We start from the raw sequence: 113486 nt of genomic DNA, 5'->3' as shown, positions 1-113486 counted from the left end.
TACACAGATCCTGGCCGCCTCGATCCGTACCGCCAATCACATGGCCGAATGCGCCAAGATCGGCGCAGACGTGGCAACCGCCCCGCCTGCCGTGATCAAGAACATGGCCAACCACGTGCTGACCGACAAAGGTCTGGCGGGCTTCCTCGCCGATATCGAAAAGGCAGGCATCAAGATTGTCTAAACGCGGAAAACGGGGCGAAAAAGCCCCGCTTTGTCGCAAGGTGAACACCCGGACCCATGGGGTAAACCATGGGTCCGGGAAGCGCGCCGCTTATGAGCGCGGCACAAAATCCGGCGCACAGACCTCGATGCATTCAGGCCAGCGCCACGGTTTCGACTACACCCCTCTTTTTCGTTTTCTGCTGTCTCGGGTGGGGCAAGACTGGGACACGGTTTATTCCGAAGCCGTGTCACGATTGGACAAGCCCGAGCCGATTTTCTGGATCGTCGCCGAGCATGAAGCAGATCGGCGTGACCTAATCCGATATGGCGAAAGCAGCTACTTCAGTGGGTTGTTCATTGATGCGGAGGGCAAGCTGGCCGTGGTCGACCCTAGCATCACGCCCGAGCGTATCCAGCCACAATGCCCCTGCTGCACCCACAGCTTAAACGGCAAACCTGTCCCGCGCAAATTCGAAAAACACGGGTTGCCCTTGGTCGCCCCGCTTTAGGGTCAGGACCCATTAATTTAACGCCACTGGTTTGGTTGGTCTTGGTCCTGACAAGGCACGTCTCCGCAGGAATACTGGTTGTATTTCAAGGTGATGTAACGCAGCTCAGGGGCAAGACCAACCAAATCTTGCAGACGTAAGGAGCGCTGCAAAGCAGCGGCTTTGAACGCTTGAAATTGATCCCGCCAGTTCCGGCGCGTCCAAAACCCCTGCTTTATTGCCCTCCCTGCGCCAGCGACGTCAAATTAATGGGTCCTGACCCTAGGCACGCGCCACCAAATTCCATCCATGGAATTTGCAAATTCCGTGCACGGAATTTGTTGCGCCTAGGTTAAACGTTCGGCTCACCCTGCAAGCCCAGGATCTTGCGAAACCCGGTCCAATAGCCCGGCAGACGCGGCGGTTCCTGCATACCGTCCAGTGCCTCTTGCAACCATGGCTGCATGCGTCGCTCTGCAAAATCTCGTCCCCAGGCCAAATAGGCCTCGGCGTCATCCGGGCGCAACCGGCAGGCCGATCCAACCAAGCCGACCAGGGTTTCCGGCGGCGAATACCATTCATCCTGAATGCCGGTGACCTTCTTTTGCAGAAACGGTCCAACCCAGCGCATCAACCGCTTATCCGAATAGGTCAGCAGCATCTTGCCCATTTCGTCGCGCGAATAGTGGATCAAGGGCGGGAATGTGTCGAAAAAGACCGCACGCCCGTCCACATAGGCAAAATTCCGGATCGACGGGTGAAAGCCGATGCGCGTCTCAACCCCTTGGGCCCAGTGCCAAAAGGTAGCGATCACCTCGCCCGCGGCCGCCATCATGACCAATGTCTCGTCCAAGGGGCGCGACATCATCAGTGGGCGCATCATTGAATCCGCTGGCAGCGCCTCTTGCACAATCACCGGAATGCGGCTGCCCTCGATATCCAATAGAAAGAACTCGGTTTCCGGCAGCCCGACACCAGACGCATACATCGCCTGCACATAATCGTCGTGACATTGATGCAAACGCTCCAAGGCTGCGACATCACTCAAACCGCGATAGACCTTGATGACCTTATCCGCCAGCGGCCCGGATGTGGGGCGAAACGGCGCGCAGAAATAGCCGAGCTTTGAGACAGGCTGACCCCGTTCCGCAGAATCCGCGCGGATCAATCGGGCCAGTTCCGTTTGGTCAGTCATACCATGTCTCCTTTACCTGCCCGACCGGGCTGGCCCCCTGTAGCGCCTCATGCCTCGGGACGCCAGCCCATCCGGCAAAGCTCCACCCGCACCAAAACGCGGCTTAACCCGAACTTAACCAAAATGAAGCCATGGTTAGCGAGGTGAAAGGACCCCCTATGCTGACCCGGCTCCTCCTCTGCCTATGCCTGATTGCGCTTGTCTCCCAAGCCAAGGCCGGGGCTTGGCCGCGTCAGAAAGGGTCAGGATTTGCCAGTGTTTCTGTGCAGCTCAGCTGGCCGCAAAACATTCAACACTGGATCGATACCCAACCGACTGACCAATACCGCACCGCCTATCTGGAATATGGCCTTACAGATAAGCTCACGATTGGCCTGGATATTGGCAACTCCGTCTCCGGGGCCAGCAAAAGCATTGCGTTTCTTCAATATCCAATTCGAAATCGCGAGAAGGGTCCAAAGATCGCCTTTCAATTCGGAATTGGGCAGATATCCGGGGAACAGGTGGTCAGGCCCGGTCTTTCCTTGGGTTGGGGGCTAAAGAAAGGCTGGCTCAGCCTGGACAGTTTTATGGAAACCCGTACAGGCGACGGGGTCTCGGATTATAAGCTCGACATCACCTGGGGGCGCAACCTCGCGCGGGATCGCAAACTGCTGTTGCAGTTGCAAACCGGCATTCAACACGGCGACCCGGCCTTTGCGCGTTTTGCTCCGTCCTTGGTGACACCATTGGGAAAGCGGTTGAAAATGGAAACCGGCGCGACCTGGGGGTTGACCGGTGACAGCTCAATGGGGGTCAAATTCGGGTTGTGGACGGATTTCTGATACCGTCGCACAGCGGAACTGACTAAAGTTGCCATATGACCAATCCGATCCGCCCCACCGATGACCAAGCACGCGACATGGCGCGTGGTTTGATCCAAAACGCGCGGTTTGCCGCGCTGTCCTACCAAGACCCAAACCACCAAGCTCCAATGATCTCGCGCATTGCCTGCGTGCCCAGCCCTGCCAGTCAACTGTTGTCGCTGGTTTCGGACCTCAGCCACCACACAGTGGCCCTGGACGCAGATCCGCGCTGCGCCTTGCTGCTGGGTGAGCCCGGCGACAAGGGTGATCCGCTGACCCATCCGCGCCTCAGCCTGCAAGGGCGGGCAAGTTTTGTGCGCCACCAAGACCCGAACCATGCCGCTTTGGCCGCGCATTATTTGTCTCTCTACCCCAAAGCCAAGCTCTATATCGGCTTCGGAGATTTCCGCATCTTGTCCTTCGCCACGGAACGCGCCTTTTTGAACGGCGGCTTTGGCAAAGCCTACACCCTGACGCCACAGGACTTGCACTAAAAAAACCGGCCCCGAATTGGGGCCGATTTCCATCAGTTGCGAACCTTACTTGTCCATGCGGATCGTCACATTGGCATCGCCCAGCATGTCTTCTGGCCAAATCAACTGCACACGATCATCATTGGAACCGATCTGCGTTTGCGTGTAAGGCATATGGTTCCTGGTCACATTCGACGCATTGCGGGGCCGTGAGGTTGTCACCACGCTGTCCACATTCAGGGCAAAGCCCTCAAATGGCAGCTTGTTCCCAGTGTCCACTTCCCAGACCGAGGCGGCGGTGTTCTGGTCGTGATCAACGACCAGCGGGTTGGACGTTGCATAGGTCACGTTGTGATGCGTGTTGCCGACAAAGTTGATCTTTTTCATGCTGCTCTTGAGCACGCTGCCTTGCGACAGGTCGATCCGCTCTGCGCGTTCGATGGATGTCCCAACAACACGGAACGTGTTCCCGCTGACATTCAGACCATTGATGATGTGACCGGTCCCTACGGGTCTCCACACGATATAACTGAACGACGTACTGACATCCGAGCTGAGCATCACATTGTTGGTGATCGACAGACCCGCAAACCCGAACCCGCCGGTATGATCCGGCTCTGGCTCGCGTTCATTTGTCCACTCAATGAACGCATTGTCGATATAGTTGCCGGAAATCTGCGTGTTACAGGCCCGAACATTGATCACGATGCCCGCAGTCCGTGGCCCGCCAGCAACGCCCCCACCCTGGAAGAAGTGGTTGCCGGTGATGATGCTATGCGTGCCGCTCATCACCGCGAAATGGCGGAACTGCGAGGCCCGGCAATTGCGGATTTTCACGTCATTGGCGTTACAGGTAATCGCAACAGACTGACGATCCTGCGGGTTCAATCCACCTTCATGGCTGATGAACTGACACAGGTCGATCAACATGCCCTGACAGCCGTCACCAATCGAGGTAATCGCCCGGTGGCCGGGGCGGTTGAACACACAATTGCGGATCACGTTAACGGTGCCCAGACGCGGCAGAACCAGGCCCGAGGCCTCTTCACCACACTGGAATTCCAGACCTTCCAACTCGAACACGTTCAGACGTTCAAACCCGGTAAAGTCCAGAATGTATTTGAAACGGGTAAAGGTGTAGGTCTGCGTTGTCGGCGCGCGCGACAGAGGTTGCGACAGGGTTACCTGCTGAGCAGCGACATTGACCTCTTTCACATAAATCTCGCGCCCAACACCGATCGGCCCTTCGACCAGCGACCCAAGCGGAATGTTGGCCACGTTTGAGACATTGGTCAGAACCCAAGGGTTGCTGGCCGCATAGGTCGCCTGGCTGGTCACAACATCCGGGTCCCAGTTTGACGAGCTTTCCGCGCGCAACTGACCATTTCGGATCACCCGACGCTGCGCATAGGTTGTCCGGTTCGGAACTGCGGCCTGAACGTCAATCGGGCCGTGGATCGACACACGGCGACCGCCCAGATCCAGGCTTTCATGGTCAGCATTGTTCATCAGTGACTGCAACGCCTTCTTAAAGGCCAGCTCTTCGTCGCCACCAAACGCGTCGATATAGGTCGGCAGATCAAAGGCCTTGGTCAGCGAGAAAATCGCCGCATCCGGCATGGTCACGCTGCCCTCAAACTGAACACGGTGGTCCAGGGTGGTGGAGCTTGCCAAATGATAAGTCCCCGCAGACACCAGAATACGACGCCCATTGGCCGCCTGATCCGCTGCCTCAAAGGCCGCGCTGTCATCGGTCACACCGTCGCCAATGGCACCATAATCGCGCACATCGACCCAATTCATCATGTCGCGCAGGAACACGCCGGTGACATCCTCAATAACGATGTCATCAATGCGCACGATGCCACCATTCTGACCGGTCAGATCAATGCCGAAATGGCCGTAAACAGGCTGAGTGCCCCAAACCATATCAACACCATTGCGCGAGCCAACGCCGACAATGGCGCTGACTTCGACCACTTCACCATAGGTGGTCAGATCAACCGGCGTGGTGCTCAGCGTCACATTTGTGACGGCATTTTCATTGGCATCACCGGCCCAACCGGCGATACGCACCGCTGGCAACGCGCCCGAGATCGCCTTGACCTTGGCGGACACACGCAGGTAGCAGCCCGGCAAAATAGGCGTCTGCCCCATATAGCGCAGTTTCTGGACGCCGTCGGTCTTGAGAATTTCCAGACATCCGGCAAAATCCTGGTCCGCTGGTTCGAATGCGGCATTTGCATAGCCCGCATAGGTGGCCGAGCCTGGAATGCCGTCGCCACGAGAAAACTGTCCGAGATTACCCGCCGTAAATGCCGGAGGCATAAAGACCACACCGTCAGTAATCGCCTTATTCATGCTGTACCCTTTCGTCACAAGAGGCGCTGCGCCCCGATCGCGAAAGGGAAATAAGGAAGGGGTCTTAACGGGGCGAAACTGTACCGTTCGCCCCTACATGCGCTTGCGCAACAGTTGAGTTAGGCAGACAGGTCCGGCATGGGCAGCAATTGGACCGCAGCAATGCGCCAAAACCCGTCCACCTTTACCATCTTGTAATACAAAGCAAAAACCTGCCCATCCTGGTCTGTGACAATCACTTTCTGCCAGAGATTGCCCTGGATATTGCGCAGGTCGGCAAAATCAACATTCTCTGGCCGCCACACCATTGGATAGCCATTGCGCACCATGGTGCCAAAGTTATCCGGCGTGCCAAATAACTGCTGGATAGACGGGGCGGCATATTGAAAGGCTTGCTCAAAATCATCCAACAGAAATGCGTCGATCTGATTTTGGATCACGCCTTCAATGCCTTTGTCAGGGGCGATGACGTCCTGAGCGGCGGCAAATTGCCCAAAGACACTCAGGGCCAGAACTAAGATGATCTTGCGCATGATCGCTCCTCCTGACCTCAAGCTAGAGCGAACCGCGCAAATTTCAAAACTGCCGTGAAACGAGAAAGGGCGAAATGGCAATCTCTCCCATTTCGCCCCTGTTTTGTACTGATTGGTACTGGCTCAGCCCAGTTCGCCCGCCAGCCCCTTTTCGATCAGCGCCACGGTTTCGCTCACGCCATACAGTGCAATGAACCCGCCAAAGCGAGGGCCTTGGCTTTGACCCAAAAGCACTTCGTAAAGCGCCTTGAACCAGTTGCGCAGCGGGTCAAACCCGTGATCTTTACCAACCGCAAAGACAAGCGTTTGCAGGGCCTCGTCACTGGTTTCCCCGTCATAGGACCGCAAACGATCTGCCAAATCTTCCAAGGCCTTACGCTCTTGCTCATCCGGCGCACGGAAGGTCTTGGTCGGCTTGACGAAATCCTCGTAATACTTGACCGCGAAACCCGCCGCAGCGTCAAGATCCGGGTGGCTTTCCGCCGTCGCATCCGGCGCATAGCGCTGGATAAAGCCCCACATGGCGTCCTTATCCTCGGCTCCCGCCGCCGAAGCCAAGTTCAGTAGCATCGAGAACGGCACAACCATCTTGCTTTCCGGCACATCACCATTGTGGATATGCCAAACCGGGTTGTTCACCTGCGCCTTGGCATCCTGTGTCGGGAAGGCACGCAATTGCTGGTGATATTCGTCCATCGCCTTTGGAATAACGTCGAAATACAGACGCTTAGCCGTTTTCGGCTTTTGATACATAAAGTAGCTCAGGCTTTCGGTGCTGGCATAGGTCAGCCATTCATCAATCGAAATCCCGTTGCCGCTGGACTTGGAAATCTTCTGCCCTTTGTCATCCAGGAACAGCTCATAAGTGAAATGCTCCGGCGCTCGTTGCCCCAACGCCCGGCAGATTCCGTCATAGATCGGCGTATTGGTGCTGTGATCCTTGCCATACATCTCAAAGTCGACACCCAACGCCGCCCAACGCGCGCCAAAGTCCGGCTTCCACTGCAGCTTTACATTGCCGCCGGTGACCGGCAGGGTCCATTCCTTGCCGTCCTCATCGTCAAAGGTGATCTCCCCCTTGGCGGCATCGACGTTTTTCATCGGCACATAAAGTACGCGACCGGTTTCCGGATGGATCGGCAAAAAGATTGAATAAGTCGATGCACGTTCGTCCCGCAGCGACTTCAACATGATCTTCATCACGTCATCATATTTCTCACAGGCACGCAGCAGGATCTCATCAAACTGACCGCTCTTGTAGAACTCCGTGGCCGAGATGAACTCATACTCAAAGCCAAACGTATCCAGGAAACGCCGCAGCATGGCGTTGTTATGATCGCCAAAGCTGTCATGGGTGCCAAAGGGATCGGGCACAGCGGTCAGCGGCTTTTGCAGGTGCTCGGCCAGCATCTCCTGGTTCGGCAGGTTGCCCGGCACTTTGCGCATCCCATCCATATCGTCCGAAAAACAGATCAGACGCGTCGGAATGTCAGAAATCTGCTCAAAGGCGCGACGGATCATCGTCGTGCGTGCCACCTCGCCAAAGGTGCCGATATGCGGCAGGCCTGAGGGGCCATAACCGGTCTCGAACAGCACATAGCCCTTTTCAGGAGGCGTCTTTTCATACCGTTTGAGCAGACGGCGAGCTTCTTCAAAGGGCCAAGCCTTGGTGCTCATTGCCGCATCGCGCAGATCGGACATGGGATTCTCCTGAAATAAAGGTTGCGGCCCGCTTCCTATTGCCCTGTGGGCCTCTCGTCAATAAATTGCGCTGCGACGCCGCATTTTTGAACGGCCCTTTTGAAAGGCAAGGCTAATGACAGACGCCCCTCACCCGCTCAGCCCACAGGATTGCCTTGTGGCCCTGATGATCGCGGTTTCCGCATCGGACGAAAATGTTCGCACGGCGGAATTGGTCAAAATCGATTCGGCGGTCAACAACCTGCCGGTTTTTGCCAGCTATGACGTGGATCGCGTACGTGAAATGTCTGTTCTCGTGTTCGAATTGTTCTCGCAAGAAGACGGGTTAGACGCGCTTTTCGGCATGATCCGCAATGACTTGCCCGAAGTTCTGTTTGAAACGGCTTATGCTTTGGCCTGCGATGTGGCGGCGGCTGATGGCACCCTGCAAGAAACCGAACTGCGCCTTTTAGAAGAAATTCGATACGAACTTGAGATAGATCGCCTGCATGCCGCAGCCATCGAACGCGGTGCTCGGGCACGACATATGTCGCTATAACGTCACAAAACCACAACATTTAGTACAAAACAACCTTGGGTCAGGTATCCCTGACTGACCCGGGGTTAATCTTTTTGTATAGTCCCAACAGGCATTATCGCCACGCTGCTTTGTTTTCTGGAGGGACATTATGAACCGGATTCTCGCATCTATTTTGGCGATCACCATGATGATCGCGCTGCCCGTCGCAAGCCATGCTGCGGCCCTTGTCGCCAAGGTTGATGTTTCGTCGCAAACCATGACCGTCATTCACAATGGCAAGGTTGCCTATCAATGGCCCGTCTCCACGGCGCGCAAAGGCAAGTGGACCCCGCGCGGCAGCTGGAGCGCCAAGTGGTTGTCACGCCACCATAAATCGAGCCTGTATAACAACGCACCGATGCCATATTCGATCTTTTTCAACGGCAATTACGCCATCCACGGCACCAATCAGATCAGCCGTTTGGGCCGCCCGGCCTCTGCTGGCTGCGTGCGCCTGCACCCGGATCACGCCGCGCGCCTGTTCGAACTGACCCGCCGCGTTGGCAAATCCAACATGAAAGTTGTGATCCACAACTGAGCGTTAAGCCGGTCACGACACCGGCTTAGCTGCTATAAACGATCCCCCAACGTTCAATCAGCTCTTGCTGCAAACGTTTTGCCCGGCGGTTCCACTCACGACCTCCGGGCGGTCGCTCTCTCTCGGACTTCTTGAGATTAGCGCGCTTGTCCAGGTTGGCGGCAAAGATGGCAAAGACCAGTTCGGTGCCATCGGGCAGATCCACATACCCGGCCAAGCCACTGACAAAGTTGAGTGTTCCTGTCTTAGCATGCACCGAAAGCGGATGATCCTTGATCACCTTGCGTTGTGCATCCAGCATCTTGAAGGGTTTCAAGAGGGGCTTGAGCTCAGACGTTCCCCGCAATTGGCGCAGCGCTGACATCATATCCCGCGCGGTGATACGGCTTTGCTCACCCAATCCGGAATGATCGACTAAAGCAACCGATGGCAGATCAAAGGATTGTTTTGCCCAAGCGTTCATGACCTGCGCGGATTGTTTAAGCGACTTAACCGGCTTGCCAGACCGCTTTTGACTTGCGGTCATCCCGACAATCTCAGCCGTAAGATTGGTCGACCATTTCAGCATATCCTTGAGGATACTGGCCAGCGGTTTGCTTTGAACCTTTGTGATTTCCGACGCCGTCGGCAAGCTTTCCAAATACTCCGGGGCATCTAGTTTGATACCCTGTGCCCGCGCCAAGCTTTGAAACACTTCGCCTGCGTAAATTCCAGGTTTGCGCACTGGCAACCATCGCGCGCCCCCCTTGCCCAAAGCCCCCTTGGCGACTGTCCAATTGTCCAGCCCACCCTTATCTTCATAGGTATAGACCGGAACGTCGCGCGCGATGACCTGCATTTTGGCAAAGCGCACATCTGGTCGATGTGCTTCGGTGCGGGCCTGCATTGTAACGTCATAGCTGCCATTGGCGCGCCGCCATTCAAAATGCACCCGGTTGTAATTCAGGTTCAGGCCCGAAACCGCGGGGTTATAACCAACATGATCTGGCTGACCTGCGTCGATGCCGCGGATATAGGGCAAAGCCCCGCCGTAAATCTTGAACGCACCTTTGACGCCGGTCACCCCCGCCTGTTTGAGCTGCGCCGCAAGTTTCGCCAATCCATCTGTATCGAGCGTCGGATCCCCGCCACCCGCCAGGATCACATCGCCCTGGACAACACCATTGGAAATCGCACCGGTCGCCAATACCTTTGTTTCAAAACGATAATCCGCGCCCAATACATCCAGCCCATAGGCTGCAGTCAACGCCTTTGCGACGCTGGCAGGCGGTTGGCCCAGAGTTGCGTCACGCTCCTCCAGCAATTTGCCCGTGGACATATCCGCCACGGCAAACCCAACGCGACCGCCAAGTTTGGCCCGTTCGACCAGCACCTCTGCGGGCTTTTGGATTTCGCGCAACAGATCCTTGGATCGGGCCACGGGGCGCAAAGATTGTTCAGGCGCATTGGCCCAAAGCGGCGAAGCCAGGGCCGATGTGGACAGCGCGGACAAACTGCCCAAAAACAAACGTCTTGAAATCAATTTGGTCATGCCATGATCTAAGCTCTAAACCTCCGTTTCGACAACCGGGCAATTTTCATGTTTCTCATGATTTTGTATCCGGTTCCCGGCTCCACGCGCCCGAGTTGCGGATTTCTGAAGAACTGATGTCGCGCATCGGCATATTAACAAAGCACCAGCGCGGAACCGGACCTATTGGTAATAGACGAGACTGTTTCCCGGATAAGCGTGAGGCACGGAACACCCGCGAAGCGACAGAATTGCGCGCTGCGATACGCAAACCGGGGCGTGCAAGAACACCGACGGGCACGGTTTGCATGATGCCGCGCCAGTTGTCCCAGCGGTGAAACTGCGACAGGTTATCGGCCCCCATCAGCCAGACAAAGTGGCAAGCGGGCCATTCCGTTTGCAACGCTTGCAGCGTTTCATGGGTGAACCTGGTTCGGTGGCGCATTTCAAAATCGCTGACACGGATGCGCGGGTGCGTGATCAGGGAACGCGCCGCAGCGATACGCCGCTGCATCTTGGCTGGCGGGTTGGGTTTGAGCGGGTTGCCAGGGCTGACCAACCAGACGACAAGGTCCAAGTCGAACCGTTTCAACGCCTCAAGAGACAAGTGAACATGACCAGCATGAGGGGGGTCGAAGGACCCGCCCAAAATGCCCACCCGCATGCCTGGAGCCAAATGCAGATTTTCCTGCCACTTTGCCAATCTGTCATCCGATTTTGAAAACTTGCCCGCATTGGCATAGGGGGAACGGCACAGGCTTGCAAGAATGGCCGGGGCTGTATCGCCTAGAAATCTTGCCAGATCACGGTGTTGGCGGGCAGTGCTCCGCCGGTACCAGTTGCGCGACGTTGATCAGGCTCGGGTTCGCCCCAATCGTCGAAAAGTTGGATTGAAGCTGGTGCTTTTTCAGTATCAGCCGCGTTGCGCATCTTAAATTGCATTACCAAGGCGCGCAAGTTCACTGCCTTTTCACGCAAGGCCCGGCTGGCCGCCGCGCTTTCGCCGACCATAGCGGCATTTTGCTGTGTCACCTGATCAAGCGAGGTGATGCCATTGTTGATCTCCGATAACCCATCCGCTTGTTCCGTCGCGCCAGTGGCAATTTCTGCGACCCGGTCGGTGACCTGCGTGACGCCTGACAGGATATCCTCAATCGCCGCCCCCATATCTGACACCAGATGCACGCCGTTGCTCACATTGTCGTTGGATTCCTCGATCAACTCGCGAATTTCCGACGCGCTTTGCGACGAGCGCTGTGCCAAGGCGCGTACCTCGGCGGCCACAACTGCAAAACCGCGCCCAACCTCTCCGGCCCGCGCGGCTTCGACACCTGCATTCAGTGACAAAAGGTTGGTTTGAAAGGCAATTTCCTCCATCACCTGGATGATCTGCCCAATCTTCTTGGACGATTGTTCGATCGCGCCCATTGCGGCCACTGCCCGACTGCGCACCGCTTCGCCCTGCTCAGCCTTGTCCCGAGCAACCGCAATGGAGGAAACAATCTCGCGTGCGCCGTTGGCGGTTGCAGTCACGCTCGACGTGATCTCTTCCATCGCGGCTGCGGTTTGTTCCAAAGTAGCAGCCTGGTTTTCAGTCCGCTGAGACAGGTTATCGGCCCCCTCGCTCAGAATCGTGGCATCTTCATCAATCGAAGCCGCGCTTTCGCTCAGCTCCGCAATAATATTGGCCAATGCGTCCACGGTCCGATTGAAATCTCGCCTGAGCTGCTCGTAATCTTCGCCCATCGGTTCGCGAATTTGGCTTTCCAAATCACCCGCGGACAGGTTTCGAAGCCCCCCGCCCAGCTTTTCCATGATCATCGCCATTTCAGCGGCCCAGCTTTCGGTTTCCTGAACAACTTGGCTTCGCTGTTCGAGTTGATCTTTAAGGTTCTGGTAAACGAGTGGGAATTCCTCGTAGGTCGGAGCATCTGCGCCTACCTTGCCGCCATGGGTTCTAATGACATTAACCATGTCAAACCCCAGTTCGTTCACGCTTTCAATTTGCTTCTTACAGCGCAGAAACACACTGACACACATGACGAAAACGACGCCCAACCCGCCCCCAAGCATCACGAAAACGAGCTGCGACACAGGCACCCAGATCAAAGCGCTTGCCAGCACAATTGCCGCCAGCAAGGTTGGCCACAAGGTCAAGAATACCTGCCACAGGGTAAAGCGAATGCTTGCTTTGCTTGGGCCGGTTTCCTTGTGCGCATTTTGCGCCAACAGCATTCGGTTTCTCCGTCAGAATTGCCAGCGTTTTGCCCGGCCTTGCCGAGCATAAGGACAGTTAATCCTTTCAATCAAATTAACCGACATTCACAAATCGCAATCACACCCGATACAGCGCGCGTGACACCGTGATTGCGCCCGCCCGCGCAAACCGCTACTTCGACGGGCAACACAGGATTCTCAGCGGAGCGATGACGATGGCCTCTTACCAGTATGTCTATCACATGGATGGTGTCTCCAAGACCTATCCAGGCGGCAAAAAATGCTTTGAAAACATCCGGCTGAGCTTTCTTCCCGGGGTGAAAATCGGTGTCGTTGGTGTCAACGGTGCTGGTAAATCGACCCTGATGAAGATCATGGCGGGAATCGACAAGGATTTCACCGGCGAAGCCTGGGCCGCAGAAGGTGCCAAAGTCGGCTATCTGCCACAGGAACCGCAGCTTGATGAATCCCTGGATGTGCGCGGCAATGTCATGCTGGGTGTCAAAGCCAAGAAAGACATCCTGGACCGCTATAACGAGCTGGCCATGAACTACAGCGATGAAACCGCTGATGAAATGGCCAAATTGCAGGATGAAATCGACGCGCTGAACCTTTGGGATCTCGACAGTCAAATCGACGTCGCAATGGAGGCTCTGCGCTGCCCGGCCGATGATGCCGATGTTTCGACTCTGTCGGGCGGTGAAAAGCGCCGCGTTGCCCTGTGCAAACTGCTGCTCGAAGCGCCAGACATGCTGCTGCTCGACGAACCGACCAACCACCTCGATGCCGAGACCATCGCTTGGTTGCAAAACCACCTGATAGAATACAAAGGCACCTGCCTGATCATCACCCACGATCGCTATTTCCTGGACGATATCACCGGCTGGATCCTCGAGCTGGATCGCGGTCGCGGCATTCCATACGAAGGCAACTATTCCGCGTGGCTGGAGCAGAAGGCCAAGCGTTTGGAACAGGAAGCGCGCGAAGACAAAGCCAAGCAAAAGACGCTGGAACGCGAATTGGAATGGATGCGTCAGGGGGCCAAAGCCCGCCAGGCGAAATCCAAGGCGCGTATTGCGGCCTATGAGGAAATGGCAGGTCAGTCCGAACGTGAAAAGGTTGGTCGCGCCCAGATCATCATCCCCAATGGTCCGCGCTTGGGCTCTAAGGTGATCGAGGTTGAGAACCTGAAAAAAGCCATGGGTGACAAGCTGTTGATCGAAGATCTAAGCTTTTCCCTGCCCCCCGGCGGTATTGTCGGCGTGATCGGCCCGAACGGCGCAGGTAAGTCGACCCTGTTCAAGATGCTGACTGGAAATGAAACCCCGGATGGCGGCTCGATCGAGTTGGGTGATACGGTGCAGCTGTCCTATGTCGACCAGTCGCGCGACGATCTGGCCGATGGCGATACCGTCTGGGAGGCGATCACCGGTGGGGCCGAGTTGATCAAGCTGGGCGACGCTGAGGTGAATTCGCGCGCTTACTGTTCGTCGTTCAACTTCAAAGGTGGCGACCAACAAAAGCCAGTCAGCAAACTCTCGGGTGGTGAACGCAACCGCGTTCACATGGCGCGCTTGTTGAAATCTGGCGGCAACGTTCTGCTGCTCGACGAACCGACCAACGATTTGGACGTGGAAACCCTGCGTGCGCTCGAAGACGCGCTGACCGACTTTGCCGGGTGTGCCGTTGTCATCTCGCACGACCGTTTCTTCCTCGACCGGATCTGTACCCATATTCTGGCCTTTGAGGGCGAGGCGCATGTGGAATGGTTCGAAGGCAACTTTGAAGATTACGAAGAAGACAAAAAACGTCGCCTAGGCGAGGCTGCTTTGGAACCGACACGGGTCAAGTTCAAGAAATTTGTACGCTAAGAAAGCCGCATCACCAATCCAAAGGGGCGATCTTGGGTCGCCCCTTTTTGGTTGTTCACACCTGCCACACATCCGCGGCAGGTAAGTGAAACATGACTACAAATGTGCTTTGGAACCCTCCATGTTTGATCACAGGAGGACAAGAAAATGACCCTGAAGCACAACCAACCAACCCCGACGAAACCACGCCTGCCCCTGCCCGGCCCACGCGCCCCACAAGCCTTTCGCTACAAAGACTGGGCGTCTCTTTAAACTGTTTTCAACCACCCCATTGGGGATGATAAAGATTTTAACAATCCGAGAAATCGATCTGCTCGGTTTTACGTTTCAAAGAAATACATACTTAAGACCTGACCAATATCTGTGTCTGTATGAAAACGGTCGGTCTCATACTTGCGACGCTCTTTGCATCAGCGTTTTTTAGCGTCACGACAATTGCCTTTATGATGGTCGAAAAAAACCAGGAAGAGGCTGGTTTGGTTTTGGTGGTCGCCTATCCATGGGGGCCCGATGCTTCGGACATCATCACCTCAGCTGGCTTGACAGAGACTTATCCTGTTCGCGCCCCGCTTGGCAGCCTGACCGAAACCGCAAATCCAGATGACTTGGCCCGCCTCAGGTCTCATGGAGCTTGGCTTTTGATGGATGGGAAAAGGGTCGCAGAATTATGCTCGCCAACAACATAACTGGATCGTCGGGGAACGCGAATCTAAAGTTGCAGATATTTGCAAGCTTGACCATGGCACCATGGCCAACGCTCGTCTCGCTTTTCCTGAACCCGGTCATTCCTTGGTGGACGCTGGCGGTTGCAAGCTTGGCAACCGTCTTGCTGACCCTGTCTTCTGTTCGAATGTCGGCCACAATCGCCCCTTTTGTTATCTCTTTCGCCTTGGTCGCGCATTGCGTTTTACTAACCATTTCCTTGACAGGACATGATTGGCAACTCGACTCTCACATGTTGTTTTTTGCCGCGATTGCAATTGCTTCTACACTTTACAACATTCCGGCCTTGCTCTTCTCGGCTGCGGTCATTGCCGTTCATCACCTCAGCCTCAGCTTTCTTGTCCCAACCCTTGTCTACCCCGACGGCGGCACCTTGGCGAATTTAGGAAGAACTGTTGTGCATGCCGTCATTGTTGTCATGGAAACAAGCGTGCTGTTGCTGAATATCCTGGGCAAAAAGGCAGCCGATAAAGAGGCGGAAGATCAACGCCGACAGGCCATGGAACAAGCTGAACTAGCCCAAGATGCGCAAATGGCGGCAATGGATAGCCAAAAACAAACCGAAGAGATTGTCGATATCATTTCAGGCAAGCTTGCGCGATTGGCCGAAGGGGATTTGACATGCCAGATCGGCGACGGCTTTCCGCAATCCCATGCAAAACTGCAAACGGATTTCAACCAAGCGGTTCAGATCCTGCACGACGCGATGGGGGATGTCATCGCCGTGGCGCAAGGCATTCACCGTGGCTCTGGCGCAATTGCTCAGGCGTCGGATCAACTGTCGACCCGAACAGAATCCCAGGCCGCGACGCTGGAGCAAGCGGCAGCAGCTCTGGAAGAATTGACCAACAATGTCAGGTCTGCAGCGGAACGCACCAAAAGCGTCGAGGAAAGCGTACAGTCTGCAAAGGTCGGGGCAGAGCATAGCGGCGAGGTGGTGCAAAACGCCGTCGAAGCCATGACGCAAATCGAAAACAGCGCCAGCCATATCAACCAAATTATTGGTGTTATCGACAACATTGCCTTCCAAACCAACCTCCTGGCCCTCAATGCCGGTGTTGAGGCTGCTCGCGCGGGCGAAGCAGGCAATGGATTTGCCGTTGTCGCCTCAGAAGTGCGCGCGCTCGCACAGCAATCCGCCGAATCTGCCAAGGAGATCAAGACGCTGATCGGCAATAGTACCGAACAAGTGGATCAGGGTGTTGAACTGGTCGGACGGGCAGGCATTGCACTCGCGGATATCGCCAAGCAAATCAACCAGGTTTCCATTCTGATCGGCGACATCAGCGCAAGCACCCACCAGCAATCGTCAAGCCTGAATGAAATCAATGCTGGTGTATCCAACCTTGATCACGTCACACAGAAAAACGCTGCAATGGTGCAAGACTCCAACTCCTCCAGCCACATGTTGGATCGGGATGCGCGGCGATTGACCGAACTGGTTGGGCGTTTCACAATCGACACTGGCGCAGAACTTAAGGCGTCGACCGGGTAAAACGCCGTTTCATTTACCATTTCGGGGCCTCATTAACCTTTCTTAAACCATGAAAGATCAAATTTGCTTGGCATGTAAGCGGAGCAAAGGATTGGGTGCATGGTTGCGCAGGCCTATACGGTGGCGTTTGAGGGTGTTGATGCGCGCCCGGTCGAAGTGCAATGCGCCGTCACGCCCGGCCTACCCGCATTCTCGATTGTCGGCCTTCCAGACAAAGCGGTGTCAGAAGCCCGCGACCGGGTTAGAACGGCGCTGGCTTCGCTTGCTATTGCCCTGCCATCCAAGCGTATCACCATCAACTTATCCCCCGCAGATATGCCAAAAGAGGGGTCGCATTTTGATCTGCCCATCGCCTTGGGCCTTTTGGCAGCGTTGGAAATCGTCCCCAAAGATGCTGTTTCGCAAACCGTCGCTTTGGGCGAACTGTCGCTCGATGGCGGTTTGGTTCCAGTTTTGGGCGCGCTACCCGCCGCCATGTCAGCGGCTGAGGATGATCGAGACCTTTTATGCCCGCATGCGTCCGGATCCGAAGCTGCCTGGGTTGGAGATTGCAAAGTTATTGGAGCCAAATCGCTTCTGGATGTGATCCGGCACTTTTCCGGCCAGGCCATTTTGGAGCCAGCCCAGCCAGGTGAAGTTCGAACAGACGAATCTGTGCGCGACCTGCGCGACGTCAAAGGTCAAGAACGCGCCAAACGCGCGCTTGAGATCGCCGCAGCCGGGCGTCACCATCTGTTTTTGGTCGGCTCACCCGGGTCTGGAAAATCCATGATGGCCGCACGGATGCCAGGCATTTTGCCGCCATTAACGCCGGTTGAGGCATTGGAAACATCCATGATCCATTCGGTCGCGGGCCTGCTTGAGGAAGGCGGCATTTCTCGAGATCGCCCGTTTCGACAGCCGCATCACACGGCCTCGATGGCGGCCATTATCGGTGGTGGACGTGGTGCCAAACCCGGCGAGGTCAGCATGGCGCATAACGGGGTTCTGTTCCTAGACGAATTCCCGGAATTTCCACGTCAGGTGTTGGAAACCCTGCGCCAACCATTGGAAACCGGCGAGGTCATGGTCGCCCGCGCCAATGCCCATATCAACTATCCCTGTCGTTTTCTGCTGATCGCAGCCGCCAACCCGTGCAAATGCGGCTATCTGGCAGATGCGGATCAAGCCTGTTCACGCGCCCCTATCTGTGGCGAAGACTACCTTGGCCGTATTTCCGGGCCTTTGATGGATCGCTTCGACCTAAGGGTTGAAGTGCCACCTGTCGCGGTCACCGATCTTGATCTGGCATGCGAAGGCGAAAGCTCGGCCACGGTCGCTGATCGGGTTGCCGCCGCGCGCGATAGGCAAAGACAACGTTTCAAGGACACCACCAATTTGCGCACCAATGCGGATGCCGAAGGGCAAACCTTGGATGAGATCGCGCAAATTGACAGCGAAAGCAAAGACTTGCTTTTGAAAGCTGCCGACAGGTTCAACCTGTCAGCGCGCGGCTATCACCGTGTGTTGCGCGTTGCGCGCACCATTGCGGATCTGGGCAACAGTGACGACATCCGCCGCCCCCATATTGCCGAAGCGCTGTCTTATCGGCTGGTTTCAACAAAACAATCCTGAACAAATCGCGCAATCTCGCGCAGGCTGGCCCGTGCTTCCGGAATCCAGCCGTCCAGCAAGTGCCAGACATGGGGGGCATCCGGATGCGCATTCACCGTGGCGCTCGCACCAAAACTGCGTAACCGCTCCACCATTCTCAGCGCATCGCTTTGCAAAATTTCCGTCTCGGAATAGTGCATGAAAACGTTGGGTGCGCCCGGAAAACCGGCGTAGAGAGGCGAAATTCTTGGGTCCTTTGGATCCAACCCTTGCAAGACATTTTCTGCCAGGTCTGGAAACCGTTCCGCCGGTAGGATTACATCGCTCTCCTGGTTGGAAATCAGGCTTTCACCACTCATCGTGAAATCAACACAAGGGGACATTACGAAACACCCTGCGGGCAATGTGCCCCGGTGGCACAGCACCGAAAGCACAGCAAGCGCCAGCCCACCGCCAGCCGAATCCCCCCCGATGACGATGTCTTTGGGTTGGAAGCCTTGCTCCAACAGATGATCCCAAGCGGTCAAACAATCATCAAAAGCTGCCGGTGCCGGATTGCTCGGAGCCAGACGGTAATCCGGCGCGCAAACCTCAATCCGGCTCAGGCGCGACAACCGGCCAAGCAAGCCAGAATAAACAGACGGGCTGCCAGCAACATAGCCGCCACCATGGAAATACAGCACGGCCTTGCCCGGGTGGCACTGACCTGAGGCAAACCAGTGCATTTCCCCATCGCGCAGGTAGTGGCGCAAAAAGGGAGGTTTGCGAAAAACCAGATCGGCAATCAGAGCCAAAGTTTTAAGCGCATCCGAAGGATCAGACGTTTTACGAAGCTGCGGTTTGACAAACAACCGCAGCCCTTTGTTGAGCAGTTTAAGCCGCCAGCTTAGCTGCATTTGGCCTCAATCGCCTGCCAAATCTTTTCGGCAACGTTGATACCGTCAAAGCGCTCAAGCTCCTGAATGCCGGTCGGGGAGGTGACGTTGATTTCGGTGAGATAGTCCCCAATCACATCGATACCGACAAAAATCTGGCCCTTTTCCTTGAGGGTCGGACCAATCGCAGCACAGATTTCCAGATCGCGTGGGGTCAGTTCCACCTTTTCCGGGCGGCCACCGACATGCATATTTGACCGCACCTCACCTGCTGCCGGAACGCGGTTAATGGCCCCAACGGGTTCGCCATCGACCAGGATCACCCGTTTGTCACCGGCGGTCACAGCAGGCAGGTATTTCTGCACGATCAGCGGCTCACGAGAGAAACCGGTGAACAACTCGTGCAGCGACGACAAGTTGCGATCCTGCGCGTCCAACTTGAACACCCCGGCCCCGCCATTGCCATAGAGCGGTTTCAGGATCACATCGCCATGGCGGTCCTTGAACTCGCGGATTGTTCGCAAATCGCGGGCGATGGTTGTCGGAGGCGTCAGGTCTGGGAAGTTCAGAACCAGCAGTTTTTCGGGAAAATTGCGCACCCAGAACGGATCATTCACCACCAGGGTCTGCCCGGCCAACCGGTCAAGCAAATGCGTCGTGGTGATATAATGCATATCAAACGGCGGGTCTTGGCGCAGCCAAACCACGTCATAATCGGCCAAATCAACGACCTCTTCAGGTTCCAAAACTGCCGGTTGGTCAGCGACGCGTTGAACCGTAATGCGATGGCCGCGCGCGGTGATGCGCCCTTCGTCAAAGGCCAGTTGATCCGGCCCATAATAGAACAGCTCATGCCCCCGCGCCTGCGCCTCTTCGGCCAAGCGGAAACTGCTATCTGCGTTGATATCGACCCCGGTGATCGGGTCCATCTGAAAGGCGATTTTCATGGTTTTTCCCCAGTGCTTCCCGCCATAAATGGCGCAAGCCCTGCCGGGGTTCAATGGTGCGCGCCCGCTTAATGGCCAAATGCGTTTTCAATCACGCGGATTTCACCCATCCCATTCACCAAGGCCACATCAAACCGAACCTCGGTCAACGACCCGTTGGGTTCAGTTGCCAGAAACTCTTCGGCAGCGGCCTGAAGGCGGAGCATCTGGCGCGCACTCAATCGTTCCGCCGCACGTGCAAAATCGCGACTTTTCTTGACTTCGACAAAGACCAGCCCCTGACCATCGCGCAGGATCAAGTCAACCTCGCCCCCGGCCCCGCGCCAGCGTTTGCAGGCAAGGGGATAGCCACGTCTTTCATAGTCTTGGGCAACGCAATCTTCGGCTGCGACACCCGCATGATACCCGGTTTGCCCCCGAGATTTGCGCGTGCCATCCTTAAGCGTGTCATCTGAACCATCAATCATCGGTTTTCGCCAAGTGCATTGCCATTTGGTAGACCGGGCGCCTTTTGACACCCAGCATTGTCGAAACCGTGTCCGCCGCATCGCGCACCGACATGGTTTCCAAAGCCTTTTCTACCTCCGCTTGGATTAAGTTTTCGCTAACGTTTCCCTTCTCCGCTTTGCCGATCAGCAAAACGATCTCGCCCTTGGCAGGGTGTGTCGCGTAATGCTCGGCCAACTCGCCCAAGGTGCCTTGCCGCGCTTCCTCAAATTTCTTGGTCAACTCGCGGCAGACAGTTGCGGGTCGGTCCGCTCCAAGGGTCGAGGCCGCATCCTTTAACGCCGCGCCCAACCGTTTGGGGGATTCGTAAAAGGCGAGCGTTGCTTGGGTCTCAGCAAGCTCGCTCAAGACTTTTTTGCGCGCGCCGCTGGCATTGGGCAGGAAACCGGCAAACAGGAACCGATCCGTTGGCAGACCCGCAATCGTCAAAGCCGTCACTACGGCTGAGGCCCCCGGAGCCGAGGTGACCAAAGCCCCCTCCTCCCGCGCGGCGCGTGCGAGATCAAAACCGGGGTCGGAAATCATCGGCGTCCCCGCTTCGGAGGCGTAAACGACCGAGCGGCCCGCCGCCAGATCGGCCAAAAGACGCGGACGCGCCTTGTTCCCGTTATGGTCGTGATAGGCGATCATTGGCCGGCCATTGACGGCGATTCCGTGAATCTCCATCAGGCGGCGCAAACTGCGGGTGTCCTCTGCTGCCAGAACATCAGCGGTGGCCAAAAGATCCAGCGTACGCAAGGTGATATCGCGGGCATTGCCAATGGGCGTTGCGACCAAATAGAGGCCAGGTGTGGGTTTTTGAGGCCCAAACCGCGTATTTTCCCCGTCAATTTCGACGCGATCCCCCGCCTTGTCCCGATTCATAACTGGACCCTTTTCCCTGCTCGTTTATATTCGCGATCAAGTTCGCGCGGACTGGACCCCGCGCCCGACAACGAGGGAGTTCACCGTCCATGTTTGCTGTTTTATCCCCCTTGCGCAAGGCATTGCGCCCCGCCGCTGGCCTTGTCACGGCATTGGCCCTGTCCGCCTGTGACCCCTCCGCAATTGGCGGCTTGGGCGTCGGCGGCGGCAATTCCGGCCCCAAAATCGACCCCAATAAGCCAATTCAAGTCGCATTGTTGTTGCCAAAATCCGACGCCCAGGCTGCCTCCGTCGCCAAATCCCTCGAGCAAGCGGCGCGCATGGCTGTCGAAGAGCTCAGCGGCGCGAAAATTGAACTGAAAACGTATGATACCTCTGGTGCTGCCTCGACCGCTGCCGCGCAGGCGCAGCGCGCTGTCGACGAAGGGGCTAAGATCATTCTTGGGCCATTGCGCGCCGACGCAGTAAATGGCGCGGGCTTGGCTGTCGCCGACGAAGGCATCAATGTCCTTGGGTTCTCCAACAATCCATCGATTGCAGGCGGCAATGTTTTCCTCTTGGGGCCAACCTTTAACAACACCGCTGACCGCCTGATGGCGCATGCACGCAAAAACGGTAAGAAAAGCATCGTTATTATCTATTCCGATGACATTTCTGGACAGTTTGGACGTTCAGCGATTGAGCTGGCCGCGTCCAAGAACGGCATCCGCGTCGTTTCCTCCGAGGGGTATTCTTTGTCGGTTGAAGGCGTGACTGCGACCGCAAAAGCGGCGGCAGCGGCTGTTGCTGCCGGCGATGCGGATTCGATCTTTATCACGACCGAGGCCAACAATGCCGCGATGCCGATGCTTCTTAATCAGCTTCCAGCCAATGGTGTCGCGCCCGATCAGGTCCAATATGTTGGCTTGACCCGGTTTGACATCCGCCCTGATCTGTTCAACCTGCCAGGGGCCGAAGGTGTTTGGTTTGCCTTGCCTGACCAATCATCGCAAACCGCGTTCGCAAACCGCTTTGCCGCAAAATATGGTGAGGCCCCTCACCCGCTTGCCGGGCTGGCCTATGACGGGATCTCGGCCATTGCGACACTGGCGCAACAAGGCAGGGGCGACGCTTTGACCGCCAAGGCTTTGACCCGCGGCACTGGCTTTAATGGGACCGGGGGTGTATTCCGCCTGACAGCGGATGGCACCAATCAACGGGCGCTGTCTGTGGCAACGATCAAAGACAATCAGATGGTGATCCTTGACCCAGCCCCGAAAAGCTTCTCTGGCGCAGGCTTCTGACGTCAAAACGCAAGACCAGATGCCGGACGACCTGATCGCTCCGGCATCCGAGATTTTCGACCTACCCGGACTGCGCGCCAAGCTGTTTGACAGCTTTCCTGAGGGGGCCAAGGAATCCGAGATCCGCAAGATCACTGTCGCCACACTGGCCGAAGCGCGAGACACAGGGCGCAAAGTGATTGCCGAGGCGCTGGCAGCAGAACCCTTTGGGGCCCGCCGCACCACCCGCTCTTACACATGGTTGACCGATGGCATGGTGCGCCTGACCTTTGAGGTCGCGACCACCATTCTGCACCGGCTGAACGCACCGACCGAGGGCGAACGCTTGTCCGTCATTGCTGTTGGTGGCTATGGACGTGGGGAAATGGCCCCGTTTTCCGATGTCGATCTGCTTTTCCTGACGCCCTATAAAATCACCGCCTGGGCCGAAAGCGTGATCGAATCCATGCTGTACATTCTGTGGGACCTCAAGATGAAGGTCGGCCACAGTTCCCGCACGGTCAAAGACTGTATCCGCCTTGGTGGCGAGGATATGACCATCCGAACCGCGATGCTGGAACATCGTTTCCTGATTGGCGATGTCGCGCTCGCGCAAGAGCTGGACGAAAAGCTTCTCAAGGATCTGTTCACCGGGACCGAGCGCGAATTTGTCGAAGCAAAACTGTCAGAACGCGATGCCCGGCATGAAAAGCAAGGCCAGCGTTATATGGTCGAACCCAATGTCAAAGAGGGCAAAGGCGGGCTGCGCGACCTGCAATCCCTGTATTGGATCGCCAAATATGTTCATCACACAGATGACACGGCTGAGCTGGTGAAATTGGGGGTTTTCCACCCTGAGGAATACGAAACCTTTGTTCAGGCCGAACGCTTTCTTTGGGGCGCGCGTTGTCACCTGCATCTGGCTGCCGGTCGCCCCGTCGAACAGCTTAGCTTTGACATGCAGGTCGAGGTGGCCGAGCGGATGGGCTACACTGACAAGGGCGGGCGCCGTGCAGTGGAATGGTTCATGCAGGACTTTTTCCGCCATGCCACATCCGTTGGTGACCTGACCCGCATCTTCCTGACGTCTTTGGAGGCGGACCACAAAAAAGCCGCGCCATTGTTGGAGCGGATCTTTAAGCGCAAACCGCGGGTAAAAGCGGGCTATGAGGTTATCCATAACCGCCTGGCCATCGCGGATAACGAGGCGTTTCTCACGGATAAACTGAACCTGCTACGCCTCTTTGAAGAGGGGTTGCGCACCGGGCTACTGCTGCATCCTGATGCGATGCGTTTGGTCACCAACAACCTGCATCTCATCGACAAGGAAATGCGCGAGAACAAGGATGCGCAAAAGCTGTTCCTTGATCTGATGCTCAAACATGGCAACCCAGAACGCGCCTTGCGGCGTATGAACGAGTTGGGGGTGCTGTCGGCCTTCATGCCGGAATTTGCGCCCATCGTGGCGATGATGCAGTTCAATATGTATCATCACTACACCGTGGACGAACACACGATCCAGGTGATCAAGAACCTGGCGATGATCGAACGCGGCGAGGTGGGCGAAGAGCTTCCCGTGTCGACAGAGATCATCGAAACCGGGATCAACCGCCGTGTCATTTACGTCGCCCTCTTGTTGCATGACATTGGCAAGGGGCGCGACGAGGATCATTCGGTCCTGGGGGCCAAGATCGCGCGCAAGGTCGCGCCGCGTCTGGGGCTGAACAAGAAAGAATGCGAAACCGTCGAATGGCTGGTGCGCTATCACCTGTTGATGTCGGATATGGCGCAGAAACGCGATATTGCTGATCCACGTACGGTGCGTGACTTTGCCAAGGCCGTGCAAACGGTCGAACGCCTGGATTTGCTTTGCGTCTTGACGGTTTGCGACATTCGCGGCGTTGGCCCGGATACCTGGAACAACTGGAAAGCCGCCCTGATCCGTGCACTGTACCGGCAAACCCGTCGCGCGCTCGAAGGTGGCATGGAGGCTCTCAACCGCGAGAACCGCGGCACCGAAGCCAAAAAACTGCTGCGCGAACGTCTGCCGGATTGGTCACAATCGGACCTGCGCCGCGAAACCGGGCGCCATTACCCACCCTATTGGCAGGGTTTGCACGTCACCGCCCATGCAATCTTTGCCGAATTGCTGCGTGATATCGAGGTGGACGAGATCAAGATCGACATCCACCCGGACGAAGACCGCGATGCTACGCGGGTCTGCTTTGCCATCGCAGATCACCCCGGCATTTTCTCCCGATTGACCGGGGCTTTGGCACTGGTGGGGGCCAACGTGGTCGACGCGCGCACCTTTACCACCAAAGACGGCTATGCCACGGCGGCCTTCTGGATTCAGGACAGCGATGGCGCGCCATATGAAACCGCGCGCATTCCACGTCTCAAGGATATGATCCGCAAGACCTTGATGGGCGAAGTGGTGGCACGCGAGGCGATCAAATCCAAGGATAAGATCAAGAAACGCGAACGCGCCTTTAAGGTTCCGACCTCGATCACCTTTGACAACGAGGGCTCGGATATCTTTACCATCATCGAGGTGGATACCCGCGATCGGCCCGGCCTGCTCTTTGACCTGGCGCGCACCATGGCCAACGCCAATGTCTATATCGTCTCGGCGGTTATCGCGACCTATGGCGAACAGGTCGTTGATACCTTCTATGTTAAAGACATGTTTGGTCTGAAATTCTATTCAGACAGCAAGCAAAAGTCGCTTGAGAAGAAACTGCGTGAAGCGATCACCGAAGGGGTCCGGCAGGCCAATAGCTGACCTTTTGCCCTTTCGCGACAATATCAAAAACTGAGTGGCGACTGATCCAGATTATCTGGTCAGCGCCCTTGCTTGCCTAAACGACAACAGTTTGCGGCTTTGTTCGTCCCACAGGTGAAGGCGTACAGAGGCAAAGCTTTCCCGGATGGTCATGCGATTGGCCTGCGCCAACTCGGCATGATCCTTCAGCACCTCGGGCAAGCGGTAAAACGGGATCCGGCTGTAGAGGTGGTGCACATGATGAATGCCAATATTGGCGCTCAGCCATTGCAGGACCTTGGGCATCACGTAATAGGAACTGCCGTGCAGGGCGGAATTATGCAGGTCCCATTCTTCTTCCTCGTCCCAATGGGCGTGCTCGAACTGATGTTGGACATAGAACAACCACATCCCGATGGTGGCCGCCATCAGTGTAGAGGGCACAAAGATCAACAGGATCGGAGCCCAACCACCCAACAGATAAATCGCCACCAGCACCAAGGCCAGTACCAAGTTGGTCAGCATGGCACTGTACCAATATTTGCGGATCTTCATCAGGCCAAGTGGAACGCGGTTCTGAAGGAAAAAGATATAGATCGGCCCCAGTCCGAACAGGATCACCGGGTTACGATAAAGCCGATACATTTGCTGGCCAAACCATCCTTGGGCCTCAAACTCGGACACTGTCATGGTGTGGATATCCCCAATGCCACGCCGTCCAAGATTACCAGCGGAACTATGGTGGATCGAATGGGTCCGCCGCCAGACCGCATAAGGCGTCAGCGTCACAACACCCAAAACCCGGCCCAACCAATCGCATGCATCTCGACTGGCAAAAAAGGAGCCGTGGCCACAATCATGCTGGATGGTGAAGAGACGCACCAGAAACACGCCATTGGCCAAAGAAATCACAAAAGCCAACAGATAGCTGACCGACAAGGCCCACCAGGCCAATCCCCACAAAACCAAGAATGGCGCAGCGGTTGCGAAGACTTCGAACCAGCTCTGTTTCCAGTTCGGATCGCGATATGCTGCCAAGACTTTGACCCAATCGCGCGGGTCACGGATATCGGACGCGACATCCGAAGGGATAGGTTGTTGGGTCATGCGCCTGTTCTGCTGCCAAAAGCTTTCAGCCTAGATAACGAAATGCCCGACTATCGCAACGTCATTCTTACTTTTGGTCATGCAAAGCACCGTATTTTAGGGCTTTGCGGATAATCGCCTAGGCTTTTTCAGAGCGGAACAGGGCCCAAATTACGGTACCGACATAGGCCAGGCACAAGATCATCAGTGTCAGCCACGCATAGGTCAGAAAGGCGGCAAATACGATGGACAGCGCAAAGAAGAAGTATTTCAGGTTGCTCCGCGAAATCTTGGTTGCCTTGAACGACCAGGTCGGAATCTGACTGACCAAGAGCAAGCCAATGCAGATGACATATAGGCAGAGCACCAGACCGGGCAGGCCCGTGCTTTCGGGAAAGGCAAAGCTCCAATAGAGCGGTACCATGACCAAAAGCGCCCCTGCCGGGGACGGCACCCCGACGAAATAGGCGCTGGAGCTTTCGGCGTCTGAGGATTTGATGCCCACGTTAAAGCGCGCCAGACGCATGACGCAGCACATGGCAAAGACCAAGGCTGCGAACCAGCCGATCCCGCGCACATCGTCCAGCGCCCAGAAATACAGGATCAGGGGCGGTGCGACACCGAAGTTCAGGAAATCGCCCAAGGAATCCAGCTCCGCGCCCAGTTCGCTGTCACTGCCAAGGGCGCGCGCCAAGCGCCCGTCCAAACCATCCAGAATACCGGCGACAAGGATCAGTTTGACCGCCAGCAGGAAATTCCCCTGCGCGCCCAATCGGATCGCCGTCAAGCCCGCACAAATCGCCGCAATCGTCAGCGCGTTTGGCAACAGCTGGATCAGAGAAAATTCGCGTTCTGGTTTATCACTTGGTTCAGACATTATTCGATATGACCAATATCAGCCCTGCGCCGTCAAGTCGGCCAGTACGGTTTCACCTGCAATCATTGTCTGGCCAATCTTGACCATGGGTTGCACACCATCGGGCAAATACACATCCAGGCGCGACCCAAAACGGATCAGGCCAAAACGCTCACCCGTGCGCAATTTCGAACCCGGTTCGACCCACCAGACGATGCGGCGCGCCACGAGACCAGCGATTTGAACCACGGCCAAATCGCGGCCGTCTTCCATTTCGATGCGCAGGCTGTTGCGCTCATTGTCCTTGCTGGCTTTGTCCAGCGAGGCATTAAAGAATTTGCCAGGGCGATAGGCCACCGCCTTGATTTCGCCCGCGATTGGCGTCCGGTTCACGTGACAGTTAAACACGCTCATGAACACGCTGACGCGTGTCAAAGGCTCATCCGCCATGCCAAGTTCCGCCGGGGGAACAGCCTTTTCAATCAGGGACACCACGCCATCCGCCGGGCTGATGATCAGACCGGGGCGATCTGGGGTGACACGCTCTGGATCGCGGAAAAAGTAGTAACACCAAACCGTTAGCCCAACACCAATCCACCCCAAAGGTTGCCAGATCAGGAACAGAACCAAGGTAATCGCCGCGAAAATGGCGACAAATTTGATCCCTTCCGGGTGCATCGGTTTGATGAACGTATCCCGCATACGCATGGGCTTCACTCTCCTGAGACGCTGATTGCCCGTGTCTGCAAGGCTTCTTGCCCAAGCGCAAGGGGGCATAGAGTCAATTTGAACGGTTTCCCGTGTTGCATGACGGGTTTCCAAACCAGTTCTCAACAAATTTGGCGGATATTTTCGTCGAGCAGAAGCGATGAGGGGCAGAATGCACCGTATTTGGGCGATGGTCCTGTTGGGCCTTTGGATGGGGTTTGGAAATATCGTGGCGGCGCAACACCTCCCGATGGAGGGGCGACCACCCTTGCTGGTAGATCGTCAACCAATGTTCGGCGGCCCCGGGGCAAAATCACCCACCACCAATGGCAACGGTAGTTTATTTGCGGGCCAAGGGGCTGGATCAATGCTCGCCCCTTACCCTGCGCGGCAAAAACCCCTACGCAGCAAGCCCGCTGCAACGGTTGCCCGGTTTTCGGCACTGCCGCTGGGCACAACGCCTTTGGCACGGATACGTCATCTGATTGCCTCTGCCGAGGCTGGGTCCAAAGGGTATGACGCGGTGCAATACGCCGCTAAACGCCTACCGCCCAAGCCTCCGACACAACTGACAGTGCTGGAGATCTATCAATGGATCAAGGACACGCCTGGCCAGCAACACGCCATCGGGCGCTACCAATTCATCCCAGCGACATTGAAACGACTGGTGCAAAAGAAGGGGGTCAGCCTGAACACGCGCTTTGATGCGCGGCTTCAGGATGCCCTTGCCGATATCCTTTTGGCCGAGGCTGGCGTGCATCAGATGATGGCCGGTAAAATGCCGCGCAAGACCTTTATGCATAACCTGGCCAAGATCTGGGCTGGGCTGCCCACGGCCTCGGGTCACTCCTATTACAAAGGGGTCGCCGGGAACAAAGCCACCATGACCTGGGCGCATTTTGATCGCGAGATGAAGCGGATTTTCCCCGGTTAACGCCTCGCCCGTTTACGCATCCCGCCAAATCCGCTAGGCCTGCCGCGAGAAAGAGGCAGGCAAATGAAACCGATCAAACTGATTGCTGGCGTGATGACCGTCGGGTTCTGGACATTGATGAGCCGGATCCTGGGCTTTGCGCGCGAGATCCTGATCCTTGGCCTGATTGGGCCTGGTCCGGTGATGGATGCCTTTGTCGCGGCCTTTCGCCTGCCCAATATGTTTCGCCGTTTCTTTGCCGAGGGTGCGTTTAACGCCGCCTTTGTGCCGATGTTTTCCAAGAAATACGAGGGCGACGAAGATCACCTAAAGTTTGCGCGCGACGCCATGAGCGGATTGGCCTTTGTGCTGATCATCCTCACGGCGCTTGCCATGATCTTTATGCCTGCGCTGGTCTATGCCACGGCCGAAGGACTGGCAGGTGACGAACGTTTTGATCTGGCCGTCGGCTATGGCCGGGTTGTCTTTCCTTACATCTTCTTCATTTCCTTAGCCGCTTTGCTATCCGGCGTTTTGAACTCAATCGGGCGCTTTGCAGCTGCCGCCGCGGCCCCGGTTTTTCTGAATATCCTGTCGATTCTGGCGATGGTGGCCGCCTATGTCCTGGGGCAAGAGGCCATTATCTGGTTGATCTGGACAGTTCCGGTTGCAGGTGTCGTGCAATTGGCCATTGTCTGGGTCGCAGCAGATCGCGCCGGGATCAGGTTGATCCCCGGCCGCCCGCGCTGGACCCCTGATATGAAGCTGATGATCGTGACAGCGGTGCCTGCGGCCCTGGCGGGCGGCGTCATGCAGATCAACCTGCTGGTTGGGCAATGGGTCGCCTCTGATTTCGACAAGGCCATCAGTTGGCTTTATTCGGCTGATCGGCTTTATCAACTGCCCTTGGGGGTCGTCGGGATCGCGGTCGGCATCGTATTGCTGCCTGATCTGTCCCGCCGCCTGAAGGCGCAAGATGATGCGGGCGGACGCGAGGCGTTTTCACGCGCCGGGGAGTTGTCGCTGGCCCTGACAATTCCATCTGCGGTTGCCTTGGTCGTCATTCCTCTGCCGCTGGTCTCGGTTCTGTTTGAACGCGGCCTCACCAGCCGCGAGGACAGCGAAGCCATCGCGGTGGCCGTTGCAATCTATGGATTGGGACTGCCGAGTTTCGTGTTGCAAAAAGTGCTGCAACCGCTGTTCTTCGCCCGCCACGACACCAAAAGCCCGTTCCGCTACGCGGCTTGGGCCATGGTGATCAATGCGGTCTTGGCCTTTGGCCTCGCCCCAATCATCGGCTGGATCGCCCCCGCTATTGCAACCACTGTGGCGGGCTGGGTGATGGTCGCCATGCTGGCCCTGGGCGCGCGTGGCATGGGTGAGGTGGCAAAGTTTGATCCGCGGTTCTACGCCCGCATTTGGCGGATCTGTTTGGCTGCCTTCATTATGGGGGGCGCACTTTGGGCCGGGTTTCTGGTGCTCACGCCTTGGCTCTTTGCCGATTACATTCGTTACGCCGCCCTCTTGACGCTGATCGCTGTCGGAGCGATCAGCTATGGGATTGCCGGGCAGATGCTTGGCGCGTTCAGCATGGCTGAGCTCAAGGGGATCGTGCGGCGGCGCAAATAATCAATCGCGCCGGATCGCCCGCAGGATACGGGCCATGCTGCCGGGAACCAGAAACACAGTCAGGCCAAAGCCAGCCACAAAGCCGCAAAGTTCAGCCACCCAGGTTTGATCACTGCCAAACAGCAGACCAAAGAACAGCTGAATGGCCAACAACGCTCCAATCAGGCGAAAGGCGCGAATACGCGGTTCGTTTTGCGCGTCCAGATCCACCCAAGAGAAAAAGGTAAAGCCTCCGATCAGCCCATAGGCGGGCACCATCGCCCCGATCAACAATTGCGGATCGTCAAGGATAACCGCAAACCCCAGCGCGCCCAAAGCGGCGCTGCCAAAATAGATCACCAAAAACCGCCATGGCCCAAGGGCTTCGGCAACGATCTTGCCCAGGGCCAACAGAAAGACGATGGCAAAAAGCCCGTGTGTGAAACTCGCGTGGATAAACATGTACGACACAAAGCGTATCAAATGTTCGGCAGGCCATTGGCTGGTCTCGACCATCCAATCCAACACCCGACTTGAAAAGCCGAACCTTTCCCAGGCCTCAATCCGCCAACCCACCGCGTCGCGCCCGCCGACCAGCCCACGCTGCGCAAGGTTAAAGGCCAGCTCGATCCCCGCCATGACGAGAAACAGCGCCACCACCACGGGCGGCATCGGGTTCACCGGGCTTTCGTTCTGGGGATGGCTCATATCTGCTCTTTCTTGACGATGCTCTGCCCCATGGGTAAGCCACGAGGCATCAAACTTCCAGACGGAGATATCGTTATGACAGAGGGCGTCCAAACCCCATCTGCCTTTACCCCTCGCATCTTTTCGGGGATCAAACCCTCGGGCGGGCTGACGCTGGGCAATTACCTTGGTGCTATCCAGAAATTCGTGGCCGCCCAAGAGGCTGGCACCGAAAGCATTTTCTGCGTGGTTGATCTGCACGCGATCACCGTCTGGCAAGACCCCGAAGATCTGCGCAATGCCACGCGCGAAGTCGCCGCCGGTTATATCGCCAGCGGCATTGATCCGACCAAATCCATCCTGTTCAACCAAAGCCAGGTGCATGAACATGCTGAACTGGCCTGGATCTTTAACTGTGTTGCGCGCGTCGGATGGATGAACCGCATGACGCAGTTCAAAGAAAAGGCGGGCAAGAACGCGGAAAAGCAATCTTTGGGCCTGTATGCCTATCCCTCGCTGATGGCGGCGGACATTCTGTTGTATCACGCGACCCATGTTCCGGTGGGCGAGGATCAGAAACAGCATGTTGAGCTGACCCGCGATATCGCGGCCAAGTTCAACCATGACTACAAGGTCGATTTCTTTCCCATCACCGAACCGGTGATCGAAGGGCCAGCCGTGCGGGTGATGAACCTGCGCGACGGGTCCAAGAAGATGTCCAAGTCAGGTGAAAGCGATATGGAACGCATCAACATGCTTGATGATGCAGACAAAATCGCCAAGAAGTTCAAAAAGGCCAAAACCGACCCAGAGCCTTTGCCAGACACCATGGACGGCCTCGCGGATCGTCCTGAGGCGCGCAATCTGGTCAATATTTATGCCTCTCTCAGCGGTCAAAGCTCGGACGCAGTGATCGCGGAATATGCCGGAGCCGGTTGGGGTAAATTCAAACCTGCCCTCGCCGATTTAGCCGTGGACAAGCTCGCCCCGATTTCCGAAGAAATGCGCCGGTTGATGGATGATCCCAGCGAGATCGACAAGATCCTGGCCCATGGCGCGGAACAAGCGCGCGCTATCGCTGCACCCATCCTCAAACGCACTTACGAAATCGTCGGAATGGTGCGTTAAACTAATCGGTCGGCCGCTTAGGTCGACCGTTCTTTTTTGGTGAGTTATGATCGCTCTATTCTACCGCCCGTGGCGGCAAAAAGAGATCGGCTTGATTGCGCTGGCGTGGACCCTCCTTTTGACACTGAGCCATGGGTTGGTACCGCCGGAGTCAGTTTGGATTGTTGCCGGGCTTTTTTCTGCGTCGATGAACCTGATTTACACCCGGCAAGCCTTTGCCAAAGGACAAGACCTAAGGCTGGAAACGGGCATTGCTGTCACTTTGATCCTTTGCGCGACGATAGGTGCCTTTCTATCTCCGCCAATGGTGATTTTCTCGGTTCTGGCTCACGCAGCTTGGGACCTAGCCAAACATGCAGGTGTCGGGGTGGCATTCTTTCGATGGTACACGTTGGGCTGTGCAACAATCGATCTGATCTGGGGAGGCCTGTTGTGGGCCTATTGGGCAGGCATCACGATTTAGGTGCAGCCTTGGGTTTTCGGTCGGATTTCGTTTTCTCGGCCCAGTCCAAGTAACGATCAACAAGCACATGCTCACAGGTCTTGAACACCATCCAGCACAGCATGGAAATGGCCCCGAGGGCGAAGAGCTCAACGACCTGATACAGGGCCCCGTGTTCAATCGCGGTAAAGCCATACTCCCGCAGGAATTCCCAATTGGCCATGGCCTGTGATACCAAATTGGCGGTCACAAAAGCAAAGATCACCGCCATCACCCCGGCAAGTAATAGAACCAGCGCCGAGTGCCAGCGTTTGAGGTTGATAAGCGACATAAGGCTCTCTCCTTGCCACAAACCTAGCAACCCGCTGGTTTAAGGACAAGAAAACCTATTCCTCCGGTCGCAACGCCGTTTGGCAACGTGCGAACAGACGCAAGGCGTGGCTTTTATCCTGCGCAACCGCCGGCATGAGCGGATCATAGGCGGCGCTTAGAACCGCGCCGATCTCGGGATGCAGCACCACCTGACCATTTTCCAGTTTGGCCAAAGGGGATCGATTGGCAAAAGCCGCCTCGGACCACAGCAGAAAGACCTGCGCGACCTGCGACAGGGCCAGATCCTCAGCCGGTTGCTCGGCCAGCGCCTTGTCCATACGCAGAAACACGAATGACGCCTGAATGGAGCCGCCTTTGTCAAAGCGGAACACACGGTACTGATTGGCACCCGAAGCCTTGAGCCGCCCCACCAGATCATCCAGCCCGTCGATCAAGCGCCCCAGATCCGGAACGCCCAACAACTCGTCCCAGTCGCGGAAAAAGAACATCATCACGTTCGAGCCAAGCTCCGGGTCTGTCTCGGCCATCTTATGGCCGGTCAACACGCAAAGCGCCTCAAATGCGCCTTTGACGATGCTTAACGTCTCGTCCTGCACTCCGAACACAATCGGCACGATCGGGCGCCCCCAGCGGGCAAACAGGTAATTGCCGTCAGCGCGGGTAAAGAGCTGTTCGATCTCTTGCGGGGTCATGGGCTGTCTTTCTGTGCGAGGCTGCAATTTGGCTGGCGTTTTGGCCTGACACGCCCGCGGGATCAAGACCGGGGCGTGAGGTGCCTGGCCTATTTCCCGAACAAATCCGTCTGCCCCGGCGTTTTCGGCACAGCCATGCCCAGATGTGTCCAAGCCTTTTGCGCCAACATCCGCCCACGCGGTGTGCGTTGGATCAAGCCCTGTTGCAAGAGATAGGGTTCGACCACCTCCTCCAAAGCATCGCGGCTTTCGCTCAGCGCTGCCGACAGGGTTTCGATACCCACCGGGCCACCCGCGTAGTTCTCGGCGATCAGTTTGAGGTAACGGCGGTCCGCCCCATCAAGCCCCAGCGCATCCACCCCCAAACGGGTCAGAGAGCGATCTGCCAGCTCTTGCGTGACGATCCCGCCACCCTCGACAACGGCAAAATCCACAACACGACGCAGCAACCGGCCGGCAATCCGTGGCGTACCGCGGGCGCGGCGCGCAATTTCCAAGGCACCGTCACCCCTGATTTCCACGCCCAGTTTGCGAGCATTGCCCGCAACAATGGTTTCCAATTCGTGGATTTCGTAAAAATTCAAACGGGTTGGAATGCCAAAGCGGTCGCGCAATGGCGTGGTCAAAAGCCCCAATCGGGTCGTCGCCCCAACCAGCGTAAAGGGTTGCAATTCGATCCGCACCGTGCGTGCTGCCGGGCCTTCTCCGATCACCAGATCCAGCTCAAAATCCTCCATCGCCGGATAGAGCACCTCTTCGACGGCGGCATTCATGCGGTGGATTTCGTCGATGAACAGCACGTCGTTGCGTTCCAGGTTGGTCAGGATCGCCGCCAAATCACCCGCCTTGGCCAGCACGGGGCCAGAGGTCATACGAAACCCCACCCCAAGTTCGCGCGCCATGATCTGCGCCAGCGTGGTTTTCCCTAGGCCGGGAGGGCCGTGAAACAGGGTGTGATCCATGGCTTCGCCGCGTTCGCGGGCCGATTGGATAAAGACACGCAGATTGGCCCGCGCTTCGGCCTGCCCGATGAAATCATCCAGCATTTGCGGCCGCAAGGCGCGGTCGCGGTCTTCGGGCATGGGATCGGGGCGCAGCGTCGGGTCAGGGTCGTTCATGATGTCTCCCTACCCTGCTCAGCCCGCCGGGGCGAGCAGTTTTAGCGCGGCGCGGATAAGGGTAGGCGTATCGGCCTCCGGGGTCTCGCCGGCGGCCTGTGCCACCGCTGCGGCGGCCTCGCTTGGCGCGTAACCCAGATTGCCCAATGCCGAGAGCGCTTCGGATTGCGCCGAGGCGTTTGACGGTTTGGCAGCGGGTTTGCGTTTGGCAGGCGTTGCGGGTGTTTCGATCACATCCTCCACAACGTCGTCCGCCAATGTGGGTTCAGACTGCCCCATGGCCATGACCGCCGGAGCCTTGTCTTTCAGCTCGATCACCACGCGCTGCGCTGTCTTGGGGCCAACCCCTTTGGCTACCTTGATCGAATTCCAATCCTCCAGCGCAATGGCACGGCTCACGCCTTCGGCCCCAAGCGCACCAAGGATGGCCAAGGATGCCTTGGCCCCAATGCCCTGAACACCCATCAACAGGCGGAACCATTCCTTTTCCACCAGTGTTGGAAAGCCAAAGAGCTGCATCAGATCTTCGCGCACCAGCAATTCGGTATAAAGCGCTGCCACCTCGCCCGGACCAGGAAGCTGAGCCATGACGCGGTCGGTGCAATAGACCATATAGCCGACGCCACGCACATCGATCAGCACGTGATCCATGGCTTTGTATTCGATCCGCCCCGCGATCCGTCCGATCATGCCCGCACCTTCATTCTGTTATGGCTTTGATGATGAGCATGACAGATGGCGATGGCCAGCGCATCCGCCGCGTCCGGCCCGGCAAGCTGCACACCGGGCAGCTGCATTTTGACCATATGCGCGATCTGGTTCTTATCCGCATGGCCCACGCCAACAACCGTTTTCTTGACGCTGTTGGGGGCGTATTCACCGATCTCAAGGCCGAATTGCGCTGGCACAAGCAAAGCGATGCCGCGCGCCTGCCCCAGTTTCAGTGTGCCCACCGCATCTTTGTTCACAAAAGTTTTTTCGACTGCGGCGATATCGGGCGAGAATCGCTGCAACACCTCGGTCAGCTGTTCATGAAGAGACAAGAGCCTGGTCGCCAATTCTGTCCCGACCGAATGGCAAATCCCATTTCCAACATGCCTGAGTCGGCTTCCATCGACCTCAATCACCCCCCAACCGAGGTTTCTGAGGCCTGGATCAATCCCCAATACCCGCATCGCTGCCCGCTTTTGTTGCTTTTTGGCACATATAGCACGAAACGAGAACAAACGCCAAGGTTAATGACGCCTGTCGCGTTTGCGACACGCACTGGTCTTTAGGCGACCCATTGGTTTGTTTTCGTCACCTTTGCAGTCTGAAAACGACATATCTCAACACGGAATTTTACCTTTTGTTACGGAGCGTTAACCAGTTTTTCTGCTATGCAGCAATTGCATATGACCCATGCAATAAATGCCCCTTGTTTGGGCGTCTCGCCCAAATTAAGTGCAGTTTTGAGATTTAGAAAAGCAAACCTCACCAAACTTCAAGGAGACTAGACATGGCCGCAATCGACCAAACCCGCCCATACGTAGCCGCTGGCTCCGCCGCTGGCTTCGGATCCCTCTTCGCCACTTTTGCAGGCGTTTTCACCTCTTGGATGCAAGCACGCGAAACGCGCAAAGCACTGTCCGGCCTGTCCGATCGTGAACTGGACGATATCGGACTGAGCCGCGCCGACATCGACGCGATCACTGGCCGTTACTAAGACGGGACAGATAGGTCAAAACCTCACTCCCGTTTTGACCAAGATGAAAGCCGCGCCTCTGGATCAGAGCGCGGCTTAATTCTTTTCAAAACCTTAGTTGTGAAATGTCACCCGGCAAAGGGTGACAGAACTTCGGCGATTTTGGCTGTGATGGGGTCGATCTGCATCAAAAAGGCACCGATCTTTTCCGAGGTGGTCCCGGCCGCCAGAGCATCGACATGCCCTTGGTATACTTCGGTCCCCAACCAATAGAGAACAAAGCTCTTGAAGGCGAACAAGGCAACAAGGGCAATCACAAGCAACCGCAATGCGTAGTTGCCGGATTTGCTGTCCGGGGTTTGTACAAACACCCCATCCTTGCGCAATTTCGTGACATAGCCCTTGGCCATGCGGGTGTGTTTACGGCGTACCGCCTTCTGGCGGTTATCAAATGATTGAAGCGTGTCTTCCATGGCAGCCTCTAATGGTCCGGCCCCCACCGGATGTACCAATAGGTAGCCAAGAATTACGGCCAAAGTGAGGCAATTGTGGCGAATTTTCCCTAAATATGACGGGAATTATTCCGATTTGCGCAACGTTAGTGTCACCCACTCGCCGATTGTGTCACGACGAACAAGGTTAACGCCATTGGCTTCATAAACTTCGATCACTTCATCCGCCTGCCGCACCAGAATGCCCGACAGGATCGCATAACCGCCAGGCTGCAGGCTGCGTGCCATGTCTGGGGAAAGATCGATCAAGGGTTGTTTGAGGATATTGGCAAAGACCAGATCGAACGGCGCGCGTTCCGCCAGTTTGGTGTGACCAAATCCCGCCGCTTCGACGCAGATAACTTTGCCGTTCAACCCGTTAGCTGTAACATTGGCCTCGGCAACTTCGACAGCGACCTCGTCGATATCCGACACGATCACCGGGTTCGGCCAGATCCGCGCCGCGCCCATGCCCAGCACAGCCGTGCCACAGCCAATATCGGCCACGTTTTCACCGACAAACCCGTCATTGGCCAAGCGATCCAGCGCCTCAAGGCATCCTTGCGTGGTGCCGTGATGACCGGTGCCAAAGGCCATGGCGGCCTCGATCAGCAGCGGTTCAGAGCCCTCCGGGATCTTGTCTGCGTCATGGCTGCCATAGACAAAGAAGCGACCGGCGACGACCGGGGTCAGTTCGCGGCGCACCTTGTCGACCCAATCGGTGTCCGGCACTTCGGACACAACAAACGGATCGGCACCATAGGCTGCGGCCAGCAGGGCCAGCTCAACGTCATTGGGTTCCTCCAGGAAATAGCCGCCCACTTCCCAGGTCTCGCTGCCATCTTCGATCTCAAAGACGCCAATGCCCGTGGGTTCCGGCTCCATCTCTTCCAAGGCAAGGCCCAGCGCTTCAGCGGCGTCTTTGGCGGGCAATTTGGTAAAGGCGGTAAAGGTGGGCATGGTTGTCTCCGGTAAGGCTTGGCCGTTCGCATACACCAAGCCCATGGCTTGCGCCAGTTGTCACCTTTCGAAAGCCGTTATTCCGCTGGTGCAGGCAGCCCGCGCGCAAAAATCGTCTCATTGCCAGGCTCAGGGTGACGCGGGATCATCAACGCGAGCGCCAGACTGGTCGCTGCCATGCCCGCCGCCAAGGCAAACACCGCGCCCGGCGACACCATCCAGAGGTATCCCAGCAGAGCAGGCAGAACCACAGCGGCGATATGGTTGATGGTAAAGGCAACAGCCGCGGTGGGCGCAATGTCTTCTGGGGCTGAGATCTTTTGGAAATATGTCTTGAGCGCAAGCGCCAGCGAAAAGAACAAGTGATCCAGCACATAAAGCGCCGCCGCCAGCACGACGCCCCAGCCAAACCAGTAAATCCCGCCATAAGCCAGGAACACCAGGACCAGACCAATATACTCAAAGATCAAAGTGCGGCGTTCGCCAAAATAAGACACCGCATGTCCGAAAACCGGGGCGAGCGCCATATTGGCCAAAAGATTGATCAGATAGAGCCCGGTGACCTCATGCACGTCGAAGCCGAACCGTTCGACCATCATGAAACCAGCAAAGACAACAAAGATCTGCCGACGCGCGCCAGACATGAATTGCAGCGCGTAATACAGCCAATACCGGCGACGCAGAATGAACTTTTTCAACTGCGGATTGGGGCTTTCGAATTGCGGCATGGCCAGCACGCAATAGGCGACAATCACCAGGGTAAGCCCGCCAGACGCCATGAAAACCGTATTATAAGACAGGTTGAGGCTTTCCCAGGTCAACACGATCAACACATAGGCCACCAGAGTCGCCGCCGAACCGGCCGCAATCAACCACCCCAATACCTTGGGTGCGCGGTCTTTAGGGAGCCATTGCAGCTGCAGGCTTTGGTTCACGGTTTCATAGTAGTGAAAGCCGATCGAACTCAGCAGGGTGATAAACATGATACCGCCCAGAGTCGGAAACCAAGCCGTGACTGCGGTGGCGACTCCAAGCAGAGCGAGCGACAGCATCGCCAAGACCTGTTCCCGCACCACCATGATCACCAAGATCACGCCAACCGCCAAAAAGCCGGGGATTTCACGGACGGTGTGCAGCCAACCGATATCCGAGCCGTCAAATTGCGCCACTTCGATCACAAAATTGTTCAACAAGGCCAGCCAAGTCGAAAACGACAGGGGCATGGCGATGGCCATCAGGAACAAAAGCGTCACAGGACGACGCCAGAACGGAAGGGAATTGGCTTGGGATAAAGGCACTGTTTTCATGACATCGCCTTTACGCCTCAAAACATGTTTTGGCGAGTCCGCTATTGGTGCGCAGATGCACGATCTTGGTTCGGCACTCCGCAACAACACATTTCGATAAATGCATGCGTCTGACATATGTCAAGGCGCGCCCTGCTCACCTGCATGATGGTGCTGCGCAAGTTGGCACAGGAGCAGCGCATGGATCTCGTCCCCCTTGTTGAAAGAATCGGTGAAAGCCCGACCGCCGCTCTGTTTGGATTGATCACTGGGTTGATCTTTGGCGTGGCAGCACAGCGGTCTCGGTTCTGTTTACGCGCGGCGACGGTCGAATTTGCCCGTGGCCACATGCAAGACAAAGTCGCTGTTTGGTTGCTGACCTTTTCCACGGCGGTGGTCTGGGTTCAAGGCGCGCAACTTCTTGGGTTTCTGGACACAAGCGAGGCGCGCATGATGGCCGTTCCTGGCAGTTGGTCTGGCGCGATCATTGGCGGGTTGCTTTTTGGGGCGGGCATGGTTCTGGCGCGCGGCTGTTCCGGTCGTTTGCTGGTGCTGGCCGCGACGGGGAATATGCGCTCAATCGTGTCCGGACTGATCTTTGCCGTTGTCGCACAAATGAGCCTGACGGGATGGCTGGCCCCTGTGCGCGATTTTCTCGCCCGGCTGTGGGTCACATCGGGGGGCCGCAATATGGACCTGCTGGCGGCAGTGCATCTGCCCAAAGAGGCCGGCCTGATGATTGGCCTTTTGATTGCGCTGCTAGCCTTGGAATTGTCACGCCGCAACCGGATCGGGTTTTCGCGGCTGGTCTTTGCCTCTGGCGTCGGTTTTGCCGCCGCTTTGGGCTATGGTCTGACCTTTGCGCTGTCGCAGGTGGCTTTTGATCCGGTTCAGATCGAGAGCCTTACCTTTACCGGCCCCTCGGCCAACACCTTGATGTTCTTGCTTGATCGCAATTCGATCCTGGAATTCGACATCGGCCTCGTTCCCGGCGTGGTGATCGGGTCCTTTGTCTCGGCCATTCTGGCGCGGGAATTTCAGTTTCAGGCCTTTGAAGGGGCAAGCCCGATGCGTCGCGCGATGATCGGGGCGGTGATGATGGGTTTCGGCGGAATGCTGGCCGGAGGCTGCGCCATTGGCGCGGGTGTCAGCGGCGGCTCGATCTTTGCCGGAACCGCCTGGTTGGCACTATTCGCCATGTGGATCGGCGGCATGACCATGGACACGCTCCTGGGAGGTGAGCGCCAAGCGGTCGCAGCCTAGAACAAAGAACTAGAATGCGAGGGACGAGTAGCGTGGGTTTGGCAAAACAGCGCCGCTTGCGACAGGAGCGGGAGGCACGCCCCCGCTCCTGTTGATGTTCAGCCTTACTGGCGAATGCGCCAACCGGTTTTGAAGATCCACCAGATCGCACCAAGACAGAGCGCCGTGAAACCGCCAATCGCCAGCAGGCTGGTCACAATCGGCACATCAGCCACCCCAAAGAACGACCAGCGGAAGCCTGAGATCAAATAGACCACCGGGTTGAATTTGGTGATGATCTGCCAAACCGGCGGCAACATGGCGATGGAATAGAACGCGCCTCCGAGGAACACCAAAGGTGTCACCACCAGCAACGGGATCAACTGCAACTGTTCAAAGTTCTTGGCCCAAATGCCGATAATGAACCCGAACAGCGAGAAACTGATACAGGTCAGGACCAAAAACAGGATCATCGCCAGCGGATGTGCAATGCTCAGATCCACAAACAGGGCTGAGGTGGCCAGAATGACAACGCCGATAAACAACGCCTTGGTCGCCGCTGCGCCGACATAGCCCAGAACGATCTCGAGAAAGTTCACAGGGGCCGAGAGCAGCTCAAAAATCGTGCCGATAAATTTGGGAAAGTAGATCCCGAAGGAGGCGTTGGACAAGGCCTGTGTCATAACAGACAACATGATCAAACCAGGCACGATGAATGCACCATAGCTTACCCCCTCGACCTCGGCGATGCGTGATCCAATGGCGGTTCCGAAGACCACGAAATACAGCGAAGTCGATAGGACCGGTGAGATAAAGCTTTGCGCCAAGGTGCGAAAGAAACGCGCCATTTCAAAGCGATAGATCGAGACGACAGCCTGCCAATTCATGCCACCTGCTCCTCTTCTGTCTTGTCCTGCCCATGGACAAGGCCCACGAAAATATCCTCGAGCGAGCTTTGTGTCGTGTTCACATCGCAGACTTTCAGCCCGGCCTCGGGCATGGCAGCCATCAAGCGGCCAATCCCGGTGCGATCCGCCTTGGCGTCAAAAGTATAGATGAGCGTTTGCCCATCTTCGGACAGCTTCAAATCGTAGGAGGACAAGCTTTCGGGCACGCTATCCAAGGCATCGGTCAGCTCCACATGCAGTTCCTTTTGGCCCATCCGCGCCATCAGCGCCTCTTTTTCCTCGACCAACAGGATTTCTCCGCCATTAATCACACCGATCCGGTCGGCAATTTCCTCGGCCTCTTCGATGTAATGGGTGGTCAGGATGATGGTTACGCCATCGCGCTTCAGCTCCTCAACGGTTTCCCACATATCGCGGCGCAGCTCGACATCGACCCCTGCCGTTGGTTCATCCAGAAACAACACGCGAGGTTCGTGGCTCAGCGCCTTGGCAATCAACACGCGACGCTTCATGCCGCCGGACAGTTCCATCACCCGTGAATCGCGTTTTTCCCACAGCGACAGCTTGCGCAAAACCTGTTCGACAAAGGCATCGTCACGCGGCTTGCCAAACAGCCCACGCGAAAACCGCACCGTGTTCAGAACCTTTTCAAAGGGTTCCAGGTTGATCTCTTGGGGAACAAGGCCGATTAGATTGCGCGCTTGCCGATAGTCATCCACGACGTCATGCCCTCCCACCTCGATGCGGCCGCTGCTGGGCAAAGTGATCCCACAAATTGTTGAAATCAAAGTGGTCTTGCCCGCGCCATTCGGGCCCAACAGAGCCAGGATTTCCCCCTCTTCAATATCCAGAGAGACCCCTTTCAGGGCTTCGAAACCGCCTTCATACACTTTCCGCAGATCGCGGATATTCACCATAGCCATCATCGGTCCCCCGTTTGCGCTCGCGTCAACCTACCCGCGTCAGGCACAAAGGCAATTGTTCAATCCTGCACATGACCCATGCGGTTATTTAGCGACCCCTGCTGTCGTAAACTGGCCGGAAGTCACTCCGGAACGGCATTAGGTCATTGGCATGACTTCCGAAAATCTTGATCACCCTGCCAAGGGGATATTGTTTATACTTATTGGTGTTGTCGCAATTTCGGTGAACGACCTTTTGGTCAAAATGCTGTCTGATGGCTATCCATTGCATCAAACCATCTGGGTGCGGTCCTTTGTTGGCTTGCTGTTCACCATGGTGTTTTTGCAGTTCGAAGGCGGGTTTCAGGCTCTGCGCACCGCGACACCGGGTATACATCTGCTGCGCGGCATGTTGATCGTCCTGGCGAATATGACGTTTTATGCCGCCGTGGCTGTCATGCCGCTGGGACAAGCCACGGCGCTTTTCTTTGTCGCGCCCCTATGCATCACGCTGCTCTCGATCCCAATCCTCGGCGAAAAGGTGGGCCCGCTGCGTTTGGCGGCCGTCGTGGTCGGTTTTCTGGGTGTCGTGGTCATTCAACAACCGTGGAGCACTGAAATCTCGGTGTCTCGCTTTGTGCTGTTCCTGCCGGTCATCGCGGCATTTTTCTATGCGTTTACCCAAGTCTTGACCCGCAAACTGGGCGTATCCGCCCCGGCCTCTGCCCTGGCATGTTATATCCAAAGCACGTTTTTGCTGGTCTCCACCGGGTTCTTTTTGGTCGCCGGAGACGGACGATTTGCGCAAGGCGTGGAGAATGAAAGCGTCATTTTCCTGCTACGCGCCTGGAGTTGGCCGCCCATGGCGGACGTCCCGGTTTTCATCGGTTTGGGCCTGTGTTCCGGGTTGATCGGATACTGCCTAAGCGCGGCTTACAAATCGGCCAATGCCGCAACCATTGCGCCGTTTGAATATGTCGGATTGCCCTTGGCGATCTTCTGGGGCTGGGCCGTTTTCGGGGAATGGCCTGATATGGCGATGTGGATCGGCTGCGGGCTGATCATTGGGGCTGGCCTGTTCGTTTTCTTGCGCGAACAGATCAAAAACCGCCCCCTGCCCGGTCGCCGGGCGCGGTGGGGGCGGCGTTAATAGCCTAGGTCGCATCAAGCACCCAAATTCCGTCCACGGAATTTGCAAAAGTTTTAGATAAAACTTTTGGGCGCGCAGGCCAGAGAGATCAGACCTTCCCGCGCACCGCGTCGATCATCAATTGCACATTCTCAGGATCCGCATCTGGCGTGATCCCGTGACCTAGGTTGAAAATATGCGGCCCATTCGACAGTGCTTGAACGATGCGTTTGGCCTCATCCACCAGCGCTTGACCACCGGTCACCATATGGCTTGAGGCCAGGTTTCCTTGCACACAGCCACCAGGTTGCACATGCTCTGCGGCCCATTCTGCCGTCACGCTATCATCCAGCGCGACACAATCAGCCCCGGTCGCCTGATGGAATCCAACATATTTCTCGCCCGCTTGACGCGGGAATGCGATCACCGGCAACCCGGGAAAGCGCGACTTCATCTCCTGAGTGATGATCTTGGCCGGTTCCAGCGCGTAGCGTTCAAAATCATCGCCCTGCAAGGATCCCGCCCAGCTGTCAAACAGCTTGACCACCTCGGCCCCCGCTTTGACCTGCTCGGACAGGTAATCGATCGTCGCTTCAGTCAACCGATCAATGATCTTTTCGAACAACGCCCGGTTCTCAGCTTTCAGCGCATGGGCTGGCCCCTGATCCTTGGTGCCACGGCCCGCAATCATATAGGTCGCCACGGTCCAAGGCGCACCAGCGAACCCGATCAAGGTCGTTTCTTCGGGCAGTTCGCGGCGCAGGATCCGTACGGTTTCATAGACCGGGTTCAACGTCTCGTGGATCATCTCACCGCGACCAATTTTGTCAAAATCCGCATCCGAGGTGATGGTTGACATGCGTGGGCCTTCGCCAGTCACAAACCACAGATCCGCCCCAAGCGCCTGTGGCAAAAGCAAAATATCCGCAAACAGGATCGCCGCGTCAAAGCCATAGCGCCGGATCGGCTGCAGCGTCACCTCGGCCGCCAATTCAGAGTTATAGCAGAGCGACAGGAAATCCCCGGCTTGCGCGCGCGTCGCACGATATTCCGGCAAATAACGCCCCGCCTGCCGCATCATCCAGATCGGCGGAGTGGGCAAGGTTTCCCCAGCCAAGGCACGCAGAATGGTCTTGTTTGCAGGATTAGTCATCAGGGCACCTATCTTGTTTGCCCTCTCGTCCCGCGCCTGAGACAAGATGTCAAGCGATGCCTTTGTCACGCCCATTGTCTCATGCCGCTGACAGGCGTAAAGCTTGCCCCATGACCGAGATACCCTCTGCAGATGCCCCGCTGAAAATCGGTACCCGCGGCTCCCCGCTGGCACTGGCCCAGGCCTATGAAACACGTTCGCGTTTGATGGTGGCCTTTGATCTGCCGGAAGAGGCATTTGACATTGTCGTGATTAAAACCACCGGCGATGACCGCAGCCTGATTGACGCAGATCGACCGCTCAAGGAAATCGGCAACAAGGGACTCTTCACCAAGGAAATCGAAGAGGCCATGCTGCGTGGCGACATCGATATCGCGGTGCATTCGACCAAGGATATGCCGACCGTTCAGCCCGACGGGTTGGAGCTGACCTGCTTCCTGCCGCGCGAAGACACGCGCGATGCCTTCATTTGCCCGTCGGTCGACAGCATTCACGACCTGCCCAAAGGCGCAACCGTTGGCACCTCTTCCCTGCGCCGTCGCGCACAGCTGATGACGGTGCGCCCGGATCTCAACATCGTCGAGTTTCGCGGCAACCTGCAAACCCGTCTGAAAAAGCTGGAGGACGGCGTTGCAGCAGCAACCTTCCTTGCTATGGCGGGTCTGTCACGCCTCAACATGACCGAGGTTCCCGCCACGCCCATCGCACCCGAAGACATGCTGCCCGCCGTAGCCCAAGGGGCGATTGGCATCGAGCGACGCAGCAATGATGCGCGCGCCAAAACCATGTTGGATGCGCTTCACGATGCTGATACCGGCATCCGTGTGACCGCAGAACGCGCCTTTCTCGCCGAACTCGACGGGTCCTGCGAAACGCCCATCGCGGCTCTTGCGGAACTTGATGGCGACCAGATGCGCATGCGTGGAGAGATCCTGCGCCCTGACGGCAGTAAATCCTATGCCGGTGAAATCAATGGCCCAGCCGCTGAGGGCAACACCCTTGGTCGCAAATTGGCCCAGGATTTGATTGCCCAAGCCGGACCAGGGTTCTTTGACTGGCGCTAAAGGTTTTCTTTGGGCCAAAAATATCCCGGGGAGTCCCGAGCTTTGCTCGGGACGGGGCAGCGCCCCTAGCGCCCCCTAGGATACTTTAAGGACGATCTTGCCTATATGGCCGGAACTCTCCATCCGGGCATGTGCTTCTGACGCTTGCTCCAAAGCGAATTCAGAATCCATGACCGGCGCAACCTTGCCCACATCCAACAAGGGCCAAACCTTGTCGCGCAATGCTTCAGCGATCCGGGCCTTGGCCAGGTCGCTTTGAGGGCGCAAGGTGCTGCCGGTGATGGTCAGGCGACGGGTCATGACCTGGGCAAAATTCAGCTCGACCTTTGGCCCTTGCAGGAACGCAATCTGAACCAACCGCCCATCATCCGCCAAAGATTTCACGTTGCGCGGCAGATAAGACCCGCCAACCATATCGAGGATCAGGTCCGCGCCGCCCTCGGCGCGCAGGATCTCAACAAAATCCTCATCACGATAGTTGATCGCCCGCTCGGCCCCCAGATCCAGACAGGCCTGACATTTTTCATCCGACCCAGCGGTCACAAAGACGCGTGCGCCGAAATGTTTGGCCAGTTGGATAGCGGTAGTGCCGATGCCGCTTGATCCTCCATGGATCAAAAACCGCTCGCCCGCTTGTAACCCGCCGCGCTGAAACACGTTTGAATAAACAGTATAAAAGGTCTCAGGCAGGCAAGCTGCCTCTTTCAGCCCCATCCCTTTTGGCACAGGAAGACAATGCGCCGCCGGAGTGGCGACATATTCCGCATAGCCACCACCGGGCAGCAAAGCACAAACCTGATCGCCCAGCGCGGGCCAGGTCACCCCTGCCCCAACAGCGACCACTTCGCCCGAGGCCTCAAGCCCCGGCAAATCAGACGCGCCCTTTGGCGGATTATACATGCCAGCCCGCTGCAAAGCGTCCGGGCGATTGACGCCGGCATAGGCCACCTTGATCACAACCTGGCCATGCCCCGCCTTTGACATTGGGCGTTCGCAGGGTACCAGAACCTCGGGCCCGCCATGGGTGGAAATCTCAATCGCGCGCATGGTTTGGGTCATCACCGGCTCCTATCAACTGCTTTCCCTTGTGGTAGCAGCCCTAACAGCCATGACAAGTGTTGCGCTAAAAAGGACGACCACCTGGGAGGTCAGAGCGACCCGAAGACGGGGCCTGCACCTGTTCAAACAGCTTGCCGATCCCTTCCATGACACCGCCGATCAGCGGGGTTTTGCGCAGGACGGCCTTGGTTTTTTCAAACTGCATGACGTTTTCAATGCGGCGGTCGAGGAACTCCCATGTGGCACTATGTCCCTCTGATTGATCGCCCAACCAGTAAAGAACCACCGAGGAATAGACCGCCGAAAGCGTTGCGCGCTTGGAATACCAATTCAGATCACGCGACGAATCGCCCATCTCGCTCCAAATGCGATCCGCTGTGCCCCAGATCAGCTTGGCCCCGTCACCGGCATTTTGCGGCAGGGCAAACAGGGTTGTGCCCCGTTGTACCAACTCGCGATCTTCCACCGCCTCCAGACGCGCGCGGATGGCAAAGCTCACCTTATCGCGAATGCGCATGGCCGCGAATTCCGGGCTGTGCATCCTTTCAGCCATGACGTCATCACCCTGCTGGTGATACAAAACCGCCAGATCTAACGCCCCACGCGGGCAAAGCCCCCGCGCCACAACCGGATCCAAGTCACAATCGCGAATGGCCGCACGAAAGCTTTCCTCGGTCCAGCCGTCAAAGGGCACATGGATCAGCGCAGCCTCTAACAAGGCATGAACGGGACCGGGGTTTTGATCAGGCATGACACAGCTTCCTTGGCTTTCCATCGCAAGACTAGGGCCTGTGGACACTCACCATAGACCATCAGTTTCAGTCCAAAATTGCTCAGTTCTAGGAATTTGGCCACAGGAATAGTGATCTATTTCACGGTCAAATAACGACGAAATGAGCAATTTTGGCGAAACAGCGGAGCTGCGCGGCCCATTTTGCCTCTGCCTTCGTTGGTTTTCCCTACCGATCAACCAGATCGCTGCGGGAAAATCGCCTTGTCAGCGGCAAAATGGGTCTCGCGCTGATGGTTTATGGTGAGTGTCCACGGGCCCTAGACAATTCTTTACCCGCTTGCTATAGGCCGGGCTCCTGCAAATACTTGCAACTCAAACTTAGAAAGGTGGTGAAAACCACATGCAGGTTAGTGTTCGTGACAACAATGTCGATCAGGCGCTTCGTGCCCTGAAGAAAAAGCTGCAACGCGAAGGCGTTTTCCGCGAAATGAAGCTGCGTCAGCACTTCGAAAAGCCGTCGGAAAAGAAAGCACGCGAAAAGGCAGAGGCTATCCGCCGTGCCCGCAAGCTGGCTCGTAAAAAGGCTCAGCGCGAAGGTCTGCTCTAAGCAGCTTTGATGCACTAAAGGCAATAGACGACCCCCGTAAGCTGCCGCTTTCGGGGGTTTGTCATTTTTGACAGGATCGTTGTGCCGCAAGGTAGGGCATCCCTGCCCTTGTTAACGCGGCCACAACCGGCGAAAATCGCAACGACGAGTCTCTGCTTGCCGGATGGTTTCCAAATGAAAATGCGCCTTTGGCCCTTTGTTGCTGCGATTGCCATGTTGTCCTATGCCCTGCCGGCACAGGTCAAAGCGCAGGATATTACGCGTGTTGTGACCATTGACGGGTTGGCCCAGGTGGACCCGCTGCGCGCGTTGCGCGAGGCGGATATTGCCCTGCGCGATCCTCGGGTTTTGGGCACCCCACCCGATATGCGCATTCTGCTGGACCTGTTGCAGTTGCGCGCAGAGTTGTTGGAACAGATCGGCCAGATCCGCGCCGCTGGCGACGCCTGGACAGCGGTCGGGCGGACCCGCGCCTTTGCCCGCGCCACAGTGCAGTTGGATCCGGTTCCTGCCTTTGAACTGGCGGCTGACCTTTATGAGCAGGACAATGCCTTGGATCAGGCGCGCCGTGCCATCGAATCGGCGATTGAGGCCGAGGCCGAGACCGGGCGCGAGGGCGATGAATTGGCGCGTCTCTATGCCAGCCTGGCTCGGCTAGCAAAGCTTGCAGGCGATGACAAGGCCGCCGATCTCGCGGAGGCCGTCAATGAAAGCCTCGTCGCGCCAGCCTTTGAAACAAAGGACAATGACCCCAAGAACGGCTTTCGTGTGGTCGATGTTTATTACGCCACTGATCGCGCCCGAACCGGATCAAAAAAGCCGCGTGAATTCTATAGCGGGCAGCGGGGCGATCATCTGGAACTCGGCGTGGCGACAGTCACCATTCCGGACAACCATGTCTCGGGCCGCGTTGAACGCCCCTCTGTCTGGCGGTTGGAGTTTTCACCCTCGCCCAGCAAACATGTGTTGCTGAAATCCGTTGAACCTGTGGATCCGAATTCCTTCTTTGCCCGGCTGCAAGGGGAATTCTCTGGCGCGCCAGAACGTGACCTATTCGTTTATATTCATGGGTTTAACCACAGTTTCGAATATGCGGCGCAGCGTGCGGCCCAAATCACCTATGATATGGGGCATGCCTCGGTGCCGGTGCTGTTTTCCTGGCCATCGCGCGACCGGACGGCCGCCTATTTCGCCGATGCTGCTGTGGTGCGCCTGTCTGGGCGGCGCTTGGCGGTGTTCCTCGACGATCTCGTGGAACGCTCGGGCGCGCAGACCATCCATGTTCTCGCCCATTCCATGGGGTCGCGCGCGCTCTCTGATGCCTTGGAAATCATGGCTCTGCGCCGCAATGCCCAACCCGGCGACGCCCCGGTTTTTGGTCAGTTGATGTTTGCCGCCCCCGATATCGACACCGATCTCTTTGCCACCATGGCGGATGTGTTCAAACCGCTGGCCAAACGCATGACACTTTACGCCTCATCGACCGATTGGGCGCTGGTGTCGTCCCACAAGCTGCATGGTACCACACCGCGTGCAGGTCTGGGCGGCGAGTTCCTCATGGCGTCCAACGGGTTTGACAGCATCGACATGACAGCGATGGGCGAGGACATGCTGGCGCATAACTATTTCTCGAATGACAGCTCAGCGCTGGCCGATATGGCCACCCTGTTCTGGCGCGATGCTGCACCGATCAGCCGCTGTGGCCTGCAGGCCCGCAGCGATTTGGGGGCCCGAACCTGGAGCTATCGCCCCGGCCAATGCCCCTCAAACGACTTGATCAGCGTGTTTTCAAACCTCAAGCACAAGAATATCCGCGAGGCGGAAGAGGCGCGCAAACTGGTTGTTGAACTGGTGCCTGATCAGGGGCGTATCGAATTCATCCTGTCCCTGATCGAACGGATTTTGAACGGAAACCGCTAAGGCTCTTAGCTCGGACCGATCATAAAACAAGTGACCTGACGTGCCTGAAGCCGCTTGCAGGCAAGCTCGGCGGTGTCTCGTGTCAGCCCCATGAAATTGGCGTCAAACCCGCGCTTGCCTTTGACAACTTTGCGCAGTGATCCATCCAAAGTCGACGTCTCAGCAAGCGCTGTCTTCAGCAACACCTTTTCAGCCGTGAACCGGCTTGGGTAGCGACCGACATTGATGCCCCAATGCCGCCCACCCGAGGTCGAAAGTCGCGTGATCACTTCGGCTTTGCGCGATGGGGTCGGCACATCGCGCGGCGCGGCAGCGACCACGCGGGCTGGCCGGATAACCGGTTTGACCGAGGCAGCCGGCGCCGCCCCATTGGCACTTGGCGCGACAGCGGCAACGGTTTGCACCTCTTTCAGCACTTTTTCGATGTCATCTTGAACACTGGCGACCAAGGGCGCTGTGTCAGGCACGGGATCGGCCTGTAGCGGACGCGCTTGCGGACGCAGACTGCGCGTGACCGCTGCGGAGGCGACACGCACGGATTTCGCCCTTTGCCCCGGTTTCGCAGCAGGTTTGGGCGCGGCGGGGGCTTCGGCGATCACTGTGCGCCCTTTGGCTGAGCCACGATAAGGCGGTTTGCGCGGAGAGCGGAAAGCCACACGAGTCGGAGCCCGTTTGAACCCAAGGTCCAAAAGCTCTGCCACTTTGGCATTGCGCGACGCGGTCGAACGCCCACCAAATACCGTCGCGATTACACGTTCACGGCCACGTTCCGCCGATGCAACCAGGTTGAAACCTGCAGCGCGGGTATAACCTGTCTTGATCCCATCCGCGCCACGATAGCTGGACAGCAGGCGGCGATTGGTGTGGGCGACAGTCTTGATCCCCGCATCGGCGGTCTTGCGCGACCAGAGATTGTAATACATCGGGTAGTCATAAATGACGTGACGGCCCAAAATCGTCATATCGCGGGCTGTCGACAAGTGACCGTTCTCGGTCAAACCATGCGCGTTACGAAACGAGGTGCGGGTCATGCCCAGCGCCTTGGCGGTGCGGTTCATCCGGCGCGCAAAGGCGGCCTCGGACCCCTCGATCGCCTCGCCGATCGCTGTGGCGGCGTCATTGGCGGATTTCACCGCTGCCGCGCGCACCAGATAGCGCAATTTGATTTTCTGACCGGCACGCAACCCCAGCTTGGACGGTGGCTCAGACGCGGCATGGGCCGACACCTTGACCAAGGTATCCATGCTGATCTCACCATTCTGCACCGCCTCAAAAGCGATATAGAGCGTCATCATCTTGGTCAAAGAGGCGGGGTGAAGCCGGGTATCGGCATTGCGCGCATGCAAGACCTTGCCACTGCGCGCATCCATCACCATGGCTGCATAAGGTGCGGCCATTGCGCTGAGAGGCACCAAAAGCGCCAACCAAATAAACGTGAATAGATACAGGCCCATTCGGCCCGTCTGCCTACGACGTCCCGTCACGATATTCGCCTTTTACTGCCTCATGCCCCCGATTTTTCGGTGAGCTTATTTAGTTATTTGCGTTTAGCGTAACATGGAAATCACATTCGGAAAACCCCGCAATCTGTTGATTTTCCCTAACTTTGTGTTAACGGGCATTTCTACATCTAGGGGTTTCCCCCTAACCACCCCCAAGACAAGCGATTGCGGCGCAATTGTGGCGAATTAAGGCAAAATTGTGGCGAAAAACTCAGCCGATTTTTGCTACCAGATCCGACAACTCAGACAGGTCAGCAATCGCGTGATAGCGCTCAGACTCAGGCGCTTCGGCATGTTCCAGATCCCAGGCCAGATCATGGGGAACAAAAACGCCCCAACTGCCAACATCAATCGCCGGTCGCACATCGGATTTCATCGAATTTCCCACCATCATTGACGCCTGCGTCCCGCCTGGAAGGTCTCCGAAAATGCGCTGATAGGTTTGCGGTTGTTTGTCAGAGACAATTTCGACCCCATCAAACAAATCCCCCAACCCCGATTGGGCCAGTTTGCGCTCTTGGTGCAGCAAATCACCCTTGGTGATCAGCAATAGGTGGTGATCGTCGACCACGCCCTCGACCGCCTCTTGCGCATGAGGCAACAGTTCCAGCGGGTGATCCAGCATGTCGCGCCCCGCCTCAAGCAACTGTGCAATAACCGTCGCAGGCACGCGTCCATCGGTAACCTCAATCGCGGTTTCGATCATCGAAAGAGTGAAGCCTTTCACACCAAACCCATAATGCCCGATATTGCGCTTTTCCGCCGCCAACAGCCGGGCATCCAAATGATCCGGCTCGGCGAAATCGCCCAATAGCTCGGCGAATCGTTGCTGAGTGAAATGAAAGAACCGCTCGTTATGCCAAAGAGTATCATCCGCATCGAAGGCAATTGTTCGTAATTTCTTCACCTTTGTCCCCTCAGCTTTCCTTGGCCCCCTTTTCGTCGCGGCCAGACAGGTTATATAACCGGGCTAACCGCAGGAAGGTAAAGCACGCACTGATGACAAACGCTCTGACACTCCAGACATTTGCCAATGGTCCCCTGGTCATGACAGGCCCGAACACGCCCGATGATGGCGAAGGGGATGCCGGTGTCGCTGTCAAAACCCGCCCGAAAACCAAACGCCCACCTTTGTATAAGGTGTTGTTGCTCAACGATGATTACACGCCGATGGAATTTGTTGTGCATGTGCTGGAGCGTTTCTTTGGCATGACCCATGCACAGGCGTTTGAAATCATGCTGACAGTGCACAAAAAGGGTGTCGCAGTTGTTGGCGTGTTCTCGCATGAGATTGCGGAAACCAAGGTCAGTCAGGTGATGGATTTTGCCCGTCAGAATCAGCATCCGCTGCAATGCACCATGGAAAAGGAATAACCCCGGTCGGGGTTAACCAGGATGAGCTTGGATCGTCTGACATTCGCGATGAATTCCGCCGGGTTGGAGCTCCCCTCCGGTCGGATCGGCCTGTTTGGAGCCTTATCAGCGGACGGGTTGGGAACGTTCAAACCTGATGACGTTGAGGTCATCCAGACATTTTTTCCCGAGTATCAGGCTTGGGAAAAGCGCGTCACAACCACGACCCATCTGAATGGCGCATATGAAGCGATTGTCGTAACACTCCCTCGCGCCAAAGATTTGGCGCAACAGCGTATCGCGCAAGCCGAAGAAGCAGCGAGCGGTGGTTTGGTGATCGTCACCGGAGCCAAAACCGACGGAATCGACCCGATCGCCAAGGCTTTGAAAGGCAAGGTCACGCTTGAGGGCAATGTCTCAAAGGCCCATGGGCGCTGTCTTTGGTTCAAGGCCTCTGGCGCGCTAGGTGACTGGCTCACCCCGGACATGTCCGCCAATGCCGAGGGCGATATGACCGCCCCGGGCGTGTTTTCCGCAGCAAAATCCGATCCGGCCTCGCGCGCCTTGGCCGCTGCCTTGCCCACCACAATCAAGGGGCGTGTTGCAGATCTAGGTGCTGGATGGGGCTGGTTGTCGCGCGAGATTCTGAAACGGGACAAAGTGCGCGAGCTGCACTTGGTCGAAGCAGACCTGACCGCCTTGACCTGCGCCAAGGTCAATGCCGATGAACCGCGCGCCCAGTACCATTGGAATGATGCGACGCGCTGGCAGGCCCCTGCCCCACTGGATGCGGTCATCATGAACCCGCCCTTCCACACCAGCCGCAAGGGCGAACCGGCGCTTGGCCAAGCGTTCATTAGCAACGCAGCACGGCTTCTTTCGACCAGCGGGCAGCTTTGGATGGTGGCGAACCGCCACCTGCCTTACGAAACCGTGTTGCAAGACCGCTTTCGCGAGGTCAGCGAAATCGCCGGCGATACAAAGTTCAAAATTCTCCACGCGACCCGCCCCGTGCAACGCACTCGCACAGGGCGATAAGTTCAGATAACCTGCCCCAAGAGGCAAAGGAGCGCGCTATGGGCTTTTCCATTGAAGGCAAGACAGCCATTGTAACCGGCTCGGCCAACGGTATCGGCCTCTCCATTGCCCGGCATTTTGTCGATAAAGGCGCGAATGTGATGTTTGCCGATATGGATGAGGATGGTCTCATCAAGGAATGTGGCAGCGCACCGGACGAAGGCAACATGCGCTATTTCGCGGGTGATTTGCGCGAACGCCTGACCCTGGCCAACTTGCTTTCGGCCACTCTGGATGCGTTTGACCGCGTGGACATCTTGGTCAATGGCTCACGTCAAACCATGCAATCGACGCCTTTGGATCTGGATGATGGATCTGTTGAGCAAATGCTGTCGCAAAACCTGTTGACATCTCTGCGTCTTAGCCAATTGGTCGCCAAGCGAATGATCAAACAGGCCGAAGGGCAAGAAGAAGGGCAAGTTGGCTCGATCATCAACCTTTCCTCAATCGCCGGGCGCCGCACGCATCCGGATCTACTGGGCTATTCGGTGTCCTGCGCCGCCTTGGATCAAATGACTCGTTCACTGGCTGTGGCCTTGGCTCCTGAGCGTATCCGGGTCAACGCTGTGGCCTTTGGCTCGGTCATGTCGGCCAGCCTCAAGGATATTTTGCGCGAAAACCGTGAGTTCCGTGAAGACATTGAACAACACACGCCTTTGGGCCGCATCGCGGCACCGGATGAGTTAACCGATGCGGTTCAGTTTCTGGCCAGCGAGGGATCGGGCTTTATGACCGGCCAGATCATGACCGTCGATGGCGGACGGACCCTGCTTGATCCGGTCGAAGCACCGGCGCATTAATTGCGGACACGTGCAAGCGTCGCATTGATGCCGTTTGTGGCACCCTTTAGATAAGGCGCAAGACGGAGTGCCAGATGACAGACCTTTTCCAAGACGAAAAACACCGCGCCAGCACCTGGTTTCGCAGCCTTCGGGACGAAATCGTTGCAGCCTTTGAGGGGTTGGAAGACAGCCATTCGGAAGGCCCCTTTTCCGATGAGACCGCTGGCCGCTTTGAAGTGACCGAGACCAAGCGCCATTCGGATGATGGCTCTGATGCGGGCGGTGGCTTGATGAGCGTCATGCGCGGCGGGCGGGTCTTTGAAAAGGTGGGGGTCAATGTGTCGACCGTCTACGGCACGCTGGGCAGCGCTGCGCAAAAATCCATGGCCGCGCGCGGTGTTCCAGGCATCGAAGATGACCCGCGCTTCTGGGCCAGCGGCATCAGCCTGGTCGCCCATATGCAAAACCCACATTGCCCGGCGGTTCACATGAACACCCGGATGTTCTGGACGCCGAATGCCTGGTGGTTCGGCGGCGGGTCAGATCTGAACCCTTGTCTGGAATATGACGACGACACCGCCCATTTTCATGCCACGCAGGAAGAGCACCTGAAACCACATGGCGACGGGTTGTATGGCGAGTTGAAAGCCTGGGCGGATGAATATTTCTACATCCCTCACCGCCATCGGGCGCGTGGTGTTGGCGGCATCTTTATGGATGACCGCAATACCGGCAATTGGGAGGCGGATTTCGCATTGACCCAAGATATTGGCCGGGCCTTCCTTCCTGCCTTTGTTCCGCTGGTCGAGAAACGCCGTGTGGACGCCTTTGGTGAGGCTGAGAAAGAGGCACAGCTGGTGCATCGCGGTCTCTATGCCGAATATAACTTGGTCTATGATCGGGGCACCAAATTTGGCCTGGCAACCGGGCACGACGCCAATGCGGTGCTTATGAGCCTGCCCCCCATGGCCAAATGGGTTTGAAGCGAGCACGGTAAGCGGGACCAAATTCCATTGATGGAATTTGCAAACTCCGTGCACGGAATTTGGTTGCGCTCACGCCTTGCGCCATGCGCCATAGGCCAAACCGTCCAGCGTCCAGTCACCGACAGACCACCGCACGAGACGCAGACAAGGCAGCCCCACATGGGCTGTCATGCGGCGCACCTGGCGATTGCGCCCCTCGGTGATGGTGAGTTTCAACCAGGCATCAGGCACAGTTTTGCGAAACCGGACCGGAGGAGTCCGTGGCCAAAGATCGGGCGGATCAATCAGCTCTGTCTTTGCCGGGCGCGTCATGCCATCTTTCAGCTCCACTCCGGATCGCAGTGCTGCAATCTGATCCTCAGACGGGCGTCCTTCGACCTGAACAAGATAGGTCTTGGGCTTTTTGAACTTGGGATGCGCGATTTTCGCCTGCAAGCGCCCGTCATCGGTGAGAACCAATAACCCTTCACTATCCCGATCCAAGCGCCCCGCCGGGTAAACCTTTGGCACGTCAATGTAATTGGACAGGGTTTCGCGTTTGCTGCCCTCGGTTCCCTTATCAGTGAATTGCGACAGCACGCCAAAGGGCTTGTTAAACAAAATGACTGTCATGACCGGCGCTCCGCGAAAAAGGATTTCAAAAGCGCCGCGGAGGGCGCTTCACCGATCCCGTCGAAAACCTCTGGCACATGGTGGCATTGCGATTGTTCAAAAATCCTCGGCCCTTGCAGGACACCGCCGGACTTTGGATCGCTTGCCCCGAAATACAGCCGACGGATGCGGGCAAAGGAGATCGCGGTAGCGCACATTGGACAGGGTTCCAAAGTCACATAAAGGTCGTGATCAGGTAGACGTTCCGCATTTAGTCGCGCGCAGGCTTCGCGGATTACCAAAACCTCGGCATGGGCCGTCGGATCGCTCAATTCGCGTGTGCGATTGCCCGCCAGCGCCACAATCCGTCCCAGCGGGTCAACAATCACCGCGCCAACCGGCACTTCGCCGCGTGCTGCGGCGGCACGGGCCTCATCCAGAGCGATATCCATATAGCTGCGAAAGGTCATGCCGCCCTATAGCCTCTGTCGCGCAAATGGGCTAGTCGTGTTGCTTTCAACCTGCATGGCTGCCAGATCGAAAGGTGCCTCAATGACCGCTTCTGACACCCCCAAAGGGCATCGCATCGCCAAAGTCATCGCCCGCGCCGGCGTAGCCAGCCGTCGGGATGCCGAGCGTATGATCGAAGAGGGGCGGGTTTCGGTGAATGGCAAGGTCATCGAACGCGCGGCCTTGAACGTCACCGACAAAGATGTGATCGAGGTGGACGGCAAAGCGCTGGCAACCCCGGACGCTGCACGTCTGTGGCTCTATCACAAGCCAACGGGATTGGTCACAACCGACCGCGACGAAAAAGGCCGCCAAACCATTTACGATTCCCTACCTGAGGGCATGCCGCGTGTGATGAGCGTGGGCCGGCTTGACCTCAATTCCGAAGGGCTTTTGTTGCTCACCAATGATGGCGGGATCAAACGCAAGCTTGAACTGCCCTCCACCGGATGGCTGCGCAAATACCGTGTTCGGGTGAATGGCCGCCCGACTGATGAAACGTTCGAACCTCTCCGCAAGGGGATCGAGGTGGAGGGGCAGAGGTTCCAGCCCATGACCGTGTCCATTGACCGCCAGCAAGGGGCCAATTGCTGGCTGACGGTCGGGCTTCGCGAGGGGAAGAACCGCGAAATCCGCCGTGCGATGCATGATGTTGGCATGGTGGTGAATCGATTGATCCGGGTGTCCTATGGTCCGTTCCAGCTGGGGCAGTTGAAGCAGGGGGAGGTCGAAGAGATTCGCCGCCGCGTGTTGCGGGATCAATTGGGCCTTGAAGAAGAGGAAAAGACCGGAACAGCCAAGCGCGCGGTTCGACGCAATCGTAAAGATGTTGGCACTTCGAAGCCCGGTACGCGCCCAACGGTCAAGCCCAAGGGCAGAAGCGGCACACCGGCAAAGCGTGGCAAACCACTGACTCAAAAAGACAAACCCCCAAGCTCCAACAAAGCCAGTCGCCCTAAGCGGCGTTAGCATCCAGTTAACTCTTCTTGATAATTCCCGTGTGTCGCCCAGTTTTTGCCCGGATTCGCGCGCAAGTTCGGGCGCATGATGATTACGTTTCTAGCTCTCGTGACCTTTGCGGCGACCATGTATCTGATCTTGGGCAACCTGCCCATGGTCGCACGTGATACATATGACGCCCTTGCTGCGACCACTCAACGCGCGCAGGCGCAGGGGCAGTTGAAACCCCGTCTGGCCTTTGCGGCACTTTGGGTTCTGATCTTCGCCTTGAGCTGTTTCTGAGGGAGAGTTGCATGCACAACCTCCGCAAACATCCCCGCCATGCTGACGCCCCGGTTTTTGATTCCAGCCTGAATGTCATGTTCCTGGCGGCCTTCCCGTTGCTGCTGTGGTTTTTTCAAGGCTCGCTTGGCGGGATCGCCAGCGCGCTGCTGCAGATGGGGCTGTTTTCCATAGCCTTACGCCTGATCTACCGTGGGCAGCGCATTCAGCGTGTCTATGATCTGTCGGAAATTGCCAAAAAACCTGTGCTTCCCTACAAAATCCTGGGATCTACACTGATTGGCGTTGTTGTCTTCCTTTTGGCCGGGCACCAGTTCATGTCTCTCCTGCCCCCTGCGATTTTGGGCGTGGTTGCGACCGGGCTGAGCCTGACGGCCTTTGGTTTGGACCCTCTGAAAGACAAAGGCCAGGACAATCCGGAACTCATGAACCGCCTTGCAGCGGAGCATAGATGGGATGCCGCCGAGGATGCCTTGGCACAAGTCACTGATCGCATTGAACTTCTGGACGACCCGGAACTGACCCTAAAGTCAGACGCCACCCGCGCCATGGTCATGCGGCTGATGCGCAGTTTTGGCACTAACCCACGTTGCGTACAAAGAATTGGCAAGCTTGTTGAGCGCATGACCCAAATCCTGCGCAACGAGACACAAAAGCTTGAACAGGACTGGCACAGCGACAAACATCTTTTGGCGCGCAAGCGGTTTCTCTTGAAACTCGACGTCCTCAGCGAGTCCTTTGAGACCCATGCCCGCGAAGGCAGTGAACGTACAGGTCGCGATGCCTTTGACCTTGAGGCTGACCTGCTGCTTGATCGTATGCCACATGAAACAGCTGCGTGACATAAGCGGTCTGCTGCCTGTCTGATGCGTTAACGCCCCAGTTCCCCCTAGCGTGACGGCGGTTTTGTGCCTAAGTTACTTTGAGCCTGAGTTAATTGGGTGAAACCAGATAGAACCGGGGGGTTTCATGTCCGGAAACGGCTTGCAAAAGCTTAGCTATATTTTGTTGATTATTCTGCTCTTCGGCCTGACCACGGGCGTGTTAGGAGGCCTTTGAGATGGCGCAGCGTTATGGCGGGCAATTCAGCCCTGACGGCTCTTCTGACGACATCGATGATGCGCCGCGCCCGAAAGGGGCCTATCACAAGGCCACGGTTCATCCCGTTGGGGCCAAATCAAACATCATGTTCATTCCGCCAATCATCTTGGCCGGAACTTCGATCTTTGGTGGGGCAATCAGCATGGCCATTGGCCTTGTAGGGGCCGGTACGCTGATCCTTGGGGCCTGGATGCTGCGCGAGGGGCTGATCGCCCATGCGGCCTATGACGAACGCAAAGTTGCGCGTCGCCCGGGGTTTCCGCGCAAGATTGCAGCGGCAGTTTTGACCGGTCTGGGCGCGGGCGTCGCCGCCTATAGCTCGGAGCCGGGATTGATCGCGCCATTGATCTTTGGCGGGGCGGCTGGCGCGCTGCATATCGGGGCCTTTGGCATCGATCCGATGAAAGACAAAGGCATGGAAGGGATCGATACCTTCCAGCAAGATCGTGTGGCTCGCGTGGTCGACGAGGCTGAATCGCATCTTGAGGCAATGGCCGACGCGGTCAAACGCGCCGGGGATCGCAAGGTTGAGGCGCGGGTTGAGCGTTTTCAGACCAAGGTGCGCGAAATGATCCGCACAGTCGAAGAAGATCCACGCGATCTGACCGCCGCCAAAAAGTACTTGGGTGTCTATTTGATGGGCGCACGTGACGCCGCCGTCAAATTTTCCGACATTTATTCGCGCAACGAAGATCGTGACGCCCGCAGCAGCTTTATGATGCTGCTCACCGATCTCGAAGAGAGCTTTGGCAAGAAGACCGAGAAACTTCTGCTGGATAACAACGCCGATCTGGCGGTCGAAATTGATGTGTTGCGGGATCGTCTGCAACGCGAGGGAGTACGCCTGTAACAAGGCACAGTTTAGGGGAAGTCCATGTCTGAGAATGTACGCAAACAGGCCGAAGAGGCCCTGGCACTGGTTGATGAGGTCAATGCCGTGATCCTGCCGGAACCAGGTGAAGCCAACGCAATCGTGCCTTTGGCCGATGCCACGCCAGAGGTCGGCGAAGAAATCCGCACGCGGATGGATGAAATCGACATGGAAGACACCAATTCCATCGTCTCCTTTGGCTCTGCCGCCCAGGCTGAGTTGCAAGAGATCAGCCAAGCGATGCTGACCGATGTGCGCAACAAAGATGTTGGCCCGGCGGGCGACGGGTTGCGCAACATGGTCACCACCATTCGCGGCTTTTCGGTTTCGGAACTGGATGTGCGCCGTGAACGCACCTGGTGGGAAAAGCTGATCGGTCGCGCAGCACCTTTCGCCAAGTTCACCGCGCGCTTTGAAACCGTTCAGGGCCAGATCGACAAGATCACCGATGATCTCCTGAAGCACGAGCACACGCTGCTGAAAGACATCAAATCGCTGGATCTGCTCTATGAAAAGACCCTGCAATTCTACGATGAACTGGCGCTGTATATCGCTGCAGGCGAAGAAAAGCTGAACGTTCTCGACACGGTCGACATCCCTGCCAAAGAGGCCGAAGTACAGGCCGCGGATGAAAATGATCAGGTGATGAAAGCGCAAGAGCTGCGCGATCTGCGTGCCGCGCGTGATGATCTGGAACGCCGCGTGCATGACCTCAAACTGACTCGTCAAGTGACCATGCAATCGCTGCCCTCGATCCGTTTGGTTCAGGAAAACGACAAATCGCTGGTGACCAAGATCAATTCGACCCTGGTTAACACTGTACCGCTCTGGGAAACCCAACTGGCGCAGGCGGTGACCATCCAGCGCTCGGCCCAGGCTGCGGCAGCCGTGCGTGACGCCAATGACCTGACCAATGAGCTTCTGACATCGAACGCCGCCAATCTGCGCGAAAGCAACAAGATGATCCGCGAAGAGATGGAGCGTGGTGTCTTTGACATCGAAGCGGTCAAGCAGGCCAATGCGGACCTGATCGGCACCATTCAGGAAAGCCTGCAAATCGCAGACGAAGGCAAGGCGCGCCGCGCCAAGGCCGAGGAAGAGCTCAAAAAGATGGAAGCGGATCTGCGCGATACCCTGGCCTCGGCCAAGGCGCGCAAGGACGGCGTTGGCGACAACGCAGGCACAGCCGTTCCGGCCTAAATCGCTTGAGACGGCGCAGGTTCATCCCGGCTCTTGCAGCCCTAATTGGAGTCGCAGCTCTTGCCAGTTGCGACTCCTCGCGACTTGCGCCGCGCAAAACATCTGTGACACCCGCCGCGCGACCTGCGGCGCTGGTGCCCCCTCCGGCCCCAAAGCCTGCGCCAAAACCCGCAGGCCCCTCTGCCGCCAGTCAAAGCCTGATCGACTATTACGCGCGCGTTCAAAACGACCTTTTGGTGCGGGGATTGTTGCGCACGGATGGCGGCGGCCCAGATACCGTGTTCACCGACACGATGCTGATCCGAAATTTCGAACAGATCGCTTTGGCCGAAGAATATGAGCGCGGCGCGGGGCTGAAACCCTCCTCTGGCTCGCCCAGTGCGGTCAAGAAATGGACCAAACCCATTCGCATGACCGTCGAATTCGGCAAAGGCGTGGCCCAGGATCAAATCCCACAGGACACCGCCCGCGTCTCGGCCTATGCGGCACGGCTATCACGGGTCACAGGGCACCCTATTCAGATGGTGGATCGCGGGGCCAATTTCCACGTGCTTTTTATGTCCGAGGATGACAGGGCCCAGATCGCGCCGCGTGTTCAGCAGCTTGTGCCAGACGTGAACCCTTCGGCCTTAAGCTTGTTCGACAACCTGCCGCGCTCGATCCATTGCCTGGTCATCGCCTTTTCCGACACGCCGGATGGCTATGATTACGGGCAAGCGATTGCGATCATTCGCTCGGAACATCCAGAATTGCTGCGCCGCTCCTGCATTCACGAGGAAATTGCGCAAGGTTTGGGCCTTGGCAATGATGATCCGCGCGCCCGCCCGTCCATCTTTAACGATGATGACGAATTTGCGCTGCTGACGACCCATGACGAAATGCTGCTCAAGATCCTCTATGACCCACGCCTGCGCCCCGGCATGACCCGTGAACAGGCACGCCCGGTTGTTGTCGAGCAGGCAGCAGCCTTGGCGCAATAGGTGCGAAAACTCTCGGATTTTGGGTAAGTTTGCGGGCGACTGGTACTTTCACCAGTGTTTTCCCCGGCGAGTTTCGAAATGAGACAGTGGAAACCACGCGCGTGAATGGTTATCTTTTTGCCATCAACGACCCAGAGGGGACCGCATTTTATGGGCATTTTCGATTTTCTTGCCGGACAGTTTATCGACGTCATCCACTGGGTGGATGACACGCGTGACACGATGGTCTTTCGCTTTGAGCGCGAAGGGCACGAAATCAAATACGGTGCCAAGCTGACCGTCCGCGAGGGTCAGGCTGCCGTTTTCATTCACGAAGGTCAGCTTGCCGATGTGTTCACACCGGGCTTGTACATGTTGGAAACCAACAACATGCCCATCATGACCTCGCTGCAGCATTGGGATCACGGCTTTAACAGCCCGTTCAAATCCGAGATCTATTTTGTGAACACCAACCGGTTCACCGATCTCAAATGGGGCACCAAGAACCCGATCATGCTGCGGGATCCGGAATTTGGCCCAACGCGCATTCGCGCCTTTGGCACCTATTCGATCAAGGTCGCCGATCCAGCCTTGTTCCTGAAAGAGATTGTTGGCACCGATGGTGAATTCACCATGGATGAGATCAGCTTTCAGATCCGCAATATCATTGTGCAGGAATTCAGCCAGGCCATCACCAAATCCGGTATTCCAGTGCTGGATATGGCTGCCAATACTGGCGAAGTCGGCAAGCTGGTTGCGCAAGCGATCACCGGCACGATTGCGCAATACGGGCTGGAACTGCCAGAACTTTATATCGAAAACATCTCGCTACCACCTGAGGTCGAAAAAGCCCTGGATACCCGTACCTCGCGTGGGATTACCGGCAATCTCGATGATCACATGAAGTACAAAGCCGCCGAGGCCATGGGCCAAGGTGGGGCGATGGATCAATCCATGGGTATGGGCTTTGGTGCCGGAATGGGCATGAACATGGCGCAGCAAATGGGCGGCGCGATGGCCCCAGGCGTTCAGGCCGCACCTGCCGCGGGCATGGCCCCGCCCCCGCCGCCGGTCGAGCATGTCTGGCATCTGGCGGTGAATGGGCAAACAACCGGCCCGTTCTCCAAGGCTGATCTGGGCCGCATGGCCAGCAGCGGCGAGCTGACCCGCGAAACCCATGTCTGGACCGCTGGTCAGGATGGTTGGAAAAAGGCAGGCGATGTTCAAGAGCTTGCACAGCTCTTCACCATCATGCCACCTCCTCCCCCGCCGGCGATGTAACTATCCACGGGCCTTTCGGCGCAATTCGATCAAAGCGTGTTCAAGTGTTTTGGTCGCCTCAGCGTAGGAAGGCCCGTCCAATTCGGTTTCAGCCTTGGCACCGTTTCCTTGTTCCACCAGCAAGGCGATACGCCCCGCTTCTTTGTGAAACTTGGTATGGGCCGTCACCACGTCTTGGATGTGATGATCCTGCGCCGCAACCGGATCTTTGGTCAGTTCCTGAAGCCAAAGCCCAAGGCCACATTGGTTGTCACAGGCAATATCACGGGCAGGCTTGGGAAGTTTGTCGACTGAGACAGCATGACGCAGCCTGATTTTCCATTGGCTATGCGCCACCAGTGCCTTACCGACATTTTCTTCTAATTCCGCCAGGTTCATGCAACAAACTCCGTATCACGGGCAATTTTTGATACCTTGCCCCAACGACACTTACTCCAGGGTTAAAAGCTGATGTCGCATTCAGAGTCTCCGTTCGAAACGACCAAAACCAAGGAGAACCACCGCTTTCCCTGTGATCAATGCGGGGCAGATTTCCGCTTTGATCCGGATGCGGGGCAAATGGTGTGCGATTTTTGCGGCAATACCGGAGAAGTCGTGGATGACAGCCCTTGGACCAGTGGGATCAAGGAGTTGGATTTCAAGGCAGCGATCAACAACCTCCTGCCCTTACAAGAGATTGAAGAGGTCCGAGTCTCAAAGTGCCCGAACTGCGCGGCAGAGGTCGAGTTTGACCCCGAAGTCCACGCAGCTGAATGTCCATTCTGCGCCACACCAGTGGTGACCGATACCGGGGCGCATCGTCATATCAAGCCCAAGGGCCTCCTGCCCTTTGCGCTGGACGAAGAGACCGCCCGCGATTCCATGACCGATTGGCTTGGCGGGCTTTGGTTCGCCCCAAACGGGTTGCAGGAATACGCCAAAAAGGGGCGCAAGCTGACCGGGATCTATGTGCCCTATTGGACCTATGATGCCGACACCGCGTCGCGATATTCAGGCGAACGCGGAACGATCTATTATGAAACCCGAACGGTGATGCGTGATGGAAAACAGGTTCAGGAACGGGTTCAGAAGATCCGCTGGCACCCGGTGTCAGGCCGCGTGGCGCGGTTCTTTGACGATGTCTTGGTTCTGGCCTCCAAAGCCTTGCCCAAGCGTTACACCAATGCGTTGGAACCCTGGGATCTGAGCGCCTTGGAGCCCTACCGCCCTGAATTCCTGGCCGGTTTTCGCGCTGAAGGGTATCAGGTCGATCTGGATGACGGCTTTGACGAGGCCCGCTCGATCATGGATCGTCAGATCCGACGGGATGTGAAATTCGATATTGGCGGAGATCGCCAACGCATTCATGGCATTGATACCAAGGTCTCTGACGTGACCTTCAAACATATCCTTCTGCCGGTCTGGATGGCGGCCTACAAATATCGCGGCAAAAGCTATCGCTTTGTGGTCAATGGCCGAACCGGTCGCGTGCAGGGCGAACGGCCTTGGTCCGCCTGGAAGATCACCTTTGCCGTTATTTTGGGGCTGATCGTGGCCGCCGGGATCGGCTATGTCGTCGCGATGAACCAATAGGAACACACATCATGCGAGCTTTGTTACAGCGCGTCTCTAAGGCGCGGGTTGAGGTGGATGGCGAGATTATCGGAGAGATTGGCGAAGGCCTGTTAATCCTGATTTGTGCCATGCAGGGGGATGGCGAAACACAAGCAGATAAGCTGGCTGCCAAGATCGCCAAGATCCGGATCTTCAAAGATGAAGATGGCCGCATGAACCGATCCTTGCTGGATATTGGCGGCAGCGCTCTGGTGGTGAGCCAGTTCACTCTGGCTGCCGATACCAAACGCGGCAATCGCCCCGGATTTTCCACGGCGGCTGCTCCGGATGTGGGCGAGAAACTCTATGAGTATTTCGCCGAGCAAGTTGCAGTACAAGGCATTCCAGTTGCCAAAGGACGGTTCGGGGCCGATATGCAAGTCAGCCTCACCAATGCTGGGCCGGTGACGATCTGGATGGACAGCGAGGCCTGACGCAACAAAATCCATCCATGGATTTTGCAAATTCCGTCGACGGAATTTGGGGCACCAAACCCTCCCCTATGGCTCTCTAAAGGCTTCGCGCGATTTGTAGAGCGGTTTCAGCAGATACTGCAAAACCGTCTTTTCGCCTGTATGCAATTCAGCCTGCGCCTGCATACCAGGGCGGATCTCCATCGCTATCTGACGGTCTGTCATTGATGCAGTATCCACCCGGATCGAAACCTTGTAATGCGCTTCATTTTCTGGGCGGCGCTCATCTTTGAACGTGTCTGCCGAAATCACATCGACTCGCCCCTTCAAGGTCCCATAAATCGTGTAGTCATAAGCCGTTAGCTTGATCGTTGCCTCTTGGCCGGGTCGGATATTGGCGATGTTTTCGGGCTTTACCTGCGCCTCGACAAACAGCTCTTCATCCACCGGAATGATCTGCAAAATCTCTTCGCCGGGGCGCACGACGCCGCCAATCGTGGTCACACTGAGATTATTGACGATCCCATGCATGGGCGAGGTCAGCACCGTTCGGTTCAACTGGTCTTGCGAGGCTTTCAGGTTCTGCTGCAAGGTCGCCAACTCTTTCAGCGTATCCGAATATTCTTCGGCGCGCGCCAATTCGGTCTGCGTGACAATCTCATCATAGGCTTTTTTGGCATCCGCATGGGCCTTTCGTGCCCGCGTCACTTCGATCAGGGCGACGACCTTTTTCTTCAGCAAGTTCTCCATCAGCTCCAGCTCACTGCTGGCCTGATCCAGCACGCTGCGCGCCCCGGTCGAACGGCTGAGGAAATCGGATTGGCGCGCGAAAAGCAGTGCCTCCTCTGACGCGACCATCTGAGGCGAGCGCATCGCCAAAGATGCGGGGACGTCAAAACTTGACGCCCCCGCCAGTTCGGCCTCGAGCCGCAGGCGGCGGATCTCGAGGGCGGTGATCTGGTCGCTCAGGTCATCAACCGAGCTTTTGAACTGCGTACCATGCAACCGCGCCAGCACATCGCCGCGCAAAACTTCATCCCCCTCCTTGACCAGCAGCTCTGACAGGATGCCGCCTTCGAGGTTCTGGATGATTTGCGGACGCGAGGATGAAATGATCTCGCCCTCCGCACGAACAATTTCGTCAACCCAGGCAAAGGATGCCCAGATGACAAAGGCCCAAACCGAAATGGCACAAAGCCAGATCGTCATTGAGGGGCCCTTCATATCCTGCTGCAACTGCGCCGCGAGATTTGTCGAAGATACAGCCATCACGCAGCCCCCTGCCCTACAATACCATTACCTGCCGCGCGTAGGTGATCGAGCACCTGATCACGCGGACCATCAATCGCCAGCCGTCCATTGGCCAGGATCAAGGTGCGCGAGGCCAAAGACAGGATCGGCACACGGTGGGTGGCAATCACAGCCGTGCGCCCCTCAAGCCAGCTTTCCAACCGCGAAATTAGCGTCTTTTCCAGTGTTTGGTCCAATGCAGCTGTCGGTTCATCAAGCAGACAGATGTCAGGGTCCTGCAACCAAAGCCGCGCCCAGCCGATGCTTTGACGTTGCCCGACGGACAGACCTTCGCCGCCATCGCGGATCTCAAGATCCAGACCTTTGGGGTGGGATTTCACAAATTGACCCAGCCCAGCAAAGTCCAGCGCCTCATAGAGCCGTTCGTCATTGCGCTCCATCATGTTGAGGTTCAGGTTGTCGCGCAGCGTACCATGGAACAGGCGCACATCCTGACCGAGATAGCCAATGGTGCGGCGCAAATCGCGCGGTTCGATCTGGCTCATCTCGGTGCCGTCTATCAACAGCTTGCCAGCGGTTGGCGCATAAAGCCCGGTCAACATCTTGAGCAAGGTCGATTTGCCCGAGCCATTGGCCCCAAGAATGGCCAAGACCTGACCCGGTTGGATCTTCAGGGCTTGCAGGTCCAAAACTGCCGCACCTTCGGGATCGTAATGATAGGCCGCATCGCGCAGCTCATATTCTCCGCGCAGCTTTTCACGGCGCAGGTATGTGCGTTCTTTCGACCGGTCGGCCGGTGCATGGGCGATGGAATCCAAACCGTCCAGCGCGCTTTTGACATTGCCCCAGCGCGCCATGATGCCGGAAAGCTGCGTCAGCGGGGCCAAAGTGCGCGAGGACAGGATACCCACCGCAATGATAGAGCCCACGGTAAACTCACCGGCGAAAACCAGATAGGTCCCGGTGATCACAGCGCCCACATAGGTGGCTTGCTGCACCCCCTGGCTCCAGAATTGCAGGCTGGCGGCCAGTTTGCGTTGTTCGCTGGATTTCAGCGCTTGCACGGCGGTCAATTCTTCCCAATTGCGGGCAAAGCGATCTTCGGCACGTTGGGTTTTGATCGTGTCCAGCTCGACCACGACCTCTTGCAACAAACGGGATTGCTTGGCCGAGGCCCCCTGCATTTCCTGCGTCAGCCGGATCATCTTTTTCTGCAGTAGAAAGCCCGGCACAACCATCATGATCCCGCCCGCGATCAACACCCAAACAACGGACCCGGCGATGGACCAAACCAAAGCAAGGAAGACAAAGATAAACGGGATGTCAGCCAAAGCGCCAACCGTCGACGCGGTAAAGAATTCGCGCACCGAGCCAAATTCGCGCATTGCTGCGAAGAGTTGCGACGGCGACCGCCCGGCGAGATCTGAGCGCATCGACAGGAGCCGATCCATCAGGGTCTTTTGCACGCCAAGTTCAATCTGACGCCCCGCCCCATCGAGCAGTTGCGACCGGGCCACCTTGAGAAACGCCTCAAGCAACAGCGCCAAACCTGCCCCCGCTGCCAGCACCCAAAGCGTGGCCTCGGATTGGTGCGGGATCACGCGGTCATAGACCTGCAGGGAAAACAATGCGACGGACACTGCCAAGAGGTTCGCAACGAACGAGCCCAAAGCCACCTCGCCAAAATGGCGGGAGAAGCGACGGAAGTGCCCCCAGAACCAATGATTGTCCTCATCTAACTTGGCGTGGGTCTCAGACAGGGTTTTAACCGGTGCCTCGGCGCGCACCAACCGACCCGAGAAATAGGGGCCGAACTCGGCAATGGCGACTTCGTTCTTATGGTCAGTCGATCCTTCTTCAAAGATCGTCAACCCGCCATCACGTTGACCAAGGACCAGCACAGTCTGACCATTGCTCATCAGGGCAATCGCCGGCCACAAGGTGGGCACAAGGCTGTCGGGTTCCTCCAGTTCAGCCATCAGCCCTGCGGCCTCAAGCCCTGCTTTTATGGCGATCTCATCATAGCTGTCGTCGCACCCGGCTTCGCGCGCCAGAGCTTCGAGCACATCCGTCTTTTTCGCCTCGACGCCCATGCGGGCGGCCAAGGTCAGGATCATATCCGCGCGTGCCAGTGCTTTGTCGGAATGCTTGGGCTTGCGGCTCAGGCTTGTTGCACCGGTTGGCACCGCGCGCAAAACCGCGTCACGCGCCCGATCTGCCATGTTGAGGATCTTGGGAGAGGTCAAATCTGCGCCCCTTCCGCCAGACCACCCCGCAGGCGGGCCAGCTCCAATTCGGCGCGCGCCGCCTTGAACTTCAACTCGATCTCGCGCTCAACCGCTTGCGCATAGGTTTCGTACACACCAACCACATCCATGACCTGTCTTTGTCCGCCATCATACTGCGCCTGGAACAGATCCAGGTTTTGTTTTGCCTGCGCCGTCAGAACAGCCGCCTCGCCAACTTGGCGGCGGAACGCTTCCAACTGGCGTGTTTGCGCGGCGACATCACGGGCCGCGATTTCGTGGGCCTCTTCAACGCGCCGTGACGCTGTTTCCTTTGTGATCTCAAGCGCTTCGAATTCCGCCATGGTTCCAAGGCTAAACAGGTTGTCCGTCGTCACTTCCAACCCGCCAGCGACCGGGCTTTGCCCGCCGGAAGCATTGGCATAGAGCCCTGGCAAATGACCAGCGCGGGCGATTTTGGCTTCGGCGATGGTGCGCTCTTTCTCAGCGCGTGCGCGCAGGACGCCCAAGGCCTCCGCCGAGGTATCAGCACGCAGCCCGCCAATGCCGCGCAGATCACCAAGGTTGCGGGCCGACATGGCGTTCAGCTCGGCCATCGCCGTGACTGTCGCCTCTTGCGCCTCGGACGAGCGGGCGCGCATGGAGGCGAGCTTTTGCTGCAGAATGTTGAGGTCTGACATGTCCGACACGCCGCCATTCACCCGTTCCTGCATGACCCATTCAAAATGGCTCATATCCTGAATGGCGGTGGCAAGATGCGTTGTAACAGCACGGTTCTGTTCAGCCTTGAGGTACAGCGACAGCGCGTCATGCACCCGCTTATTGCCATCCTCAACCAGAGTAACAGCGGCCATTTCGACATTGGCCTTGGCCAGATCGCGCTCGGCCTTTTTGCGGCCGTTGTCAAAGATGACCTGATTGACCACCAGATCGGCGACAAAATCCCCAAGCGAGTTCAACGAAACGCGCGGACCAATCGATGGCAGCCAGTTGTATTTCGACGCATCCTCGCGCAGCCGTGCGACACGCAACTCGGCCTCGGCCACACGGGCATCCGACGCAATCACCGCATCGGCAACACGACTATAGGGCGTGCCAGACATCAGAACCGACGGGCGGGCCTGCAATGTTTTAATGATTTCAGAGGCATCCGATGCGCGGACAACGGTTTTCTTCGCTGTTCGTGACGCGGGTGCCGCGGCCCCTGGCTCGGCTCCCTTAAAGCGAGACACAACGCCTTCGCCCATATCTTTCATGCATCCGGGCAGCATCGCCAACGCGATGATCAAGCCCAGGCTCCGCCTGCTACTGCTCATGTCGTGCCCCCGTTTCGGCGCGATTATCGTTATGGTTTTCGGGATCCGGGGCCCGGTTCAGCCGGGCCTCCGGACGTGTCAAAGGTCGTTAGACGACACCTGTGTTGATGTTGGTGATGTCGTCATCAATCAGCAATGTGGTGTCACCCAAGGTGTAGACATTGAACGTCTCGCCGCCTTCGGTATGGGTGCCCGCCGACTGCGCACCGGTGATGGTCACGCTGTCATCCGCCCCACCACGAACCACCAGCGTATCTGTGTTGGCCGACAAGGCCGCCAGCTGATCTTCGGTGATGGTCAGGTTGGTGTCCTCGGCAAAGTTCAGATCAATCGCCTCGACATTGAAGCCTGATACCGCAGAAGCCAGCGCGTCGGTCATGGTCAGCGTGTCAGAGGAATCTTCGGTCACCAAGAGCGAGCTGGACATGTTACCCGCATCATCCGTGCTGCCCAGAACCAACAGGCTGCCATCCGAAACCGGAGTTTGCAGCGGCAGGAACAGCTCGCTGCCGATTTGCACAGGTTCGCCATCAGAGGTGCTGAGCGCCAGTTCATTGACTGTTGTCGACGCACCGCTGCCGGTGACTTCGCCGATATAGACCTCGTTATCTGTCAGCTCGGTGCGGATCGTGTCGGTGGCGTTGCCATCGCTGGTGCGGCCATCGCCAACCCAGTCCAGCGCCTGAGGCACATCGGTGTCAATCGAGATCGACGTGGTTGTCGAACGTGTGTTGCCGGCCAGATCAGTGGCGGTCACGGTTGCGGTTTCCACGCTGGTCCCGGCCGGGATCGAGCTTGGCGGGATGTTCACGCTCCAGCTGCCATCATTGGCGACGGTGGCTGTGTGCTGGACACCACCAAAGGTCACCACAACAGTCGAACCGCTTTCGACCTGCCCGGTCAGGGTAAAGCCGTTGCGGGCCTCTTCGGCGTTGATCACATCATCTGCTGTGATCGGTGCGTCAGAAACGCTGAGCTCATTCACAATGGTGTCGACCACGAACTGAACCGAGGTGTCATCCACGTTGCCCACTGCATCGGTGGTGCGCACGATGGCGGTCTCAACCGATTCACCGCTTGGGATCTCGCTGGAGGAGAAGGTCACCGTCCAGTTGCCGTCATTGTCCACGGTCGCCGTACGGGTCACACCGTTAAACACCACCTCAACCGTGCCGCCCGGCTCGGTTGTGCCAGCCAGAGTGAAACCGTCCGAAGCTTCATCAGCGTTGATGACATTGTCACCTTCAATTGGGCGTGTGCTGGTGGCGAAGTTCTGAACTTCGGTGTCCACTTCAACACTGTCCGTGCGGGTCAGGGTGTTGCCCGCACTGTCGGTGATCGTTGCTGTGATATTCGCCGTGTAGGTGCCCGGAGTGATCTCATGCGCCGCAAACGGAGCCACCCATATGCCGCTGGCATCGGTGATCACAGTATGCGTCACACCGTTCATGGTCACGTCAACCGCCTGGAACGGTGTCGATGTCCCGGTCAGGGTCACGCCGTCAGACGCTTCGACATAGTTGACAACATCGTCGCCCTCAACCGGTGCTGGCGAGATCGTCAAGATCCCTGCATCGGTGTCAAAGGTCACTGGTTGCGAAATGGTCTCGGTATTGCCTGCCAAATCGGTGGATACCGCTGTCATGGTCAGGGTCTGCTCACCCGATGGCAATTGGCCAGCCGCAAAGGTTGCAGTCCAGTTGCCGTTCGCGTCCACCATGGCCGGAACAGTCACACCTGCCAGGGTCACCTGCACGGTGCCGCCTGGTTCGGTTGTGCCGGTCAGGGTCAGACCCTGCGAGGCTTCTTCGGCGTTGACCACCGCATCGGCTCCGCCTGGGGTCGATGTAAATTCGAAGTTGCGCACATAGGTGTCGACATCGATGGTCCCGGTCGCCGTCGCCGAGTTGCCCGCCGCATCGGTTGCAACAGCCGTCACGTTCAGGACAGTTTCGCCGGTAGGAACGTTGGCTGCTGGTACGTTGACACTCCAACTGCCGCTGGCGTCGATGACTGTGTTCAAGACGGTACCGCCGACGGAAACCGCCACCGAAGCACCTGCTTCGCCAAAGCCGGTCAGGACAAAGCCGTCAGATCCTTCGACCGCGTTGATCACGCCGTCACCTTCAACAAGGCCGGTGCCCACGGCAACGTCGATCTGCGTATCAATGTTGATCGCGCCGCTCACAGAAGAGATGTTGCCCGCCAAATCGGTCGAAGTGACGTAAGCGTTGGCTGTCGTGGTACCCGCTGGCAAGAAGCCCGCGCCAATATCCACCGACCAAGTGCCGTCGGACTGAACAGTTGTCGTCCAGGTATTATAGTCGATTTCGACCTCGATAGTGGCCCCAGCCTCGCCAGTGCCGGTCAGGGTCACAGTGCCGTTATGCTCAGACGCGTTGACGATGCCGTCGCCAGTGATGTCGGCTGTGTTCACGGTCACGCTGGCTTCGGTATCGACGTTGAAGCCATGCGTCATGGTCACGACATTACCGGAGAGATCGGTTGAAACGATCTCGGCTGTTGTCGAATATGTACCGCTTGCCAGCATCGAGCTGTCAAATGTGACGCTCCAGCTGCCATCATCGCCCGCGGTCACAGTCTGGCTCTGACCTTCGATTGTCACCACAATGGTCGACCCGGCCTGGCTGGAGCCAACCAGAGTGACACCTGCGGAATATTCGGTCAGGTTGATCAGGTCGTCACCGGTCAAAGGACCGTTGGTCAGAGAGATTTCATTGACCGTGTCGATCTGGATCACTTCGGAAATGGTGGTCACATTGCCAAAGCTGTCTTCGGCAGTGATTACAATGTCTTGAGTGTATTCACCGGCAGGCAGGACCGTCGCGTCAAAGGTAAAGGACCATGTGCCACCCTCTCCTACGGTGATGGTTTCAACATGCTCGCCAATCGTGACAGTCAGCGTCGAACCTGCCTCGGCAGTGCCGGAGAGTTCAACACCATCTTCGTGGTTGTCACCGTTAAAGAAATCACCAACGGAAACAGTGCCTTCGCTGACGTCCAGGGCTGGTGGTGTTGTGTCGACCTCAAAGCTTGGGCCGTCAAGTTCGGTGACTGTCCCGTCCGGGCTGGTCACAACAACCGGGACGTCCGGGTAAACACCGTCTGCCGGGAAATCGTCGCCTTCAAAGACCGCTTCCCAGGTGCCATCTTCGTCAACAACCGTTTCAACCGATTCATCGCCGATTGTAACAACCACATCCGAGCCGGTTTCACCTGTTCCGGTGATGGTGATCGAGGGATCATCACCGCCACCGATATCGGAATCAGCGTCAGGATCGTCAACGGTCGGCACGATCGGATCGGTGGAACCGCCGCCGCCATCTCCGCCGCCGCCCAGACCAACCAAGGCAGCCGCGCCCAGACCAGCAGCGCCAACGCCGCCAAGACCCAGACCACCAGCAGCGCCCAGCAGGCCAGCGCCAAGCATCGAAACTTCTTCGCCTTCCGGATCATAAGGAACGCCATCCAATGCGACACGTGGCTCTTCAACAAAGATGAGATCGTCAGTCGGGCTCCATTTGCCCCATGTCTCGGTCGGGCCGTATTGCGCAAACAGCGCGCCACCTTCAGCTTCGACAAAGCTGACTTGGTTCAGCTCGCCGGCCGAGCTCAGGAAAAGGCGGCTTCCGCCGCCATCATCCGCGAAATACCCTTCGAGTACGATTACGCGACCATCGGTCAGGGTAATCAAGAGATCGTCGGCAGCCCGGTCATATCCGCGCAACTCAGATCTGGCCAAATTCAGGGAAATGTCCTGCCCGCCGCGTGCGTCAATGAGAAAATCCTCATTCGCCCCGCCTACAGAACCACGCTCAATCGCACCCACAGGGGTACGCACCACGAAATCGATCGCGCTCATGATAACACCGCTCTACCTCTACGTGACCGTTTTATTTTTTTGGTCACTTATTTGCTCTGCCGCAGTCTTAACGCAATTTTGTGAATCAGGCTAGAAGGAATATTGGTGAGGTAGCAAAATCTTGGGGTTAGACGGCGAATCGGCACGAATTACGTGCCAAATTGTGACAAAAAAGCGGCATTAAAGGCCTGTCACAGCGCAACAGCTTCCCCCGTTGCAGCAGATTGTTGGGCTGCGTGGCCCATGCGAACGGCCCATGCGCCGTCTTGTAAAGACACTTCAATCTCACCCTCGCCACGCAAAGCTGCCAGAAAATTTACGTGCTGATAATAGGTCGATCCATTGTGATCACCCGCCGCCAAAAGCGAGTCATCCACCGGAATATCCAGCACCTTTGGGCCCTTGGGATAACGCGGACTGACAATGACCTGCGAGGTCGGCGCATCACCCAATTCATCGGGCCAAAACCGCCCCGGTCCGGGGACAAGCGCTTCGATTTTGCCATCCGGCCCAACCGCGCTGAGTTCCTCTTGGTAGCGCGATCCTTCGGCAAACATGCAAAGCTCAAGCATTGCCCGCGCGCCATTGGCAAAATCCACAATGACATAGCCACTGTCCCAAATGTCGGGACGTTCGCCATTATAAACCTCGTCCAAATGATTCACCACTTGCCCAGCGCTGGCCATAACGCGCACCGGGTCCGATTTCAGTGCGAGCCGCATCAAATCGAAGAAATGGCAGCATTTCTCAACCAGAGTCCCACCGGTCTTTTCGTTGAACCTGTTCCAGTCCCCCACTTTCGGAAGAAAGGGAAAGCGGTGTTCGCGAATGGTCAGCATCTTGACCCCACCTGTGGTCTTTTCCAACGCGTCCAGGAACTTGGCCACTGGTGGCATATAGCGATATTCCATCGCCACCCAGATCGGGGCGGGATAGCTCGCCTGAATTTCCGCAATGCGCGCGGCGTGCTCCGGATCGGTGTAAAGGGGTTTTTCCATCAAAAGCGGCAAAGGGCGTGTGGCAGCGATTTCCTCTAGCTGCTCCACATGCAGGTAATTCGGGCTAACGACCAAGAGGCAATCCAACTCTTCCAAAGCCAGCAACTCGGCAACCGATCCACACATAACAGCGTCCGGGGCAAATTCCTGCGATTTGCGCGCCATTTCGGCATCCGGTTCAAAGATCGCATGAACACGGGCTCCGTCGATCAAGTTGATATTACGCAGGTGTTCCTGCCCCATCATGCCGCAACCAATGACGCCGTAGTTGAATTGCTGTGTCATGATATCCCTGTCGATTATTTGTCTTGGTTCTTGGGTCACCGGGGCGGCTTATTTCAAACGCGATACATAGGTCGCAACATTGGTATCGATCCAACCGCGCGAGACTTCGACCCGGTTGCCCTCATTGTCAAAGCTGATGCGGGTGGCGAGAACGGTGGGCGTCCCGGCCTCCATTCCAAATTCTGCCGGAGCCCATTCAGGCACCGGGGAAACCGAAAACCGGTCATCCGCCGACGAAATCCAGAGCCCCAGTTTTTCGCGATAAAACAGGTAAAGGGATTCCGAAAGTTCAGCCTCTGAGATTGAAGAGGCATAAGACGCATCCAGCCAGATTTCCTCGACAATGGCTGGGATACCGTTCAACCGCCGCAACCGGCGAATCCGATGCGCCTCATCGCTTTTGCCAAACTCGGGCAAGTCATCCGGTTTTCTCACCCGGTCAACCGAAATGAAATCCGCGGTGGGCAGCCCGCCGCCCTCATGTAACTCGACCCGAAAGAAGGTGTAGACCGATTGCACATCTTGCCGCGCCCGGACGTAGTTACCTGATCCTTGAATGCGCTCCAGCAACCCCTTTTCTGTGAGATCCGCCAAGGACTTGCGCAAGGTTCCAACCGAGGTTCCCAACTGGGCCGCATATTCTCGTTCCGGCGGCAAACGCGCGCCGTCCGCAAGACGCCCTGCATTGATTTCACGGATCAGCATCTCGCTGATCTGCAAATATAGCGGCAAGGAATGGCGGTCGCGCATTGGCAAGATTCCCAAATTGATCCACCATTGATTTACCTAAATTCGAATGCTACGCAAGAGAAAATGCATGGGAGGTGCACCTTATGACAATCGTACCCATTACCTCGCCAGATCTGGACGCGGCCGAGGTTTCCTGGTTTGCGGCGCTGTGTTCGGATGACTACGAGTTTCTTGGTGTGCCCGAGGGGCGTTTGCGCTCAAGCTGGGCGCATTGTTCGTCCATCGTGAAAGAGGCTGAAGCGCAGGGGTTTCGCAATATTCTCTGCCCCTCCTCCTATCAGGTCGGCCAAGACACGCTGAGCTTTGTCGCTGGCTGCGCACCTATCACCGACAAGATCAATATGTTGGCCGCCGTGCGCTGCGGCGAGATGCAGCCAATCATGCTGGCCCGCACCATCGCGACGCTGGATCACATGCTTGAGGGTCGTTTGACCGTCAACATCATCTCGTCCGACTTCCCGGGCGAAAAGGCCGACAGCGAATTTCGCTACCAACGCTCGCGCGAAGTGGTAGAAATTCTGAAACAGGCCTGGACCCAGGACAAGATCGACTATCAAGGCGAGGTATATAACTTCTCTGACATGTGGGTTGATCCGGCTGTGCCGTATCAAACCGGCGGCCCGCTGCTGTATTTTGGCGGCTATAGCCCTGCCGCTTTGGAGCTTTGCGGTCAGCATTGTGATGTCTACCTGATGTGGCCTGAACCCAAAGAGCAGTTGGCCGAACGCATGAAGGCCGTGCATGCGGTGGCCGAACGCTATGATCGCACGCTGGATTATGGGCTGCGGGTCCATTGCATCGTGCGCGATACCGAGGCCGAGGCGCGTGAATGGGCGCAGCATATCGTAAGCAAACTGGATGACGAACAAGGCACCGCCATTCGCGAACGCGCGCTGGATAGCGGCTCTCTCGGCGTTTCGCATCAGGCCAAGAACCGCGAGTTGGCCGATATGGAAGGCTTTGTCGAACCGCATCTTTGGACCGGTGTTGGCCGGGCGCGCTCGGGCTGTGGTGCGGCGCTGGTTGGGTCGACCGATCAGGTACTGAGCAAGCTGGAAGAGTATCAAAAGATGGGCATTCGCGCCTTTATCCTGTCGGGCTATCCGCATTTGGACGAATGCAGGCATTTTGGCGAAAAGGTCATGCCACATCTCAAGACCTGCTCGCTGCCCGAGGCTTATGGCCGCGTTCCAGCCTCGGCCCCGGCCACACCGCTGGCCGCAGGCATTCGACGCTGACCCAATCGATGATACCGCGCATTGATCCTGAGTGTTCAAAGCGGTATCGCCAACCTATCTTAAAACGGCACCACCCGCCGATGAGGAACAAAATGGACCGTATCACCCTGAATGACGCGCTGAGCATGAGCCGCCTTGTCTATGGCATGTGGCGCATTGGCGATGACGCAGACACAAGCGCCGAACATGTGCGCAACAAGATTGCGGCCTGCCTGGATCAGGGCATCACCACCATGGACCAGGCCGACATCTATGGCGGTTACGAGGCCGAGGAGATCCTGGGCAATGCGCTGACGCCCGAGCTGCGCAACCAGATCGAGATCGTCACCAAATGTGACATCGTCGCGCCGGTTGGGCGCTATGCGGATGCCAAAGTCAAATACTATGATACCTCGCGTGCGCATATCACCGCCTCGGTCGAGCATTCGCTGCGCCTTATGCAGATTGATCATATCGACCTGCTGCTGATCCACCGCCCCGATCCACTGATGGATCATCATGAAACCGGAGCAGCCCTGGATGAAGTCGTTGCCTCGGGCAAGGTGCGCGCCGTGGGTGTGTCGAACTTCCGCCCCTATGATTGGGACCTGCTGCAATCGGCGATGAAGACCAAGCTGGCGACCAATCAGATCGAAATGAGCCTGCTTTGCCATGCGCCTTTTACCAATGGCGATCTGGCGCATCTACAGATGAATGGCATTTCCCCTATGGCCTGGTCGCCTTTGGGCGGCGGCGCGCTATTTGATGCTGAGAATGCCGGGTTGCGAAACAAGCTCAAGACCATTGCCGAGGCCTGTGGCGTAGATGATGCAGCGGTGGCAGTTGCGTGGCTTTTGGCGCATCCGGCCAATATTTTGCCAGTTTTGGGCACCAATAATCTAGAACGCATCAAACGGATCGGCGATGCTGCCAAAGTGGAGATGGATCGCCAGACCTGGTTTGAGCTCTATACCGAAGCCCTGGGCCACGAAGTCGCCTAATATCCGCGAGAGACAAGAGACGTGACCATGCAATCCCTGAACTTCGACCCGGCAGAGACCGACCCGCGCGCCTTTCGCGAGGCGCTTGGGCGATTTGCGACCGGGATTACCGTGGTCACCTGCGCAACGCCGACCGGGCCACTGGGCATCACAGCGAACAGCTTTGCCAGCGTCTCGCTTGATCCACCCCTGGTGCTTTGGTCACCCGCCAAGGGATCGTCGCGCTATCCGTTCTTTGCCGCGGCCAGTCATTTTGCAATTCATGTGATCGCTGAGGAACAACGCGGGATTTGCAACGGTTTCGCGCGCTCTGGTGATGCTTTTGACGATATCGACTGGGAAACCGGCCTGAATGGCGTTCCCCTGATCAACAATTGCCTGTCGCGTTTTGAATGCGAAACCTCGGCGGTGCATGATGGTGGCGACCATTCCATCGTCGTCGCCAAAGTCACCCGGGTCACAACGCGCCCCGGCACGCCGCTGCTGTTTCATGGTGGCCAATATGGCGGCTTTGCCGCAGATTGAAGCGCGAACTGCGCCCTCCGTCCCAATGCCGGGACGGTTTCCCAAAAATGGTCTAAACCTAAGTTAAACGTGGGAAATTTCCTGCGTTTTGCTGTTTTTGCCCGGTAGCCAAGCCCGCTTTCGCCTGATTGACTGATGAGATAACATTTTCGTGATCATCAGGAATTTGACCCATGGCTTTCTTCTCGTCTCACCGCATCAAACTCAAGATCACCAGCCTTGTCGCGGCCTCGCTCTGTGCGTTTTCAGCAGGGGCCGAAACGATTTCGGCGACGGACTTTATCGATTTTGACCCCAAGCAGGCCGCGCTTGGACAATTGCTGTTTTATGACAAGATCCTGTCGGGGAACCAGAACATCAGCTGTGCCACCTGCCATCACCATTCGCTGGGCGGAACAGACGGTCTGAGCCTTGGGATTGGTGAAGGGGGCGTCGGGCTTGGCAAGGATCGCACGCCGGGCGCTGGCGCGACTAAGATCGCGGCCCGCATCCCGCGCAATGCCCCTGCCCTGTGGAACCTTGGTCATAAGGACGTGCACACCCTGTTCCATGATGGCCGGGTCGAAGCGACAGATGCCAAAGGCGCGCGTTTTGAAACCCCGGCCAAGGCCCTGTTGCCCCATGGCCTCAACTCCATCCTCGCCGCGCAAGCGCTGTTCCCGATGAGCTCAGACGCCGAAATGGCCGGGCATGGCGATGAAAACCCGATTGGGGCCGCCTTTGCGGATCGGATCGACAAAGGTTGGGATCTGGTGACCAAACGGGTGCGCGCCGTCCCGGAATATGAAAGCCGTTTTGCCGCCGCGTTTCCCTCAGTACAACGAGCTGACGATATCACCATTGTTGAAATCGCCAATGCCATCGCCGCCTTTATCGGCACAGAATGGCAGAGCTATGACAGCCCCTATGACGCCTATCTGACAAAGGGCACACCACTGCCAGCCGATGCGGAACGTGGCCGACAGCTCTTCTTTGGCGATGCAGGTTGTGCCCAGTGCCATAACGGCCCTTTGTTCAGCGATCAGCAGTTTTATTCGGTCGGCATTCCGGCTTTTGGTCCGGGTCGCCTTGATGGGCAGCGCGATATTGGCCGTATGGAAACCACCGGCAATCCTGATGACGCCTACAAGTTCCGCACGCCGTCCATGCGCAATATCGCCCTGACCGGCCCTTACGGCCATAACGGGGCGTTTCCGACGCTATCGGACATGATCCGGCACATGGCCAACCCCGCTGCGTCTCATGCGGCCTGGCTGCCCGATCTGGCCGAATTGCCCAAGGTCGCCTGGCTGCAAGAGGCGGATTTTAAGCTGTCCAGCGATGCGGCAGAAACCACACGCATTTTGGCAGACCTGGATCTATCCAAGGTCTCGCTCAGCGACGCTGAAATCGCGGATATCGAGGCTTTCTTGCACGCCCTGACCGGGGCCGGCGCCCACAATCTGCCACTGGGTCGACCGGACAAAGTGCCCAGCGGCCTGCCGGTGGATTGATCAACTGGCTTTCAGCAACTTACGGATCACAGGCTGTTTGCGCGGCTTGTGATCCAGCGACCGAAGCAATTTGGCCAGTTGCTTTTCATTCACACGGCGCGCCGCCGCCTTGGGTGAAAACCACTTGCGCCGACGCTGTTTGCGCTCTTTCCAATCTTTCTTGAGCGTTTCAACGATCATTGGATAAACGCGCACCACACAGGGCAATTTCTTACCGTTGTCCAGGACCTTGTCATATTTGAAAGTCCCAATCGCGTCGCGGCTGATACGGCCTTTGATCCCCGCCTCTTCCATGGCTTCGATCGAGGCTGCTTTCCAGGGTTTGGTATTGTCCATCTCCCAGCCCTTGGGCACGACCCAACGGCCGGTCCCCCGAGAGGTCACCATCATCACCTTTAACTTGCCATCCTCATCCCACCGCATGGGTAAGGCGGCGATCTGTTCGCCTTTTTTAGACATACCAATCCTCGTTCGCGCGAGGTGCATATAAGGGAAAGGTAACCGATTTAACAGGTGCAACTCTTTTCAGGCATAAAATCTGACGTATTTTTGCGATTTACCTGTGTTTCCGCGCTCACCCCTGCTGGTTTCAGACAGCCGGTCAGTTCATCGTCGACGGCAGCCAAAGAGAAATCGCAGGAAAGGCGACCAGCAAAATGATCTTGACCAGATCGGCGGCGATAAAAGGGAGGACACCCCGCATGATCCCGCTCAGTGGCTGGTCAGGTTGCAGATTTTTCAGGATAAAGAGGTTGATCCCGAAGGGGGGCGAGATAAGGCCAATCTCAACCACAACCAGCATCAAAATCCCCCAATGGAACACATCAAAGCCCAGCCCCATGACCAGCGGGGTCACCACGGGTACGGTGATGACCATGACTGCAAAGCTGTCCATGACCGCTCCAAGCAGCAGGTAAAACACCAAAAGCACAATCAGGATTGTCATAGGAGACGCATCCAAGCTGCCAATCGCATTCGCCACAAACTCGGTCGCTTGGCCAAGATTGACATAGAATGAAAAAATCAAAGCCCCGAAAATCAACCCATAGATCAGGGCGGTTGTTGCCGTCGTCTCTGACAGCACGCCCAGCAAACTGAAACGGTTCAAACGCCCGCGCGCGACGGCAAGGATAAAGGCCCCGACAGCTCCGACAGCCGCGCTTTCGGTGGCGGTAAACACCCCTCCGTAAAGACCACCAATGACGACGCCAAACAACAAGATGACAGGCGCGGCGGCCCACAGCGCTGGCAAAATGGGTTCCTTTTCCTCGGCCGTCTCAGGCGCGAAATCCGGGTTCAGCCGAAGCTGCACGAAAATCGCGGCAAAATACAAAAGCAGGGCCAGGATGGCAGGCACCATGGCAGCGATAAACAGGACGCCGATGGACTGTTCGGTCAACAGGGCAAACAGGATAATCGCACCAGACGGCGGTACCAGAGCGCCCAGAGTGCCCCCCGCCGCCACTGTGCCCGCCGCAAAAGACGGTGCATAGTTCCGTTTGGCCATCTCGGGCAGCGCGATCCGTCCAAAAGTTGCCGCCGTCGCAACGGAGGACCCGCTTACAGCGCCAAAACCTGCACAGCCTGCGACTGTTGCATAGGCCAGCCCGCCCTTGATCCGCCCAAGAAAGGCATTGGCCACGCGGTAAATGTCATCAGAAATGCCAGCGGCGACCGCAAAACTGCCCATCATCAGAAACATCGGCAAAGTAGCGACCTGCCAGTTGGTCAGGAATTCGACGGCATCATTGGCAAAAACCTTGCCGGTGGATTTCAAGCCCAAAACAATCGCCGTCCCCGCAAGCCCCAACAGGGCTGTCGCCGCGGATAGGGGGATCTGGCAAAGGACCGCGAGCCAGAGCAGCGCAAAGGCCAGGATGACAAACAGTCCCGGACGGCTCAGGCTGAGATCTTGCAAAGAGGGCAAATCGACGAAGGCCCAAACCGACCCTGCAATCACGACCGCAAAGAGCACAGCCACCATGGCCAGGCCGATCTTGGACGTCCTGGCAGCCGTGTTTTCCGGTCGGATGGCCAGGTCTTTAAGAACCTTCATCCCCTGAACAAAACAGGCAAGCCCCATGGCGATGGCGGCAAAGATATAGGTTGGGCCGAGAGGCCATTTCAGGATGAGCGTTTCACGCCCTTGGCTGAGAAAACGAAGACCGAGGGACCAAACATAAAAGGTCAAAGCCGCAAAGAATATGAACAGGGCAAGCGAACCGGCAACCGCAAGCAGGTGGGTCACCCGTGGTCCGAAATGGCGCGCCATCAGGTCGACCTTGAGGTTGACCCGTCGCGCGGCCCCTGCGGGCAGCGTCGCCGCAACCCCCATACCAAACATTTGCCCCATGATCTCGTTCAGCGCTGTGACGCCCCCCAGACCAGTGGCGCGTAGAACGACATCCACCACAATAACCATCGCCCCCGCCAAAAGGCCAAGAACAGCAATGCCAGAGATGAAACCCGTTATTCGATCAATAGTGCGATCAAGCGTGTCGAACCTGTTGGGAGTAATATGCGCATCAGTCATGGATCACTCCAACGGCGCGGCACCAGCCCGCCGACCCTTTGGCCACTTTGATGGGCAGCGCCATAAACTCAAACCCGGTCGATGGGAGGGTTTCCAGATTGGTGAGCTTTTCGATATGGCAATAGGCTTGCTCGGCTCCGGCTTTATGGCCTTCCCAAAACAGTGAATAGTCACCTGTTTCATTGATCTTGGCCATTTGCGAGGCCAGCGGCGCGTCCCAGCTCCAGGCATCGGTGCCACATACCCGCACACCGCGGGATGTCAGGTACAACGTTGCCTCGCGGCCCATGCCACAGCCCGCAGAAAGATAATCTGCCTGACCATAGCGCGCCCCTGCCCGGGTGTTGACCACAACGATGTCACCGGCCTGCAAGCTGTGATTGATCCGCGCAAGCTCTGCCTCGATATCTTGCGCGGTGACGACATATGCATCAGGGAAGTGACGGAAATCGAGCTTGACCCCAGGCCCCATGCACCAGTCGAGCGGTACCTGATCGATGGTGATCGCAGGTTCGCCGCCATTCATCGTGGGATGGTAATGCCAAGGCGCATCCAGATGGGTGCCATTATGGGTTGAAAGTGTCAGCCGTTCCGATGCGGGGCCCGCACCCTCAAGCTGCTTGTCAGCAGGCATCCCGAACATCTGTTCCATTTCCTGCGCACCAAACGCATGATCGAGATATTCGATCTGAGGGCGAAAGGGCGGGGGATCTGCGGGCGTCACATCGTCAATGGCGACCGACAGATCAATGATACGTTTTCCCATCTCTTACCCCATTTTCGGCGCGAGGCCTTCTGCCTCAAGCGCGGCTTGCATATCTGCCTCTTTTGCCAAGGCACGGCGCACAGCCGGGCGGGCATCCATCCGTTTGGCATGCGCCGCCCAATTCGGATATTGATCAGTCGGAAAGCCACCGCCATTGATGCGGAAGAACACCCAATAGATATAGGCATCCAGGATCGACCAGGTGTCGCCAAACCACCAATCTTTACCGTCAAGGGCGGTTTCGACGACAGCGGCCATAGGGTGCATGGCTTCGATCGCCTTGGCCTTGACCGAGGCAGTCGCCTCTGGCCCCTCGACCATGAACATCGGCACGCGCATGCGTGAAACGATGGGGTGCAAAGTGGCAGAGCAAAAAGCCAGATCAGCGGTGATCAACACCGCATCTCGCGCGGAGCTGGCCTTGGGCAAGAGCCCATCAAACTGCGAAGCCAGAAACAGCGCGATTGCCACGTTTTCAGTGATTGGCCCCGTCTCGGTCACAAGGCATGGCACCTTCCCTTTTGGGTTCAACGCCAGGTAATCGGGCTGCTTGTGTGCGCCTTGCATGAAACGGACGAGTTCGAGCTTATAGTCCGCCCCAGCCTCTTCGAGGGTAATGAGCGGAACCCGCGAACACGAACCGGGGGCCGCGAATAACGTAAACATACGTTCTCCCATCCGTTGGGTTAGATCGGTTGGCACATCAGGGCGATGGATTCACCGGTCAGTTGACCGGGGTCAAATGGGGGGATCTTGCCCATTTGCATGTCGCCAATCCGGATCGAGTTTTTCGCGATATATTCGACGCGCTCTGTTCTGCGCCGCTGAAACGCCTCAAAAGCTGCGCTAATCTCGTCTGCTTTTTCCAGTTCTTCGGCCAAGACCATTGCATCTTCGATGGCCATGCCCGCCCCCTGCGCCAAATGCGGCGTTGAGGCGTGAACGGCATCGCCAATCAGAACAACGCGGCCTTTGTACCAAGGTTGGTCCTGCAACAGGATCACCTCCATCGGGCGGGCAACGACCTCTTGATCATCGGTGATTTGCGCGACTAAATCGGTCAACTGCGGTGCCGCCAGTTTTGCGCGCTCCCGCATCGCGGCGGCCGATCCCTGAACATCCAGCATCATGCCTTCGGGTTCTTCGGATACGACAAACATATACATCAGCTCGTCGGTCATGGGGACAAGGCCCGCATTGCAAGGCCCGGCAAAGATCTGAATACCTTCAAGGTCTTTGGGGCGCGGCAGATTATAGCGCCAGACCCATTGGCCCGTATATCGCGGCATGGCAGCGTCCGGGAAAATCGCCTGACGCATTTGCGAAAACACACCATCCGCTCCGATCACAACGTCATAGCGCCCTTTGGTGCCATCGGAAAAACTCACGTCCACACCGCTGTCATCTTCGCTGAAATCGGAAATAGTCAGGCCAAGGCGCACTGTGGCCCCCAATCGTTTTGCCTCATCCCCCAAAACCTGTTGAAGATCGCGGCGGCGAATTCCGGCATTCGACGGGTACTGCTCACCAGCCAGACGTGGCGTATCGAATTTGGCCTGCTGCACGCCCTGAGGGCCAACAAACACGGTTGTGGTATCAAACCCCGAGGCTTTGGAAAGATAGGCGTCCAGCACCCCCAGCTCGCCCATAGCCCGTACAACATTCATCTGCTGAATGATGCCGACCCCGTAAACCGACCATTTTGGGTCACGTTCCGCGATCTCAACGGGATAGCCCTTGCGGCGCAGCGCAATTGCTGCCGTCAAGCCGCCAATACCGCCGCCGACGATGAGCACCGATGCCAAGTTCATTCCAAATCTCCTCCCGAGTTTTGAAAACATTACCCAACCATGTTGCATTTCAAAAATTGAAAGATGCAATCCGCACCATCGATTTGATGAATGCTCAATCTCGCTCAGACAGAATTAGAGCAGATTTTAGAAAGACGTCGCGCAACCAAATTATGCCGGGATCGTGGTCGCGATAGCTGTGCCACTGCATGTTCTGCTTGAAGGTTTCGAGTTCAAACGGCAGCTCATACTGAACCAAGGGCGTGGTCTTCATCGCCACTTTGGCCAGATGCGCGTGAACCGTCGCGATCCGGCCTGTGCCCGCCAAAAGATGCGGCAATGCCGAAAAGGAAAACGTGGTCAACTCTACATTTCGAGTGATCCCAAGATTATTCAGCACCAAAGATTCTGCTGGTTTCGCCCCCGCCGATGGCGGAATCATGATCGCATGGGGAGCCGCTTGGTAGAGATCAAGATCCATCTCAACATCCGCATAAGGGCCCTTGGCACAGGCCAGAACGACATATTTATCCTCATACAAAAGAGTGGACGGGTGGTTTGGCGAAATGAAGTGATCCGGCGTCACCAACAAATCCGCATCCCCACGCTCTAACATCAAAAAAGGCGTTTCACGTTGGGACAGCAGGTTCAGCTTGACCCGCGCGCCCTGCCTGTCCATCTCGGCGACGACAATCGGCATCAACACCCGCAAGGTGTAGTCGGACACAAGAATGTTGAAGGCCCGAGTCGAAATGGTCGGATCAAATTCCGGCTGGGTATCAATCGTCGCCTCGACCCGCACCAGAATGTCCCGGATAGCTGGCTGCATCGCTTCGGCACGCGGGGTAAGCTCCATGCGCTTTCCGACTTGCACCAGCAAAGGATCGTCAAAGTAGGTGCGCAGACGCGTCAACGCATTGGACATTGCCGATTGGCTCATGAACATCTTTTCAGCCGCCGCGCTGACAGATTGCAGAGCGAGCATGTGATCCAATGCGACCAGTAAATTCAGATCCAGTTTCTTGAACCGCATGTCAGTCTTCCTCTTCCCTTGGGCACGGCGCATTCATTCACACAATCAATGCAACGCATCCAGAATTACAATTTCATAAATGCTAAAGAACCTCCTAGCTTCAGGTCAACAAAATAAAAGGAGGGTCAAAATGCGAATTCTTGGACCTGATGAACTGATCTTTGGCGTTGATAATTTAGAAGCCAGCGCCGCCTTTTTGCGGGATTATGGCCTGGACGAAAGCGAACCGGGGCGCTTTCTGGCGCTGGATGGCACCGGGATTTCCATCAAGGAAAAACACGACCCGTCATTGCCCCCCCCGCTTCCGACAGCGACCATGTTGCGCCAAACGATCTGGGGCGTTGAAGACGATGACGCTCTGAGCGAAATCGAGGCAGAACTGTCAAAGGATCGCGAGGTAACCCGTCATGAGGACGGATCAATCTCGTGCAAAGATGACTCGAATTTTGAGATCGCCTTTCGTGTTACAAAACGCAAATTGCTCAATCTCCCCCCAGAGCTGATCAACTCACCGGGCGCTGAACCGGGGCGGGCCGCCAATGTCATTGGCGCGAATGAAGACGCCGAGGCCAAGCCACGCACCATGAGCCATATCGTGTTTTTCACACCTGATATGGAAAAGATGAGCAAGTTCTACATTGAACGCCTTGGGTTTGTCGTCACGGATCGGTTCACCAACACCGGCCCCTTCCTGCGCCCTCAATCCAATGACGATCACCATGTTCTCTTTATGATTCAAACCCCTGACTACATGCAGGGGCTAGAGCATGTCGCCTTTCACATGCAGGGCCCAACCGAGCTGATGCTTGCCGGGTCTCGCATGGTCAAAAAAGGTTACGAGAGTTTTTGGGGGCCAGGGCGGCACAAGTTTGGCTCGAACTGGTTCTGGTACTTTAATTCACCACTTGGCACCCATGTCGAATATGATGCCGACATGGACAAGCATGACGGCGAATGGATCGCACGCGAAGCACAATTGTCCAAGGAAGCATCCCAAATGTTCCTGTTTGAGAATGTAGAAAAATGGGCACCCGGCGGGCCGCCTCCCGGCAAGAAATGACAATCCTTTGCAAGCTCTTGGACATCCCTGATGGAGGCTCATTGGGGGTGTCGCCAAATGCGCGTGGACGAGACCAGATTGTCCTCATCCGCAAAGGCGCTGACGTCTTCGCCTATCGCAACAATTGCCCCCATTATGACCGAGCGCCGCTTGGCTGGAAAAAAGACGAATTCCTGAACAAGGACCAAAACCGCATTATGTGCGCGGCCCACGGTGCCTTGTTTCGCATCGAGGACGGGGAATGTGTCGTGGGGCCTTGTTTAGGGCAAAAACTGGAAAAACTATCTGTCGGCGTTATTGGCGATGACGTCGTTCTGAACGTTTCCTGAAACCGTTTGCGCCACCATTTCGCCAATCAATCCAACCTATTTGATAATAAAATTTTCCTTTTATTATCATTAAGATAGACTCCATTTAATTCAGCTCATGCGCGTCCAGGGAGGGGACAAGATCTTTGGATCGCGCGCCGCTGAATGGAACTTGGAGGACAATCAATGAAAACGTTTTTTGCGGCTGCTTTGGCGGTCTCTTTTGCTATGCCTGCCACTGTGATGGCCCAAGGCGGGCCACCGCAAGCAGTAAAAACACAGCAAAATCTGGGGGCCGCGGGCCTGCTCGGCTCTTTCTTTTCGGGGGCTCAATTTGGAACCACTCGGGCAAGGAGCGGCGAAAACGCCGCACGCCGAGGGGCTGCAGGTGCGCCAGGGGCAGCACAGAGCGGTTACAAGCACGAGACGGTCACCGCCTTGGGCCTCATCTCTGGCCGCAAGCTGTTGAACGATGGCGCATCGTATCTGACCTTTGGTGCATCCTTTAACAACAAGGAAGAACGCCCAAATCTGACGGATATCGATACGCAGATCCCGAGCATCGGGATTGGTTATCAAAACTTCTCAAACCAGAATACCGCCTATGCGGCCTATCTGACCTTTTCGTCCCGGGACTCTCGCGGGGAAACGGTTCACTCACGTCGCAAATACTATGAGCTGCGCTTTGATGTTGCCCATAAGTTCAGCGATCATTGGGGCGTTACTGGCCGCCTGGTACATACACGCGGTGACTTGAAGGTCGATGTGACCACCCCCTTTGGCGTGGTCGCAACCGTCGAGCCACAAACAGTTTGGTATGGTCAGGCGGAACTGGTTGGCAACTTCACCTCAGACGACGCGGGTTTCGTACCAAAGGGCTGGGTGCTGAACCCGATCCTGGGCATCTCCCATGACACCGAAATCACCGGCTCCTCGTCATCAACCAAAGATGTTGTCGAAAGCGGGTCGGTTTGGGCGAAAGCAACTCTAAGCAAATTGGCCGGCCCCGGAACCTGGTCCCCGAATTTCACCCTTGGGCTTGAGCATGAGTACCTGCAAGAAGGCGCAGAATTCATCGATGAGGACACCTATGGCATCATGGGGGCCGGGCTGACACGGCGCGATAAAAAGGGCAACGCGATCAATGTCGTCTTTGAACGTCGACAAGGGTTCAACGGCAATCGCGTCAGCAATGTGCTGGTCACCGGCTACTCGTTCAACTTCTGACGATATCAAGGTACAACGCAAAAAGGGGCGGTCAAACCGCCCCTTTTCTATATGGTGTATAGCTCAGGCCTTTGTCACGGTCTGGGCAATTTCGCCAAACAAGGGGGACCCGTCTTTGGCGCGGCATTCCATGCGGATGTGATCGCCGAACTCCAGAAACGGCATCTCGGGCGCGCCTGTATCGATCATTTCAATCGCCCGCCGTTCCGCGATGCAAGCAGAGCCGACCTCCCGACAATTCTCGTTCGAAACGGTGCCGGACCCGACAACCGTTCCAGCGGGCAAGGCGCGGGAATAGGCAGCATGGGCGACAAGCTGATCAAAGCCGAACCCCATATCATATCCCTGCGGTGCGCCGAGTTTCTCACCCTTGATTTCAACGGTAAGCGGCAGGTCAACACGCGCATCCCGCCAAGCTTCACCCAATTCGTCCGGGGTAAGCGCGATCGGCGCAACGGAACAAGCGGGTTTGGTTTGCACCCAGCCAAAACCAGTCTTCATCTCTGGCGGCCCCAGTTTGCGAAGCGACCAGTCGTTGATCTGCACAAGCAAGGCAATATGGGGCAAGGTATCGGTCGTACCCATCGGCACTGCTGTTGTAATCAGCCCAAACTCGCCTTCAACATCAATCCCGTCATCCTCGGTCGGAAAGGGGATATCCTCGGAACCGGAATAAAACCGGTCCGACACCCCCTGATACATCAATGGCTTGCCGGGGATTTTCTCGGCCTTCACCTTATAGGCAGCGTCCATCAGGGCCCCGTGGCTGTCAAAGGCCGATCCATCCAACCATTGCCAGGCCCGCGGCAAGGGGGCCAGCGCCTGAGACATGTCAAAAGCCTGCCCCCCACCCTGATTCAGGCGTGCATATTCCTTTTCCAGGTCAGGCTTCAGCGCATCCCAGTTTTCCAGCGCCGCTTGCAAGGTCATGGCGACCTCACTGGGCATACACCGCGCATTATCGCGGCTCACTACGTGAAGTCGGCCATCCGGCGTGCCATTCGGAAGCGTCGCAAAGCGCATTTGATTTCCTTTCTTTAAAAGGCGGAGGCAACAAGCGCGTCAACGTCCTCGTCTCGCGAAAACCCAAGCTTGTCAGCCGTTTCAGTGATCAGATCAGGAGACTGACCGAACAGGGCCACAGCCTCTGCTTCGGGCTCAAACCGGATCGAGGATGCGCTGTCTGGGAACCGCCGCCTCAGCGCCTCAACCAATTCGCCATAGGTCACGGCCAAAGCTGGCAGCGTAAAGGCACGGTTCGGGCCAAGATCAGGCACAAGGGCCCCATGCACAAAATTCTTGGCGACGTTATCGACGGATGCGAGCCATGTTTTATTGTCTGGTGCCACCGGCAACACAATGTCTTCACCGCGTTTCACGCAATAGAACAGTCGCGACATGAAAGCCGATTTCAAGGCCGCCGATGCCCCATCCCGGGCCATTACCCCAGACGGGCGCAAAGAGACCGCGTCAAGCCAGCCCCGTTTGGCGAAATTCGAAAGCGCGACTTCGATCATGACCTTATGCGCCCCGTAAACCATGCTTGGCCCCAGGGGCGTGTCATCCGTCATCGGGTCCGGGAGCGGTTTTCCATAGGCCGCAATTGTCGAGGCAAAGACAAAGCGCGTCGTCCGGGCCTGATCCTTCAGGAACTCCATCAGGTCCAGCGTCGCATCCACATTTACCCTGCGGGCCAATTGCGGGTCCTGCTCAGCAGCGCCGCCCAGGATGGAGGCGAGGTGGATCAACGCATCGACCCCATCCAAGGCAGGTTGCAGCACCGCCGGATCCGAAAAGTCACCGCGATACAGGGTCGTTTTCTCCGCTTCAACAAGCCCCGCCCGATCTAGTGCCGTGATCTCGGTTACGGCACCTTCGGCTCTTAGAAGCGCGACCACTTTCGCGCCCACAAAACCACCCGCTCCAATGACCGCGACTTTCATGGTGCCACCTTTGAGCGAGCAAAGGGATCGGCCATTCCAACAAGGTCAGAAACTTGTTTGGTCGCATGCTTAACCGTTTCTTTCATCACATCCCTCCCCCCTTGGGTTTACCAACCCAGCAACGGCAGCCCAGAAACCGGGGCGTTGAAATAAGGAATGCGCGTGCCTTGCAGAGAGCCGAGATAGACCGTTTTCAAATCGGCACCACCAAAGGTCAAAGACGCCATCCAGCGGCACACATCGCCCCCTGCTGCCCCCATCAATTCCGGCGTAACCGTGCCTGCCTTCCAGGCCGCATCCAGGGCCGCCAGCGCATCAGCGTCACCGCCCAGATCCAGAATGGTCAGCACATCGCCCTCTGGTGTGATCGCAACAAGGCGATCCGCCATGATGAGCGTTGTCCACAAGTTGCCGTAAGCATCAAAGGCAATGCCATCGTTAAAGCCGCCAAGGTTTGATGGGCCATAAATCTCCCGATCAACCAACGCGTCACCTTGCACACGAAACCGCGTAACATTGCGCGCCGTGGTTTCAGCGACATAAAGCCATTCCTCATCCGCATCGAAACGCAGTTCATTTGTGCCGCAGAGATTGTCGGCTACAATCCGTGCACCCTTCTCGTCGATCAAGGCGATATAGCCGTCCCGCGAGTTGGTTTTGACGTGATCCGTCCATGGCAGCATGGTTGTCGTGACCGTCAGCCACAAACGCCCCTTGCGGTCGCGGGTCACAAAATTGGCCTTGCCGATCCGTTGCCCGTCAATGTTATCCAGCAGAGTGACCGTCTCACCCGAACGGGTCATCTTTTCCAGACGCTCCGTGCCCCAATTTGCGATGAGGAAATCGCCGTTTTCGTCCAAGGCAAGCCCATTGGGCAGGCTGCCCTCGGCCATAACCAACCGCTCGGTAAAGCCGGATTTTTGATTGGGCATATCCTGATCCTGCAGGATCAAGGATTGTTGCCCATCTGGTGCGATCTTCATGATCCCACCGCGCCCGTCTGCAACCCAAAGCGTCCCATCTCTTTCGGCCAAGATGCATTCCGGACGCTCAAGATCCTGACCTATGAATTTCAGATCCTGCGGGTCGACCTGAAAACCGATGAGGGGGTTTTGCATATTAAGGCTCCAACTCTAGGGGCGTTACGGGCTCCGCCAAACCTAAAACGCCGATAGGTTGGCCGGCAGGGCCATGAACCGGGCGCGTTTGGTCAGCATTGTTTTGGAAACGAACCGTCACCGCGTTCAATCCGTATGACCGCCAAGCGTTTCAGCCACCCAATCGACGATATAGGCACCTGCATTGGCCGAGTTATCAAAACTGGAATGCTGCACGCCGCCCGTCCGTTCATCAAAGATTTTCAGCTCGCGCTTGGGGCTGTTCACCAATTGGTCATAGGTTGCATGTGCCCATTTCAACGGGATCTGACTGTCATGCTTGCCATGGGTGACAAGAAACGGAACCTTGATCCGGTCCAGAACGCCATGAAGATGCATCTTCTCGGCCTTTTCCATGAATTCGTCATCGGTTTCCGCCCCAAAGACCCAGCGGACATGTGACCAGTAATGCGGTACGGGGAAGTCGCCCTCGGCCTCTTTGCGGCGCTTTTGAACGTCACGCCAATCGTGGTTGGCACCCCAGATCACCCCCATGGCGAAACGAGGTTCAAAGGCCACGGCGCGCGGGCAGTAATACCCACCCAGCGAAACCCCTTCGCAGCCAATACGTGACGGATCGACATCTGCGCGTGTCTCAAGATAATCGACGATCTTAGACGCCCAATGTTCGCTGTCATATCGCGCCGTCAGGTTTCGCAAGCGCAGCGCGTCACCTGTTCCCGGCTGGTCAACCACCAATGACGCGACACCACGCTGCGCCAACCAGCGCGGAAGCCCGACAAGGAACTTCATCTCTTTGGTGCTGTCCAATCCGTTCAGTTGCACAAGCACAGGCTGCGGGCCGTCGACATTTTCAGCCGGGTAAAAAATCCCCGTCAGATAGCTGTCCCCATAGGGAATTTGCACATGCTCGGCTTTGGAATGGATCAGCTCCAGCCCTTTGTAGAACGTGTCATAGAATTTTTCATAAAGCGCGACACGGCCCTCCGATCCATGCGCCAACAACCGCTCGGCCGTCAGCATATAGTTTCCGGCCCGCACCATTTTGTCGCCTGCTGAAATCTTGCGGCCTTTCTCCAGATCTTCTTGGGCGAGCGACACCAGTTTGTCAGCCATGGTCACCCAGGTCTGACGAAAGGCGGCTGTCCCCTCGGCATCCTTGGCTTTCGCTGCCTCGGCGAGTGGCCCACACATCTCCTGGATCTCGCCCATGCGAGCCCCCATTTCGATAGATAGATTCACGGACAAATCCCAAACATAGTTGGTGGGGAAAAAGCGAAACATCGGACCTCCTCAAGCTCGGCTTGCGATCTGTCTAACCTGTCCCAATGCATTGAAAAAATTGTATTTCAAAATCCAAAGTATTGATGTGATGAATGACCCCTCTCCTAGGCACAAAAAAGGACCGCCTACAGGGGCGGCCCTTCAGCTCGACAGGTTTCGATTTATTTCGCGGTGTCCAATTCCTGCAAAAGCGCATCAACCAATGGTTGGCCACCGGGCATATTCTCAGCAAAGCTGCCCAGGATCTCATCCCCGACATAGCCGATAATGCCTTGCACCTCCTCCGGCGACATTTCAGAGAATGTGTGCCCCTCCGAATTCTTGTATTTGTTCATCGCTCCGGCATTCCAATTATCGACAAACACGCCCAGCTCTCTTGACGTGTCACAGGTCGTGTGGGCGTCAATGACCGCCTTTGCCTCGTCTGACAGCGCCTCATAGCTTTCTTCGGTCATAAAGACCGCGCCCAGCGCACCGCCAAGCGGCGCAACGTAATGATGTTTCAGCACATCGCCCAATTTGAACGCCGGGAAAGCCGTGAAGGACATGACCATGCCGTCAGCGGTGCCGCGTTGCAGCGCCTCATAGGCTTCGGTGATTTGCACTGACAAAGGCGTGCCGTCATTGCCCTTGGTGATCTCCACCGCCGGAGGTGACGTGGCAATAACATTCAGGCCAGCCATCGAGCGCAAGCCATTGTCGATAGGCGTTTCCGTCGTATGAAAGGACGATTGCGGGAAGTTGGCAAACATCAGAGGTTTCAACCCCTCATAATCCGCCCCAAACGCCCCTTTCTCAAACATGCGACAAGCGGCCAGAGACCCTTGCTCCGACGATTCCACAAAGAACGGGATTGTCATGACCAAAGAGTTGGTGAACTTGCCTGGGTTAAAAACCGACATGCCCCAAACGATATCAACCACGCCATCAACAACCCGGTCATAATAGTTCGTGTGGTTGGCCAAAGTCGGCCCATGGCGCAAATTGATCTCAAGAGAACCACCCGCGGCCACGTTCACATCTTCAACCCATTGCTCGAAAAAGCGATTGATCGGAACGGGTTCCGCGTTTGTGCTTGCAAAGGTGAGTGTCTCGGCCTGAGCGGCCAGTGGTGCCAACGCCGTAAGACCGAGCAGTGCGATTTCTTTGATGGTCATGCATGTCCTCCCTAACATCACGATATGTGATTTTCGAAAAACGTAGACTCGACTCACCAATTCAGAAAATTGTTTTTGTGAACTCGATTCATTGACGGGATCAATGCAAAAGTGGCCTGAAGACACAATATAGGCCCTCTGCTGACCTCTTTCGCTTCGGCAGGTCTAACAGACGGAGAACAGCTTACACATTGATCCAAAAGCAAAAACCCGCCTTGAGGCGGGTTTTGATGGCGGACCGAGGAGGATTCGAACCCCCGACCCCCTGATTCGTAGTCAGGTACTCTATCCAGCTGAGCTATCGGTCCGTGAGGGGTGGATTTAGAGTTAGTCGCGCAGGAGCGCAAGAGGCAATTTCACTTTTTATGTGATTTTTCCCATCGGCAGTCGAATTGCAAAAACCGTGCCGGTTTCGTCGCTGCGCTCAAGCGTCAATTCCCCGCCATGTCCGCGGATCAGCTCATGCACAATCGCAAGCCCCAGGCCTGACCCGCCTTTGCGCACCCCGCCTTGAAAGGCTTGGAACAGGTGCTCCTTGGCCTTGGGGGGCAGACCCGGGCCGGTATCGGTCACCGTGATGATCCAATCCTCATCCATGGCTGTCGCCCTGACACCAATCTCACCAGGTTTGCCGCTGGCCACGATGGCCTGACGGGCATTGCGAATGAGATTGCCCAGCGCTCGGTACAGCTGTTCGGGGTCGGCACGCACCATCATGCTGGTCGGGATGTCTTCGGAAATCGAAAGCTCCGCATCTCCAACGGCCAAACGTTCTGCATCAATAACTTCGCAAGCCAGATTGGACAGGTTGAACAAGGTCAGTGTGGGCGCCGGTTCTTCTGCGCGACCAAAGGCCAGGGTGTTTTCGCATAAGGATACGGCCCTGGTGATCGAATTCACCAGCTTGGGGGCCATTCGTTTCACCGTCGGATCTTCGGACATTTCGATCCGGTCCGTAAACAGCTGTGCCGCCGTCAGGATGTTACGCAAATCATGGCTCACCCGCGCGACAGCTCCACCAAGTTGGGCAAGCCGATCTTTTTGCTTCAAGGCCTGGGTCAATTGGGTTTGCAGATCATGCAAGGCCACCTCGGCCTCGCGCAATTCACGCACGCCTGCGGATGGTTCGATGATCTGGCGCGCATCTTCTGGGGCAGCAGAATAAGACATCATATGCCCGATCACGCCCTTGATGGGTTTCACCAGCAAGATACGCACGGCACCAAACAGCAGGATCGCCGTGATGACTGAGATCACGGCGGACAGAACCAGAATATTCAGACCATAATCAATCATGGCGCGGCGCAACCCCGCCGTGTCCATGGTCACTTCGATCTGCTGGCCAGCGTCGAGTGACGGGTTGCCAATCACCCGAATGACCCTTGGTTCTGGGTCAAGCAGGCGCATCATGGCATCCCGGATCAAAGGCATCGCCGTCGCCCCGCGCAAATCAAAGCTTTGCGAGATTTCCTTAGGCATGGGAGAGGACAGCATCAATTCGCTGACCTCATCCCGGCGCAGGGCGACGTTGAACACCCCGGCATTCTTGAGCAGCTCGCTTTCCAACTCTTCGGTCAGCATGTCATCGGCCAACAAGGCCAATGACGCAATCTGCGCCCGTTCCAGACGTGAAATCAGGTAGTCCTCGCGGAAACGCGCGACGGAAGGCACAAAGATCATGACCTCGGCCAGCATCACAAAGATGGTGGTGAGGATAAGGAAACGACCTGAGAGAGAGTTCAGCATTTAGGGCAGCCAGCGTTGCACAAATCGGACGACCTTTTTGACTGTGTCGTTTTCAAACAGCCTGGGCGAGAAATAGGCCCCCGCCACCCGCTTGTTCATTTCCGCCACGGTCGGATAGGGCGCAACCATGTTGGAAACCGCACTCATTTTCAAGCCGTTGGCGATGGCAAGGCTCCAGGTCGAAATCAACTCGCCCGCTTGATAGCCCGCAACCGAAGCGCCGACCGGTTTACCTTTGACGACCATGACCTTGATCAGGCCGTTGGTTTTACGTTCTGCGATGGCGCGGTCATTATGGTGATAGTGGAAGCGGGCAACTTCCAACTTTTCCCCATATTCGGCGCGCGCCTGCGCCTCGGTCAGGCCAACCTGGGCTAGCTCGGGGTCGGTATAGGTCGCCCAAGGGATATGTTTGGTGCTGGCTTTGGCAGGCAGACCAAACAGGGCCGAGCGAATAATAATACCGGCGTGGTAGCCCGCCACGTGGGTGAATTGCAGGCCACCTGCCGCGTCGCCGATGGCATAGATCTTTTTGTTGGTCGTGCGCAGGCTATCATCGACTTTGACGCCAGTGCGCGTGGTCTCAATCCCCGCCTTATCGAGGTCAAGCTTGTCAATATTGGCTTTGCGCCCCACGGCCATCAGCAAATGAGTGCCTTTAAACGTGCGACCATCCTGAGTTTCCACCTCAATCGCGCCAGCCTCACCGCGGATCTCTTTGGCCAGCGCATCCTCGGCAATCTCCACCCCTTCGGCGCGCAGGTTATCAAGAACGACCTCAGCCATCTCGGGATCATCTTTGCCCAGCGCCTTGGCCCCTTCGATCACGGTCACCTTGGACCCCAGCCGCAAATGCGCCTGCGCCATTTCCATACCAATAGGACCACCCCCGATCACCAACAGGTGCTCAGGCCGTTCTCGCAACTCCCAAAGGGATTCATTGGTCAGGTAGGGGACCGAGTCCAAACCGGGAATCGGCGGAACCAATGGCGAGGATCCGGTCGAGATCACAATGCGACGTGCCTTGATCCGGTATTCAGCCGCCTCAACCTCATTGGCCGAGACAAAGCGGCCATATTCGCGGATCACCCGAACACCAAAACTCTCAAACCGCTCCTGGCTGTCGACCGGCTCAATCGTGGCGATCACATCATTCACGTGATCCTTGGCAGCAGCGTAATCCACCTGCGGCACCACATTGGCGACACCGTAATCCTGCGCATGGGTCATACCAAAGGCGGCTTTGCCGCTGGCAATCAGCGCCTTGGAGGGAACACAGCCATAGTTCAGGCAATCCCCGCCCATCTTATGCCCCTCAAGCAGGGTAACATCCGCGCCCATCTGGGCTGCACCAGCGGCGGTGGACAAACCACCCGAACCCGCGCCGATAATCAAAAGATCTGTCTTGATGGTTTCCATGATTACAGATCCTTCTTACCGCGCAAAGCCTTGATAACGATGGGCATGGCCGACAGGGCAGCAAGGCCAAGGATCGGGCCGATGATATGTGGCTCAAAGATAATGCCCAGATCCGGGGTTTCACCGCGGGCAAAGACTTCGCCAAGCCCCGCCCCAACCGAGGTGTAGACGACGGTGCCCGGAATGATGCCGAGAAAGGTCGAGATCACATAGCGGTGCAGCGGCACTTCTAGGAAGGACGGGATCAAGTTGGCCAAAAAGAACGGTACAGCTGGAACCAACCGGATCAGGAACAGCATAGACCACTGATTCTCGTCGATACCGTCTTTGATCTGTTTGACCGCCCCGTCGGAATTCTCCAACCGCGCCCCCAACCGGTCGCCCAAGCCCCAACGGGCGGCCAGAAAGATAGCGGTTGCGCCGATTGTCGCTGCGGTGACATTGATCAGCGACCCGGTCGCCGTGCCAAACAAGAAACCGCCTGTCAGTGTGGCGGCCGAGGCACCGGGAAAGGAAAAGGCGACAATGGCCACATAGGCCAGACCAAAGACTGCGAGCGTCAGGACGAAATTGCTGTCGCGAAACGCCAGCAACGCCTCGCGATTGTCACGCAGGGTTTCAAAGCTAAGATAGTCTTTAAGGGTAAAGGCCCCGATCGTGGCAATTACGGCAATCGCGACGATGGGAAGGTATCTGCGAATCGAACTGGGGGGCGTTTGGGTCATGTCGCTCATAATCTGTGGGGCTTTCTTTGTTGCTTGTGCACAGAACATGCGCATCTTGGCGGTGCAACAACAGGGACCTCACATCCGGTTGATCAGCAGTTATCGCCAGCGTGAGAAATTCAGGTTAATATTGCCAGAGTGAAACATTCCAACGCGCTTTTGAGGGTAAAATGTTGCAAGAACACCCCGATTGGCGTTTGACATACCCCGATCACCTGCCTATAGCACGGGCTTCAGTCACCACTGGTCCGGCGAATCCGCGCCATAAGACCAATGATCGGAGTAGCCGCTATGAAACGCACTTTTCAGCCGTCGAACCTCGTTCGCAAGCGCCGTCACGGTTTCCGTTCGCGCATGGCCACCAAAGCTGGTCGCAAGATTCTGAACGCCCGCCGCGCGCGTGGCCGCAAGAGCCTGAGCGCGTAACTCCCGAGGCTTCGCAGATGGCGAAGCTCGACGAGCGTCTTCAAAAGGCCGCCTCGGTTGACCCGCAGGCGGCTCTTTTGACGTTTACAATCCTGCAAAAACGCAGCGATTTCCTGAAAGCCGCCCGCGCCAAACGTGCGCCCTGCCCGGCTTTTCTGGTGCAAGCACGCAAACGCGCACCGGGTGAGGCATCGGGCATTCGCGTCGGGTTCACTTGCTCGAAAAAGGTGGGCAATGCCGTGGCGCGAAACCGTGCCAAACGCCGCCTGCGTGAAATCGCGCGGGACGTTTTGCCGGAATTTGGCCAGGACGGTTGGGACTATGTGTTGATCGGCCGAGCCGAGAAAACCGCAACGCATGATTTCATGTCTATGCAGAACGATCTGAAACGCGCCCTGCGCAAGGTCCACGCATGAGCCCCTTTGCCCATATCGTTGCTTTGCCAGTGCGCGCCTATCGCCTGATCTTCTCGCCATGGGTTGGCCATGGCTGCCGTTATCACCCGACCTGTTCGGCCTATTCTCTCGAAGCGTTAGAAAAACATGGCGCGCTCAAGGGCACGTGGTTGACGATCCGGCGCCTTGCCCGCTGTCACCCTTGGGGCGGCAGTGGAATCGACAACGTTCCACCCGTCAAGAATGGCAGCTGTAGCTGTTCAGATTCCAAACACGAATCCTGAATCCCAACATCCTTTCAAACGCAAGAATCCAACGCCAACCATCGGCAGGTTCTGGCTGAGCCGCGTCATGGCTCTTGTCGGGCAAACCCTTGCCGAGGCGTCGTGCAGGGTCTTGCCGATGGCAGAAACCCGCCACGGGTCTTCGCGGCAATTCGCCGGGATTTTCGGCGTAAACCCGCAGGTCACCAGCAAGGCACCGCCACAGGCAAACCCTTGCTTTAAAATCACTTTCCCAGATATTGCCGCTCTTCTCACTTCCTGTTTTCCATCTAGGCGTCGTCACCAAGGCGACCAATTATTTGGAGAAACCAAAATGAAAACCACTCATATCCTCGCCGCCACCCTGCTGCTTTCCGCTGCTGGACAGGTTCAGGCGCAGACCGTCGTCGAAGATCTGGACGCATCTGGCGGTTTGTCTCTGAAGGAATTGCAGGCGGCCTATGCCGACCTGACCGAGGAACAGTTTGTGCTGCTGGACACGGATGAAAGCGGCGAAGTGTCCCTCGAAGAGCTGGCCGCCGCCCGCGAGGCTGGCCTGATCGCCGAATAACCCATGTGCGGGCTGGGTCACGGCCAGCCCGCATACCCCGCGCCTGAAAGATTGCGTAAGCGCGCAGATGGCGCTAAGGCCTGCGCATGTTCGACAATGCCGACGATATTCACCCGCTCTTCTACGGTGCGCCCAAAACCACCGAGTTCAAAAAGCTGCGCAAGCGGATCGTGCAAAATGTGCGCGAGGCCGTCGATCAATATGGCATGATCGAAGAAGGGGCCAAATGGCTGGTCTGCCTGTCTGGCGGCAAAGACAGTTATACGCTTTTGGCTGTACTTTATGAGCTGAAATGGCGCGGTTTGTTGCCGGTCGAATTGGTGGCCTGCAATCTGGATCAGGGTCAGCCGGGCTTTCCGGCGACGGTCCTGCCGGAATTTCTGGAAAAGATGGAAGTGCCCCATCGCATTGAATATTCCGACACCTATTCCATCGTCATGGACAAGATCCCGCAGGGCCGCACCTTTTGCGCGCTGTGTTCTCGTCTGCGCCGTGGCAACCTGTATCGCATTGCCCGCGAAGAGGGTTGCAGCGCCGTTGTGCTTGGCCACCACCGGGATGATATTCTCGAGACCTTCTTTATGAACCTGTTTCACGGTGGGCGTTTGGCCACCATGCCGCCCAAGCTTTTGAACGAAGAGGGTGACCTGTTTGTTTACCGCCCCCTCGCCCATGTCGCCGAGGCCGATTGCGAGCGATTCGCCAGGGCGATGAACTATCCAATTATTCCCTGTGACTTGTGCGGATCACAGGATGGATTGCAGCGCCAACAGGTGAAACAGATTCTCGATGGTTGGGAAAAGAACAGCCCAGGACGGCGCAATGTGATGTTCAAAGCCCTTATGAATATACGTCCTTCGCATATGCTCGACCCGAAACTCTTTGATTTCCCGGGTCTGATGCGCGACCTGAACGTGGATAATTCGAACGAATAGAATCGCTTTTGTTAAGAGCCGAGTTACCGATTGCCTCTAATTTCCCTGTGAAGGTTAGGGAAAGGACAGGCAATGAAAATGGCCGCAAACGCGTATCTGGGCAGGCTCCGGTTGGTTCTGCACCGCGCTCTGAACGGGCCTCAGGCTTTGGCGTTCCTTCCTGCTCTGGCTCTGGCAGCTTTTTGGCTGGGGGGCGAGGCATTGTTGATCGCTGTGGCGCTTGGCCTGCCTGCTTTGATCCTGCTGACCGGCAATTTTTCCGTTCCCGACAATGCCTCCCCGGAAACCGCCGGGATAACGGATGTTGTGAACAATCTCACCGCAAACAAAATGGCAGAATCGGCCATGTCTCAGGCGCGTAGCGCCAGCTTGGCCTGTGCCTGTATCCTGGTTGAGGTTGATGGGTTGGATGAAATCGCCCAGCGTGGCGGTGATTCAGCCGCCGAGTCGATGCGCGACCTGACCCTGAACCGCCTGCGCAACACCCTGCGTCGCGATGATCGCGCCGTCAGGATGAGCGATAGCCGTTTCCTTATCCTCTTGGCCCCTTCGATCCGTTTGGATCTTGAGGCTTTGTTACAGCTTTCAACGCGTCTGCAGACCAGCGTGGAAGAGCCAGCTTCGCTGGAAAATTCCATGCGTTACCTGTCCGCGTCGATTGGATTTTGCGGCAGCCCCCGGCTCGCCGATGATGCGACCGGGGCGCAAATGCTGGAGGCGGCGCAGGTCGCCCTAACCGAAGCCGTCAAAAACGGCCCGTCTGCAATCCGCGCCTGGTCTGAAAACATGCGCGCCGCCCATAAGGAACAGCAAAACCTCAAGACCGAGGTCGATCGCGCCCTTGCCAATGGTCAGATCCAACCATGGTTCCAACCGCAAATCTGCACATCGACCGGCAGTATTACAGGTGTTGAGGCTTTGGCACGCTGGATTCACCCCGAAAAGGGTATCGTGCCACCCGCGCAGTTCCTGCGCGTCCTGGAAGAATCAGGTCGGATGGAACGTTTGGGTGAGGTGATCCTCCAACACAGCCTGACCGCCCTGCGCAGTTGGGATCAGGCCGGATTGGACATCCCTCGTGTCAGCGTCAACTTCTCGGATTCTGAACTCCGCGGCACAAATCTGGTACAAAAGATCCAGTGGGAACTGGACCGTTTCGGCCTGACGCCACCTCGGCTGGGCATCGAAGTGCTCGAGACCGTGATTGCAGGTTCACCAGAGGGCATCGTAGCACGCAACATCGTCGCCTTGGGTGAAATGGGCTGCCATATCGATCTGGATGACTTTGGCACCGGGCATGCCTCAATCACCGCACTGCGCAAATTCAAAGTGCACCGTTTGAAAATCGACCGTAGCTTTGTCACCCGTGTGGATCGCGACGAGGATCAACACCGTATGTTGGCCGCTGTTCTTGGCATGGCAGATCGCTTGGGGCTGGAAACCTTGGCCGAGGGTGTCGAAAGCGTCGGCGAACATGCCCTGCTGTCGCAACTCGGCTGTGACCACGTTCAGGGCTTTGGCATTGCCCGCCCAATGCCTGCCGATCAACTGATCGATTGGGCACGCGACCACGCCGACAGGATCGCTGGCGCACAACGTCTGGGCCGTGGTGCCACCTGAAACCGGGACCAAATTCAGAAAAAACCTATCAAGCTTGATCAACTTTGCGCCTGAACGCCTCAGATCAGGCGAATCCCCTTGACCTTTGGGCCATGTGACGCTTGAACCCTCCGGTGAACTTGAACGGATAATACGGCGGGCCCTATGGACGAGCAAAACAAGAACCTGTTTCTTGCAACGGCACTCAGCTTTGTGGTGATCTTGGTTTGGTTCGTCCTGTTTCCACCGCCCGAACAACCGCCTGAAGATCCCAACGCCCCTGTCGCCGTCGAAGGGCAGCCGCCCGTCGCAACGGGTGACGTCGCCGCGGCCCCTACTGCCGCTCCGGGCACTGCCCCAGCGCAACCAGATGCCGAGGCCGATACCAAGGACGCCCCGCGCGTCGCGCTGAGCACCGACCGCCTGGAAGGGTCTATTTCTCTTGTCGGCGGTCGCATCGATGACCTGCGTTTGAAAGATTATCGCGTCACGATCGAAGAAGATTCCGAAATCGTTCAATTCCTGAGTCCGGTTGGCTCGGAAAACCCCTATTACGCGCTTTATGGCTGGGCACCGGGGGCCGGGTTGCAGTTTGACGACGTGCCCGGTGCCAATACCGAATGGCGTGTTGAGACTGGCGAAACCCTTGGCCTGAACGCGCCGGTTATCCTGCGTTGGGACAGCCCCACCGGCCTGATCTTCCGCCGCAGCATCGCGATTGACGAGAACTACATGTTCTCAGTGACGCAAAGCGTTGAGAACCCGGGGCAAGACACCGTGTCTTTGGCCCCTTACGGGATCCTCGCCCGCCACGGTGAGCCACAAGATCTGAAGAACTTTTTCATCCTGCACGAAGGCGCGCTGCAAATGACTGACGGCATCCTTGAGATGACCGATTACAGCGACATGCCGGATCTGGACGTTGATTCTGGCGAACGCGCACCCGCCCTGACCCAACAGGTGACCGAAGGTGGCTGGGTTGGCTTTACCGATCACTATTGGATGTCGGTGCTGATCCCGCAGCAAGGCTCCGGTTTCTCTTCCGTCATCAAATACGAGCCAAACCGCGATATTTACCAAAGCCGCGCCATGATGCCGACCATCACCCTGGCAGCCGGTCAAACCCAGCAAGTGACAACCCAGCTTTTCGCAGGGGCCAAGGAATGGGAAACCATCCGCGCCTATGAAAAATCAGGCATTGACGGGTTCATTAACTCGATCGACTGGGGCTGGTTCTCTTTTCTGACCAAGCCGATCTTTACAGCCCTACACTGGCTGAACGCGGCTATCGGCAATATGGGCTGGGCGATCATCGGTTTGACCCTGCTGATCAAGGCGATCCTCTTCCCGCTGGCTTATAAATCTTATGTCTCCATGGCCAAGATGAAGGAGCTGCAGCCTGAGATGGAGAAGATCAAAGAGCGTGCCGGCGATGACCGTGAGAAGCTACAAAAAGAGATGATGGCGCTCTACAAAAAGGAAAAGGTCAATCCGGCCTCTGGCTGTTTGCCGATCCTGCTGCAGATCCCGATCTTTTTCTCGCTTTACAAGGTGATCTTTGTCACGCTGGAACTGCGGCACGCCGCATGGCTTGGCCCATTCAACGACCTGTCGGCCCCTGACCCGACCTCGATCTTCAACCTCTTTGGCATCTTCCCCTGGGCGGGTCCCGAAGCTGGTTCGATCCTTGCGCTGGTCTTTATCGGCATCCTGCCTTTGCTCTTGGGTATCTCCATGTGGCTGCAGCAAAAACTGAACCCAGCACCCACCGATCCAACTCAGCAGATGATCTTTGCCTGGATGCCATGGGTGTTCATGTTCATGCTGGGTGGCTTTGCCTCGGGTCTGGTCGTGTACTGGATCGCCAACAACACCATCACCTTTACGCAGCAATATCTGATCATGCGCAGCCAGGGCTTTAAGCCTGACATTCTGGGCAATATCAAAGCCAGCTTTAAAAAGGCGGAGAAACCGGAGACCAAATGACCGGTGAGTTGAAAGAAATCTGGCGCTTTCCCATCAAGGCCCATGGCCGGGAAGCGTTAAACAAAGTGAGCCTGACCGCTGGTCAGGCTCTTCCTTATGATAGGCAATGGGCTGTGGCGCATGAGGCGTCAAAGGCGGATGGCAGCAAATGGGTGCCTTGTTCGCAGTTTTCCCGCGCGGCCAAGGCTCCGGGTTTGCAGGCGATTTCCGCCAAGCTTGACGAGGCGAGCGAGCGTATGACGCTGTCGCATCCCGACCTGCCCGATCTCGAATTTGATCCCAATACCGAAGGTCAAAAGCTGATCGATTGGGCCGGGCATTTTGTGCCTGAAAACCGCCCGCAATCGGTGGCCGTGATCCGTTCTGCGACCGTTGCCTTTACCGACAGCCACTTCCCTTCGGTCACAATTGGTAACATGTCGTCGCACCGCGCCGTGTCGCAACGCGCCGGGCAGGATCTTTCGATCCATCGCTGGCGCTGTAACCTGTGGATCGACGGTCTGGCCCCATGGGAAGAATTTGATTGGATCGGCAAAGAGATCCAGATTGGCGACGCTGTGTTCCATGTCGAAGAGCCCACCACCCGTTGCCTGGCCACCCATGCCAACCCCGAGACCGGCAAACGTGATGTTGACGTTCTGGCAACGCTTGATCATTGGGGGCATCAGGACTTTACCGTCATGACCAAAGTGGTCCGGGGCGGAGACATTCAACCCGGAGACAAGGTAAAGGTGCTGTGATGGATCAACTGCCTTTCCCCTTGGTCGACGAGCCCGAAGACGCGGAACGCGAAGCGGCGCGCAAGCTTTTTGCGGGCGAAGTCGATTTTCTCAAAGGCGTCGTCGCTATGGACGGGTTGCCACCGGATGACCGGGCCGAGGTGTGCTTTGCCGGTCGATCCAATGTCGGTAAATCCAGCCTGATCAACGCCTTGACCGGTCGCAAGGGGCTGGCGCGCGCATCCAATACGCCGGGGCGCACACAGGAAATCAACTATTTCACCCTGGCCACCGATCATTATCTGGTCGACTTGCCTGGCTATGGCTTTGCCAATGCGCCGGTCGCGGTTGTCGAGAAATGGCAGCGATTGCTCAAGAACTATCTGGCGGGCCGCGCCTCTTTGCGCCGCGCCTTTGTGCTGATCGATTTCCGCCATGGGGTGAAAAAGGTCGATGAAGAAATCATGACCTTGCTCGACCGCTCTGCGGTGACATTCCAAGTTGTGCTGACCAAGGCCGATAAGGTCAAAGCCAAGGATCATGACAAGGTTTTGGCGCAGGTGCGCAATGTTCTCGCGAAACACCCAGCCGCCTATCCCGAAATGGTGTTGACCAGCAGCGAAAAGGGCGAAGGTATCGCAACCCTGCGCACCATTATCGCTGGATTGAAGTAACGCCAGGGCAATAGGGGCTCTGCCCCGCCCCGAGCACGCTCGGGACTCCCCGGGATATTTGGGGCCCAAAGAAACCCAAGAGGCGCGCTTTAGGTTTTGACGGGCAAAACGAGCTGTTCAATCTGGTAATCTGCGCAAAAACGCGGCAAAACCCAAAGACCTTAACGCTTTGGGGCCCGCAAATGAGAAAGCAGAACATGACACGTGACTGGATCGCCACCGCCCGCACCCTTTCCGAAGCCTTGCCCTATTTGCAGCGCTATACCGGGGCGATTGTGGTTGTGAAATTCGGTGGCAATGCCATGGGTGACGATGACGCCATGGCGCAATTTGCCCGTGACGTTGTATTGATGCGCCAGGTCGGTGTGAACCCGGTGGTGGTGCATGGCGGTGGCCCGATGATCAATGATCTGCTTGGTCGGCTCGATATTCAGTCACATTTTGTGCGTGGCAAACGCGTGACCGATGAGGCCGTGGTCGAAGTGGTCGAGATGGTCCTGACCGGACGCGTGAACAAACGCATTGTGCAAGCCATCATGGGCGAAGGCGGGCGGGCTGTGGGCCTGTCCGGCAAAGATGATAACCTGATGGTGTGCGAGGCGGATGATCCGGAACTGGGCTTTGTCGGCAAACCGGTCGAGATGAATGTGCAGGCCCTGCATGACCTCTTTGCCGCTGGGATTATCCCGGTGGTGGCCCCGGTCGGTACAGGTCGAGACGGTCAGGACACCTATAACGTCAATGGCGACACGGCTGCCGGGGCGATTGCCGGGGCGTTGAAAGCGGATCGCCTGTTGCTTTTGACAGATGTGGCGGGCGTCAAGAATGCCGCCGGCGACGTGGTGACCGAGATGACACCCGAAGATGTCAAGCGCATGACAGCCGAAGGCGTCATCGCTGGTGGCATGATCCCCAAAACCGAAACCGCTCTCAAGGCCATCGACGAAGGCGTCCGTGGTGTGGTCATTATTGATGGACGGGTTGAAAATGCCTGCCTGCTTGAATTGTTCACCGAACACGGTTCAGGCTCGATGATCCGCCCGGCAGACCTGCCGCCGCTTGCTGAGTGATCACCACCGGTGCGATAACCTCCCAAGCCAGCGAACATGGGCTGGCGCTACGCGGTGTCGTGGCCCCAGAGCCAGATCAAACCGTGCCAGATTGGGCGCAAAGCATTGTGCTTTTTGGCCCGGATGAACCAGCATTCTGGGAGATCTTCAGCGCGTCCCCCGAATACTCAGATGGGCAGGCGGACCCGCTGGATCGTTGGTCGGATCGCATTGCGCACTCATTGGCCAAGGATTGGGGCGGGGCTGTTTTGTTGCCCTCTGCCGGGCCGCCCTACCCGCCCTTTTTGAAATGGGCGGTGCAATCAAAACACGCCTGGTCTTCGCCGGTTGGCCCCTTGGTTCACGCCGAGGCTGGGCTGTTCATCAGCTACCGCTTTGCCGTTGCCCTGCCTCAACCGCTAGAGGCCCCAGCTCCTGCGGCCAAGCCCTGTGACAGCTGTGCCGCCCCTTGCACCACGAGTTGCCCGGTCGGGGCGCTTGGCCCGGATCATATGTATGATACCGCAAGCTGCAAAAATTATATCTCCAGCCCAGAGGGCGTGGATTGTCTGCAAAACGGGTGTCTGGTGCGGCGCGCCTGCCCGGTTGCGACAAATTTCCTCCGATTACCGGAACAGTCTGCTTTCCACATGGCTGCGTTTCTGAAAAACTGACGTTATGAAACGTCTAATTTTGATGCGCCACGCCAAATCTGATTGGTCTCTGGGCGAAGATGACCATGATCGCCCTTTGAACAAGCGCGGCTTTACCTCGGCCCATGCTCTGGGGGAGTGGTTGAAATCAAAGGGCTATCTCCCGGATGAGATCCTGTGTTCCAGCGCCAAACGTACGCGTCAGACCCTGGAAGCACTGGAGGTTAGCGCCGACACTTCATTCGACCAAAAGCTTTACTTGGCTGATCCCGGTGTCTTGCTGGATCAGCTCTGCAATGCGCAAGGCGATGTCGTGCTGATGCTTGCCCACAACCCAGGTATTGCCATGCTGGCACAGGGGCTGGTCTCGCAGGCTTTGCCACATCCGCGCTTTCAGGATTACCCGACAGGCGCGACACTGGTGGTTGATTTCAAATCCGACACTTGGGCCGAGATCCAACCCGGCCTGGGCCAGGTTGTTGATTTTGTTATCCCGCGAGAATTGGTCGAATAGTCTCAGCGAAAGGGCGGAGCGTAGAGCAGACCGCCATCTGTCCATTGCGCGTTCAGCCCGCGCGACAGACCAATCGGGGTGTTTTCCCCGATATTCCTTTCAAACAATTCACCATAATTGCCCACAGCGCGAATCGCGTTCACCGCCCAATCCGGGGACAGGCCCAGAATTTCGCCCAAAATGCCCTCGGTGCCCAACAACCGGTTGATCTCCGGGTTGTTCGTGCCTTCTAGCAATTCGTCGATATTGGCCGAAGTCACACCCAGCTCTTCGGCAGCGATCAGGGCGTTCAGCGTCCAGCGCACCACGTCACCCCATTCATTGTCGTCATGACGCACGGCGGGGCCCAATGGTTCCTTCGAGATGATCTCGGGCAGCAAAACATGATCGCCCGGCGTCTCGAATGTCGCGCGAATGGCTGCCAAGCCCGAGGCGTCGGTGCTGTAAACGTCACAGGCCCCTTCAAGGTAGAGCGCCTGCGCCTCGGCGGTGGATTCGATCGGAATCTCTTCGTATTCGATATTATTGCGCTCAAAGAACTCAGCCAGGTTCGGCCCGGTGGTCGTGTCAGTCTGAACGCAGACGGATTTTTCATTCAGCTCAGTTGCCGAGGAAATCCCGGAGGCTTTGGGCACCATGAACCCTTGGCCGTCATAGTAATTGATACCCACAAATTCGAGTTTCAGGTCCACATCGGCGGACATGCTCCAGGTTGTGTTGCGCGCGAGCATATCAATTTCGCCGGACAATAGTGCCGTGAACCGGGTTTTATTGGTGGTGGGGACAAATTCAACCGCAGATGGGTCACCCAATACCGCTGCAGCAACTGCGCGACAGAGGCCAACATCAAAGCCATGCCATTCGCCATTTGCATCCTCGGATGCGAATCCGACCAAACCGGAATTGACCCCACATCTCAGCACACCCTGTGCTTTGACGTCGTCCAATGTGCCTGCCTCTGCGGCTCCCGCGACACTTGCCAGTGCGGCTAGGAGTATGAAATTCCGCATTTTTCCCTCTTCTCAGGTTATGCCTCGAACCATCGAGCTGCCCTTATACGCGGGCGTCTTTCACCAAAATCGGGCTGTCCCTTCCCTGCTGCTGCAAGTTTGGGCGATTTAGCGCTTCTGCGTCAAGGAAAGAAGGCGCTCAAAACCCTGTTTTGATTGTATCTATACTCTTGAGCGTTGTCCGAGACCACGTTGTTTATTGCGTTGCCAGTTTAAAAAACTCTGCGGCAAAGACCAATTCGCCCTTTTTGCGATTGGCCAGCTCTGTCGCCTCTTCATCCTCGCCCCATTGTTCCTCTTGCCAGGCCTCGTCGAGGCGAGACAAATCCCACAAATCTTCGGGGCTTGCATAGGCTTCGGTCGCGGCCAGCCCAAGCACAAGCGAGCCGGTCAGAGACACGAGGTCGTGGAAGGCTGCCAATTGAAATGGCGTGAATTGATGCACCCGTGCCGTCAATTTGGCCAATGCTTCGGGCTCTTGGGGCGTGTGCATGATCCCCGAGCGTGGCTCAAGCCGTGCGCCATAGGCCTCCGCAGCCCAATCCAGCAGAGGATCCCAGCGCTCTTTTTGGCGGTCAATCAATTGCTCAGGATGGCTAGCGCGATAACATAGCAGGTCCGCATCGCCATAGGCGGCCAGCATGTCGGCCACTTCGTCAAATTGTAGCGTCACCTTGTCCAGGGCGGAATTGGCCATGCGGGTATAGGGCATGACCGCCGGATCAACCTTTTCCTCCTGCGCATCCCATTCCTGGGCAATCGCATCGGCCAGCTCCCGGCTTGGCACAACCAAAGGGGTTTTGGCGGGCGTTTTCACCCCGCGCCCATCCAGCAACACCGCAAACCCGTTTTCTGTTTCCGCGGCTTCGGCCTTTTTCCAAAACCGTTTTGGGGCCCATTCGCTCATGTAAACTCTCCCAAAATCTCATAGATTGCCTGTTCAAGCCCGGTGGCATCCTTGGCCAACAGGTTGGAACCCGACAGTTTTTCCTGGCTGTGATAGCCCCAAGCAACACCAATAGAATGCATCCCGGCGGCTTGAGCCATTTCAATGTCATAGGTGGTATCGCCGATCATCACCGCATCTTTGGCCTCAACGCCGCTTTCACGTAGGGCTGTCAACAGCATCGACGGATGTGGTTTTGACGGATGATCATCCGCGACTTGCGTGGTCACAAATCGCACCGGCAGGCCCAAGCCGTCCAGCAAAGCATCCAAACCCCGGCGTGACTTGCCGGTTGCGATCCCCAGGAGCAGGTTATCATGCCCGCCGAGCCGGGTCAGCAAATCGCCAATCCCGGGATACAGCGGTGCATGCCCACCCTTGCGGCGCAGATCGGCATAGGCGTCTTTATAGCTTTCAACCATCTGGTCGCGTTGTGCATCCGTGGCGTCCGGCACCAAGCGGGCCATCGCCAAAGGCAGGGAGAGACCAACAATCGACAGGATCTGCGAGCGCGTCGGCACATCCAGCCCAACCGAGCCAAAGGCCGCCTCCATTGAGGCCAGGATATCACCCTGACTGTCGACCAAGGTCCCGTCGACGTCAAAAACCGCCAGTTTCAGCACCGATCACAGCCCCTCGAACGGGTCATCATCGGCAAAGCTTTCTTCCCAACCCAGCGTGTCCCAGCTATGGGCCATATGGTCCGGCAGGGGCGCTTTGACCGTGACCTCTTTGCCGGTGATCGGGTGCTTAAAGCTCATGGAACGGGCGTGCAGATGCAGTTTCTTGCTGATCACCCCGCCCAGTTGCGCGCCCCAGCCATCACCAAGGTTTTCCTGCCCGGAGCCGCCATATTTGCCATCGCCAATAATTGGATGCCCGATCTCGGCCATATGGGCGCGCAGCTGGTGGGTGCGGCCAGTGATCGGCTCCATCGCGACCCAAGCCGCGCGTGAGGCGACGCGATAGAGCGTGGCATAAAGTGTATGGGCGCGTTTCGCGCCCGGCGTGCTGTCCATATCGCGCGGATGCACGGCGATCATCTTTTCGCCCTCACCATGCGGGCCATGCCCTGGTGCCTTGGCCAACCCATAGCGGATTTCACCAAGGTAAGGCGTTGGCACACCAGCCACCAACGCCCAATAAATCTTGCGCGTTTCCTTTTGGCGGATCGCATCGGTCAAAGCCTTGGCCATCTCGCGCGACCGCGCCAGCAGCAAAACTCCCGACGTGTCCTTGTCGAGGCGGTGCACCAGACGCGGCTTTTCCTCAAGCCCGAATTTCAACGCTTCGGCCAGCCCGTCCACATGGCGGGTTTGCTTGCTGCCGCCTTGGGTTGGCAGGCCGGGCGGTTTGTTCAGCGCGATGATGTGATCGTCTTTCCAAAGCACGCAGCTTTGGATCAGCTCGGCATCCTTATCCGAAACACGCGGCTTGGGCGCGGCCTCAACTTGCCCCGGATCGGGCAGCGGCGGAATGCGCACTTGCTGCCCAACTTCCAGCCGGGTCGAGGCCTTGACCCGACCGCCATCAACCCGCAGCTCGCCCTTGCGGCACATCTTTTCGATGCGCCCTTGCGACACATGCGGGAACAGGCGTTTCAGCCAGCGATCAAGCCGTTGATCTCCGTCACCCGGAGCAACAGGAAGGGTTTGGACTCGGCTCATGTGGCAAAGCTCCGCGCGATAAGCAGGCCGGCGAACAGCGCTGCGATGGAAAACAGGACAGAGGCCAGCACATAAAGCATGGCAAGCCCGACGTCACCCCGTTCATACAATGTGACCGCATCCAGCGAAAACGCCGAAAACGTAGTGAACCCGCCAAGGAACCCAGTCATCAGCAGCGGGGCAAAGCGCTGCCCGGACAGATGCGCCAGCACCACGACCAACACCCCCATGGCAAAGCTGCCCAGGATATTGACGATCAATGTGCCCCAGGGAAAACCCGGCCCGATCAGGCGCATCGCGGCCAGTCCGGTCAAATAGCGCAAAACAGCGCCACTCGCGCCGCCAAGCGCCACTTGTGTCAGGGTGAAAAACATGCGGGTCTGTCGCGCGCACAGGCGGCAGAGTCAAGGCTTGTTAGGGGATGAGACGTTGTGGACGACCGTGCGCAGGCTGGAAAGAAAGCGGTCGACGCGGGTTTTCAGATCCACCTCGTCCAGCGCCAGCAGTGCCTCTTTCGATCGTGGCTCTGTGGGGTGCAGTTCCAGCATCAACCGCTCGCGCTCTGCCAGTAGATCATCCGGCAAGGGCAGCGCCTGTGTCAGCGACAGCAGCTCATAAAGCCGGTGTACCTCGCGCAATTTGCGAAACAGCTCGATCATCTGTGGAATTATCGCCGGGGTCTCGCGCCAATCCTGATTGGCAAAGTAATCCTGGCTCACACGCTGCCCCGCCCCAAGGCAATCAAAGCGTAAGCATCCGGCAAACCCGGCCTCCTCCCGTCGCCCATAGATCTTGCAGCCAAACCCGGCATCCAAATGCGGGCATCCCTGCCCGGCCGGTTTATGGATCGCGAAATCCGGGCCCTTTTCAAAGGCAAACACCATGCAACACAGACCCGCGCAATTGGCGCAATCTGATTGCAGGTTCAACGGGCTCACGTGGTCCCGTCCCGCTTGGCGCGCAGCTTGGCGAAATAGGCCACGCGTTTGGACAATTCACGCTCAAACCCGCGCTCAACCGGCGTGTAATAGGTGTCACGACCCATTTCATCGGGGAAGTAGTTCTGTCCTGAAAACCCGTCTTCGGCATCATGATCATAGGCATAGCCCGCGCCATAGCCCTGATCCTTCATCAGCCGTGTTGGCGCGTTCAGGATGTGTTTCGGCGGCATGAGCGATCCGGTCTTTTTCGCCGCCGCCCGCGCGCCTTTATAGGCGACATACACCCCGTTGGATTTTGGGGCGAGCGCGAGATAGACAAGCGCCTGCGCCAGGGCCAACTCTCCCTCGGGCGAGCCAAGCCGTTCATAGGTTTCCCAGCTTTGCAGACAAACCGATTGCGCCTGTGGG

General features: G+C 57.0%; 114 protein-coding genes and 1 tRNA gene (2 of these 115 only partly in view). 54 read left to right on the top strand and 61 right to left on the bottom strand.

Annotated features, from left to right (window positions below):
* A protein-coding gene (fsa, locus tag CLV87_RS18940; protein WP_099248685.1) for a fructose-6-phosphate aldolase crosses the window boundary here: on the top strand, positions 1 to 184 show its end. The gene continues 470 nt to the left of window position 1, outside the view; the window shows 184 of its 654 coding nt (coding positions 471-654); its start codon lies off the left edge, out of view; its stop codon occupies positions 182 to 184.
* Positions 177 to 674, top strand: a complete 498-nt coding sequence (locus CLV87_RS18935; RefSeq protein ID WP_099248683.1) for a hypothetical protein — start codon at positions 177 to 179, stop codon at positions 672 to 674. The genes fsa and CLV87_RS18935 overlap by 8 nt, the downstream gene beginning before the upstream one ends.
* A gap of 331 nt (positions 675 to 1005) precedes the next feature.
* Here CLV87_RS18935 and CLV87_RS18930 read toward each other — a convergent pair whose 3' ends face one another.
* Positions 1006 to 1848, bottom strand: coding sequence for a DUF6206 family protein (locus CLV87_RS18930; RefSeq protein ID WP_099248681.1), 843 nt, complete (start codon positions 1846 to 1848; stop codon positions 1006 to 1008).
* Positions 1849 to 2006: 158 nt separating this feature from the next.
* On the opposite strand from CLV87_RS18930, the gene CLV87_RS18925 reads away from it, so the two are divergent.
* On the top strand, positions 2007 to 2672 hold the full coding sequence (locus CLV87_RS18925) for a hypothetical protein (RefSeq protein ID WP_099248679.1): 666 nt from the start codon (positions 2007 to 2009) through the stop codon (positions 2670 to 2672).
* 35 nt (positions 2673 to 2707) lie between these two features.
* Positions 2708 to 3187 carry a HugZ family pyridoxamine 5'-phosphate oxidase gene (locus CLV87_RS18920; protein ID WP_099248677.1) on the top strand — a complete coding sequence of 160 codons (480 nt, stop codon included), beginning with the start codon at positions 2708 to 2710 and terminating at the stop codon, positions 3185 to 3187.
* A gap of 45 nt (positions 3188 to 3232) precedes the next feature.
* Here CLV87_RS18920 and CLV87_RS18915 read toward each other — a convergent pair whose 3' ends face one another.
* The 3 genes from CLV87_RS18915 to CLV87_RS18905 form a co-directional block, all read right to left on the bottom strand.
* Positions 3233 to 5527 (bottom strand): glycosyl hydrolase family 28-related protein, encoded by a 2295-nt coding sequence (locus tag CLV87_RS18915; protein WP_099248675.1) that lies wholly within the window; start codon positions 5525 to 5527, stop codon positions 3233 to 3235.
* Positions 5528 to 5646: 119 nt separating this feature from the next.
* A complete protein-coding gene (locus CLV87_RS18910) occupies positions 5647 to 6060 on the bottom strand; it encodes a DUF4864 domain-containing protein (protein WP_099248673.1) in 414 nt (137 codons plus the stop codon).
* A gap of 123 nt (positions 6061 to 6183) precedes the next feature.
* Positions 6184 to 7761: a lysine--tRNA ligase gene (locus CLV87_RS18905; protein ID WP_099248671.1), complete on the bottom strand. Its 1578-nt coding sequence runs from the start codon at positions 7759 to 7761 to the stop codon at positions 6184 to 6186.
* Between the two features lie 115 nt (positions 7762 to 7876).
* On the opposite strand from CLV87_RS18905, the gene CLV87_RS18900 reads away from it, so the two are divergent.
* Together CLV87_RS18900 and CLV87_RS18895 are read left to right on the top strand one after the other, a co-directional pair.
* Positions 7877 to 8299, top strand: coding sequence for a tellurite resistance TerB family protein (locus CLV87_RS18900; RefSeq protein WP_099248669.1), 423 nt, complete (start codon positions 7877 to 7879; stop codon positions 8297 to 8299).
* 130 nt (positions 8300 to 8429) lie between these two features.
* Positions 8430 to 8858, top strand: coding sequence for a L,D-transpeptidase (locus CLV87_RS18895; RefSeq protein WP_099248667.1), 429 nt, complete (start codon positions 8430 to 8432; stop codon positions 8856 to 8858).
* Between the two features lie 25 nt (positions 8859 to 8883).
* Here CLV87_RS18895 and dacB read toward each other — a convergent pair whose 3' ends face one another.
* The 3 genes from dacB to CLV87_RS18880 all read right to left on the bottom strand — a co-directional run bounded on the left by dacB (position 8884) and on the right by CLV87_RS18880 (position 12603).
* A complete protein-coding gene (gene dacB / locus CLV87_RS18890) occupies positions 8884 to 10389 on the bottom strand; it encodes a D-alanyl-D-alanine carboxypeptidase/D-alanyl-D-alanine endopeptidase (protein WP_099248665.1) in 1506 nt (501 codons plus the stop codon).
* Between the two features lie 55 nt (positions 10390 to 10444).
* Positions 10445 to 11071 (bottom strand): nicotinate-nucleotide adenylyltransferase, encoded by a 627-nt coding sequence (locus CLV87_RS18885; RefSeq protein ID WP_255301753.1) that lies wholly within the window; start codon positions 11069 to 11071, stop codon positions 10445 to 10447.
* 83 nt (positions 11072 to 11154) lie between these two features.
* Positions 11155 to 12603, bottom strand: a complete 1449-nt coding sequence (locus CLV87_RS18880; RefSeq protein ID WP_099248661.1) for a methyl-accepting chemotaxis protein — start codon at positions 12601 to 12603, stop codon at positions 11155 to 11157.
* Positions 12604 to 12800: 197 nt separating this feature from the next.
* On the opposite strand from CLV87_RS18880, the gene ettA reads away from it, so the two are divergent.
* From ettA to CLV87_RS18860, 4 genes are all read left to right on the top strand, one after another.
* Positions 12801 to 14456 carry an energy-dependent translational throttle protein EttA gene (gene ettA / locus CLV87_RS18875; protein ID WP_099249338.1) on the top strand — a complete coding sequence of 552 codons (1656 nt, stop codon included), beginning with the start codon at positions 12801 to 12803 and terminating at the stop codon, positions 14454 to 14456.
* Between the two features lie 371 nt (positions 14457 to 14827).
* Entirely contained in the window at positions 14828 to 15142 is a 315-nt protein-coding gene (locus CLV87_RS18870; protein ID WP_133840846.1) for a hypothetical protein, read from the top strand.
* A gap of 53 nt (positions 15143 to 15195) precedes the next feature.
* On the top strand, positions 15196 to 16674 hold the full coding sequence (locus tag CLV87_RS18865; RefSeq protein ID WP_166652795.1) for a methyl-accepting chemotaxis protein: 1479 nt from the start codon (positions 15196 to 15198) through the stop codon (positions 16672 to 16674).
* 99 nt (positions 16675 to 16773) lie between these two features.
* A complete protein-coding gene (locus CLV87_RS18860; RefSeq protein WP_099248654.1) occupies positions 16774 to 18288 on the top strand; it encodes a YifB family Mg chelatase-like AAA ATPase in 1515 nt (504 codons plus the stop codon).
* On the opposite strand, the gene CLV87_RS18855 is transcribed toward CLV87_RS18860, so the two are convergent.
* From CLV87_RS18855 to rsmI, 4 genes are all read right to left on the bottom strand, one after another.
* A complete protein-coding gene (locus CLV87_RS18855; RefSeq protein WP_099248652.1) occupies positions 18258 to 19163 on the bottom strand; it encodes an alpha/beta hydrolase in 906 nt (301 codons plus the stop codon). The genes CLV87_RS18860 and CLV87_RS18855 overlap by 31 nt on opposite strands.
* Entirely contained in the window at positions 19154 to 20089 is a 936-nt protein-coding gene (gene gshB, locus CLV87_RS18850; protein ID WP_099248650.1) for a glutathione synthase, read from the bottom strand. The genes CLV87_RS18855 and gshB overlap by 10 nt, the downstream gene beginning before the upstream one ends.
* Before the next feature lie 68 nt (positions 20090 to 20157).
* Positions 20158 to 20556: a YraN family protein gene (locus tag CLV87_RS18845; RefSeq protein WP_099248648.1), complete on the bottom strand. Its 399-nt coding sequence runs from the start codon at positions 20554 to 20556 to the stop codon at positions 20158 to 20160.
* Complete coding sequence (gene rsmI, locus CLV87_RS18840) at positions 20549 to 21460, bottom strand: 16S rRNA (cytidine(1402)-2'-O)-methyltransferase (protein ID WP_099248646.1); 912 nt, start codon at positions 21458 to 21460, stop codon at positions 20549 to 20551. Before rsmI ends, CLV87_RS18845 begins: the two co-directional genes overlap by 8 nt.
* 89 nt (positions 21461 to 21549) lie before the next feature.
* Here rsmI and CLV87_RS18835 point away from each other — a divergent pair, with 89 nt between their 5' ends.
* The gene (locus CLV87_RS18835) at positions 21550 to 22743 is read left to right on the top strand and encodes a penicillin-binding protein activator (protein ID WP_099248644.1); all 1194 of its coding nucleotides are present in this window, start codon (positions 21550 to 21552) and stop codon (positions 22741 to 22743) included.
* Entirely contained in the window at positions 22703 to 25507 is a 2805-nt protein-coding gene (locus tag CLV87_RS18830; protein ID WP_099248642.1) for a [protein-PII] uridylyltransferase, read from the top strand. The genes CLV87_RS18835 and CLV87_RS18830 overlap by 41 nt, the downstream gene beginning before the upstream one ends.
* A 51-nt stretch (positions 25508 to 25558) precedes the next feature.
* Here the strand turns inward: CLV87_RS18830 and CLV87_RS18825 are convergent, their stop codons facing one another.
* From CLV87_RS18825 to CLV87_RS18815, 3 genes are all read right to left on the bottom strand, one after another.
* On the bottom strand, positions 25559 to 26593 hold the full coding sequence (locus CLV87_RS18825; RefSeq protein WP_099248640.1) for a fatty acid desaturase: 1035 nt from the start codon (positions 26591 to 26593) through the stop codon (positions 25559 to 25561).
* A 118-nt stretch (positions 26594 to 26711) separates the two neighbouring features.
* The gene (locus tag CLV87_RS18820) at positions 26712 to 27449 is read right to left on the bottom strand and encodes a CDP-alcohol phosphatidyltransferase family protein (RefSeq protein WP_099248638.1); all 738 of its coding nucleotides are present in this window, start codon (positions 27447 to 27449) and stop codon (positions 26712 to 26714) included.
* A gap of 18 nt (positions 27450 to 27467) precedes the next feature.
* On the bottom strand, positions 27468 to 28136 hold the full coding sequence (locus CLV87_RS18815; RefSeq protein ID WP_099248636.1) for a phosphatidylserine decarboxylase: 669 nt from the start codon (positions 28134 to 28136) through the stop codon (positions 27468 to 27470).
* A 367-nt stretch (positions 28137 to 28503) separates the two neighbouring features.
* Here CLV87_RS18815 and CLV87_RS18810 point away from each other — a divergent pair, with 367 nt between their 5' ends.
* Together CLV87_RS18810 and murJ are read left to right on the top strand one after the other, a co-directional pair.
* Entirely contained in the window at positions 28504 to 29070 is a 567-nt protein-coding gene (locus CLV87_RS18810; RefSeq protein ID WP_235871994.1) for a lysozyme family protein, read from the top strand.
* A 63-nt stretch (positions 29071 to 29133) separates the two neighbouring features.
* Positions 29134 to 30678: a murein biosynthesis integral membrane protein MurJ gene (gene murJ / locus CLV87_RS18805; RefSeq protein ID WP_099248632.1), complete on the top strand. Its 1545-nt coding sequence runs from the start codon at positions 29134 to 29136 to the stop codon at positions 30676 to 30678.
* Here murJ and CLV87_RS18800 read toward each other — a convergent pair whose 3' ends face one another.
* The gene (locus CLV87_RS18800) at positions 30679 to 31365 is read right to left on the bottom strand and encodes a rhomboid family intramembrane serine protease (RefSeq protein ID WP_099248630.1); all 687 of its coding nucleotides are present in this window, start codon (positions 31363 to 31365) and stop codon (positions 30679 to 30681) included. It abuts the gene before it with no gap.
* 75 nt (positions 31366 to 31440) lie between these two features.
* Here CLV87_RS18800 and trpS point away from each other — a divergent pair, with 75 nt between their 5' ends.
* Both trpS and CLV87_RS18790 read left to right on the top strand, forming a co-directional pair.
* A complete protein-coding gene (gene trpS / locus CLV87_RS18795; protein ID WP_099248628.1) occupies positions 31441 to 32472 on the top strand; it encodes a tryptophan--tRNA ligase in 1032 nt (343 codons plus the stop codon).
* Positions 32473 to 32518: 46 nt separating this feature from the next.
* On the top strand, positions 32519 to 32935 hold the full coding sequence (locus CLV87_RS18790) for a hypothetical protein (RefSeq protein WP_099248626.1): 417 nt from the start codon (positions 32519 to 32521) through the stop codon (positions 32933 to 32935).
* On the opposite strand, the gene CLV87_RS18785 is transcribed toward CLV87_RS18790, so the two are convergent.
* From CLV87_RS18785 to ruvC, 5 genes are all read right to left on the bottom strand, one after another.
* Complete coding sequence (locus CLV87_RS18785) at positions 32925 to 33245, bottom strand: hypothetical protein (RefSeq protein ID WP_099248624.1); 321 nt, start codon at positions 33243 to 33245, stop codon at positions 32925 to 32927. The two genes, CLV87_RS18790 and CLV87_RS18785, sit on opposite strands and share 11 nt — an antisense overlap.
* A 55-nt stretch (positions 33246 to 33300) precedes the next feature.
* On the bottom strand, positions 33301 to 33939 hold the full coding sequence (locus tag CLV87_RS18780; RefSeq protein ID WP_099248622.1) for a hypothetical protein: 639 nt from the start codon (positions 33937 to 33939) through the stop codon (positions 33301 to 33303).
* Between the two features lie 89 nt (positions 33940 to 34028).
* On the bottom strand, positions 34029 to 35057 hold the full coding sequence (gene ruvB, locus CLV87_RS18775; protein WP_099248620.1) for a Holliday junction branch migration DNA helicase RuvB: 1029 nt from the start codon (positions 35055 to 35057) through the stop codon (positions 34029 to 34031).
* A gap of 18 nt (positions 35058 to 35075) precedes the next feature.
* On the bottom strand, positions 35076 to 35747 hold the full coding sequence (gene ruvA, locus CLV87_RS18770) for a Holliday junction branch migration protein RuvA (protein WP_099248618.1): 672 nt from the start codon (positions 35745 to 35747) through the stop codon (positions 35076 to 35078).
* Entirely contained in the window at positions 35744 to 36232 is a 489-nt protein-coding gene (gene ruvC, locus CLV87_RS18765; protein WP_099248616.1) for a crossover junction endodeoxyribonuclease RuvC, read from the bottom strand. The genes ruvA and ruvC overlap by 4 nt, the downstream gene beginning before the upstream one ends.
* A gap of 323 nt (positions 36233 to 36555) precedes the next feature.
* Between ruvC and CLV87_RS18760 the strand changes: the two genes are divergently transcribed.
* Complete coding sequence (locus tag CLV87_RS18760) at positions 36556 to 36762, top strand: DUF1127 domain-containing protein (RefSeq protein WP_099248614.1); 207 nt, start codon at positions 36556 to 36558, stop codon at positions 36760 to 36762.
* A 107-nt stretch (positions 36763 to 36869) separates the two neighbouring features.
* Here CLV87_RS18760 and CLV87_RS18755 read toward each other — a convergent pair whose 3' ends face one another.
* The 3 genes from CLV87_RS18755 to CLV87_RS18745 form a co-directional block, all read right to left on the bottom strand.
* Positions 36870 to 37214 (bottom strand): hypothetical protein, encoded by a 345-nt coding sequence (locus CLV87_RS18755; RefSeq protein WP_099248612.1) that lies wholly within the window; start codon positions 37212 to 37214, stop codon positions 36870 to 36872.
* Between the two features lie 105 nt (positions 37215 to 37319).
* Positions 37320 to 38192, bottom strand: a complete 873-nt coding sequence (locus tag CLV87_RS18750) for a 50S ribosomal protein L11 methyltransferase (protein ID WP_099249336.1) — start codon at positions 38190 to 38192, stop codon at positions 37320 to 37322.
* A gap of 77 nt (positions 38193 to 38269) precedes the next feature.
* Positions 38270 to 39499 carry an MFS transporter gene (locus tag CLV87_RS18745; RefSeq protein ID WP_099248610.1) on the bottom strand — a complete coding sequence of 410 codons (1230 nt, stop codon included), beginning with the start codon at positions 39497 to 39499 and terminating at the stop codon, positions 38270 to 38272.
* 180 nt (positions 39500 to 39679) lie between these two features.
* On the opposite strand from CLV87_RS18745, the gene CLV87_RS18740 reads away from it, so the two are divergent.
* Complete coding sequence (locus CLV87_RS18740) at positions 39680 to 40741, top strand: YeeE/YedE family protein (protein WP_099249334.1); 1062 nt, start codon at positions 39680 to 39682, stop codon at positions 40739 to 40741.
* Between the two features lie 104 nt (positions 40742 to 40845).
* On the opposite strand, the gene CLV87_RS18735 is transcribed toward CLV87_RS18740, so the two are convergent.
* Together CLV87_RS18735 and CLV87_RS18730 are read right to left on the bottom strand one after the other, a co-directional pair.
* Positions 40846 to 41607: an ABC transporter permease gene (locus tag CLV87_RS18735; protein WP_099248608.1), complete on the bottom strand. Its 762-nt coding sequence runs from the start codon at positions 41605 to 41607 to the stop codon at positions 40846 to 40848.
* Positions 41604 to 42554, bottom strand: a complete 951-nt coding sequence (locus CLV87_RS18730; RefSeq protein ID WP_099248606.1) for an ABC transporter ATP-binding protein — start codon at positions 42552 to 42554, stop codon at positions 41604 to 41606. The genes CLV87_RS18735 and CLV87_RS18730 overlap by 4 nt, the downstream gene beginning before the upstream one ends.
* Positions 42555 to 42702: 148 nt before the next feature.
* Between CLV87_RS18730 and CLV87_RS18725 the strand changes: the two genes are divergently transcribed.
* A complete protein-coding gene (locus CLV87_RS18725) occupies positions 42703 to 43680 on the top strand; it encodes a DMT family transporter (protein ID WP_099248604.1) in 978 nt (325 codons plus the stop codon).
* A gap of 88 nt (positions 43681 to 43768) precedes the next feature.
* Here the strand turns inward: CLV87_RS18725 and hemE are convergent, their stop codons facing one another.
* Positions 43769 to 44812 carry a uroporphyrinogen decarboxylase gene (gene hemE, locus CLV87_RS18720; RefSeq protein ID WP_099249332.1) on the bottom strand — a complete coding sequence of 348 codons (1044 nt, stop codon included), beginning with the start codon at positions 44810 to 44812 and terminating at the stop codon, positions 43769 to 43771.
* Between the two features lie 110 nt (positions 44813 to 44922).
* Here hemE and hemC point away from each other — a divergent pair, with 110 nt between their 5' ends.
* Positions 44923 to 45876, top strand: a complete 954-nt coding sequence (gene hemC, locus CLV87_RS18715; RefSeq protein WP_133840845.1) for a hydroxymethylbilane synthase — start codon at positions 44923 to 44925, stop codon at positions 45874 to 45876.
* A gap of 75 nt (positions 45877 to 45951) precedes the next feature.
* Here hemC and CLV87_RS18710 read toward each other — a convergent pair whose 3' ends face one another.
* Together CLV87_RS18710 and CLV87_RS18705 are read right to left on the bottom strand one after the other, a co-directional pair.
* Positions 45952 to 46935, bottom strand: a complete 984-nt coding sequence (locus tag CLV87_RS18710) for an NAD(P)H-quinone oxidoreductase (RefSeq protein WP_099248600.1) — start codon at positions 46933 to 46935, stop codon at positions 45952 to 45954.
* Between the two features lie 64 nt (positions 46936 to 46999).
* The gene (locus CLV87_RS18705) at positions 47000 to 47686 is read right to left on the bottom strand and encodes a COQ9 family protein (RefSeq protein WP_099249330.1); all 687 of its coding nucleotides are present in this window, start codon (positions 47684 to 47686) and stop codon (positions 47000 to 47002) included.
* Positions 47687 to 48068: 382 nt separating this feature from the next.
* On the opposite strand from CLV87_RS18705, the gene rpsU reads away from it, so the two are divergent.
* Positions 48069 to 48275 carry a 30S ribosomal protein S21 gene (gene rpsU / locus CLV87_RS18700; RefSeq protein WP_007818122.1) on the top strand — a complete coding sequence of 69 codons (207 nt, stop codon included), beginning with the start codon at positions 48069 to 48071 and terminating at the stop codon, positions 48273 to 48275.
* Between the two features lie 174 nt (positions 48276 to 48449).
* Positions 48450 to 50195 carry an alpha/beta hydrolase gene (locus CLV87_RS18695; protein WP_099248598.1) on the top strand — a complete coding sequence of 582 codons (1746 nt, stop codon included), beginning with the start codon at positions 48450 to 48452 and terminating at the stop codon, positions 50193 to 50195.
* A gap of 5 nt (positions 50196 to 50200) precedes the next feature.
* Here the strand turns inward: CLV87_RS18695 and CLV87_RS18690 are convergent, their stop codons facing one another.
* Positions 50201 to 51649 (bottom strand): D-alanyl-D-alanine carboxypeptidase family protein, encoded by a 1449-nt coding sequence (locus tag CLV87_RS18690; protein WP_099248596.1) that lies wholly within the window; start codon positions 51647 to 51649, stop codon positions 50201 to 50203.
* A 259-nt stretch (positions 51650 to 51908) separates the two neighbouring features.
* The gene (locus CLV87_RS18685; RefSeq protein ID WP_099248594.1) at positions 51909 to 52604 is read right to left on the bottom strand and encodes an HAD family hydrolase; all 696 of its coding nucleotides are present in this window, start codon (positions 52602 to 52604) and stop codon (positions 51909 to 51911) included.
* Positions 52605 to 52744: 140 nt separating this feature from the next.
* Here CLV87_RS18685 and clpS point away from each other — a divergent pair, with 140 nt between their 5' ends.
* The 4 genes from clpS (at position 52745) to hemF (ending at position 55892) form a co-directional block, all read left to right on the top strand.
* Positions 52745 to 53071 (top strand): ATP-dependent Clp protease adapter ClpS, encoded by a 327-nt coding sequence (gene clpS, locus CLV87_RS18680; RefSeq protein ID WP_099248592.1) that lies wholly within the window; start codon positions 52745 to 52747, stop codon positions 53069 to 53071.
* A gap of 21 nt (positions 53072 to 53092) precedes the next feature.
* Positions 53093 to 54088, top strand: a complete 996-nt coding sequence (locus tag CLV87_RS18675; protein WP_099248590.1) for a class I SAM-dependent methyltransferase — start codon at positions 53093 to 53095, stop codon at positions 54086 to 54088.
* A 38-nt stretch (positions 54089 to 54126) separates the two neighbouring features.
* The gene (locus tag CLV87_RS18670) at positions 54127 to 54927 is read left to right on the top strand and encodes an SDR family NAD(P)-dependent oxidoreductase (RefSeq protein ID WP_099248588.1); all 801 of its coding nucleotides are present in this window, start codon (positions 54127 to 54129) and stop codon (positions 54925 to 54927) included.
* Between the two features lie 74 nt (positions 54928 to 55001).
* Positions 55002 to 55892 (top strand): oxygen-dependent coproporphyrinogen oxidase, encoded by an 891-nt coding sequence (gene hemF / locus CLV87_RS18665; RefSeq protein ID WP_099248586.1) that lies wholly within the window; start codon positions 55002 to 55004, stop codon positions 55890 to 55892.
* Between the two features lie 72 nt (positions 55893 to 55964).
* On the opposite strand, the gene CLV87_RS18660 is transcribed toward hemF, so the two are convergent.
* Both CLV87_RS18660 and CLV87_RS18655 read right to left on the bottom strand, forming a co-directional pair.
* The gene (locus tag CLV87_RS18660) at positions 55965 to 56507 is read right to left on the bottom strand and encodes an rRNA large subunit pseudouridine synthase E (RefSeq protein WP_099248584.1); all 543 of its coding nucleotides are present in this window, start codon (positions 56505 to 56507) and stop codon (positions 55965 to 55967) included.
* Entirely contained in the window at positions 56504 to 56956 is a 453-nt protein-coding gene (locus CLV87_RS18655) for a nucleoside deaminase (protein ID WP_099248582.1), read from the bottom strand. The genes CLV87_RS18660 and CLV87_RS18655 overlap by 4 nt, the downstream gene beginning before the upstream one ends.
* A 55-nt stretch (positions 56957 to 57011) precedes the next feature.
* Between CLV87_RS18655 and CLV87_RS18650 the strand changes: the two genes are divergently transcribed.
* The 7 genes from CLV87_RS18650 to CLV87_RS18620 all read left to right on the top strand — a co-directional run bounded on the left by CLV87_RS18650 (position 57012) and on the right by CLV87_RS18620 (position 63650).
* Positions 57012 to 57965, top strand: coding sequence for a pseudouridine synthase (locus tag CLV87_RS18650; RefSeq protein WP_099248580.1), 954 nt, complete (start codon positions 57012 to 57014; stop codon positions 57963 to 57965).
* 78 nt (positions 57966 to 58043) lie between these two features.
* Complete coding sequence (locus CLV87_RS18645) at positions 58044 to 58238, top strand: hypothetical protein (protein ID WP_099249328.1); 195 nt, start codon at positions 58044 to 58046, stop codon at positions 58236 to 58238.
* Between the two features lie 11 nt (positions 58239 to 58249).
* On the top strand, positions 58250 to 59080 hold the full coding sequence (locus tag CLV87_RS18640) for a hypothetical protein (RefSeq protein ID WP_099248578.1): 831 nt from the start codon (positions 58250 to 58252) through the stop codon (positions 59078 to 59080).
* A 218-nt stretch (positions 59081 to 59298) separates the two neighbouring features.
* Positions 59299 to 60189: a 5-bromo-4-chloroindolyl phosphate hydrolysis family protein gene (locus tag CLV87_RS18635; RefSeq protein ID WP_099248576.1), complete on the top strand. Its 891-nt coding sequence runs from the start codon at positions 59299 to 59301 to the stop codon at positions 60187 to 60189.
* A 24-nt stretch (positions 60190 to 60213) separates the two neighbouring features.
* A complete protein-coding gene (locus tag CLV87_RS18630) occupies positions 60214 to 61410 on the top strand; it encodes a toxic anion resistance protein (protein ID WP_099248574.1) in 1197 nt (398 codons plus the stop codon).
* A 44-nt stretch (positions 61411 to 61454) separates the two neighbouring features.
* Positions 61455 to 62390, top strand: a complete 936-nt coding sequence (locus CLV87_RS18625) for a DUF2927 domain-containing protein (protein WP_099249326.1) — start codon at positions 61455 to 61457, stop codon at positions 62388 to 62390.
* A gap of 150 nt (positions 62391 to 62540) precedes the next feature.
* Positions 62541 to 63650, top strand: coding sequence for an SPFH domain-containing protein (locus CLV87_RS18620; RefSeq protein ID WP_099248572.1), 1110 nt, complete (start codon positions 62541 to 62543; stop codon positions 63648 to 63650).
* Here the strand turns inward: CLV87_RS18620 and CLV87_RS18615 are convergent, their stop codons facing one another.
* Positions 63651 to 64028 carry a CZB domain-containing protein gene (locus CLV87_RS18615; RefSeq protein WP_099248570.1) on the bottom strand — a complete coding sequence of 126 codons (378 nt, stop codon included), beginning with the start codon at positions 64026 to 64028 and terminating at the stop codon, positions 63651 to 63653.
* 72 nt (positions 64029 to 64100) lie between these two features.
* On the opposite strand from CLV87_RS18615, the gene CLV87_RS18610 reads away from it, so the two are divergent.
* Both CLV87_RS18610 and dtd read left to right on the top strand, forming a co-directional pair.
* Positions 64101 to 65222, top strand: a complete 1122-nt coding sequence (locus CLV87_RS18610) for a TFIIB-type zinc finger domain-containing protein (protein WP_099248568.1) — start codon at positions 64101 to 64103, stop codon at positions 65220 to 65222.
* Between the two features lie 11 nt (positions 65223 to 65233).
* Positions 65234 to 65677: a D-aminoacyl-tRNA deacylase gene (dtd, locus tag CLV87_RS18605; protein WP_099248566.1), complete on the top strand. Its 444-nt coding sequence runs from the start codon at positions 65234 to 65236 to the stop codon at positions 65675 to 65677.
* 66 nt (positions 65678 to 65743) lie between these two features.
* On the opposite strand, the gene CLV87_RS18600 is transcribed toward dtd, so the two are convergent.
* The 6 genes from CLV87_RS18600 to CLV87_RS18575 all read right to left on the bottom strand — a co-directional run bounded on the left by CLV87_RS18600 (position 65744) and on the right by CLV87_RS18575 (position 76385).
* The gene (locus CLV87_RS18600) at positions 65744 to 66925 is read right to left on the bottom strand and encodes an HlyD family efflux transporter periplasmic adaptor subunit (protein WP_176556050.1); all 1182 of its coding nucleotides are present in this window, start codon (positions 66923 to 66925) and stop codon (positions 65744 to 65746) included.
* The gene (locus CLV87_RS18595; protein ID WP_099248562.1) at positions 66925 to 69129 is read right to left on the bottom strand and encodes a type I secretion system permease/ATPase; all 2205 of its coding nucleotides are present in this window, start codon (positions 69127 to 69129) and stop codon (positions 66925 to 66927) included. Before CLV87_RS18595 ends, CLV87_RS18600 begins: the two co-directional genes overlap by 1 nt.
* 20 nt (positions 69130 to 69149) lie before the next feature.
* Positions 69150 to 70469: a TolC family protein gene (locus tag CLV87_RS18590; protein WP_235871993.1), complete on the bottom strand. Its 1320-nt coding sequence runs from the start codon at positions 70467 to 70469 to the stop codon at positions 69150 to 69152.
* 88 nt (positions 70470 to 70557) lie between these two features.
* Complete coding sequence (locus tag CLV87_RS18585; protein ID WP_099248560.1) at positions 70558 to 74352, bottom strand: Ig-like domain-containing protein; 3795 nt, start codon at positions 74350 to 74352, stop codon at positions 70558 to 70560.
* Between the two features lie 191 nt (positions 74353 to 74543).
* Complete coding sequence (locus CLV87_RS18580) at positions 74544 to 75635, bottom strand: Gfo/Idh/MocA family protein (protein WP_099248558.1); 1092 nt, start codon at positions 75633 to 75635, stop codon at positions 74544 to 74546.
* A gap of 48 nt (positions 75636 to 75683) precedes the next feature.
* Complete coding sequence (locus CLV87_RS18575) at positions 75684 to 76385, bottom strand: GntR family transcriptional regulator (protein WP_099248556.1); 702 nt, start codon at positions 76383 to 76385, stop codon at positions 75684 to 75686.
* A gap of 83 nt (positions 76386 to 76468) precedes the next feature.
* Between CLV87_RS18575 and CLV87_RS18570 the strand changes: the two genes are divergently transcribed.
* From CLV87_RS18570 to CLV87_RS18555, 4 genes are all read left to right on the top strand, one after another.
* Positions 76469 to 77623 carry an LLM class flavin-dependent oxidoreductase gene (locus CLV87_RS18570; protein WP_099248554.1) on the top strand — a complete coding sequence of 385 codons (1155 nt, stop codon included), beginning with the start codon at positions 76469 to 76471 and terminating at the stop codon, positions 77621 to 77623.
* Between the two features lie 92 nt (positions 77624 to 77715).
* Positions 77716 to 78603 carry an aldo/keto reductase gene (locus CLV87_RS18565; protein WP_099248552.1) on the top strand — a complete coding sequence of 296 codons (888 nt, stop codon included), beginning with the start codon at positions 77716 to 77718 and terminating at the stop codon, positions 78601 to 78603.
* Between the two features lie 27 nt (positions 78604 to 78630).
* Positions 78631 to 79128, top strand: a complete 498-nt coding sequence (locus tag CLV87_RS18560; RefSeq protein WP_176556049.1) for a flavin reductase family protein — start codon at positions 78631 to 78633, stop codon at positions 79126 to 79128.
* Positions 79129 to 79301: 173 nt separating this feature from the next.
* Entirely contained in the window at positions 79302 to 80621 is a 1320-nt protein-coding gene (locus CLV87_RS18555; protein ID WP_099248550.1) for a cytochrome-c peroxidase, read from the top strand.
* Here CLV87_RS18555 and CLV87_RS18550 read toward each other — a convergent pair whose 3' ends face one another.
* From CLV87_RS18550 to CLV87_RS18525, 6 genes are all read right to left on the bottom strand, one after another.
* A complete protein-coding gene (locus tag CLV87_RS18550) occupies positions 80622 to 81080 on the bottom strand; it encodes an NUDIX hydrolase (RefSeq protein WP_099248548.1) in 459 nt (152 codons plus the stop codon).
* A 142-nt stretch (positions 81081 to 81222) separates the two neighbouring features.
* Positions 81223 to 83154 carry a TRAP transporter large permease gene (locus CLV87_RS18545; protein ID WP_099248546.1) on the bottom strand — a complete coding sequence of 644 codons (1932 nt, stop codon included), beginning with the start codon at positions 83152 to 83154 and terminating at the stop codon, positions 81223 to 81225.
* A complete protein-coding gene (locus CLV87_RS18540; RefSeq protein ID WP_099248544.1) occupies positions 83147 to 83920 on the bottom strand; it encodes a cyclase family protein in 774 nt (257 codons plus the stop codon). Before CLV87_RS18540 ends, CLV87_RS18545 begins: the two co-directional genes overlap by 8 nt.
* 3 nt (positions 83921 to 83923) lie before the next feature.
* Positions 83924 to 84586 (bottom strand): glutathione S-transferase family protein, encoded by a 663-nt coding sequence (locus tag CLV87_RS18535; RefSeq protein WP_099249320.1) that lies wholly within the window; start codon positions 84584 to 84586, stop codon positions 83924 to 83926.
* Positions 84587 to 84606: 20 nt separating this feature from the next.
* Positions 84607 to 85731 carry an FAD-dependent oxidoreductase gene (locus CLV87_RS18530; RefSeq protein ID WP_099248542.1) on the bottom strand — a complete coding sequence of 375 codons (1125 nt, stop codon included), beginning with the start codon at positions 85729 to 85731 and terminating at the stop codon, positions 84607 to 84609.
* A gap of 94 nt (positions 85732 to 85825) precedes the next feature.
* On the bottom strand, positions 85826 to 86743 hold the full coding sequence (locus CLV87_RS18525) for a LysR family transcriptional regulator (protein WP_099248540.1): 918 nt from the start codon (positions 86741 to 86743) through the stop codon (positions 85826 to 85828).
* 130 nt (positions 86744 to 86873) lie between these two features.
* Here CLV87_RS18525 and CLV87_RS18520 point away from each other — a divergent pair, with 130 nt between their 5' ends.
* The 3 genes from CLV87_RS18520 (at position 86874) to CLV87_RS18510 (ending at position 89338) form a co-directional block, all read left to right on the top strand.
* Positions 86874 to 87803: a VOC family protein gene (locus CLV87_RS18520; RefSeq protein ID WP_099248538.1), complete on the top strand. Its 930-nt coding sequence runs from the start codon at positions 86874 to 86876 to the stop codon at positions 87801 to 87803.
* The gene (locus tag CLV87_RS24385) at positions 87767 to 88132 is read left to right on the top strand and encodes a Rieske (2Fe-2S) protein (protein ID WP_370739651.1); all 366 of its coding nucleotides are present in this window, start codon (positions 87767 to 87769) and stop codon (positions 88130 to 88132) included. The genes CLV87_RS18520 and CLV87_RS24385 overlap by 37 nt, the downstream gene beginning before the upstream one ends.
* Before the next feature lie 165 nt (positions 88133 to 88297).
* Positions 88298 to 89338 (top strand): hypothetical protein, encoded by a 1041-nt coding sequence (locus tag CLV87_RS18510; protein WP_099248534.1) that lies wholly within the window; start codon positions 88298 to 88300, stop codon positions 89336 to 89338.
* A 63-nt stretch (positions 89339 to 89401) separates the two neighbouring features.
* Here the strand turns inward: CLV87_RS18510 and CLV87_RS18505 are convergent, their stop codons facing one another.
* The 9 genes from CLV87_RS18505 to CLV87_RS18465 form a co-directional block, all read right to left on the bottom strand.
* Positions 89402 to 90361 (bottom strand): fumarylacetoacetate hydrolase family protein, encoded by a 960-nt coding sequence (locus CLV87_RS18505; protein ID WP_099248532.1) that lies wholly within the window; start codon positions 90359 to 90361, stop codon positions 89402 to 89404.
* A gap of 14 nt (positions 90362 to 90375) precedes the next feature.
* Positions 90376 to 91281, bottom strand: coding sequence for an NAD-dependent epimerase/dehydratase family protein (locus tag CLV87_RS18500; protein ID WP_099248530.1), 906 nt, complete (start codon positions 91279 to 91281; stop codon positions 90376 to 90378).
* Positions 91282 to 91388: 107 nt separating this feature from the next.
* Positions 91389 to 92399, bottom strand: coding sequence for an SMP-30/gluconolactonase/LRE family protein (locus CLV87_RS18495; protein ID WP_099248528.1), 1011 nt, complete (start codon positions 92397 to 92399; stop codon positions 91389 to 91391).
* Positions 92400 to 92525: 126 nt separating this feature from the next.
* The gene (locus CLV87_RS18490) at positions 92526 to 93611 is read right to left on the bottom strand and encodes an alpha/beta hydrolase family protein (protein ID WP_235871992.1); all 1086 of its coding nucleotides are present in this window, start codon (positions 93609 to 93611) and stop codon (positions 92526 to 92528) included.
* A gap of 233 nt (positions 93612 to 93844) precedes the next feature.
* Positions 93845 to 94840, bottom strand: coding sequence for a TRAP transporter substrate-binding protein DctP (gene dctP, locus CLV87_RS18485; protein WP_166652794.1), 996 nt, complete (start codon positions 94838 to 94840; stop codon positions 93845 to 93847).
* A gap of 231 nt (positions 94841 to 95071) precedes the next feature.
* Positions 95072 to 95148 (bottom strand) — tRNA-Arg (locus tag CLV87_RS18480).
* Positions 95149 to 95203: 55 nt separating this feature from the next.
* On the bottom strand, positions 95204 to 96586 hold the full coding sequence (locus CLV87_RS18475; protein ID WP_099248522.1) for a sensor histidine kinase: 1383 nt from the start codon (positions 96584 to 96586) through the stop codon (positions 95204 to 95206).
* Positions 96587 to 98005, bottom strand: coding sequence for a dihydrolipoyl dehydrogenase family protein (locus CLV87_RS18470; RefSeq protein WP_099248520.1), 1419 nt, complete (start codon positions 98003 to 98005; stop codon positions 96587 to 96589).
* Between the two features lie 2 nt (positions 98006 to 98007).
* On the bottom strand, positions 98008 to 98739 hold the full coding sequence (locus tag CLV87_RS18465) for a TVP38/TMEM64 family protein (RefSeq protein WP_099248518.1): 732 nt from the start codon (positions 98737 to 98739) through the stop codon (positions 98008 to 98010).
* A gap of 282 nt (positions 98740 to 99021) precedes the next feature.
* Between CLV87_RS18465 and rpmH the strand changes: the two genes are divergently transcribed.
* The 12 genes from rpmH (at position 99022) to CLV87_RS18405 (ending at position 108514) form a co-directional block, all read left to right on the top strand.
* Positions 99022 to 99156, top strand: a complete 135-nt coding sequence (gene rpmH, locus CLV87_RS18460) for a 50S ribosomal protein L34 (protein WP_072775959.1) — start codon at positions 99022 to 99024, stop codon at positions 99154 to 99156.
* Between the two features lie 17 nt (positions 99157 to 99173).
* A complete protein-coding gene (gene rnpA, locus CLV87_RS18455; RefSeq protein ID WP_099248516.1) occupies positions 99174 to 99572 on the top strand; it encodes a ribonuclease P protein component in 399 nt (132 codons plus the stop codon).
* Positions 99569 to 99835: a membrane protein insertion efficiency factor YidD gene (gene yidD / locus CLV87_RS18450; protein ID WP_099248514.1), complete on the top strand. Its 267-nt coding sequence runs from the start codon at positions 99569 to 99571 to the stop codon at positions 99833 to 99835. Before rnpA ends, yidD begins: the two co-directional genes overlap by 4 nt.
* 313 nt (positions 99836 to 100148) lie before the next feature.
* Complete coding sequence (locus CLV87_RS18445) at positions 100149 to 100385, top strand: EF-hand domain-containing protein (protein ID WP_099248512.1); 237 nt, start codon at positions 100149 to 100151, stop codon at positions 100383 to 100385.
* An 86-nt stretch (positions 100386 to 100471) separates the two neighbouring features.
* Positions 100472 to 101320 carry a tRNA 2-thiocytidine(32) synthetase TtcA gene (ttcA, locus tag CLV87_RS18440; RefSeq protein ID WP_099248510.1) on the top strand — a complete coding sequence of 283 codons (849 nt, stop codon included), beginning with the start codon at positions 100472 to 100474 and terminating at the stop codon, positions 101318 to 101320.
* A 72-nt stretch (positions 101321 to 101392) separates the two neighbouring features.
* On the top strand, positions 101393 to 102940 hold the full coding sequence (locus tag CLV87_RS18435) for a putative bifunctional diguanylate cyclase/phosphodiesterase (protein WP_099248508.1): 1548 nt from the start codon (positions 101393 to 101395) through the stop codon (positions 102938 to 102940).
* 144 nt (positions 102941 to 103084) lie between these two features.
* Positions 103085 to 104905: a membrane protein insertase YidC gene (gene yidC, locus CLV87_RS18430; protein ID WP_099248506.1), complete on the top strand. Its 1821-nt coding sequence runs from the start codon at positions 103085 to 103087 to the stop codon at positions 104903 to 104905.
* Positions 104902 to 105645: an MOSC domain-containing protein gene (locus CLV87_RS18425; protein WP_099248504.1), complete on the top strand. Its 744-nt coding sequence runs from the start codon at positions 104902 to 104904 to the stop codon at positions 105643 to 105645. The genes yidC and CLV87_RS18425 overlap by 4 nt, the downstream gene beginning before the upstream one ends.
* Positions 105645 to 106298, top strand: a complete 654-nt coding sequence (gene yihA, locus CLV87_RS18420; protein WP_099248502.1) for a ribosome biogenesis GTP-binding protein YihA/YsxC — start codon at positions 105645 to 105647, stop codon at positions 106296 to 106298. The genes CLV87_RS18425 and yihA overlap by 1 nt, the downstream gene beginning before the upstream one ends.
* Positions 106299 to 106480: 182 nt before the next feature.
* Complete coding sequence (argB, locus tag CLV87_RS18415) at positions 106481 to 107368, top strand: acetylglutamate kinase (protein WP_099248500.1); 888 nt, start codon at positions 106481 to 106483, stop codon at positions 107366 to 107368.
* Positions 107365 to 108021, top strand: a complete 657-nt coding sequence (locus tag CLV87_RS18410) for a ferredoxin (RefSeq protein ID WP_235871991.1) — start codon at positions 107365 to 107367, stop codon at positions 108019 to 108021. The genes argB and CLV87_RS18410 overlap by 4 nt, the downstream gene beginning before the upstream one ends.
* A gap of 4 nt (positions 108022 to 108025) precedes the next feature.
* Entirely contained in the window at positions 108026 to 108514 is a 489-nt protein-coding gene (locus CLV87_RS18405; protein ID WP_099248498.1) for a SixA phosphatase family protein, read from the top strand.
* Between the two features lie 2 nt (positions 108515 to 108516).
* On the opposite strand, the gene CLV87_RS18400 is transcribed toward CLV87_RS18405, so the two are convergent.
* The 7 genes from CLV87_RS18400 to CLV87_RS18370 form a co-directional block, all read right to left on the bottom strand.
* Entirely contained in the window at positions 108517 to 109524 is a 1008-nt protein-coding gene (locus tag CLV87_RS18400) for an amino acid ABC transporter substrate-binding protein (RefSeq protein ID WP_099248496.1), read from the bottom strand.
* A 196-nt stretch (positions 109525 to 109720) separates the two neighbouring features.
* The gene (locus CLV87_RS18395; protein ID WP_099248494.1) at positions 109721 to 110431 is read right to left on the bottom strand and encodes an ATP12 family chaperone protein; all 711 of its coding nucleotides are present in this window, start codon (positions 110429 to 110431) and stop codon (positions 109721 to 109723) included.
* Entirely contained in the window at positions 110428 to 111093 is a 666-nt protein-coding gene (locus CLV87_RS18390) for an HAD-IA family hydrolase (RefSeq protein WP_306438023.1), read from the bottom strand. Before CLV87_RS18390 ends, CLV87_RS18395 begins: the two co-directional genes overlap by 4 nt.
* A gap of 3 nt (positions 111094 to 111096) precedes the next feature.
* Positions 111097 to 112137 carry an RluA family pseudouridine synthase gene (locus CLV87_RS18385; protein ID WP_099248492.1) on the bottom strand — a complete coding sequence of 347 codons (1041 nt, stop codon included), beginning with the start codon at positions 112135 to 112137 and terminating at the stop codon, positions 111097 to 111099.
* Entirely contained in the window at positions 112134 to 112511 is a 378-nt protein-coding gene (crcB, locus tag CLV87_RS18380) for a fluoride efflux transporter CrcB (protein ID WP_099248490.1), read from the bottom strand. The genes CLV87_RS18385 and crcB overlap by 4 nt, the downstream gene beginning before the upstream one ends.
* A gap of 30 nt (positions 112512 to 112541) precedes the next feature.
* Entirely contained in the window at positions 112542 to 113075 is a 534-nt protein-coding gene (locus CLV87_RS18375) for a hypothetical protein (protein ID WP_133840844.1), read from the bottom strand.
* Positions 113072 to 113486, bottom strand: the 3' end of a protein-coding gene (locus CLV87_RS18370) for a replication-associated recombination protein A (protein ID WP_099248486.1). It continues 899 nt past the right edge of the window; the window shows 415 of its 1314 coding nt (coding positions 900-1314); the start codon falls outside the window, past its right edge — the gene reads right to left on this strand; its stop codon occupies positions 113072 to 113074. Before CLV87_RS18370 ends, CLV87_RS18375 begins: the two co-directional genes overlap by 4 nt.

This window comes from Pelagimonas phthalicica, assembly GCF_004364805.1.
GTDB classification, from domain to species: Bacteria; Pseudomonadota; Alphaproteobacteria; order Rhodobacterales; family Rhodobacteraceae; genus Pelagimonas; species Pelagimonas phthalicica.
Note: the sequence above shows the minus strand (reverse complement) of the source record. Positions and strands in the feature narration are given on the sequence as shown.

Bases quoted from the DNA above. Each gene is read 5' to 3' on its own strand.
- CLV87_RS18930 (WP_099248681.1), bottom strand. From the start codon at position 1,848: ATGACTGACCAAACGGAACTGGCCCGATTGATCCGCGCGGATTCTGCG.
- CLV87_RS18925 (WP_099248679.1), top strand. From the start codon at position 2,007: ATGCTGACCCGGCTCCTCCTCTGCCTATGCCTGATTGCGCTTGTCTCC.
- CLV87_RS18920 (WP_099248677.1), top strand. From the start codon at position 2,708: ATGACCAATCCGATCCGCCCCACCGATGACCAAGCACGCGACATGGCG.
- CLV87_RS18915 (WP_099248675.1), bottom strand. From the start codon at position 5,527: ATGAATAAGGCGATTACTGACGGTGTGGTCTTTATGCCTCCGGCATTT.
- CLV87_RS18910 (WP_099248673.1), bottom strand. From the start codon at position 6,060: ATGCGCAAGATCATCTTAGTTCTGGCCCTGAGTGTCTTTGGGCAATTT.
- CLV87_RS18905 (WP_099248671.1), bottom strand. From the start codon at position 7,761: ATGTCCGATCTGCGCGATGCGGCAATGAGCACCAAGGCTTGGCCCTTT.
- CLV87_RS18900 (WP_099248669.1), top strand. From the start codon at position 7,877: ATGACAGACGCCCCTCACCCGCTCAGCCCACAGGATTGCCTTGTGGCC.
- CLV87_RS18895 (WP_099248667.1), top strand. From the start codon at position 8,430: ATGAACCGGATTCTCGCATCTATTTTGGCGATCACCATGATGATCGCG.
- dacB (WP_099248665.1), bottom strand. From the start codon at position 10,389: ATGACCAAATTGATTTCAAGACGTTTGTTTTTGGGCAGTTTGTCCGCG.
- CLV87_RS18880 (WP_099248661.1), bottom strand. From the start codon at position 12,603: ATGCTGTTGGCGCAAAATGCGCACAAGGAAACCGGCCCAAGCAAAGCA.
- ettA (WP_099249338.1), top strand. From the start codon at position 12,801: ATGGCCTCTTACCAGTATGTCTATCACATGGATGGTGTCTCCAAGACC.
- CLV87_RS18870 (WP_133840846.1), top strand. From the start codon at position 14,828: ATGAAAACGGTCGGTCTCATACTTGCGACGCTCTTTGCATCAGCGTTT.
- CLV87_RS18865 (WP_166652795.1), top strand. From the start codon at position 15,196: ATGGCACCATGGCCAACGCTCGTCTCGCTTTTCCTGAACCCGGTCATT.
- CLV87_RS18860 (WP_099248654.1), top strand. From the start codon at position 16,774: ATGGTTGCGCAGGCCTATACGGTGGCGTTTGAGGGTGTTGATGCGCGC.
- CLV87_RS18855 (WP_099248652.1), bottom strand. From the start codon at position 19,163: ATGCAGCTAAGCTGGCGGCTTAAACTGCTCAACAAAGGGCTGCGGTTG.
- gshB (WP_099248650.1), bottom strand. From the start codon at position 20,089: ATGAAAATCGCCTTTCAGATGGACCCGATCACCGGGGTCGATATCAAC.
- CLV87_RS18845 (WP_099248648.1), bottom strand. From the start codon at position 20,556: ATGATTGATGGTTCAGATGACACGCTTAAGGATGGCACGCGCAAATCT.
- rsmI (WP_099248646.1), bottom strand. From the start codon at position 21,460: ATGAATCGGGACAAGGCGGGGGATCGCGTCGAAATTGACGGGGAAAAT.
- CLV87_RS18835 (WP_099248644.1), top strand. From the start codon at position 21,550: ATGTTTGCTGTTTTATCCCCCTTGCGCAAGGCATTGCGCCCCGCCGCT.
- CLV87_RS18825 (WP_099248640.1), bottom strand. From the start codon at position 26,593: ATGACCCAACAACCTATCCCTTCGGATGTCGCGTCCGATATCCGTGAC.
- CLV87_RS18820 (WP_099248638.1), bottom strand. From the start codon at position 27,449: ATGTCTGAACCAAGTGATAAACCAGAACGCGAATTTTCTCTGATCCAG.
- CLV87_RS18815 (WP_099248636.1), bottom strand. From the start codon at position 28,136: ATGCGTATGCGGGATACGTTCATCAAACCGATGCACCCGGAAGGGATC.
- CLV87_RS18810 (WP_235871994.1), top strand. From the start codon at position 28,504: ATGCTCGCCCCTTACCCTGCGCGGCAAAAACCCCTACGCAGCAAGCCC.
- murJ (WP_099248632.1), top strand. From the start codon at position 29,134: ATGAAACCGATCAAACTGATTGCTGGCGTGATGACCGTCGGGTTCTGG.
- CLV87_RS18800 (WP_099248630.1), bottom strand. From the start codon at position 31,365: ATGAGCCATCCCCAGAACGAAAGCCCGGTGAACCCGATGCCGCCCGTG.
- trpS (WP_099248628.1), top strand. From the start codon at position 31,441: ATGACAGAGGGCGTCCAAACCCCATCTGCCTTTACCCCTCGCATCTTT.
- CLV87_RS18790 (WP_099248626.1), top strand. From the start codon at position 32,519: ATGATCGCTCTATTCTACCGCCCGTGGCGGCAAAAAGAGATCGGCTTG.
- CLV87_RS18785 (WP_099248624.1), bottom strand. From the start codon at position 33,245: ATGTCGCTTATCAACCTCAAACGCTGGCACTCGGCGCTGGTTCTATTA.
- CLV87_RS18780 (WP_099248622.1), bottom strand. From the start codon at position 33,939: ATGACCCCGCAAGAGATCGAACAGCTCTTTACCCGCGCTGACGGCAAT.
- ruvB (WP_099248620.1), bottom strand. From the start codon at position 35,057: ATGAACGACCCTGACCCGACGCTGCGCCCCGATCCCATGCCCGAAGAC.
- ruvA (WP_099248618.1), bottom strand. From the start codon at position 35,747: ATGATCGGACGGATCGCGGGGCGGATCGAATACAAAGCCATGGATCAC.
- ruvC (WP_099248616.1), bottom strand. From the start codon at position 36,232: ATGCGGGTATTGGGGATTGATCCAGGCCTCAGAAACCTCGGTTGGGGG.
- CLV87_RS18760 (WP_099248614.1), top strand. From the start codon at position 36,556: ATGGCCGCAATCGACCAAACCCGCCCATACGTAGCCGCTGGCTCCGCC.
- CLV87_RS18755 (WP_099248612.1), bottom strand. From the start codon at position 37,214: ATGGAAGACACGCTTCAATCATTTGATAACCGCCAGAAGGCGGTACGC.
- CLV87_RS18750 (WP_099249336.1), bottom strand. From the start codon at position 38,192: ATGCCCACCTTTACCGCCTTTACCAAATTGCCCGCCAAAGACGCCGCT.
- CLV87_RS18745 (WP_099248610.1), bottom strand. From the start codon at position 39,499: ATGAAAACAGTGCCTTTATCCCAAGCCAATTCCCTTCCGTTCTGGCGT.
- CLV87_RS18740 (WP_099249334.1), top strand. From the start codon at position 39,680: ATGGATCTCGTCCCCCTTGTTGAAAGAATCGGTGAAAGCCCGACCGCC.
- CLV87_RS18735 (WP_099248608.1), bottom strand. From the start codon at position 41,607: ATGAATTGGCAGGCTGTCGTCTCGATCTATCGCTTTGAAATGGCGCGT.
- CLV87_RS18730 (WP_099248606.1), bottom strand. From the start codon at position 42,554: ATGATGGCTATGGTGAATATCCGCGATCTGCGGAAAGTGTATGAAGGC.
- CLV87_RS18725 (WP_099248604.1), top strand. From the start codon at position 42,703: ATGACTTCCGAAAATCTTGATCACCCTGCCAAGGGGATATTGTTTATA.
- hemE (WP_099249332.1), bottom strand. From the start codon at position 44,812: ATGACTAATCCTGCAAACAAGACCATTCTGCGTGCCTTGGCTGGGGAA.
- hemC (WP_133840845.1), top strand. From the start codon at position 44,923: ATGACCGAGATACCCTCTGCAGATGCCCCGCTGAAAATCGGTACCCGC.
- CLV87_RS18710 (WP_099248600.1), bottom strand. From the start codon at position 46,935: ATGACCCAAACCATGCGCGCGATTGAGATTTCCACCCATGGCGGGCCC.
- CLV87_RS18705 (WP_099249330.1), bottom strand. From the start codon at position 47,686: ATGCCTGATCAAAACCCCGGTCCCGTTCATGCCTTGTTAGAGGCTGCG.
- rpsU (WP_007818122.1), top strand. From the start codon at position 48,069: ATGCAGGTTAGTGTTCGTGACAACAATGTCGATCAGGCGCTTCGTGCC.
- CLV87_RS18695 (WP_099248598.1), top strand. From the start codon at position 48,450: ATGAAAATGCGCCTTTGGCCCTTTGTTGCTGCGATTGCCATGTTGTCC.
- CLV87_RS18690 (WP_099248596.1), bottom strand. From the start codon at position 51,649: ATGGGCCTGTATCTATTCACGTTTATTTGGTTGGCGCTTTTGGTGCCT.
- clpS (WP_099248592.1), top strand. From the start codon at position 52,745: ATGACAGGCCCGAACACGCCCGATGATGGCGAAGGGGATGCCGGTGTC.
- CLV87_RS18675 (WP_099248590.1), top strand. From the start codon at position 53,093: ATGAGCTTGGATCGTCTGACATTCGCGATGAATTCCGCCGGGTTGGAG.
- CLV87_RS18670 (WP_099248588.1), top strand. From the start codon at position 54,127: ATGGGCTTTTCCATTGAAGGCAAGACAGCCATTGTAACCGGCTCGGCC.
- hemF (WP_099248586.1), top strand. From the start codon at position 55,002: ATGACAGACCTTTTCCAAGACGAAAAACACCGCGCCAGCACCTGGTTT.
- CLV87_RS18660 (WP_099248584.1), bottom strand. From the start codon at position 56,507: ATGACAGTCATTTTGTTTAACAAGCCCTTTGGCGTGCTGTCGCAATTC.
- CLV87_RS18655 (WP_099248582.1), bottom strand. From the start codon at position 56,956: ATGACCTTTCGCAGCTATATGGATATCGCTCTGGATGAGGCCCGTGCC.
- CLV87_RS18650 (WP_099248580.1), top strand. From the start codon at position 57,012: ATGGCTGCCAGATCGAAAGGTGCCTCAATGACCGCTTCTGACACCCCC.
- CLV87_RS18645 (WP_099249328.1), top strand. From the start codon at position 58,044: ATGATTACGTTTCTAGCTCTCGTGACCTTTGCGGCGACCATGTATCTG.
- CLV87_RS18640 (WP_099248578.1), top strand. From the start codon at position 58,250: ATGCACAACCTCCGCAAACATCCCCGCCATGCTGACGCCCCGGTTTTT.
- CLV87_RS18635 (WP_099248576.1), top strand. From the start codon at position 59,299: ATGGCGCAGCGTTATGGCGGGCAATTCAGCCCTGACGGCTCTTCTGAC.
- CLV87_RS18630 (WP_099248574.1), top strand. From the start codon at position 60,214: ATGTCTGAGAATGTACGCAAACAGGCCGAAGAGGCCCTGGCACTGGTT.
- CLV87_RS18620 (WP_099248572.1), top strand. From the start codon at position 62,541: ATGGGCATTTTCGATTTTCTTGCCGGACAGTTTATCGACGTCATCCAC.
- CLV87_RS18615 (WP_099248570.1), bottom strand. From the start codon at position 64,028: ATGAACCTGGCGGAATTAGAAGAAAATGTCGGTAAGGCACTGGTGGCG.
- CLV87_RS18610 (WP_099248568.1), top strand. From the start codon at position 64,101: ATGTCGCATTCAGAGTCTCCGTTCGAAACGACCAAAACCAAGGAGAAC.
- dtd (WP_099248566.1), top strand. From the start codon at position 65,234: ATGCGAGCTTTGTTACAGCGCGTCTCTAAGGCGCGGGTTGAGGTGGAT.
- CLV87_RS18600 (WP_176556050.1), bottom strand. From the start codon at position 66,925: ATGGCTGTATCTTCGACAAATCTCGCGGCGCAGTTGCAGCAGGATATG.
- CLV87_RS18595 (WP_099248562.1), bottom strand. From the start codon at position 69,129: ATGGCAGATCGGGCGCGTGACGCGGTTTTGCGCGCGGTGCCAACCGGT.
- CLV87_RS18590 (WP_235871993.1), bottom strand. From the start codon at position 70,469: ATGAGCAGTAGCAGGCGGAGCCTGGGCTTGATCATCGCGTTGGCGATG.
- CLV87_RS18585 (WP_099248560.1), bottom strand. From the start codon at position 74,352: ATGAGCGCGATCGATTTCGTGGTGCGTACCCCTGTGGGTGCGATTGAG.
- CLV87_RS18580 (WP_099248558.1), bottom strand. From the start codon at position 75,635: ATGACACAGCAATTCAACTACGGCGTCATTGGTTGCGGCATGATGGGG.
- CLV87_RS18575 (WP_099248556.1), bottom strand. From the start codon at position 76,385: ATGCGCGACCGCCATTCCTTGCCGCTATATTTGCAGATCAGCGAGATG.
- CLV87_RS18570 (WP_099248554.1), top strand. From the start codon at position 76,469: ATGACAATCGTACCCATTACCTCGCCAGATCTGGACGCGGCCGAGGTT.
- CLV87_RS18565 (WP_099248552.1), top strand. From the start codon at position 77,716: ATGGACCGTATCACCCTGAATGACGCGCTGAGCATGAGCCGCCTTGTC.
- CLV87_RS18560 (WP_176556049.1), top strand. From the start codon at position 78,631: ATGCAATCCCTGAACTTCGACCCGGCAGAGACCGACCCGCGCGCCTTT.
- CLV87_RS18555 (WP_099248550.1), top strand. From the start codon at position 79,302: ATGGCTTTCTTCTCGTCTCACCGCATCAAACTCAAGATCACCAGCCTT.
- CLV87_RS18550 (WP_099248548.1), bottom strand. From the start codon at position 81,080: ATGTCTAAAAAAGGCGAACAGATCGCCGCCTTACCCATGCGGTGGGAT.
- CLV87_RS18545 (WP_099248546.1), bottom strand. From the start codon at position 83,154: ATGACTGATGCGCATATTACTCCCAACAGGTTCGACACGCTTGATCGC.
- CLV87_RS18540 (WP_099248544.1), bottom strand. From the start codon at position 83,920: ATGGGAAAACGTATCATTGATCTGTCGGTCGCCATTGACGATGTGACG.
- CLV87_RS18535 (WP_099249320.1), bottom strand. From the start codon at position 84,586: ATGTTTACGTTATTCGCGGCCCCCGGTTCGTGTTCGCGGGTTCCGCTC.
- CLV87_RS18530 (WP_099248542.1), bottom strand. From the start codon at position 85,731: ATGAACTTGGCATCGGTGCTCATCGTCGGCGGCGGTATTGGCGGCTTG.
- CLV87_RS18525 (WP_099248540.1), bottom strand. From the start codon at position 86,743: ATGCGGTTCAAGAAACTGGATCTGAATTTACTGGTCGCATTGGATCAC.
- CLV87_RS18520 (WP_099248538.1), top strand. From the start codon at position 86,874: ATGCGAATTCTTGGACCTGATGAACTGATCTTTGGCGTTGATAATTTA.
- CLV87_RS24385 (WP_370739651.1), top strand. From the start codon at position 87,767: ATGGGCACCCGGCGGGCCGCCTCCCGGCAAGAAATGACAATCCTTTGC.
- CLV87_RS18510 (WP_099248534.1), top strand. From the start codon at position 88,298: ATGAAAACGTTTTTTGCGGCTGCTTTGGCGGTCTCTTTTGCTATGCCT.
- CLV87_RS18505 (WP_099248532.1), bottom strand. From the start codon at position 90,361: ATGCGCTTTGCGACGCTTCCGAATGGCACGCCGGATGGCCGACTTCAC.
- CLV87_RS18500 (WP_099248530.1), bottom strand. From the start codon at position 91,281: ATGAAAGTCGCGGTCATTGGAGCGGGTGGTTTTGTGGGCGCGAAAGTG.
- CLV87_RS18495 (WP_099248528.1), bottom strand. From the start codon at position 92,399: ATGCAAAACCCCCTCATCGGTTTTCAGGTCGACCCGCAGGATCTGAAA.
- CLV87_RS18490 (WP_235871992.1), bottom strand. From the start codon at position 93,611: ATGGGCGAGATCCAGGAGATGTGTGGGCCACTCGCCGAGGCAGCGAAA.
- dctP (WP_166652794.1), bottom strand. From the start codon at position 94,840: ATGACCATCAAAGAAATCGCACTGCTCGGTCTTACGGCGTTGGCACCA.
- CLV87_RS18475 (WP_099248522.1), bottom strand. From the start codon at position 96,586: ATGCTGAACTCTCTCTCAGGTCGTTTCCTTATCCTCACCACCATCTTT.
- CLV87_RS18470 (WP_099248520.1), bottom strand. From the start codon at position 98,005: ATGGAAACCATCAAGACAGATCTTTTGATTATCGGCGCGGGTTCGGGT.
- CLV87_RS18465 (WP_099248518.1), bottom strand. From the start codon at position 98,739: ATGAGCGACATGACCCAAACGCCCCCCAGTTCGATTCGCAGATACCTT.
- rpmH (WP_072775959.1), top strand. From the start codon at position 99,022: ATGAAACGCACTTTTCAGCCGTCGAACCTCGTTCGCAAGCGCCGTCAC.
- rnpA (WP_099248516.1), top strand. From the start codon at position 99,174: ATGGCGAAGCTCGACGAGCGTCTTCAAAAGGCCGCCTCGGTTGACCCG.
- yidD (WP_099248514.1), top strand. From the start codon at position 99,569: ATGAGCCCCTTTGCCCATATCGTTGCTTTGCCAGTGCGCGCCTATCGC.
- CLV87_RS18445 (WP_099248512.1), top strand. From the start codon at position 100,149: ATGAAAACCACTCATATCCTCGCCGCCACCCTGCTGCTTTCCGCTGCT.
- ttcA (WP_099248510.1), top strand. From the start codon at position 100,472: ATGTTCGACAATGCCGACGATATTCACCCGCTCTTCTACGGTGCGCCC.
- CLV87_RS18435 (WP_099248508.1), top strand. From the start codon at position 101,393: ATGAAAATGGCCGCAAACGCGTATCTGGGCAGGCTCCGGTTGGTTCTG.
- yidC (WP_099248506.1), top strand. From the start codon at position 103,085: ATGGACGAGCAAAACAAGAACCTGTTTCTTGCAACGGCACTCAGCTTT.
- CLV87_RS18425 (WP_099248504.1), top strand. From the start codon at position 104,902: ATGACCGGTGAGTTGAAAGAAATCTGGCGCTTTCCCATCAAGGCCCAT.
- yihA (WP_099248502.1), top strand. From the start codon at position 105,645: ATGGATCAACTGCCTTTCCCCTTGGTCGACGAGCCCGAAGACGCGGAA.
- argB (WP_099248500.1), top strand. From the start codon at position 106,481: ATGAGAAAGCAGAACATGACACGTGACTGGATCGCCACCGCCCGCACC.
- CLV87_RS18405 (WP_099248498.1), top strand. From the start codon at position 108,026: ATGAAACGTCTAATTTTGATGCGCCACGCCAAATCTGATTGGTCTCTG.
- CLV87_RS18400 (WP_099248496.1), bottom strand. From the start codon at position 109,524: ATGCGGAATTTCATACTCCTAGCCGCACTGGCAAGTGTCGCGGGAGCC.
- CLV87_RS18395 (WP_099248494.1), bottom strand. From the start codon at position 110,431: ATGAGCGAATGGGCCCCAAAACGGTTTTGGAAAAAGGCCGAAGCCGCG.
- CLV87_RS18385 (WP_099248492.1), bottom strand. From the start codon at position 112,137: ATGAGCCGAGTCCAAACCCTTCCTGTTGCTCCGGGTGACGGAGATCAA.
- crcB (WP_099248490.1), bottom strand. From the start codon at position 112,511: ATGTTTTTCACCCTGACACAAGTGGCGCTTGGCGGCGCGAGTGGCGCT.